Source organism: Pseudoxanthomonas sp. 22568 (assembly GCF_052044485.1).
GTDB lineage: Bacteria > Pseudomonadota > Gammaproteobacteria > Xanthomonadales > Xanthomonadaceae > Pseudoxanthomonas_A > Pseudoxanthomonas_A beigongshangi.
Map to the genome: position 1 here is coordinate 1 of NZ_JBQENC010000004.1, position 112173 is coordinate 112173.

At 65.3% G+C, this 112173-nt stretch carries 107 protein-coding genes, 3 tRNA genes and 2 pseudogenes (1 of these 112 only partly in view); 75 read left to right on the forward strand and 37 right to left on the reverse strand.

What is annotated here, in order from left to right:
• From ACTJI2_RS05910 to ACTJI2_RS05920, 3 genes are all read left to right on the forward strand, one after another.
• A partial coding sequence (locus ACTJI2_RS05910; RefSeq protein ID WP_440841441.1) for a fumarate hydratase C-terminal domain-containing protein occupies nt 1-352 on the forward strand: 352 nt, incomplete at its 5' end.
• Nucleotides 310-522, forward strand: coding sequence for a DUF4260 family protein (locus tag ACTJI2_RS05915; RefSeq protein WP_440841442.1), 213 nt, complete (start codon nt 310-312; stop codon nt 520-522). The genes ACTJI2_RS05910 and ACTJI2_RS05915, both read left to right, overlap by 43 nt.
• On the forward strand, nt 519-1154 hold the full coding sequence (locus tag ACTJI2_RS05920; RefSeq protein ID WP_203322540.1) for a glutathione S-transferase family protein: 636 nt from the start codon (nt 519-521) through the stop codon (nt 1152-1154). Before ACTJI2_RS05915 ends, ACTJI2_RS05920 begins: the two co-directional genes overlap by 4 nt.
• A 43-nt stretch (nt 1155-1197) precedes the next feature.
• On the opposite strand, the gene ACTJI2_RS05925 is transcribed toward ACTJI2_RS05920, so the two are convergent.
• From ACTJI2_RS05925 to ACTJI2_RS05940, 4 genes are all read right to left on the reverse strand, one after another.
• Entirely contained in the window at nt 1198-2307 is a 1110-nt protein-coding gene (locus tag ACTJI2_RS05925) for a sterol desaturase family protein (RefSeq protein WP_183642165.1), read from the reverse strand.
• Between the two features lie 48 nt (nt 2308-2355).
• Nucleotides 2356-2781 (reverse strand): arsenate reductase (glutaredoxin), encoded by a 426-nt coding sequence (gene arsC / locus ACTJI2_RS05930; RefSeq protein ID WP_183642162.1) that lies wholly within the window; start codon nt 2779-2781, stop codon nt 2356-2358.
• Nucleotides 2781-3950, reverse strand: coding sequence for a phospholipase A (locus tag ACTJI2_RS05935; RefSeq protein WP_183642159.1), 1170 nt, complete (start codon nt 3948-3950; stop codon nt 2781-2783). The genes arsC and ACTJI2_RS05935 overlap by 1 nt, the downstream gene beginning before the upstream one ends.
• A 73-nt stretch (nt 3951-4023) precedes the next feature.
• Nucleotides 4024-4509: a DUF456 domain-containing protein gene (locus tag ACTJI2_RS05940; protein WP_203322544.1), complete on the reverse strand. Its 486-nt coding sequence runs from the start codon at nt 4507-4509 to the stop codon at nt 4024-4026.
• 234 nt (nt 4510-4743) lie between these two features.
• Here ACTJI2_RS05940 and ACTJI2_RS05945 point away from each other — a divergent pair, with 234 nt between their 5' ends.
• The gene (locus ACTJI2_RS05945; protein WP_141453200.1) at nt 4744-4953 is read left to right on the forward strand and encodes a cold-shock protein; all 210 of its coding nucleotides are present in this window, start codon (nt 4744-4746) and stop codon (nt 4951-4953) included.
• 110 nt (nt 4954-5063) lie between these two features.
• Here the strand turns inward: ACTJI2_RS05945 and ACTJI2_RS05950 are convergent, their stop codons facing one another.
• Together ACTJI2_RS05950 and ACTJI2_RS05955 are read right to left on the reverse strand one after the other, a co-directional pair.
• Nucleotides 5064-5543, reverse strand: coding sequence for a glycine zipper 2TM domain-containing protein (locus ACTJI2_RS05950; protein ID WP_183642153.1), 480 nt, complete (start codon nt 5541-5543; stop codon nt 5064-5066).
• 161 nt (nt 5544-5704) lie between these two features.
• A complete protein-coding gene (locus ACTJI2_RS05955; RefSeq protein ID WP_141453198.1) occupies nt 5705-6142 on the reverse strand; it encodes a cytochrome c in 438 nt (145 codons plus the stop codon).
• 76 nt (nt 6143-6218) lie between these two features.
• Here ACTJI2_RS05955 and ACTJI2_RS05960 point away from each other — a divergent pair, with 76 nt between their 5' ends.
• Nucleotides 6219-7019, forward strand: a complete 801-nt coding sequence (locus ACTJI2_RS05960; RefSeq protein ID WP_183642151.1) for a tRNA threonylcarbamoyladenosine dehydratase — start codon at nt 6219-6221, stop codon at nt 7017-7019.
• A gap of 3 nt (nt 7020-7022) precedes the next feature.
• Here the strand turns inward: ACTJI2_RS05960 and ACTJI2_RS05965 are convergent, their stop codons facing one another.
• Together ACTJI2_RS05965 and ACTJI2_RS05970 are read right to left on the reverse strand one after the other, a co-directional pair.
• Nucleotides 7023-7790 (reverse strand): TatD family hydrolase, encoded by a 768-nt coding sequence (locus ACTJI2_RS05965; protein WP_440841443.1) that lies wholly within the window; start codon nt 7788-7790, stop codon nt 7023-7025.
• A 1-nt stretch (nt 7791) separates the two neighbouring features.
• Complete coding sequence (locus ACTJI2_RS05970) at nt 7792-8025, reverse strand: DUF6116 family protein (RefSeq protein WP_440841444.1); 234 nt, start codon at nt 8023-8025, stop codon at nt 7792-7794.
• A gap of 173 nt (nt 8026-8198) precedes the next feature.
• Here ACTJI2_RS05970 and ACTJI2_RS05975 point away from each other — a divergent pair, with 173 nt between their 5' ends.
• The 8 genes from ACTJI2_RS05975 (at nt 8199) to ACTJI2_RS06010 (ending at nt 15585) form a co-directional block, all read left to right on the forward strand.
• Nucleotides 8199-9020 (forward strand): glycine zipper 2TM domain-containing protein, encoded by an 822-nt coding sequence (locus tag ACTJI2_RS05975; RefSeq protein WP_192197654.1) that lies wholly within the window; start codon nt 8199-8201, stop codon nt 9018-9020.
• A gap of 139 nt (nt 9021-9159) precedes the next feature.
• Nucleotides 9160-10323, forward strand: a complete 1164-nt coding sequence (locus ACTJI2_RS05980; RefSeq protein WP_440841445.1) for an acyl-CoA dehydrogenase family protein — start codon at nt 9160-9162, stop codon at nt 10321-10323.
• Nucleotides 10324-10446: 123 nt separating this feature from the next.
• Nucleotides 10447-10998: a GNAT family N-acetyltransferase gene (locus tag ACTJI2_RS05985; RefSeq protein WP_203322548.1), complete on the forward strand. Its 552-nt coding sequence runs from the start codon at nt 10447-10449 to the stop codon at nt 10996-10998.
• Entirely contained in the window at nt 10995-11546 is a 552-nt protein-coding gene (locus ACTJI2_RS05990; RefSeq protein WP_183642134.1) for a GNAT family N-acetyltransferase, read from the forward strand. Before ACTJI2_RS05985 ends, ACTJI2_RS05990 begins: the two co-directional genes overlap by 4 nt.
• The gene (locus ACTJI2_RS05995) at nt 11543-12049 is read left to right on the forward strand and encodes a hypothetical protein (protein WP_203322549.1); all 507 of its coding nucleotides are present in this window, start codon (nt 11543-11545) and stop codon (nt 12047-12049) included. The genes ACTJI2_RS05990 and ACTJI2_RS05995 overlap by 4 nt, the downstream gene beginning before the upstream one ends.
• Nucleotides 12039-12689: a glutathione S-transferase family protein gene (locus tag ACTJI2_RS06000; RefSeq protein ID WP_440841446.1), complete on the forward strand. Its 651-nt coding sequence runs from the start codon at nt 12039-12041 to the stop codon at nt 12687-12689. The genes ACTJI2_RS05995 and ACTJI2_RS06000 overlap by 11 nt, the downstream gene beginning before the upstream one ends.
• Before the next feature lie 17 nt (nt 12690-12706).
• The gene (locus ACTJI2_RS06005; RefSeq protein ID WP_440841447.1) at nt 12707-14962 is read left to right on the forward strand and encodes a thiamine pyrophosphate-dependent enzyme; all 2256 of its coding nucleotides are present in this window, start codon (nt 12707-12709) and stop codon (nt 14960-14962) included.
• A gap of 80 nt (nt 14963-15042) precedes the next feature.
• Entirely contained in the window at nt 15043-15585 is a 543-nt protein-coding gene (locus ACTJI2_RS06010; protein ID WP_183642122.1) for an NADPH-dependent FMN reductase, read from the forward strand.
• A 4-nt stretch (nt 15586-15589) separates the two neighbouring features.
• On the opposite strand, the gene ubiM is transcribed toward ACTJI2_RS06010, so the two are convergent.
• Entirely contained in the window at nt 15590-16828 is a 1239-nt protein-coding gene (gene ubiM / locus ACTJI2_RS06015) for a 5-demethoxyubiquinol-8 5-hydroxylase UbiM (RefSeq protein WP_440841448.1), read from the reverse strand.
• A gap of 90 nt (nt 16829-16918) precedes the next feature.
• Nucleotides 16919-17767: a CAF17-like 4Fe-4S cluster assembly/insertion protein YgfZ gene (gene ygfZ / locus ACTJI2_RS06020; protein WP_440841449.1), complete on the reverse strand. Its 849-nt coding sequence runs from the start codon at nt 17765-17767 to the stop codon at nt 16919-16921.
• A gap of 39 nt (nt 17768-17806) precedes the next feature.
• Here ygfZ and ACTJI2_RS06025 point away from each other — a divergent pair, with 39 nt between their 5' ends.
• The 10 genes from ACTJI2_RS06025 to lolD are packed head-to-tail and all read left to right on the forward strand — an operon-like array spanning nt 17807 to nt 24467.
• Complete coding sequence (locus ACTJI2_RS06025; protein ID WP_141453185.1) at nt 17807-17995, forward strand: DUF1674 domain-containing protein; 189 nt, start codon at nt 17807-17809, stop codon at nt 17993-17995.
• A gap of 58 nt (nt 17996-18053) precedes the next feature.
• Nucleotides 18054-18446, forward strand: a complete 393-nt coding sequence (sdhC, locus tag ACTJI2_RS06030; RefSeq protein ID WP_183642112.1) for a succinate dehydrogenase, cytochrome b556 subunit — start codon at nt 18054-18056, stop codon at nt 18444-18446.
• The gene (gene sdhD / locus ACTJI2_RS06035; protein WP_183642109.1) at nt 18443-18826 is read left to right on the forward strand and encodes a succinate dehydrogenase, hydrophobic membrane anchor protein; all 384 of its coding nucleotides are present in this window, start codon (nt 18443-18445) and stop codon (nt 18824-18826) included. Before sdhC ends, sdhD begins: the two co-directional genes overlap by 4 nt.
• A 4-nt stretch (nt 18827-18830) precedes the next feature.
• On the forward strand, nt 18831-20621 hold the full coding sequence (sdhA, locus tag ACTJI2_RS06040) for a succinate dehydrogenase flavoprotein subunit (RefSeq protein ID WP_183642106.1): 1791 nt from the start codon (nt 18831-18833) through the stop codon (nt 20619-20621).
• 18 nt (nt 20622-20639) lie between these two features.
• Nucleotides 20640-21422, forward strand: a complete 783-nt coding sequence (locus tag ACTJI2_RS06045; protein ID WP_183642103.1) for a succinate dehydrogenase iron-sulfur subunit — start codon at nt 20640-20642, stop codon at nt 21420-21422.
• 4 nt (nt 21423-21426) lie between these two features.
• The gene (locus tag ACTJI2_RS06050; protein WP_183642100.1) at nt 21427-21858 is read left to right on the forward strand and encodes an MAPEG family protein; all 432 of its coding nucleotides are present in this window, start codon (nt 21427-21429) and stop codon (nt 21856-21858) included.
• Nucleotides 21855-22106, forward strand: a complete 252-nt coding sequence (locus tag ACTJI2_RS06055) for an FAD assembly factor SdhE (RefSeq protein ID WP_141453179.1) — start codon at nt 21855-21857, stop codon at nt 22104-22106. Before ACTJI2_RS06050 ends, ACTJI2_RS06055 begins: the two co-directional genes overlap by 4 nt.
• A complete protein-coding gene (locus ACTJI2_RS06060; RefSeq protein ID WP_440841450.1) occupies nt 22057-22506 on the forward strand; it encodes a hypothetical protein in 450 nt (149 codons plus the stop codon). The genes ACTJI2_RS06055 and ACTJI2_RS06060 overlap by 50 nt, the downstream gene beginning before the upstream one ends.
• A 4-nt stretch (nt 22507-22510) precedes the next feature.
• Entirely contained in the window at nt 22511-23758 is a 1248-nt protein-coding gene (locus ACTJI2_RS06065) for a lipoprotein-releasing ABC transporter permease subunit (RefSeq protein WP_141453177.1), read from the forward strand.
• Nucleotides 23751-24467: a lipoprotein-releasing ABC transporter ATP-binding protein LolD gene (gene lolD / locus ACTJI2_RS06070; RefSeq protein WP_183642094.1), complete on the forward strand. Its 717-nt coding sequence runs from the start codon at nt 23751-23753 to the stop codon at nt 24465-24467. The genes ACTJI2_RS06065 and lolD overlap by 8 nt, the downstream gene beginning before the upstream one ends.
• 40 nt (nt 24468-24507) lie before the next feature.
• Here the strand turns inward: lolD and ACTJI2_RS06075 are convergent, their stop codons facing one another.
• Together ACTJI2_RS06075 and ACTJI2_RS06080 are read right to left on the reverse strand one after the other, a co-directional pair.
• The gene (locus ACTJI2_RS06075; RefSeq protein ID WP_192197665.1) at nt 24508-25086 is read right to left on the reverse strand and encodes an HD domain-containing protein; all 579 of its coding nucleotides are present in this window, start codon (nt 25084-25086) and stop codon (nt 24508-24510) included.
• A gap of 41 nt (nt 25087-25127) precedes the next feature.
• Nucleotides 25128-27248, reverse strand: coding sequence for a phosphocholine-specific phospholipase C (locus ACTJI2_RS06080; protein ID WP_440841451.1), 2121 nt, complete (start codon nt 27246-27248; stop codon nt 25128-25130).
• Nucleotides 27249-27784: 536 nt separating this feature from the next.
• Here ACTJI2_RS06080 and ACTJI2_RS06085 point away from each other — a divergent pair.
• From ACTJI2_RS06085 to ACTJI2_RS06150, 14 genes are all read left to right on the forward strand, one after another.
• A complete protein-coding gene (locus ACTJI2_RS06085) occupies nt 27785-30076 on the forward strand; it encodes a DNA internalization-related competence protein ComEC/Rec2 (protein WP_440841608.1) in 2292 nt (763 codons plus the stop codon).
• Nucleotides 30077-30140: 64 nt separating this feature from the next.
• The gene (locus ACTJI2_RS06090; protein WP_183642085.1) at nt 30141-30800 is read left to right on the forward strand and encodes a MotA/TolQ/ExbB proton channel family protein; all 660 of its coding nucleotides are present in this window, start codon (nt 30141-30143) and stop codon (nt 30798-30800) included.
• Between the two features lie 7 nt (nt 30801-30807).
• On the forward strand, nt 30808-31230 hold the full coding sequence (locus ACTJI2_RS06095) for an ExbD/TolR family protein (protein WP_183642082.1): 423 nt from the start codon (nt 30808-30810) through the stop codon (nt 31228-31230).
• Complete coding sequence (gene msbA / locus ACTJI2_RS06100) at nt 31227-32984, forward strand: lipid A export permease/ATP-binding protein MsbA (RefSeq protein ID WP_440841452.1); 1758 nt, start codon at nt 31227-31229, stop codon at nt 32982-32984. The genes ACTJI2_RS06095 and msbA overlap by 4 nt, the downstream gene beginning before the upstream one ends.
• 5 nt (nt 32985-32989) lie before the next feature.
• The gene (lpxK, locus tag ACTJI2_RS06105) at nt 32990-33988 is read left to right on the forward strand and encodes a tetraacyldisaccharide 4'-kinase (RefSeq protein WP_318288883.1); all 999 of its coding nucleotides are present in this window, start codon (nt 32990-32992) and stop codon (nt 33986-33988) included.
• Nucleotides 33985-34752 carry a 3-deoxy-manno-octulosonate cytidylyltransferase gene (gene kdsB, locus ACTJI2_RS06110; protein ID WP_183642073.1) on the forward strand — a complete coding sequence of 256 codons (768 nt, stop codon included), beginning with the start codon at nt 33985-33987 and terminating at the stop codon, nt 34750-34752. Before lpxK ends, kdsB begins: the two co-directional genes overlap by 4 nt.
• Complete coding sequence (locus ACTJI2_RS06115) at nt 34749-35213, forward strand: low molecular weight protein-tyrosine-phosphatase (protein WP_183642070.1); 465 nt, start codon at nt 34749-34751, stop codon at nt 35211-35213. The genes kdsB and ACTJI2_RS06115 overlap by 4 nt, the downstream gene beginning before the upstream one ends.
• A 25-nt stretch (nt 35214-35238) precedes the next feature.
• Nucleotides 35239-36660 (forward strand): redoxin domain-containing protein, encoded by a 1422-nt coding sequence (locus tag ACTJI2_RS06120; RefSeq protein ID WP_440841453.1) that lies wholly within the window; start codon nt 35239-35241, stop codon nt 36658-36660.
• The gene (uvrC, locus tag ACTJI2_RS06125; RefSeq protein ID WP_183642065.1) at nt 36657-38504 is read left to right on the forward strand and encodes an excinuclease ABC subunit UvrC; all 1848 of its coding nucleotides are present in this window, start codon (nt 36657-36659) and stop codon (nt 38502-38504) included. Before ACTJI2_RS06120 ends, uvrC begins: the two co-directional genes overlap by 4 nt.
• A gap of 7 nt (nt 38505-38511) precedes the next feature.
• Nucleotides 38512-39159 (forward strand): CDP-diacylglycerol--glycerol-3-phosphate 3-phosphatidyltransferase, encoded by a 648-nt coding sequence (pgsA, locus tag ACTJI2_RS06130; RefSeq protein ID WP_141453166.1) that lies wholly within the window; start codon nt 38512-38514, stop codon nt 39157-39159.
• Nucleotides 39150-39225, forward strand: a tRNA-Gly gene (locus tag ACTJI2_RS06135). Before pgsA ends, ACTJI2_RS06135 begins: the two co-directional genes overlap by 10 nt.
• 90 nt (nt 39226-39315) lie before the next feature.
• A tRNA-Cys gene (locus ACTJI2_RS06140) sits at nt 39316-39389 on the forward strand.
• A 98-nt stretch (nt 39390-39487) separates the two neighbouring features.
• Nucleotides 39488-39574, forward strand: a tRNA-Leu gene (locus tag ACTJI2_RS06145).
• Between the two features lie 547 nt (nt 39575-40121).
• Nucleotides 40122-41600, forward strand: a complete 1479-nt coding sequence (locus tag ACTJI2_RS06150; RefSeq protein WP_440841454.1) for a serine hydrolase domain-containing protein — start codon at nt 40122-40124, stop codon at nt 41598-41600.
• A gap of 189 nt (nt 41601-41789) precedes the next feature.
• Here ACTJI2_RS06150 and ACTJI2_RS06155 read toward each other — a convergent pair whose 3' ends face one another.
• Both ACTJI2_RS06155 and ACTJI2_RS06160 read right to left on the reverse strand, forming a co-directional pair.
• Complete coding sequence (locus tag ACTJI2_RS06155; protein WP_440841455.1) at nt 41790-42980, reverse strand: MFS transporter; 1191 nt, start codon at nt 42978-42980, stop codon at nt 41790-41792.
• Nucleotides 42977-44131 (reverse strand): serine hydrolase domain-containing protein, encoded by a 1155-nt coding sequence (locus ACTJI2_RS06160; RefSeq protein ID WP_440841456.1) that lies wholly within the window; start codon nt 44129-44131, stop codon nt 42977-42979. The genes ACTJI2_RS06155 and ACTJI2_RS06160 overlap by 4 nt, the downstream gene beginning before the upstream one ends.
• A 176-nt stretch (nt 44132-44307) precedes the next feature.
• Here ACTJI2_RS06160 and ACTJI2_RS06165 point away from each other — a divergent pair, with 176 nt between their 5' ends.
• A complete protein-coding gene (locus ACTJI2_RS06165) occupies nt 44308-45219 on the forward strand; it encodes a LysR family transcriptional regulator (protein WP_192197667.1) in 912 nt (303 codons plus the stop codon).
• A gap of 64 nt (nt 45220-45283) precedes the next feature.
• Here the strand turns inward: ACTJI2_RS06165 and ACTJI2_RS06170 are convergent, their stop codons facing one another.
• Nucleotides 45284-47908 carry a TonB-dependent receptor gene (locus ACTJI2_RS06170; protein ID WP_440841457.1) on the reverse strand — a complete coding sequence of 875 codons (2625 nt, stop codon included), beginning with the start codon at nt 47906-47908 and terminating at the stop codon, nt 45284-45286.
• On the opposite strand from ACTJI2_RS06170, the gene ACTJI2_RS06175 reads away from it, so the two are divergent.
• Entirely contained in the window at nt 47895-48179 is a 285-nt protein-coding gene (locus ACTJI2_RS06175; RefSeq protein WP_183642050.1) for a hypothetical protein, read from the forward strand. The two genes, ACTJI2_RS06170 and ACTJI2_RS06175, sit on opposite strands and share 14 nt — an antisense overlap.
• Nucleotides 48179-49798, forward strand: a complete 1620-nt coding sequence (locus ACTJI2_RS06180) for an FMN-binding glutamate synthase family protein (RefSeq protein ID WP_440841458.1) — start codon at nt 48179-48181, stop codon at nt 49796-49798. The genes ACTJI2_RS06175 and ACTJI2_RS06180 overlap by 1 nt, the downstream gene beginning before the upstream one ends.
• A 490-nt stretch (nt 49799-50288) precedes the next feature.
• Here ACTJI2_RS06180 and ACTJI2_RS06185 read toward each other — a convergent pair whose 3' ends face one another.
• On the reverse strand, nt 50289-51560 hold the full coding sequence (locus ACTJI2_RS06185) for a TIGR03862 family flavoprotein (RefSeq protein ID WP_192197671.1): 1272 nt from the start codon (nt 51558-51560) through the stop codon (nt 50289-50291).
• 120 nt (nt 51561-51680) lie between these two features.
• Here ACTJI2_RS06185 and ACTJI2_RS06190 point away from each other — a divergent pair, with 120 nt between their 5' ends.
• Nucleotides 51681-53285, forward strand: coding sequence for a serine hydrolase (locus ACTJI2_RS06190; RefSeq protein WP_255443306.1), 1605 nt, complete (start codon nt 51681-51683; stop codon nt 53283-53285).
• A 143-nt stretch (nt 53286-53428) separates the two neighbouring features.
• On the opposite strand, the gene ACTJI2_RS06195 is transcribed toward ACTJI2_RS06190, so the two are convergent.
• On the reverse strand, nt 53429-53860 hold the full coding sequence (locus tag ACTJI2_RS06195) for an FKBP-type peptidyl-prolyl cis-trans isomerase (RefSeq protein ID WP_183642037.1): 432 nt from the start codon (nt 53858-53860) through the stop codon (nt 53429-53431).
• A 54-nt stretch (nt 53861-53914) separates the two neighbouring features.
• Entirely contained in the window at nt 53915-54712 is a 798-nt protein-coding gene (locus tag ACTJI2_RS06200) for an SDR family NAD(P)-dependent oxidoreductase (RefSeq protein WP_440841460.1), read from the reverse strand.
• A gap of 35 nt (nt 54713-54747) precedes the next feature.
• Between ACTJI2_RS06200 and ACTJI2_RS06205 the strand changes: the two genes are divergently transcribed.
• On the forward strand, nt 54748-55113 hold the full coding sequence (locus ACTJI2_RS06205) for a DUF6164 family protein (protein WP_183642031.1): 366 nt from the start codon (nt 54748-54750) through the stop codon (nt 55111-55113).
• Between the two features lie 19 nt (nt 55114-55132).
• On the opposite strand, the gene ACTJI2_RS06210 is transcribed toward ACTJI2_RS06205, so the two are convergent.
• The 3 genes from ACTJI2_RS06210 to ACTJI2_RS06220 form a co-directional block, all read right to left on the reverse strand.
• On the reverse strand, nt 55133-55684 hold the full coding sequence (locus tag ACTJI2_RS06210) for an SRPBCC family protein (protein WP_183642029.1): 552 nt from the start codon (nt 55682-55684) through the stop codon (nt 55133-55135).
• 61 nt (nt 55685-55745) lie between these two features.
• On the reverse strand, nt 55746-56183 hold the full coding sequence (locus ACTJI2_RS06215; RefSeq protein WP_440841461.1) for an SRPBCC family protein: 438 nt from the start codon (nt 56181-56183) through the stop codon (nt 55746-55748).
• Complete coding sequence (locus ACTJI2_RS06220; protein WP_440841462.1) at nt 56180-56560, reverse strand: ArsR/SmtB family transcription factor; 381 nt, start codon at nt 56558-56560, stop codon at nt 56180-56182. The genes ACTJI2_RS06215 and ACTJI2_RS06220 overlap by 4 nt, the downstream gene beginning before the upstream one ends.
• A 102-nt stretch (nt 56561-56662) precedes the next feature.
• On the opposite strand from ACTJI2_RS06220, the gene ACTJI2_RS06225 reads away from it, so the two are divergent.
• The 4 genes from ACTJI2_RS06225 to ACTJI2_RS06240 all read left to right on the forward strand — a co-directional run bounded on the left by ACTJI2_RS06225 (nt 56663) and on the right by ACTJI2_RS06240 (nt 60887).
• Nucleotides 56663-57409 (forward strand): sulfurtransferase, encoded by a 747-nt coding sequence (locus ACTJI2_RS06225; RefSeq protein ID WP_440841463.1) that lies wholly within the window; start codon nt 56663-56665, stop codon nt 57407-57409.
• A gap of 5 nt (nt 57410-57414) precedes the next feature.
• Entirely contained in the window at nt 57415-58974 is a 1560-nt protein-coding gene (locus tag ACTJI2_RS06230; RefSeq protein ID WP_440841609.1) for a protein adenylyltransferase SelO, read from the forward strand.
• 58 nt (nt 58975-59032) lie between these two features.
• On the forward strand, nt 59033-59704 hold the full coding sequence (locus ACTJI2_RS06235) for a glutathione S-transferase (protein ID WP_440841464.1): 672 nt from the start codon (nt 59033-59035) through the stop codon (nt 59702-59704).
• A 199-nt stretch (nt 59705-59903) separates the two neighbouring features.
• Entirely contained in the window at nt 59904-60887 is a 984-nt protein-coding gene (locus tag ACTJI2_RS06240; protein WP_440841465.1) for an LLM class flavin-dependent oxidoreductase, read from the forward strand.
• A gap of 211 nt (nt 60888-61098) precedes the next feature.
• On the opposite strand, the gene ACTJI2_RS06245 is transcribed toward ACTJI2_RS06240, so the two are convergent.
• Entirely contained in the window at nt 61099-62280 is a 1182-nt protein-coding gene (locus tag ACTJI2_RS06245) for an NAD(P)/FAD-dependent oxidoreductase (RefSeq protein ID WP_440841466.1), read from the reverse strand.
• Nucleotide 62281: 1 nt separating this feature from the next.
• Nucleotides 62282-62833, reverse strand: coding sequence for a YaeQ family protein (locus ACTJI2_RS06250; RefSeq protein ID WP_440841467.1), 552 nt, complete (start codon nt 62831-62833; stop codon nt 62282-62284).
• A gap of 315 nt (nt 62834-63148) precedes the next feature.
• Here ACTJI2_RS06250 and ACTJI2_RS06255 point away from each other — a divergent pair, with 315 nt between their 5' ends.
• On the forward strand, nt 63149-63358 hold the full coding sequence (locus tag ACTJI2_RS06255; RefSeq protein WP_079722614.1) for a cold-shock protein: 210 nt from the start codon (nt 63149-63151) through the stop codon (nt 63356-63358).
• A gap of 310 nt (nt 63359-63668) precedes the next feature.
• Here ACTJI2_RS06255 and dbpA read toward each other — a convergent pair.
• From dbpA to ACTJI2_RS06275, 4 genes and pseudogenes are all read right to left on the reverse strand, one after another.
• Nucleotides 63669-65020: pseudogene (gene dbpA / locus ACTJI2_RS06260) on the reverse strand (ATP-dependent RNA helicase DbpA).
• Between the two features lie 29 nt (nt 65021-65049).
• Nucleotides 65050-65496 (reverse strand): barstar family protein, encoded by a 447-nt coding sequence (locus tag ACTJI2_RS06265; protein ID WP_192197681.1) that lies wholly within the window; start codon nt 65494-65496, stop codon nt 65050-65052.
• Nucleotides 65493-66077, reverse strand: a complete 585-nt coding sequence (locus ACTJI2_RS06270) for a ribonuclease domain-containing protein (protein ID WP_440841468.1) — start codon at nt 66075-66077, stop codon at nt 65493-65495. Before ACTJI2_RS06270 ends, ACTJI2_RS06265 begins: the two co-directional genes overlap by 4 nt.
• 5 nt (nt 66078-66082) lie before the next feature.
• Nucleotides 66083-67102, reverse strand: a complete 1020-nt coding sequence (locus ACTJI2_RS06275; RefSeq protein ID WP_318288896.1) for a YbaY family lipoprotein — start codon at nt 67100-67102, stop codon at nt 66083-66085.
• A 123-nt stretch (nt 67103-67225) separates the two neighbouring features.
• On the opposite strand from ACTJI2_RS06275, the gene ACTJI2_RS06280 reads away from it, so the two are divergent.
• The 3 genes from ACTJI2_RS06280 to ACTJI2_RS06290 all read left to right on the forward strand — a co-directional run bounded on the left by ACTJI2_RS06280 (nt 67226) and on the right by ACTJI2_RS06290 (nt 69652).
• A complete protein-coding gene (locus tag ACTJI2_RS06280; protein WP_440841470.1) occupies nt 67226-67825 on the forward strand; it encodes a YdeI/OmpD-associated family protein in 600 nt (199 codons plus the stop codon).
• Between the two features lie 134 nt (nt 67826-67959).
• Complete coding sequence (locus ACTJI2_RS06285) at nt 67960-68841, forward strand: ZIP family metal transporter (protein WP_192197684.1); 882 nt, start codon at nt 67960-67962, stop codon at nt 68839-68841.
• 58 nt (nt 68842-68899) lie between these two features.
• The gene (locus ACTJI2_RS06290) at nt 68900-69652 is read left to right on the forward strand and encodes a glutathione S-transferase family protein (protein ID WP_183641995.1); all 753 of its coding nucleotides are present in this window, start codon (nt 68900-68902) and stop codon (nt 69650-69652) included.
• A 174-nt stretch (nt 69653-69826) separates the two neighbouring features.
• On the opposite strand, the gene ACTJI2_RS06295 is transcribed toward ACTJI2_RS06290, so the two are convergent.
• On the reverse strand, nt 69827-71602 hold the full coding sequence (locus ACTJI2_RS06295) for a M14 family metallopeptidase (RefSeq protein WP_440841473.1): 1776 nt from the start codon (nt 71600-71602) through the stop codon (nt 69827-69829).
• A 131-nt stretch (nt 71603-71733) separates the two neighbouring features.
• Here ACTJI2_RS06295 and ACTJI2_RS06300 point away from each other — a divergent pair, with 131 nt between their 5' ends.
• The 3 genes from ACTJI2_RS06300 to ACTJI2_RS06310 are packed head-to-tail and all read left to right on the forward strand — an operon-like array spanning nt 71734 to nt 74783.
• On the forward strand, nt 71734-73356 hold the full coding sequence (locus ACTJI2_RS06300) for a POT-type proton-dependent oligopeptide transporter (RefSeq protein ID WP_192197687.1): 1623 nt from the start codon (nt 71734-71736) through the stop codon (nt 73354-73356).
• 8 nt (nt 73357-73364) lie between these two features.
• Nucleotides 73365-73979: a rhomboid family intramembrane serine protease gene (locus tag ACTJI2_RS06305; protein ID WP_192197688.1), complete on the forward strand. Its 615-nt coding sequence runs from the start codon at nt 73365-73367 to the stop codon at nt 73977-73979.
• Nucleotides 73980-74030: 51 nt separating this feature from the next.
• Nucleotides 74031-74783 (forward strand): hypothetical protein, encoded by a 753-nt coding sequence (locus tag ACTJI2_RS06310; protein WP_440841474.1) that lies wholly within the window; start codon nt 74031-74033, stop codon nt 74781-74783.
• 102 nt (nt 74784-74885) lie between these two features.
• On the opposite strand, the gene ACTJI2_RS06315 is transcribed toward ACTJI2_RS06310, so the two are convergent.
• Nucleotides 74886-75095 (reverse strand): hypothetical protein, encoded by a 210-nt coding sequence (locus ACTJI2_RS06315; protein ID WP_183641980.1) that lies wholly within the window; start codon nt 75093-75095, stop codon nt 74886-74888.
• A 195-nt stretch (nt 75096-75290) separates the two neighbouring features.
• Between ACTJI2_RS06315 and ACTJI2_RS06320 the strand changes: the two genes are divergently transcribed.
• From ACTJI2_RS06320 to ACTJI2_RS06400, 17 genes are all read left to right on the forward strand, one after another.
• Nucleotides 75291-75566: a GNAT family N-acetyltransferase gene (locus ACTJI2_RS06320; RefSeq protein WP_183641977.1), complete on the forward strand. Its 276-nt coding sequence runs from the start codon at nt 75291-75293 to the stop codon at nt 75564-75566.
• A 112-nt stretch (nt 75567-75678) separates the two neighbouring features.
• On the forward strand, nt 75679-76515 hold the full coding sequence (locus ACTJI2_RS06325) for a PdaC/SigV domain-containing protein (protein WP_440841475.1): 837 nt from the start codon (nt 75679-75681) through the stop codon (nt 76513-76515).
• Between the two features lie 22 nt (nt 76516-76537).
• Nucleotides 76538-77656 carry a cyclopropane fatty acyl phospholipid synthase gene (gene cfa, locus ACTJI2_RS06330; RefSeq protein ID WP_440841476.1) on the forward strand — a complete coding sequence of 373 codons (1119 nt, stop codon included), beginning with the start codon at nt 76538-76540 and terminating at the stop codon, nt 77654-77656.
• Nucleotides 77657-78014: 358 nt separating this feature from the next.
• The gene (locus ACTJI2_RS06335; RefSeq protein ID WP_440841478.1) at nt 78015-79901 is read left to right on the forward strand and encodes a hypothetical protein; all 1887 of its coding nucleotides are present in this window, start codon (nt 78015-78017) and stop codon (nt 79899-79901) included.
• Between the two features lie 43 nt (nt 79902-79944).
• Nucleotides 79945-82509 carry an RHS repeat domain-containing protein gene (locus tag ACTJI2_RS06340; protein WP_318288904.1) on the forward strand — a complete coding sequence of 855 codons (2565 nt, stop codon included), beginning with the start codon at nt 79945-79947 and terminating at the stop codon, nt 82507-82509.
• 38 nt (nt 82510-82547) lie between these two features.
• Nucleotides 82548-82952, forward strand: coding sequence for a hypothetical protein (locus tag ACTJI2_RS06345; RefSeq protein ID WP_203322588.1), 405 nt, complete (start codon nt 82548-82550; stop codon nt 82950-82952).
• Between the two features lie 50 nt (nt 82953-83002).
• Nucleotides 83003-84007 (forward strand): RHS repeat domain-containing protein, encoded by a 1005-nt coding sequence (locus ACTJI2_RS06350; protein ID WP_440841479.1) that lies wholly within the window; start codon nt 83003-83005, stop codon nt 84005-84007.
• Entirely contained in the window at nt 84004-84414 is a 411-nt protein-coding gene (locus tag ACTJI2_RS06355) for a hypothetical protein (RefSeq protein WP_440841481.1), read from the forward strand. Before ACTJI2_RS06350 ends, ACTJI2_RS06355 begins: the two co-directional genes overlap by 4 nt.
• Before the next feature lie 145 nt (nt 84415-84559).
• Nucleotides 84560-85420, forward strand: a complete 861-nt coding sequence (locus ACTJI2_RS06360) for an RHS repeat-associated core domain-containing protein (RefSeq protein WP_440841482.1) — start codon at nt 84560-84562, stop codon at nt 85418-85420.
• Nucleotides 85404-85832, forward strand: a complete 429-nt coding sequence (locus ACTJI2_RS06365; protein WP_440841483.1) for a hypothetical protein — start codon at nt 85404-85406, stop codon at nt 85830-85832. Before ACTJI2_RS06360 ends, ACTJI2_RS06365 begins: the two co-directional genes overlap by 17 nt.
• A gap of 388 nt (nt 85833-86220) precedes the next feature.
• Nucleotides 86221-88011 (forward strand): wall associated protein, encoded by a 1791-nt coding sequence (locus ACTJI2_RS06370; RefSeq protein ID WP_440841484.1) that lies wholly within the window; start codon nt 86221-86223, stop codon nt 88009-88011.
• Between the two features lie 76 nt (nt 88012-88087).
• Entirely contained in the window at nt 88088-91243 is a 3156-nt protein-coding gene (locus tag ACTJI2_RS06375; protein WP_440841485.1) for an RHS repeat domain-containing protein, read from the forward strand.
• 277 nt (nt 91244-91520) lie between these two features.
• Nucleotides 91521-91859, forward strand: a complete 339-nt coding sequence (locus ACTJI2_RS06380; RefSeq protein WP_318288912.1) for a hypothetical protein — start codon at nt 91521-91523, stop codon at nt 91857-91859.
• 95 nt (nt 91860-91954) lie between these two features.
• Nucleotides 91955-95140, forward strand: a complete 3186-nt coding sequence (locus tag ACTJI2_RS06385) for an RHS repeat domain-containing protein (protein ID WP_440841486.1) — start codon at nt 91955-91957, stop codon at nt 95138-95140.
• Nucleotides 95141-95145: 5 nt separating this feature from the next.
• Complete coding sequence (locus tag ACTJI2_RS06390; RefSeq protein WP_318288914.1) at nt 95146-95457, forward strand: hypothetical protein; 312 nt, start codon at nt 95146-95148, stop codon at nt 95455-95457.
• A gap of 182 nt (nt 95458-95639) precedes the next feature.
• Nucleotides 95640-95882, forward strand: coding sequence for a hypothetical protein (locus tag ACTJI2_RS06395; RefSeq protein ID WP_318288915.1), 243 nt, complete (start codon nt 95640-95642; stop codon nt 95880-95882).
• Nucleotides 95883-97802: 1920 nt separating this feature from the next.
• Nucleotides 97803-98309, forward strand: coding sequence for a hypothetical protein (locus ACTJI2_RS06400; RefSeq protein ID WP_318288916.1), 507 nt, complete (start codon nt 97803-97805; stop codon nt 98307-98309).
• Nucleotides 98310-98535: 226 nt separating this feature from the next.
• Here ACTJI2_RS06400 and ACTJI2_RS06405 read toward each other — a convergent pair whose 3' ends face one another.
• From ACTJI2_RS06405 to ACTJI2_RS06415, 3 genes are all read right to left on the reverse strand, one after another.
• Entirely contained in the window at nt 98536-98790 is a 255-nt protein-coding gene (locus ACTJI2_RS06405) for an XAC0095 family protein (protein WP_440841487.1), read from the reverse strand.
• 581 nt (nt 98791-99371) lie between these two features.
• Nucleotides 99372-101534, reverse strand: a complete 2163-nt coding sequence (locus ACTJI2_RS06410; protein WP_440841488.1) for a M3 family metallopeptidase — start codon at nt 101532-101534, stop codon at nt 99372-99374.
• Nucleotides 101535-101640: 106 nt separating this feature from the next.
• Nucleotides 101641-102246, reverse strand: coding sequence for a hypothetical protein (locus ACTJI2_RS06415; RefSeq protein WP_440841489.1), 606 nt, complete (start codon nt 102244-102246; stop codon nt 101641-101643).
• Nucleotides 102247-102381: 135 nt separating this feature from the next.
• Between ACTJI2_RS06415 and ACTJI2_RS06420 the strand changes: the two genes are divergently transcribed.
• Nucleotides 102382-102867, forward strand: a complete 486-nt coding sequence (locus tag ACTJI2_RS06420) for a glutathione peroxidase (protein ID WP_192197692.1) — start codon at nt 102382-102384, stop codon at nt 102865-102867.
• The gene (locus ACTJI2_RS06425; protein WP_183641948.1) at nt 102868-103266 is read left to right on the forward strand and encodes a hypothetical protein; all 399 of its coding nucleotides are present in this window, start codon (nt 102868-102870) and stop codon (nt 103264-103266) included. It begins immediately after the preceding gene.
• Between the two features lie 24 nt (nt 103267-103290).
• Here ACTJI2_RS06425 and ACTJI2_RS06430 read toward each other — a convergent pair whose 3' ends face one another.
• The 5 genes and pseudogenes from ACTJI2_RS06430 to ACTJI2_RS06450 all read right to left on the reverse strand — a co-directional run bounded on the left by ACTJI2_RS06430 (nt 103291) and on the right by ACTJI2_RS06450 (nt 108915).
• The gene (locus tag ACTJI2_RS06430; RefSeq protein WP_192197694.1) at nt 103291-104070 is read right to left on the reverse strand and encodes a ferredoxin--NADP reductase; all 780 of its coding nucleotides are present in this window, start codon (nt 104068-104070) and stop codon (nt 103291-103293) included.
• 108 nt (nt 104071-104178) lie between these two features.
• Nucleotides 104179-105279 (reverse strand): FAD-dependent oxidoreductase, encoded by a 1101-nt coding sequence (locus ACTJI2_RS06435; protein ID WP_192197695.1) that lies wholly within the window; start codon nt 105277-105279, stop codon nt 104179-104181.
• 183 nt (nt 105280-105462) lie between these two features.
• A complete protein-coding gene (locus ACTJI2_RS06440; RefSeq protein WP_183641937.1) occupies nt 105463-107097 on the reverse strand; it encodes a pseudouridine synthase in 1635 nt (544 codons plus the stop codon).
• 32 nt (nt 107098-107129) lie between these two features.
• Nucleotides 107130-107963 (reverse strand): annotated as a pseudogene (gene scpB / locus ACTJI2_RS06445) (SMC-Scp complex subunit ScpB); the annotation flags it as partial.
• Nucleotides 107964-108009: 46 nt separating this feature from the next.
• On the reverse strand, nt 108010-108915 hold the full coding sequence (locus tag ACTJI2_RS06450) for a segregation and condensation protein A (RefSeq protein WP_141453123.1): 906 nt from the start codon (nt 108913-108915) through the stop codon (nt 108010-108012).
• Between the two features lie 385 nt (nt 108916-109300).
• On the opposite strand from ACTJI2_RS06450, the gene ACTJI2_RS06455 reads away from it, so the two are divergent.
• The 3 genes from ACTJI2_RS06455 to ACTJI2_RS06465 form a co-directional block, all read left to right on the forward strand.
• The gene (locus tag ACTJI2_RS06455) at nt 109301-109600 is read left to right on the forward strand and encodes a YciI family protein (protein WP_318288922.1); all 300 of its coding nucleotides are present in this window, start codon (nt 109301-109303) and stop codon (nt 109598-109600) included.
• Complete coding sequence (locus ACTJI2_RS06460) at nt 109597-109872, forward strand: BolA family protein (protein WP_183641928.1); 276 nt, start codon at nt 109597-109599, stop codon at nt 109870-109872. Before ACTJI2_RS06455 ends, ACTJI2_RS06460 begins: the two co-directional genes overlap by 4 nt.
• A 111-nt stretch (nt 109873-109983) precedes the next feature.
• Nucleotides 109984-112173 carry the 5' portion of a glycoside hydrolase family 3 N-terminal domain-containing protein gene (locus ACTJI2_RS06465; RefSeq protein WP_318288923.1) on the forward strand. It continues 96 nt past the right edge of the window, so only the first 2190 of its 2286 coding nucleotides appear in the window; the start codon lies at nt 109984-109986; its stop codon lies beyond the right edge, outside the window.

Below are 112173 nucleotides of genomic sequence, written 5' to 3' on the forward strand. Positions count from 1 at the left end.
TCCCACCACCGCCACCCGCATGGACAAGTTCACCGAACAGGTGCTGGCGCAGACCGGCCTGCTGGGCATGGTCGGCAAGGCCGAGCGCGGCCCGGCCGCCATCGAGGCGATCAAGAAGCACCAGTCGGCCTACCTGATGGCGGTCGGTGGCGCGGCCTACCTGGTATCCAAGGCGATCAAGGCCGCGCGCGTGGTCGGTTTCGCCGACCTGGGCATGGAAGCGATTTACGAGTTCGAGGTGCAGGACATGCCGGTCACCGTCGCGGTCGATTCGCAGGGCACCTCGGTGCACAACACCGGCCCGAAGGAATGGCAGGCGCGCATCGGCAAGATTCCGGTGGTGGTGGCCTGAACCCGGGCGAAGCCCCCGAAGGCATCGCATTGATCTGGCTGGCGCATGTCGGTTTCGATCGCGCCCTGGGATATGGCCTGAAATACGAATCGGGCTTCGCCCATACGCATCTGGGACTTATCGGCCGTGCCTGCGATCGCGGTGCGGCGGAACCAAGAGGAGCATCATGACCACCACCCTGTACTACTCCCCCAGCACCGCCAGCCTGGTCGTGCATTGGCTGCTGATCGAACTGGACATCCCGCACCGGCTGCATCTGCTGGACTTCGACAAGCGCGACCAGAAGGCGCCCGGATACCTGAAGGTCAATCCGGCCGGCGTGGTGCCGGCGCTGGATCTGGACGGGCAGGTGATCACCGAGTCGGCGGCCATCCTGCTGCATCTGGCGGATCGCCATCCGCAGGCGAATCTCGCGCCGCCGGCGGGAACGCCGGAACGCGCGCGCTACTACCAGTGGATGCTGTTCATGGCCAACACGCTGTTGCCGGCCTATCGCGCCTGGTTCTACTCCGACGAAATCGCCGGCGCGGAAAACGCCGAGGCGGTGCGCGCGCACGCGCGCCAGCGCATCGAGGCCGCATGGCAGCGCGTGGCCGATCACCTGCAAGCCGATGGTCCGTGGATGGTGGGCGATCAGCTCACCGTGGTCGATTTCATGACCACCATGCTGATGCGCTGGTCGCGCAACATGCCGAAGCCGTCCGACACCTGGCCGGTGCTGAAGGCCTACGCCGATCGCATGAAGTCGCGCCCCGCGTTCAAGGAAGTCTATGCCCGCGAAGGGCTGACCGACTGGACCTGATCGGTTCCGCGCGAGGCGGCCCGGCTGAACCGGGGCGCCTCGCTCAGTCGACGTATTCGTCGAACTTGCGCCCGCGCTGGAACGGCATCAGGTGCTGGCGCACGATGCCGCGCGGGACCGTTTCCAGCTTCATCACCCCGTACTCCTCCGGCCAGTCCTCCCGGCGCGGCGGCAGCTTGAAGGTGCCCATCAGCATGTCCACCAGCGGCAGGTGGATGGCGTAGTTCACGTCCAGGTAGTCCTTGTGCCGGGCGTGGTGCCAATGGTGGTAGCGCGGCAGCACCAGCAGGTATTCCAGCCAGCCGAAGCGGATGCCCAGGTTGGCGTGCGCCAGCACCGCCTGCAGGCCAACCAGGATCACGTAGGCGTTCACCGCCGGCGCCGAGAAGCCGAGCACCAGCAGCGGCAGCAGCACCGCGCTGCGGGTCATGACGATCTCGACGAAGTGGATGCGCGATCCGGCCAGCCAGTCCATTTCCCGGCTGGAATGGTGCACGGCGTGGAAACGCCAGAGCCATGGCACGTTGTGGTAGGCGCGATGCAGCAGCGCCTGGGCCAGATCGGCCACGAACACCGCCAGCAGGAACTGCACCCACACCGGCAGCGACTGGATCGCGTCCTTCAGTGCCGGGAACGCGGCCAGCCCCGCGATCGTCGAAGTGGAGGCGGTGACCAGGATCAGGATGAACTGCACCAGCACGTGGCTCATGAAGAAGTACGCCACGTCCGTGCGCCAGCCCGGCCGCAGCGGCGAGATCCGGCGCTTGCCCAGGTAGCGTTCCAACGGCACGAACACCAGCGCCGAAAAGAACAGCGAGATCACGAACCAGTCCAGGCCCAGCGAGTAGGGCGTCTTGCCGATGGCGTCGAATTGCACGTTGGTGCCGCCCAGCAGCACCGCCAGGGTCGCGCTGCCCACGCCGACCAAGGCGATGCGCTTGTTGCGATCGCGCAGGATCGCCAGCGTGCCGAGCACGAACGCCGCGCTCAGTCCGATCAGCAGCAGGTGGCGGGCGAACTGCTCGCTGTAGACCGCGCGGAATTCCTTGCTGGTCAGCATTTCCGGAAAGTGGAAACACAGCACCGCCATCAGGCTCAGCAGGCCGAGCAGGGCGGAGGCGTAGGCGAAGAACGAGCGGTGCTTGCGTGGCATGCGATTCCTTTCCGGACGAAGCGGGTATCCGTACCCGCCGAGTGTACGTCAGGCCAGCCGGTTTCCGGCCGCGTCCACCACCGGCTCGCCGTCTTCCTTGCTGAAGGCGCCGCGCTGCGGTTGCGGCAGGATGTCCAGCACCGTCTCCGAGGGGCGGCACAGCTTCACCGCGTCGGGCGTCACCACGATGGGGCGGTTGATCAGGACCGGGTGGGCGAGCATCGCCTCAATCAGCGTGCCGTCGTCCACGCCCGGCTGGTCCAGTCCCAGTTCGGCGTGGATGGGTTCCTTGGCGCGCACGACCTCGCGCACCGGCACGCCCATCCGCGCAATCAGCGCGGTCAGGGTCTCGCGATCCGGCGGCGTCTTCAGGTACTCGATCACCCGTGGTTCGATGCCGGCGTTGCGGATCAGGCCCAGCACGTTGCGCGAAGTGCCGCAGGCCGGATTGTGGTAAATCGTCACCTCGCTCATCAGTACCACTCCAGCAGGGAGATGCCCAGGCCGATGTAGGTGGCCTTGTGGTTGTAGTCGATCAGGCTTTCCCCGTAACCGTGGAAAGCCTGGATGTGGCCGCGGAAGCTGCGATGGATCGGAAAGCCCCAATCCAGTTGCACCGCGCCATGCGACTTGTCGCCGGTGCGCAGCGAGTGGCGCGCCAGCACGGTGAACTCGTGGCCGCCCTTGCTGTAGGTCAGCATGGCGTCGCCGCGACCGATGTAATCCTCGATGTCCGGATTGTCATCGTCGTTGCCATCCGGCACGCGCCACCACGGGCGCAGCACCAGCGCCCAGTTCTCGCGATCCAGGCCGACCGTGAAGATCACCCGGTTCCAGCTGCGCGACAGCGGATCGCCGCGTCCGTTGGACTGGTGGTTGATGCCCACCCCGGCCATGCGTCCCTTCCAGCCGCCCAGGCTGTAGTTGTTGCGGAACACCAGCATCACTTCCGGTTCGTAGTTGGTTTCGCGGAAGGGGCGCGATTCCTCGCCGTTGTAGACCTGCCAGCGCGAACTCTGGGTGTAGCCGCCCCACAGATCGCCGTTGTCGCCGAACAGGTTCTCGGCGAACTTGGTCTTGAAGCTCAGCTGGAACTTGGCCTCGGTGTTGTCCAGCGGCTGTGGCTCGGTCACCGTGTTGCGCGGGTTGGGCGAGTGCGGCATCTCGTTCTTGTCGCTGGTCCAGAACACCGGCATCAGGTACAGCGGTTTGTAGCCGCGCAACTGGAACACGCCCAGCTTGGAGTCCTTGGCCAGCTCCCAGCGGCTGTCCAGCAGCGAGCCCTTGCCGGCGTTGGCCAGGGCTTCCTGCAGCATCGGATCGTCGGTGCGGAACCAGGCGCCGAGGCGGCGGTGTTCGCGGTGTTCGGTGCCCGCTTCGCCCGCCTCCGATTCCTGCTGGATCTGCTGTTGATCCAGGCTGCTGCGGGCGGCGGTGGCCTCGGCGTCGGCGGCGCGGGTATCCGATGGCCGGCGTCCGAACACGGCGTCGTAGCAGGCCAGGCGGGAGGCGTCGGTTTCGATGGCCCGGCATGCCTCGGGGGTCACCACGGCGGGCTGTGGCTCCTGGGCGAAGGCCGGGGCGGTGGCCAGGGTCATGGCGATCAGGGACGGCAGCAGGTGCCGGGTGGGGTGGGGTGTCATGCGATCGGACCAGTCAGGGGAACGGAGAAGCCGGGCGATTGTGCCCGATGACGGAGTGATGAGGCCGACGGGGTCAGAACACCCAGGCGAACAGGAACAGGCCGAGCATCGCGAACGCCAGCCCCAGCTTCAGTACCACGCCCAGGACGATGCCCAGCCAGGTGCCCAGGCCGACCTTGGTGGCCTGGCCGATTTCACGGCTGTGCCAAAGCTCGCCCAGCAGGGCGCCCACGAATGGTCCGGCGAACAGACCAATGGGACCGAAGAACAAGCCGGCGAAGGTGCCGATCGCCGCGCCGAGCAGAGCCTTGCCACTGGCGCCCACGCGCTTGGCGCCCACCAGCGTGGCGAAGAAATCCACCGCCACCGACAGCGCGGTCAGCGCCCCCAGCAGGACCACGGTGACCCAGCCGATTTGCTGGAAATCGCCCGCCCAGGCGGCCAGCAGCATGCCCGCGAACACCAGCGGCAGGCCGGGCAGCGCGGGCAGGATGACCCCGGCCAGGCCGACCAGGATGAGCACGACGGCCAGGACGTAGTACAGGGTGGTCAGGTCCAAGCGAAATTCTCCTTGTCGAATCAACAGGTTGGGCGCCGTTTCGGGTGCCCGCGGACGGTTTGCATTTTCACAAATTGCGAGTTAGTGTGCGCTCGCTGTGTTTGCCAAGGTCACCGTGAATCGTGGCCTAGATGCGGTAGATCCATGATCCGCTACATCGTTGTACCTCGCTTCCTCCTTGCAACCAGCCGCCGAGAGGCGTTTCCACCACCCAGAGTTCCAAGGAGCAAGTAGATGTCCGACCGTGAAACCGGAACCGTGAAATGGTTCAACGATGCCAAGGGCTTCGGCTTTATCAGCCGTGAGAACGGTGAAGACGTGTTTGTGCATTTCCGCGCCATCCAGACCCAGGGCTTCAAGAGCCTGAAGGAAGGCCAGAAGGTCAGCTTCACCGTCGTGCAGGGCCAGAAGGGCCTGCAGGCCGACGCCGTGCAGCCGCTGTAAGGTCTCGCCAATATTCGCGCCGGTTGTCACGACCGGACACGAAGAAAAAGCCCGACTCAGGTCGGGCTTTTTCTTTGCGCGGCGGGAATGCGTCCCGTCGCAGGACAGCGTTATCGCAGGACCACCCGGCCGTTCTGGATCCGCACGTAGGTGTTCTCGCGGATGCCGCCCAGATCGTGCTGGCTGAAGGTCAGGCGACGGCCATCGTCCATGCGCACGGTGATGTTGTAGCTATCGCCGGTGGTGCGGTTCTGGATGGCGTTGCCGGCCATCGCGCCGGCCGCGGCGCCCGCGACGGTGGCAATGTTCTTGTTGCCCTTGCTGCCGCCGGTATGCTCGGAAATCTGGCGGCCCGCGACTGCGCCGACGATGCCACCCAGGACCGCGCCGGTCGCGCTGGGCGCGGAGCGTCCGGAGGACACGACATCGATGCGCTCGACGATGCCGCAGTCGGCACAGTAGTTGTTCGAAGGCGCCGGGCGATAACCGCCGCTGTTGTAACCGCCGCCGCCATAGCCGGGCGAACTGGTGGCGCAACCGGCCAGCGCCAGCGAGGCAACGGCACCGATGGCAAACATACGAAGATTCATGGCTCCTCCTGGTTCACGTGGTCCGATCTTGGACATTCGATCAGAACCGGGTGACGCGATGGCGCGGCCCGGTCGCACGCATCCTCGCGCCACCTGCGTGAACCCCGCGACAACTGCACCGCTCCGGGCCGTCATCGCAGGCGTGAAGCGTCAGCCGCAATTCAGCCGCGGAAGTCCTGGTGACAGCCCTTGCAGCTTTCCTTGACCTGATCGGCCAGCGCCTTGGCCGCGGTGCAATCGGTCGGTGGCGTGGCCAGGCTGGCGTCGAGCTTGGCGCGGAAATCGCTGGCGTGGGTCACGAAGCGCTGATCCTCGGCCAGGCCGGGCAGGGCGAGTTCCAGGTCGTTGGCCATCGTGCGCAGGGCCCGCACGTGCGGCACCGTGTCCGTGGCCGCGCAACGGCTCTGCGCCACCTTGTCGCCCAGCAGGCCCGCGTGCTTCTGCATCACGTGCATGACGCTGTCGGGGAAGGGATCCTGGCGCGCCTGGATCGCACGCATCGCCATCACCGTGGCGACCGCGCCGATCACCAGGCCGATCAGGAACAGGAACAGGTAGCGGGAAGCGTTGGACGACTTGGCGGTCGGCTGGCTGGCCATGCGGCGGGCTCCTTTGGAAAAGTCCGTGCCATGGTACGACGCACGTCACACCTCGCGCCATGTCTACAATTGCCGGATGAAGAAAGTCCTCAAGGATCGTTTCGCCGGCATCGACCGCCTGTACGGGCAGGGCGCGGTCAACCGCTACGCCGAACGGCGCGTGGCGGTGGTCGGCCTGGGCGGCGTCGGCTCCTGGGTGGTGGAGGCGCTGGCGCGTTCCGGCGTCGGCCACCTGACCCTGATCGATGCGGACGACATCTGCGTGTCCAACACCAATCGCCAGTTGCCCGCGCTGGAAGGGCAGTACGGGCGCAACAAGGCCGAAGCGATGGCCGAGCGCTGCCGCGCGATCAATCCGGATGTCGAGATCGAGGTGGTGCCGGCGTTCCTGACCGGGGCCAACCTGGAGGAACTGCTCGACCGCGGTTTCGATCTGGTCCTGGACGCCTGCGACAGTTTCCGCACCAAGGTCGAGATGATCGCCTGGTGCCGGCGGCGCAAGCTGCCGGTCATCGTGTCCGGTTCGGCGGGCGGGCGCACCGATCCCACCCAGATCCGCCTGCGCGATCTCTCCCGCACCGAACACGACGCGCTGCTGGCGCTGGTGCGCAAGAAGCTGCGTGGCGAGTTCAATTTTCCGAAGAACCGCGATCGCTACTTCGGCGTGACCGCGGTGTACTCGCTGGAGAACGTCAAGTATCCGCAGGCCGATGGCAGCGTGTGCGGCCTGCGCCCGCAACTGGGCGCCGACGCGGCGTTGAAGCTCGATTGCGGCGTCGGCCTGGGCGCGGCGACCCACATTACCGGCGCATTCGCCTTCGCCATGGTGGGCAAGGCACTGGAACTGCTGCTCAAGGAAAAGAAGCCGGCGGCCTGAGACTCAGGCGGCCAATCCGAACAGGCGCGCGGCATTGCCGCGCGTGACCGCGGCGATATCGTCCTCGGGTTCGCCACGCAATTGCGCGATGGTCCGGCAGATGATCGACACCCGCGCCGGCTCGTTGCGCTGGCCGCGGAGCGCCGCGTCGGGCTGGTCCGGCGCGTCGGTTTCCAGCAGCAGGTGCTCCAGCGGCATCGCGGCGACCAGCCCGCGCAGCCGCTGCGCGCGTTCATAGGTGACCGGGCCGCCGAGGCCGATCAGGAAGCCGGCATTCCACAACTGGCGTGCCTGTTCCGGGCTGCCGGAAAAGCTGTGCACCACCCCGCGCAGGCCGCCGACGCGGCGCACCGCCGCGATGACCTCGTCCACCGCACGCCGCGCGTGGATGATCAGCGGCAGCTCGAATTCGCGCGCCAGCCGTAGTTGCGCTTCGAAATAGTGCCGCTGGATTCCCGGGTCCAGATCCCCGACGAAATGGTCCAGGCCGCATTCACCGACCGCGACCGGCCGTTCGTTTGCGAGCCATTCGCGCAATTCGTCCAGATGCTCCTCCCGGTGCCGCGCCAGGTACATCGGGTGCAGGCCATAGGCCGGGTGCAGATCCGGTTGATCGCGGCAGAGCGTGCGCAGGGCGGACCAGCCGGCGGCCTCGACCGCCGGGATGATCTGATGGGCGACGCCGGCTTCGCGCGCGCGGGCGATCACCGCGTCCCGGTCGGCATCGAACTCGGCGGCGTCGAGGTGGCAATGGCTGTCGATCAGCCGCACGTCAGCGCGAGGGCCGGCCCGGCTCCAGCGGTGGCGCCGGATCCTTGCGGCGCTTCCAGTTCGCCAGCAGCAGCGTGCCCAGGCCGAACACCAGTTCGTCCAGGAATGGAATCGGATCGATGCCGGGCGGCAGCAGTACGCTCAGGACGAACAGCCCTGCGGTGATCTTGAACAGGGTGGGGTAACGCAGTCTCCGGGCCCATTCCAGCACGGGCAACAGAAGGGGATTGGCCACGGTGCGGGTCTCCGCAGGGTCGATGGGGCCACACGCTAGCACGTCGCGCGGGACTGCGCCGCCGTTCACGAAAAGTACGATTTCGTCTGCATGAAACGGGGCTTGGTTCAGGTTCGTAGTGGTGGAATGATGCCCGAAATGTGACTCGGGCGAGGCCCGCAATGGAGGCTGCGATGAAGAACAACACCACCATGATTCTGGTCGCTGCCGGCGCGCTGCTGGTGGGCGGCGTGGCGACTGCCGCTTTCATGAAGAGCGGAGACAAGGCCGCTGGCGCGCCGACGGCCGAGACCGCGCCGCTGGCCGATCCGGCACTCGCCACCGATGACGCGGCGGCGACCGACAACGTCATTCCGGCCGACACGCTGCAGTACGCCGACGTGCTCAACGTCAAGCCGGTGACCACCAGCGAGAAACTCTACGCGACCGTGATCGGCACCGAACCGGTGCGCGAGACCACCACCACCAGCACCCCGCACGAGGTGTGCCAGGACGTGGTGGTGCAGGAGCGCCTGCCCGAGCGCGACGGCAACACCGGCGGCACCGTGGCCGGTGCGGTCATCGGCGGCCTGCTCGGCAACCAGGTCGGCGGCGGCAGCGGGCGCAAGGCCGCAACCGTGGCCGGCGCGGTGGCCGGCGGCGTAATCGGCAACCAGGTCGACAAGCGCCACGTCGGTGGCCGCGTGGTCGAGCGCACCGAGCGCCAGTGCCATACCGAAACCGCCAGCTCCGAGTCGTCGCGGGTGACCGGTTACAACGTCACCTACCGCAACCCGGACGGCACCACCGGCACCATGCGGATGGACAAGAAGCCGGGCAGCCGCATCCCGATGGGCAATGGCGAGAAGGTGGTCGGCTATGACGTGACCTATCGCCTCGACGGCCAGGAGAACACCGTGCGCCTGGACCAGAAGCCGGACAGCGATCGGCTGCCGGTGATCGATGGCAAGGTGGTCACCCAGACCGCCGCCGTGGCGACTCCCGCCAAGGGCTGAGCCCGGTCCCCGACGTTTCCACGAAACACCCCCCGAAAGGCCGGCGAAATGCCGGCCTTTCCTTTACGACCTGAAGGCTTACCGCCCGCCCGGAGCAGCCCATACAATGCGGGATTGTCCGAACCGGCACGAATCCCGCATGGCCCTGAATCCGTACGACCTGTTTGATGTCCGTTCCCTGCTTTCCGAAGAAGAGCGCGCGGTGCAGGACACCGTGGCCCGCTTCACCGACGAGCGCGTGCGTCCCATCATCGGCGAGGCGTTCGACCAGGGCCGCTTCCCGAAGGAACTCGTCCCGGAAATCGCCGAACTGGGCCTGCTGGGTTCCTCGCTGCCGGAAAAGTACGGCTGCGCCGGCCTGAACGGGGTCAGCTACGGCCTGATCTGCCAGGAACTGGAACGCGGCGACAGCGGTATCCGCAGCTTCGTCAGCGTGCAGTCGTCGCTGTGCATGTATCCCATCTACGCCTACGGCAGCGAAGAGCAGCGCCAGCGCTGGCTGCCCGACATGGCCGCCGGCAAGGTGATCGGCTGCTTCGGCCTGACCGAGCCGCATGGCGGTTCGGATCCGGCCAACATGAAGACCAACGCGCGCCGTGACGGCGGCGACTGGGTGATCAACGGTTCCAAGATGTGGATCACCAACGGCAACCTGGCCGACATCGCGATCGTCTGGGCGCAGACCGACGAAGGCATCCAGGGCTTCGTGCTGGAGAAGGGCACGCCGGGCTTCACCGCCCAGGAAATCAAGCACAAGATGAGCCTGCGCGCGTCGGTGACCAGCGCGCTGTTCTTCGACAACGTGCGCGTGCCCGATTCCAGCCGCCTGCCCAACGTCAAGGGACTGAAGGGACCGCTGGGCTGCCTCACCCAGGCCCGCTACGGCATCACCTGGGGGCCGATCGGTGCGGCCATCGCCTGTCTGGACGAGGCGCTGAACTATTCCAAGGAACGCATCCTGTTCAACCGTCCGGTGGCGGCGACCCAGAGCGCGCAGATCAAGCTGGCCGAGATGGCCCGCCGGATCACCCTCGCGCAGCTGCTGTCGCTGCAGCTCGGCCGGCTCAAGGATGCGGGCACCCTGCAGCCGCAGCAGGTATCGCTGGCCAAGTGGAACAATTGCCGCATGGCGATCGACATCGCGCGCGAATGCCGCGACCTGCTCGGCGGCGCCGGCATCACCACCGAGCACGCCGCGATCCGCCACGCACTGAACCTGGAATCGGTCATCACCTACGAAGGCACCGAGACCGTGCACCAACTGGTCATCGGCCGCGAACTGACCGGAATCAGCGCGTTCTGAACCAACTCGCCCGCCGCGGATGCGGCGGGTGCTGCGAAGGGCGGCGGGTGAACGCGGTGCGGGCACCAGGCCCGTGCCGCTGGCCTGGCGTCCTCCGTCCCGCCGCGACATGAGGGGCAGACCTTGAGCATCTTCGATCTGCGACTGGAAACCGAGCGCCTGTGGCTGAGGCCGCAGCGTCGCGAGGACTATGAGGCGTGGGCCGCGTTCGTGGCCGACGAGGAGGCCACCCGCTATATCGGCGGCGTGCAACCGCCCCCGATGGCCTACCGCAGCCTGGCGGCGATGGTCGGCTGCTGGCAGATGGAAGGCTTCGCGATGTTCTCGGTGATCGAGAAGTCCAGCGGTCGTTGGGTCGGGCGGGTCGGGCCCTGGTGCCCGCTCGGCTGGCCCGGCACCGAGATCGGCTGGAGTATCGCCCGCGAGGCCTGGGGCCACGGTTATGCGCCGGAAGCGGCGCGCGCGGCGGCCGACTGGGCGTTCGAGCGGCTGGGCTGGCAGGAAATCATCCACACCATCGATCCGGACAACCAGAATTCCAAAGTGGTCGCGGCCAAGCTTGGCTCGCGCTTCCTGCGCATGGGCGAACTGCCGGCGCCGCATGAAGGCAAGCCGGTCGAAATCTGGGGACAGTCACGCGAACAATGGTTCGCACGGGGAGGAAAGACTGCATGAGCCGGGGCATCGACGAACTGAAACTCGAAACCGAACGCCTGATCCTGCGGCCGCCACGACGCGAGGACTTCGACGGTTTCGCCGAACTCCAGGCCGACGAGGAAGCGGCCCGCTTCATTGGCGGAGCGGTCACCCGTCCGGAAGCCTGGCGCCGGTTCCTGTGGCAGCCGGGCTCCTGGTGGCTCGACGGTTTCGGCATGTTCGCGATCATCGACCGCGCCACCGGCGAATGGCTGGGTCAGTTGGGACCGTGGAAGCCGGAGGGTTGGCCCGGCAATGAAGTCGGTTGGTCGCTCCGGCGGGCGGCCCAGGGCAAGGGCTATGCGCTGGAAGCGGCGCGGCCGGCCATCGACTGGGCATTCGACAACCTCGGCTGGACCGACATCATCCACTGCATCGACGCGGAGAACGTGCCGTCGCAGAAGCTGGCCGAGCGCCTGGGGTCGCGCAAGCTGCGCCAGACCCGGCTGCCGCCGCCGTTCGAGTCGATCGAACTGGATGTCTGGGGCCAGAGCCGCGACGCGTGGCGCGCGGGACGCGGCGAGTGATCGCACCCGCTTCCATCGATACGCGCCTGATGGCCACGCTGGCCGGCCTGGTGCCGATCGCACGCGCGTGCTTCCGCGATCCCTGGTGGGTCATCGGCAGCGCCGCGATGCGCCTGGCGGGCGTCGATGGTCCGGAGCCGAACGACGTCGATCTGCTATGTAGCGCGCGGGATGCCGATGCCCTGGCAGAAGCGTGGACGGCGCATCGCGACGCTCACTATCGTCCCGCCGATGACGGCCGTTTCCGATCCCGCTTCGCACGCTTCGCGCATCTGCCGATGCCACTGGAGGTGATGGGCGATCTGGAAGTCCGCGTGGCAGACGACTGGCAGCCCGTACAGGTGGCCTCGGAGTTGCAGGTGGAGGTGAACGGCCACGCCATCCCCGTGCCGACGCCATCCGAGCAGCGACGCATCCTGCTGCTGTTCGGCCGCGACAAGGATCTGGCCAAGGCGCGACGCATTTCCGCATTCCTCGCCACCCGGGAACATCATGTCCACTGAATCGATCACCGTGCACGGCTATTCAGTGTCCGGCAACTGCCACAAGGTGCGCCTGCTGCTGGAACAACTGGGACGCGACTACCGCTGGGTCGAAGTCGACAGCCCGAACGGCGCCACCCGCACGCCGGACTACCTGGCCAAGAATCCCAACGGCAAGGTGCCGATGCTGGAACGCGGCGATGGTCGCGTCCTGACCGAATCCAACGCCATCCTGTGCTGGCTGGCCGAGGGCAGCGCGTACCTGCCGGCCGATGCCTGGCAGCGGGCGCAGGCGTTGAGCTGGCTGTTCTTCGAGCAATACAGCCATGAGCCCTATGTCGCGGTGGCGCGCTTCATCCGTGGCTGGACGCCGCCGGATTCACCACGGCGCGCCGATCTGCCACGCCTGATCGAGCGCGGCGAGCAGGCGCTGGCGGTGATGGAACGCCATCTCCAACAGGCGGACTGGTTCACCGGTGACGACTACGGCGTCGCCGACATCGCCCTGTTCGCCTATACGCATTGCGCCGCCGATGGCGGCTTCGAGCTGTCGAAGTTTCCCCGTGTTTCCACCTGGTTGTCGCGCGTGAGCGCGACGCCGGGTTTCATCCCCATGCCCGCGGTCGCCGACGATGTCGCCGAGCGCCTGGCGAATTCCTGAATCCATCCACGAGTGCCATGACCGTCCAGACCATTCCCGCCCGCATGAAGGGCCTCAACCGCGCCGAAATCTGCGATCAGAACTTCATCGAGTTCGTGAAGGTCTGGAACGGCCAATCCGGCCGTGGAACCGCATCCGCCATCCTGCCGGGCAGCGCGCTGGATCGGCAGGGATTCGCCGACCTGCTGGAATCCCAGCTGATTTCGCGCCACCTGGATCTGATGGCGCGCGTGCTGCGCGTGCAGAACAAGGTCTTCTACACCATCGGCAGCTCCGGCCATGAAGGCAATGCGATGGTCGCGCGGTTGACCCGGCACACCGATCCGGCGTTCCTGCACTACCGCAGCGGCGGTTTCATGGCCGAACGTTTCCGCAAGCTTCCGGGCATGGATCCGGTGATGGATTCGGCGCTGTCGTTCGCCGCCAGCGCCGAGGATCCGGCCTCCGGCGGACGCCACAAGGTGTGGGGCAGCAAGCCGTTGTGGGTGCTGCCGCAGACCTCGACGATCGCCTCGCACCTGCCGAAGGCGCTGGGCACCGCGATCGCCATCGAGCAGGCCCGCCGCATCGGCCATGCCTCACCGATTCCGGAAGACAGCATCGCCATCTGCTCGTTCGGCGACGCCTCCAGCAACCACGCTACCGCGCAGACCGCGTTCAACGCGGCGGCCTGGACGGCCTACCAGAAGCTGCCCGCGCCGGTCCTGTTCGTGTGCGAGGACAACGGCATCGGCATTTCGGTGAAGACGCCGGATGGCTGGGTGGGACGCAATTTCCGCGATCGCGCCGACCTGGATTATTTCTACGCAGACGGTCTGGACCTGGCGAACGGTTACGGCCAGGTGCAGGCGGCGGTCGAACATTGCCGCACCACCCGGCGTCCGACCTTCCTGCACCTGCGCACCACCCGCATCATGGGCCATGCCGGTACCGACTTCGAAATCGAATGGCGGCCGATCGAGGAACTGGTGGCGGTGGAAGCCACCGACCCGCTGCTGCGTTCGGCGGCGATCGCGCTGGAATCCGGCCTGATGAGCCGCGAGGAGTTGCTGGCGTTCTACGAGAACATCCGCCAGCGCTGCTTCGCCGCCGCCGAGGAAGCCGATCGCCGGCCCAAGATCACCACGCTGGAGGAAGTGATCGCGCCGCTGGCGCCGTATACCCCGGACAAGGTGGCCGCCGAAGCCGCGCGCAACGTGCCGCACGACAAGCGAGTGGCCGCGTTCGGCAGCGAGGAAAAGCTGCCGGAGAAGCTGCCGCCGCGCCATCTCGCCATCCAGATCAACAACGCGCTGCACGATCTGTTCTGCAAGTATCCCGAGACGCTGTTGTTCGGCGAGGACGTGGCGCAGAAAGGCGGCGTGTACACGGTCACCAAGGGCCTGCACAAGGCGTTCAAGGGCAGCCGCGTGTTCAACACGCTGCTGGACGAGACGATGATCCTCGGCCTGGCCCAGGGTTACGCCAACCTGGGCATGCTGCCGCTGCCGGAAATCCAGTACCTGGCCTATTTCCACAACGCCTGCGACCAGATTCGCGGCGAGGCGGCCAGCCTGCAGTTCTTCAGCAACAACCAGTACCGCAACCCGATGGTGGTGCGCATCGCCGGCCTGGGCTACCAGCGCGGCTTCGGCGGGCATTTCCACAACGACAACTCGATCACCGCGCTGCGCGACATCCCCGGCCTGGTCGTCGGCTGCCCCTCGCGCGGCGATGATGCGGCGATGATGCTGCGCACGCTGGCGGCACTGGCCAAGGTCGATGGCCGCGTCACCGCGTTCCTCGAGCCGATCGCGCTGTACATGACCAAGGACCTGTACGAGCCCGGCGACGGCCAGTGGCTGTTCCCGTATCCCGCGCAGGATCAGGCGATGGTGCTGGGCGAAGGCCGCGTGTATGACGCCGACGCCGACGACCTGGTCATCTTCAGCTACGGCAACGGCGTACCGATGAGCCTGCGCGCCGCACGCAGCATCGAGGCGAAGCATGGCTGGAAGGTAAGGGTGGTGGACCTGCGCTGGCTGGTGCCGCTCAACGAGGCGTTCATCGTCGAACAGGCCGCGACCGCCAAGCGCATCCTGATCGTCGACGAGGGCCGCCATTCGGCCGGCGTGGGCGAGGGCGTCATCACCGCGATCGCGGAGGGCGGCTATCGCGCGCGCCCGTTCCAGCGCGTGGTCGGCACGGACACCTACACGCCGTTGGCCGGCGCCGCGTTCCTGGTGCTGCCGGGCGACGAGGACATCGTGGCGGCGGCGGATCGGCTGGCCTGAGCCACGCGTGATGCGACAGGGCATTGCCCTGTCGCGGGGCTGGTATGCTCGTGGCCCTTTCACCGCAACGGGAGTTCTCCATGCCAGCACCGGTCGTGGCCATCATCATCGGCAGCCTGCGCAAGGATTCCTTCAACCGCCAACTGGCCGGCGCGGTGCAGCGGCTGGCCGGGGACCGGTTTGCGTTCCGGGTCCTGGAAATCGGCGATCTGCCGCTCTACAACCAGGACGACGACGCGGATTTCCCGGCGGCGGGGCTGCGCTTCAAGCAAGGCATCGAGCAGGCCGACGCGCTGCTGTTCGTCACTCCCGAATACAACCGATCGATGCCGGGCGTGCTGAAGAACGCGATCGACGTGGCCAGTCGTCCGGCCGGCAGCACCACCTTCGCCGGCAAGCGCGCCGGCATCATCGGTACGTCGCCGGGCATGCACGGCACGGTGTCCTCGCAGCAGCACCTGCGCAACGTGTTGGCGGCCGTGGACGTGGCGGTGCTGCCGCAACCGGAAATCGCCATCCAGTTCAAGGAAGGATTGATCGACGCGGCTGGCGACGTCGTCGACGAGCGCGCCCGCAGGCGCCTGCAGATGTTCCTGGATCGCTTCGAGACCTGGCTGGGCTGAGCGCTCAGGCGCGGCGCGGCAGCAACTGCGCCAAGCCCCGGCGCACGCGCGCCGGCAGCGGGGCGTCGAGTGGCGCATCGTCCACCAGTTGCGCGGCCAGCAGGCGCCGGAACGGCCGCAACTGCTGGCCTGCGCGCAGGATGGTTTCCCGCAGCTTCCGCACCGGCGGGCGATCATCGGTGAACACCCGCACGACGGTGGCGGTGGCCAGATAGAGCGGCAGGCTGCCGGCGCGATGGCGGCGCTGGTAGCGCGCCAGCAGCGCATCGCCGCCCAGGTCGCGGCCCTGCGCCCGCGCGGTGCGGGCGAGTTCCGACAACCGCTCCACGCTGGCCAGGCCCAGGTTGAATCCGTGCGCGGTCACCGGGTGCATGCCCACGGCCGCGTCGCCGGCCACCGCGAAACGCTGGCCGACGAAACGGTGCGCATAGACGCCGACCAGCGGATACACGTGGCGGCTGCTTTCCAGCTGCATCGCGCCAAGGCGATTGCCGTAGCGCTCGCGCATGCTGGCGGCGAATGCCTCGGCGGGCAGATCCTGCAGTCGCCGGGCTTCCGCGTGGGGCACGGTCAGCACCGCGGAGGAGAGATGTTCGCGCAGCGGCAGCATGGCCAGGGTCTGGCCATGGCCGAACCATTCCCATGCGATGCCATAGTGCGGAAGCTCGTGCTGCATCCGGCATACCAGCATGCTCTTGCCGAAATCGTTCTGGTAGGCGCCGATGCCGAGCGCGCGACGGGTTTCCGAGAAACGGCTGTCGGCGGCGATCAGGAGCGACGCGTGCAGGCGTGTTCCGTCCTGCAGATTCACTTCGGCTTGCTCCGGCGTGGTCCGGACCGATTCGATCCGCGCGTCCGGATACCAGTCCAGCGTCGGCAGGCCCTGGACGGCCCGCCAGGCGGCGGCGCGGATGCGGTGGTTCGGCACCAGGCTGCCCAGTTGCGACCTGCCGACCAGCGCGCCTTCCACGGTCATCCAGTGCGGCGATTCGCCTTCCATGACCCGCGCCGCGCGCAGCGGGGCGACATCGTCCTGCGGAATGTGTTTCCACACACCGAGTTCGCGCAGCAGGCGGATCGAAGCTTGGGTGAGGGCGATCTCGCGTCCGTCGAACGCCGGTTCGGCGATGGCCGATTCCGGCTGCCGTTCGAGCAGCGCCACCCGCAGGGATTGCCCGGCCAGGGCGCGGGCCAGGCACAGTCCCGCCGGGCCGGCTCCGATGATGATCACGTCGTGGCGCATGCAGATACATCCTTGCGGAAAGCAACTTTCCGCAGTGTAGGCATCCGCCGGCGCGCGTAATTGACCTGGATCAAGCTGGCGCGGACGCAGTCAGTCCAGTAGTGGGATTTCCTTCAAGGCGACGCCACCCGCCGCCAGCGTGGCCGGTTCGCGTTCCAGCGGCATCACCCCGAGCGCGAGCGCGGGATTGCCCGCCTGCGCGCAGATGATTTCGCCGATGTCACGGTTGCCGTCGGTGACCGCGTTGCCCGGCTCCGGCGGCACATCGCTTTCAAACAGGACCAGCGCACGCTTGGCCTTGCCGAGGAAATGGGTACGGGCAACGATTTCCTGACCCGGATAGCAACCTTTCTTGACGCTGTAGGCGTTCAATCGATCGAGCGAAAGCTGTTGTGGCGTCCATTGTTCGCGCTGGCTTTCGGGCAGGCGGGGCAGGCCGTGGCGCAGATCGTGCCTTCGCCAATCGGCGACGTTGGCGGTACCGGCGACCGGTCCGCCGCCAATCCGCCAGTGGCGAGCGCCGCCGGCATCGGTCCGATCCAGTTCCAGCGCCTCACCGGACTTCCCGAGCAGGGTACCGCTGGCTTGCGCGGGAGACGCCATCACGCCCTGGACCACCAGATCCGGCCGCACGGCGATCTTCAACTTTCGTCTGAAGACATAGCGCTGCAAGGCCGCGGCCAGCACCTCGGCGGGATAATCCGGCAGCACCAGCAACAGTTCCTGCTCGCCGGGGCGGGCGAGGGCAAACAGCGCAATGACGCGCCCCTTGGGCGTCAGCCAGGCGCTCCATTGCCACTGTCCCACCGCCAGCGAGGCGACTTCGCTGCTGAACTGCGCATGGGCGAAAGCCACGGCATCCGGGCCTTCCAGGCTCAGGACCGCGTGGTCGGACAGCGCTGTCGCGGGTGTTTCCGGAGGGGGCAGGTTGTCAGCCAAGGGGGTGGGGATTAAAATTTTGTGCACTGCGAGACCCCTATGATAGGCGAAACAGCTCCCATCCCTGACGCCGACGCCGGAACACTGCCGTCCGAAAACGCGCCTGCCGCTCCATCCGGCACCCACGCGGAACCGGCGCCAGCGCAGAAGGAGATAGGGGGGCGCGACGGTCCCGAGCCGACGCGTTACGGGGATTGGGAAAAAAACGGGCGCTGCATCGATTTCTGATCCGCAGCATTGAGCCAACGCGGTCAAGGCGACCGCCCAGCCGAGAAAGAGTCAGCGAATGGCGACACACCAACGTCCGCTTTCCCCCCATCTGCAGGTCTACCGATGGCAGATCCAGATGGCGACCTCCATCCTGCATCGAGGTACCGGCATCTTCCTGGCCCTGGGCGCGCTGGTGATTGCCGGCGGGTTGATGGCGTTGATGCTGGGACCGGAGTCCTGGAATTGCTTCACCGCGATCGCCGGCGCCTGGTATGGCCAGGTGTTCCTGTTCGCGTGGACCTGGGCGTTCGCCTACCACCTGTGCAACGGCATCCGCCACGTGGTCCAGGATTTCGCGATTGGCTTCAGCATTCCCGCCTTCATCCGCAGCAGCTGGTTGTCGGTGATCGGCAGCCTGGTCATCACCGCCGCGGTCTGGGGCTTCGTCCTGTCGGGAGGTGCCGCATGAGCCGCTTCCGCACCCCGCTGAAGGGCGTGCGCGGCCTGGGTTCGGCCAAGACCGGCACCGCGCATTTCGTCAACCAGCGCCTGACCGCCACCGCGCTGGTCCTGCTGGGCATCTGGTTCCTGGTGTTCGTGGTCAACCTGATCGGCGCGGACTACGTGGCCGCCACCGAGGCGGTGTCGCGTCCGTGGAACGCGGTGCTGCTGGTGGGCTTCCTGATCACCATGTTCTGGCACGCGCAGCTCGGCCTGCAGGTCGTGCTGGAAGACTACGTCCACCACTCGCTGCTGGCCCTGGTGGTCCAGACCGCGGTGCGCTTCATCGCCGTGCTCGGCGCCATCATCAGTGTTTTCGCGGTGGCCCGCATCGCGCTGGGGAATTGACGAAATGTCCGCTTACAAGATTACCGAACACAAGTACGACATGGTCGTGGTGGGCGCCGGCGGCGCCGGCCTGCGCGCGACCTTCGGCCTGGCCGCCAAGGGCCTGCAGACGGTCTGCCTGACCAAGGTCTTTCCGACCCGTTCGCATACCGTGGCCGCGCAGGGCGGCATTTCCGCCGCGCTCGGCAACATGGGCGAAGACGACTGGCGCTACCACTTCTACGACACCATCAAGGGGTCGGACTGGCTGGGCGACCAGGACGCGATCGAATACATGTGCCGCGAGGCGATTCCGGCCATCATCGAGCTGGAACACTACGGCGTGCCGTTCAGCCGCACCGAGGAGGGCAAGATCTACCAGCGCCCGTTCGGCGGCATGACCACCCGCTACGGCGAAGGTCCGCCGGCGCAGCGCACCTGCGCCGCCGCCGACCGCACCGGCCACGCGATGCTGCACACGCTGTACCAGCAGTCGCTGAAGCACGACGCGCGCTTCATGATCGAGTACTTCGCGCTCGACCTGATCTTCGACGAGGAGGGCGTCTGCCGCGGCGTGCTCGCCCTGGACATGGCCGAAGGTTCGCTGCACCTGTTCCGCGCCCACGGCGTGGTGCTGGCCACCGGCGGCTACGGCCGTGCCTACTTCAGCGCCACCTCCGCCCATACCTGCACCGGCGACGGCGGCGGGTTGGTGATGCGCGCCGGCCTGCCGATGCAGGACATGGAATTCGTGCAGTTCCACCCGACCGGCATCTACGGCGCCGGCTGCCTGATCACCGAAGGCGTGCGTGGCGAGGGCGGCATCCTGCGCAACAGCAACGGCGAGCGGTTCATGGAGCGCTATGCGCCGCACTACAAGGATCTGGCCTCGCGCGACGTGGTGTCGCGTTCGATGACCATCGAGATCCGCGAGGGCCGCGGCGTCGGCGAGCACAAGGATCACATCCTGCTCGACCTGACCCACCTGGGGCCGGAAGTCATCAACGAGAAGCTGCCGGGCATCGCCGAGAGCGCGCACATCTTCGCCGGCGTGGACGTGACCAAACAGCCGATCCCGGTCATCCCGACGGTGCACTACAACATGGGCGGCATCCCGACCAACTACCACGGCGAAGTGGTGCGCAAGGTCGGCGACAACCCCGATGCGGTGGTGCCGGGCCTGTACGCCATCGGCGAGGCGGCCTGCGTGTCGGTGCACGGCGCCAACCGCCTGGGTTCGAACTCGCTGCTGGATCTGGTGGTGTTCGGTCGCGCGGTGGCGAACCGCTGCGCCGAGACGATCAAGCCGGGCGGAGCACACAAGCCGCTGGCCGGCGACGCCTGCGACAAGGCGCTCTCGCACCTGGACAAGCTGCGCAACGCCAGCGGCGACACCCCGACCGCGGTCATCCGCGACCGCATGCAGCGCACCATGCAGGCCGACGCGGCGGTGTTCCGCACCAGCAAGACGCTGAAGGAAGGCTGCGAGAAGATGGCCGACATCTTCAAGTCCTTCGAGGACGTGAAGGTCAGCGATCGCTCGCTGGTCTGGAACTCGGACCTGATCGAAACCTACGAACTACACAACCTGCTGCTCAACGCGGTGGCCACCATCAACTCCGCCGAGCAGCGCCACGAGAGCCGCGGCGCGCACGCGCACGAGGACTTCCCCGAGCGCGACGACGTCAACTGGCAGAAGCACACCCTGGTCAGCGTCGACGAGCAGGGCCAGTGCAATTTCGATTTCCGCCCGGTGCACATGTACACGTTGACCGACGACGTCGACGTGGTGCCGCCGAAGCCGCGCGTTTACTGATCGGGAGAGACTAGAGCAATGGCCGAATTCGCACTCCCGAAGAACTCGCGCGTCCAGAAGGGCAGGCATTTCCCCGCCCCCGGCGCGAAGAACCCGCGTACCTTCAAGGTCTATCGCTGGAATCCGGAAGACGGGCAGAACCCGCGCCTGGACACCTACGAGGTGGATCTGGCGGCCTGCGGTCCGATGGTCCTGGACGCGCTGATCAAGATCAAGAACGAGATCGATCCGACCCTGACCTTCCGCCGCTCCTGCCGCGAGGGCATCTGCGGTTCGTGCGCGATGAACATCGACGGCACCAACACCCTGGCCTGCACGCGCGCCATCGGCGACTGCAAGAAGGCCGAGGTGCCGATCTACCCGCTGCCGCACATGAACGTGGTCAAGGATCTGGTCCCGGACCTGACCCACTTCTACGCGCAGTACGCCTCGATCAAGCCGTGGATCCGCACCCAGACGCCCGCGCCGCCGGATCGCGAGCGCCTGCAGTCGCCGGAGGACCGCAAGAAGCTGGATGGCCTCTACGAATGCATCCTGTGTGCCTGCTGCTCGACCAGCTGCCCGAGCTACTGGTGGAACGGCGAGCGCTACCTCGGTCCGGCGATCCTGCTGCAGGCTTACCGCTGGATCATCGATTCGCGCGACGAGGACACCGGTGCGCGCCTGGACGACCTGGAAGATCCGTTCAAGCTGTACCGCTGCCACACCATCATGAACTGCGCGCGGACCTGCCCGAAGGGGCTGAATCCGGCGCTGGCCATCGCGGAAATCAAGAAGCTGATGATGGAGCGGCGCGCCTGACGCCATGGATACGCCGTCCGCCACTGCGATCCTCTGGCCCGCGGTGGCGATGGCGGGACTGACGTTCCTGGTCTGGATCCGTCTGTATCACCTGCGGCTGGGCGAAATGATGCGCAAGCGCATCGACGCGCAGGCGCTGGCCGGATCGGCCGACGCGGCGCGTCTGTTGTCCGACACCCGCGCGTCGGACAACTTCCGCAACCTGTTCGAGGTGCCGGTGTTGTTCTACGCGGGCGTGCTGCTCGCCGCCCAGGCCGGCATCGGCGACCTCGTCATGCTGGTGATGGCGTGGGCGTTCGTCGGCCTGCGTGCGGTGCACAGCGGCGTGCAATGCACGATCAATCACGTGATGACCCGCTTCGTCGCATACGCCCTGGCGACGCTGGTCCTGATGGCTTTCTGGGCGCGCATGGCCTGGCTGCTCTGGTTGGCATGAATCCCCAAGACGTGGAACTCAAGCGCATCCGCTGGCGCTGCCGGCGCGGCATGCGCGAACTGGATCAATTGTTCGAACGCCACCTCGATCGCGCCTGGGCGGGATCTTCCGAGGCCGAGCGCGGTGTTTTCCTACGGCTGCTCGATTGCGAGGACGATAAGCTCTGGCGCTGGTTCATGGGCTACGAGCAATGTCCCGATGGCGAACTCGCCGCACTCATCCAGCGTATCCGCGCCTTGCCGGCTTGAATGGCGCCCCTCGCGCCTGTTGTGCGCGATCCTGATCCTGCTGGGCATCGGCGCCGGCCTGGCGGTGCTGGCCAGCGAAATGCCGCGTGTCGCGGCCTGGCCGCTGGCGCTGGGCGCCGCGTTGCAGGGTGTCCGCCTGGCCCGTCGCGAAGCGCGCAGGCCGGTCCTGTCCTGGGTCTTCCCGGCCAGCGGTCCGGTGACCATGGAGGGAATACCGGTGCGGGAGGCCGAACTGGTCTGGCGCGGGCCACTGGCCATCCTGCACTGGCGGGACCGGCGGGGCCGCCGCCACCGCCTGGGCTGGTGGCCCGACACCCTGCCGGCCCCGGCCCGGCGTGAACTGCGGCTGGCCGCTGGCATCGATGGTGCTTCGCGCGCCCCCCGGCCGATGGCACCATAGGCCGATGTTCAAACCCGTCCCCGTCGCCATCGGCCTGCGCTATCTCCGCGCCAAGCGCCGCAACGGCTTCATCTCCTTCATCTCGCTGGCTTCCATCATCGGCATCGCGCTCGGCGTGGCGGTGCTCATCACCACGCTGTCGGTGATGAATGGCTTCCAGCGGGAAATCCGCGACCGCCTGCTGCAAATGACCGCCCATGCGACCGTGGCCGGCGCCGGCGAGGACATGCAGGACTGGCCGCACGCGGTGCGTGTGGCGATGCAGGATCCACGCGTGGCCGGCGCGGCGCCCTATGTGGACGTACAGGCGATGCTGTCCGGCAACGCGGATCCGCAGGGCGCGCTGGTCCAGGGCATCGTGCCCTCGGAAGAGCGCAAGGTGTCGGTGCTGGGCGACAAGATGAAGGCGGGACGGCTCGACTCGCTGCAGCCCGGCGAATTCAACATCCTGCTGGGGCAGGAACTGGCCGCCTGGTTGCGGGTGGGCGTGGGCGACAGCGTGGTCGTGACCGCCGGCAACTTCCAGGGCACGCCGATGGGGGCGATGCCCAAGATCAAGCGTTTCACCGTGTCGGGCATCTTCGCGGTGGGCCACAACGACATCGACCGCAACCTGGCGGTGGCGCACATCGCGGATCTGCAACGCGTGCTGCGGATGGGCGACGGCGTGACCGGCGTGCGCCTGAAGCTGCACGACATGGACCAGGCGATGACCGTAGCGCGCGATCTGGTCTACCGGCTGGGGCACGTCTACCGGGTCAGCGACTGGATGAGCCAGAACGCCAACCTGTACCACTCGCTGAAGATGGAAAAGACGGTGATGGGCATCCTGCTGTCGCTGATCATCCTGATGGGCGCGTTCTCGCTGGTGAACTCGCAGGTGATGCTGGTGACCGACAAGCAGGCCGACATCGCCATCCTGCGCACGCTGGGGCTGACCCCGCGCGGGGTGATGCAGGTGTTCATGGTGCAGGGGTCGCTGATCGGCATCATCGGCACCGTGGCCGGCGTCATCGGCGGCATCGCCCTGACCATGAACCTGGAAAGCATCCTCGACGTCATCGAGAAAGTGTTCAACGTGACCCTGTTGCCGCCGGACGTCTACTACATCACCGGCCTGCCGTACGACCTGAGGCCCGACGATGTGACGACCATTGCCTGCGTGGCGCTGGCAATGAGCTTCCTGGCCACGCTGTACCCGGCCTGGCGCGCGGCCCGGACCCAGCCGGCGGAGGCCCTGCGCTATGAGTGAGAAGACCGCGACGGCCGACGGCACCGTCATCCGCGCCGACCACCTCGGCAAGACCTATGCCGAGGGCAAGATGCGCACGCCGGTGTTCGATGGCCTGGAACTGGCCGTGCATCCCGGCGAGACGGTCGCGATCGTCGGCGCGTCCGGCGCCGGCAAGAGCACGTTGCTGCACCTGCTGGGGGGGCTGGACACGCCGACCGCGGGCGAGGTGTACGTCGCCGGACAGAAGATGTCGGCGCTGTCGGACGCGGCGCGCGGCCAGCTGCGCAACCGCGCGCTCGGTTTCGTCTACCAGTTCCATCACCTGCTGCCGGAATTCACCGCGCTGGAGAACGTGATGATGCCGGTGATGCTGGGCGGCACCGATGCGAATGCCGCGCGCCAGCGTGCGCGCGACCTGCTGGAAGCGGTCGGTTTGGGCCACCGCATCGAGCACAAGCCCGGTGAACTGTCCGGCGGCGAGCGCCAGCGCGCCGCGGTGGCGCGCGCGCTGGTCAACCAGCCGGCCTGCGTGCTGGGTGACGAACCCACCGGCAACCTGGACGAAAAGACCGCCGCGACCGTGTTCGATCTGATGCTCGGCCTCAACCGCGCGCAGAAGACCAGCCTGGTCCTGGTCACCCACGATCGTCGCCTGGCCCGTCGCCTCGACCGCGTGCTGGAACTGCACGAAGGCAAGCTGCGCCAGCTCGCCCACGCCGACGTCTGACCGTAGAGCGGAGCTTGCTCCGCTGTTCGCAGCTCCCGCTTCAGGCGCCGAAAAACTCCCGCTCCCGCGCTTCCGCCAGCCGGACTTCGAGATAGCGCCACAGCGCCGGGCATCCGGCCTCGATCGGCGGTCCGACCCGCCGCACCACGCGCTCGTGGCTGATGCCGTTCTCGCGCCAACTCTGGCCCTGGTTGGCCAGGTTCAGCAAAACCGGCATGGCGCGGTCGACGGCATTGGCGAAGATCGCCTCCGGCGTTTGCGCATCGTCGAATTCCTGCCACAAGGCGAGCAGTGGTCCGCCCTCGGACGCCGGCAGCAAGCCGAAGATACGCCGTACCGCCACCAGCTCGGCGGCCTTGCGTTCCTCCCAGCCTCCCTCCACGAAGGCCATCGTGTCGCCGGTGTCGATTTCGCCGATGTCATGCACCAGCAGCATGCGGATCACCCGGTCCATGTCGATGCCCGCCGGGGCATGCGGCGCCAGCGAACTGGCCAACAACGCCAGCTGCCAGCTGTGTTCGGCGGAATTCTCGTAGCGGTCGCTGTCGCGCAGGCGAATCTTGCGGGTGACCGCCTTGAGTCTGTCCACTTCGAGGATGAAATCGACGATGGCTTGCATGGCGCTTGTTGCGGAGTTTGGAAATGGAAGAGGGAGAGTGCTCAAGTTCCCATCGCCGGATCCGAGATCCCGTCGGTCCCGGTTTCCAGGCGTCCGGCGAAGCGGCGCAGGAAACCATCCGTGCCCGCCACGCTGAAATCGTACCAGCCGCCGTATGGGGAGAGCGCCCAGCGCCATGGCCTGCGCTCCCCGGGCGCCAGTTCGGCGGCTTGGGGAGCTTCGTTGCGGTAGGCGTTGGCGACGAGCGATATCGGACCGCGATGCCCGCCGTGGTTGGTAACCTCCAGCAGCAGGGAGGCGGTGGCTACCTCGTATGCCGCTTTCACCTCGAGAGCCGCGCGTGCGTGGGTGTCGCCGCGGAAATGGCGATGGAATCCGTTTGGTCCGAGCACCCACAGGTCGTAATGGCCCTCGTCCGTGGCCCGTGTGTCCCAGGTGCCGGCGAGCTGCCGACCGGCTTCGATCGCGTAGCGTCGCGGAACGCGCTCCAGGTGCAGGCGATCGTAGACGTGGAAGACCGCGCCGGCGCGTCCGCTGTTGATGAATTCCAGGGTCACCGTGCCATCGCTCTGCACGCCGCCGTGCACATGCAGTTCGTAGGGCAGGGCGCGGGATGGGCGGCTGCCGATGGCCTGCCGGGGAGGCTGCTGTTGGCCTTCCGCGGGTGGCAACAGCGCCGGCAAAGCTTCCTGGGCGGCGCGCAGCGCATCCGCCACCGACCGGCGCTGCCATGGCAGGCGCGGCGGTACTTCGGCGTTCGGGTTGGCGAAGTTGAAGGCGCTGGTGAGATCGCCGGCCACCGCGCGACGATAGGCGCTGATATTCGGCTCGGCCACGCCGAAACGCGCTTCCAGGAAGCGCAGCACGGAGGTGTGATCGAACACCTGCGAGTTGATCCAGCCGCCGCGGCTCCACGGCGACACCACGTACATCGGCACGCGTGGTCCCGGTCCGTAGGGGCGGCCATCGGTGTGGTACTCGCCCGCCGTGGACACCGTGGACGCGCCAGCGAGCCGACCGTCGGCCTCGAACGCCGGCACGGCGGGTGGTGGCACGTGATCGAAGAAGCCGTCGTTCTCGTCGAAGTTCACCAGCAGCACCGTCCGGCTCCAGGTGTCCGGATCCGCCGTCAACGCTTCCAGCACCTGCTGCGTGTACCAGCCGCCCTGCACGGGGCTGGAGGGATCCGGATGTTCGGAATAGATCGCGGGCGCGACGATCCACGACACCTGCGGCAGCGTGCCCGCGGCGATGTCGTCCTTCAGCGCCTGCAGGAAACCGCCATCGGGCAGGGTGTTGCCAACACCTTTCAGCAGCGGGCTGATCGCTTCGTCGTCGCTCCGGTAGGGCGGGAAGGCCGTCGCCTTGGGCGGATTGCCGCGCGCGCGGTTCGCCTCGCGATAGGCGCGGAAGCCGGCGAGCGGATTGTCGGTGAAGTTGTCCGGCAGGTTCTGGTACACCTTCCAGCTGACGCCCGCGGCCTGCAAGCGTTCGGGATAGGTGGTCCAGCGATAGTCGCCGCCTTCGGCGTCGAACGAATCGCCGCTGTTGTCGATCACCGGTCCGCCCGCCGCGCCAGCCGGGTCGTTGGTGCCGCTCCAATGGAACAGCCGGTTGGTGTTGGTGCCGCCATGGAATGCGCAGTGGTAGGCATCGCACAGGGTGAATGCGTTGGCGAGGGCGAACTGGAATGCAAGCTCGGCCTCGGTGTAGTAGCCCATCGATTGCGGCTGCTTGTGCGTGGGCCAGTCCCGCATGCGCCCCAGATCCCACGCGGCCTGGGCGTCGGGATAGCTGTGCGGGGTGCCGGCGACGCGCTGCGCGTTGCCGCTGCGCCCATCCAGGTGATAAGGCAGCACGATGCGCGAAGCGTCCTCATGGGTGTAGCGCTGCTGCCAGACCGTGCGGCCTCCGGCCAGCGGTATCGGGAAGCGATCGCCGAATCCGCGCGCGCCGCGCAAGGTGCCGAAGTAGTGATCGAACGAGCGGTTTTCCTGCATCAGGATCACCACATGCTTGACGTCGTTGATGGTGCCGCTGGCGTGGTATGCCGGAATCGCCAGCGCGCGGCGAATGGCGGGCGGGAAGGCCGCCAGCGCCATCGAAGCGGCGGCGCCTGCGCCCGCGCGGCGGAGGAAATCGCGTCGACTGTGGGAGGTCATGGCGTGGGCCTGGTGGGAAATCCTGGCGTGGCAACGCGAACGGGAATCGTGTGTTCGCATCGCCGGTGATGCCTCGACGCGTCGCGTCCGGCGGAAGCATGCAGTCTTGCGGCGGAGTGGAAACGGCGTCAATAGCATGGAGCGCGCCACGGTCCATGCGATGAAAATATAGAAAGGATTCGCTGTTTCATCCTTGCGATCGGTATCGCGGCATGCGAACGATGCGCTGGATCGCCGACCCGTGTCGGGCTTGCCTGACATGCATGCGCGGCTTCCGCCGATTCCGCCATGCAGGGACGGCGCGTAGCGTTGCGGGGTGCCTGGAATGGAAACCAGCCGTCGTGCATGTCGAAGGAAATGGAAGTCCGCCGGAGCGGCCGGAACCTGGTCGTCCGCCACGCGAGCCTGGCGGAAGCCGCACGCCGGATCGCGAGTGCCTGCCACGCCAAGGTGGGCGCCTCAACGCCGGGGTGCCTGCCTTGTTCGGTGTGGGAACCGCCGTGGCGTTGCTGGCCGGCGCCGGCCTGTGCCTGGCGATGCCCAGGCTCCCGGCGGCATTGCTGTTGTGGCTGCCGGGCATCGCCGGCGCCATGGCCTGGCTGTGGCGCTGGCGGGGACGCTGGCTGGGCGCATTGCTGCTCGGATTCGCGTGGGCCGGATTGCAGGCGGGCTGGGCGCTGGCGCAGCGGATTCCGCCGGATCTGGAGCGGCGCCCGTTGGTCGTGACCGGGACCGTCGCCGATCTGCCCCAGCATGAGGCAAGGCGGACCCGGTTCCTGTTCACCGTGGAAGAAGGCGAGGGACCCGCGGCGGCATTGCGGGGGCGGCGGATCATGCTGTCCTGGCACGACGACTACGGAACCCGGCTGGCCGGCCCTCGCTTGAAACTGCGCGCCGGCGAACGCTGGCGGCTCGCCGTCAAGCTGCGCGCGCCGCGCGGCCTGCGCAACCCGGGTGGATTCGACAGCGAAAAACACGCGCTGCTGCAACGGGTTGGCGCAACCGGTCACCTGCATCGACCCGAGCGCGCGCAGCGGCTTTCCGGCGCTGCCGGCGTCGACGCCTGGCGCGAGGTGATGGCCGCGCGCATCGGCCAGTCGGTGGCTTCGCCGTCTTCGCGTTTCGTGCGCGCGCTGGCACTTGGCGATACCCGCGGGTTGACCCGGGATGACTGGCATGTCCTGCGCGCGACCGGCCTGACCCATCTGATCGCGATCTCGGGCTTCCACGTGGGCATGGTGGCCAGCGCCATCGCACTGCTTATCGGCGGCCTGTGGCGCCTGTTTCCCGCGTGGGCGCGATCACTGCCGCGTCCGCAGGCGATGGGCGTGGCGGCGGTGCTGGCCGCGCTCGGCTATGCCGTCCTGGCGGGTTTCGCGTTACCGACCCTGCGTACCGTGCTGATGATGGCGGTATGGGCAGCGGCCCGGCTGGGGCGCCGGCCCGCCGGGGTGGCCGACGCATTGGCGCTCGCGCTGATTGCGGTGCTGCTGTTCGATCCGCTGTCGCCGTTGGCCGCCGGGTTCTGGTTGAGTTTCGGCGGGGTCGCCTGGCTGGCCTGGTGCCTGCCGGCGGCCGGCGCCCAACATTGGCTGCGCGGATTCCTGTCCGCGCAGGCGGTGGCGACGGTGGGATTGCTGCCGTTGACGGTGGTGCTGTTCGACCAGGCCTCGCTGGCCGGCCCCTTCGCGAACCTGATCGCCATCCCCTGGTGGAGCCTGGTGGTGGTGCCGTTGTCGCTGCTGGGCACCGCGGCCGAGGCACTGCTTCCCGGTGCCGGCGCATGGCCATGGCGATGGGCGGCGACCTGTTTCGATCTGACCTGGCCGGGTTTCCACTGGCTGTCGGGCAGTCGTTTTTCCCTCTGGTGGCTGCCGGAGGCGGCACCCTGGGCGGTGGCTGCGGCGCTGGCCGGTGCGTTCTGGATGCTGCTGCCGCGCGGCGTACCGGGCAAGCCGCTGGCCGCCTTGCTGTGGTTGCCGCTGCTGTGGCCGGATCGAGGGTTGCCGCGGTCCGGCGAGGTCCAATTGGCGATGATCGATGTCGGCCAGGGACTGTCGGTGCTGGTCCGGACCTCGGAGCATGCATTGCTGTACGACATGGGACCGGCGATGCGCGATGGATTCGACGCCGGCGAGCGCGCGGTGGTACCGGCGTTGCGCGCCTGGGGCGTGTCGCGGCTGGACCGGGTGGTGGTCAGCCACGACGACAACGACCACATCGGCGGCCTGGCCAGCGTGCTGCGCGCCTTGCCGGCCGGCGTTGCCCAGGCGCCGCCGGGCCAGACCGCCGCGGTGGAAGCGGCGCTGCCCGTGCGGTCGGAGTCCGCCCCGGGGCCGCCCATCCGCACCTGCGTGGCCGGCGAGGCCTGGGAGTGGGATGGCGTGCGCTTCCTCTTCCTGCACCCGCATCGTCATTTTCCCAATCTGGGCAACGAATCCAGTTGCGTGTTGCGTGTCGAGACCGCGCATGGCGCGGCGCTGCTGACCGGCGACATCGGCGAGGTGATCGAACGTGAACTGGTGCGGCGATTCCCGGCGCAGGTACGCGCCGAGGTGGTGTTCGCGCCACACCATGGCAGCGCGGGCTCGTCGGATCCCGCTTTCGTCGCCGCGACCGGCGCGCGCTTGCTGCTGGTCTCCAGCGGCCACCGCAACCGGTTCGGCCATCCCAAACCGCGGGTGGTGGCGCGCTGGCAGGAGGGCGGGGCGGAAGTGGTCGGCACCGCCGAGGGCGGGGCCGTACAGGTCTGGCTGTCGCCAGAGGGGCTGGCGGTGCGTGAACGTCGTCACGCCCGGCCCAGGCTGTGGGATGCGGCGCGGCGCTGAGGGGCGGCTGGGCTATCCTATCGCCCATCGATGCAACGGCTCCCCGGAGCCCCGAGGACTTAACGTGCTTGAACTGGTCAAGGCCGGCGGTTGGCCGATGATCCCCCTGCTGCTGCTGGCGGTGCTGGCGCTGGCGATCGTGGTGGAGCGTTTCTGGACCCTGCGGCGCAAGGAAATCATGCCTCCCGGCCTGGGCGAGGAAGTCCGCAACTGGGCGGTGCGCGGGCAACTGGAGCCGGCCCACATCGAATCGCTGCGCCGGACTTCGCCGCTGGGCGAACTGCTGGCCGCCGCGCTGGAGGTCCGCAATCGCCCGCGCGATCAGATCCGCGAGCGCATCGAGGACACCGGCCGCCATGTGGTGCACCGGATGGAGAAATTCCTCAACGCGCTGGGCAGCATCGCCTCGGCCGGGCCGCTGCTGGGCCTGCTCGGCACGGTGGTCGGCATGATCCAGATGTTCCTGGGCATCCAGGACAGCGGCGTCGGTGACGTCAACCAGTTGGCCGGCGGCATCGGCAAGGCGCTGGTGTGCGCGGCCACCGGCATGATCGTGGCGATTCCGGCGCTGATGGCGCACCGCTATTTCCGTGGCCGCATCAACGGCTACGTGGTGGAAATGGAGAAGGAAGCGATGAAGCTGCTCGACGCGCTCGACGCGCGACAGCCCCGGCCGGCCGCACGGCCGGTTCCAGCGTCCGCCACCGCGGCGGTCGGCGCCTGAGCCGCGCATGAGGATTCGTGACGACCGCGCCCACGAGGAGCCGGAGATCAACCTGGTCCCGTTGATCGACGTCATCCTGGTGCTGATCATCTTCTTCGTCATCACCACGACCTTCGATTCGCGCTCGATGCTGCAATTGCAGTTGCCCAGCGCGAAGGGCGAGCCGGTGGCGGCCCAGGCCAAGACCCTGAGCGTGCTGGTCAACGCCGACGGCCACTATTTCGTGGACGAGCACGAGGTCCTGCGCACCGACGTGGATGCCCTCAAGCAGACCATCGCCCAGGTCGCCGGCGAAGATCGTCAGCGGCCGGTGTTGTTGCGCGCCGATGCACGCACTCCGCACCAGGCCGTGGTGACGGCCTACGATGCATTGGCGCAATCCGGCTTCCGCACGATCCAGATCGCCACCGCGCCGGAGGTGAAGCGGTGAGTGCGCAACCTGCTTCCGCCTGGCAAACCTATCGTCGGCTGGTTCTTCTGGCCAAGCCCTACCGGGCACTGCTGCTGCTGGCGCTGCTGGGCATGCTGATCGAGGCGGCCGCCAGCGGCGCCTTCAGTTATCTGATGAAGCCGGTGGTGGACGGTACATTCGTCGCCCGCAATACCCGGATGGATCTGACGTTGCCGTTCGCCATCGTCGGTCTGTTCCTGCTCCGTGGCCTGGCGGGCTTCCTGACCGACATGAGCATGGGCAAGTCCGCGCGCAGCATCGCCCGCGACATGCGCGTGGCGGTGCTGGGCAAGTATCTGCGCCTGCCGGGCATGCGTTTCGATAGCGAACCGGTGCCCTCGATGCTGGTCCGGCTCGGCTCGGACTGCGACCAGATTGCGCAGGCCGCCGTGGATGCCACCAAGGTGGTGCTGCAGCAGTCCTTCCAGATCCTGGCGATGCTGGCGGTGATGTTCCACAACAGCTGGCAGGTGACGCTGGCAATCCTGCTGCTGGGACCCCCGCTGGCCTGGGTCATGGACAAGGTCGCGCGGCGTTACCGGAAGATCAGCCATCGCATCCAGGAAAGCGGCGCGCAGCTGCTGCAGGCCGCGGATCAGACCCTGAGCAGCCAGCAGGAAGTGAAGGTCTATGGCGCCCAGGCTAGCGAGATGGCGCGCTATCGCACGCTGGCCGACAACAACCTGCGCCTGGCGATGAAAGTCGAGGCCACGCGTGGCGTTTCCTCGGCGCTGGTCCAGATGATGGGGGCGGTAGGCCTGTCGCTGCTGCTGGTCGTGGCCGGCTACCAGGCCATGCAGGGGCGCCTGACCGCCGGCGGCTTCGTGTCGCTGATGGTGTCGATGATCGCCATCATTCCCGCGCTCAAGCAGCTCACCAACGTGCAGAACATGACCCAGCGCGGCGTGGCTTCGGCCGAGCGCCTGTTCTCGGTGCTGGATGCGCCCGATGAGGTCGATGCCGGCACCCGCCCACTGGATCGCGCGCAGGGCCTCATCGAGTTCCGGGAGGTGACCGCGCGCTACCCGGGCCAGGTCAGACCCGCGCTGAGCGATATCAGTTTCGTCGCCCGCCCCGGCACCGTCACCGCGATCGTCGGCCGATCCGGCAGCGGCAAGTCCAGCCTGATCAAGCTGATTCCGCGCTTCTACGAACCCGAGGCCGGTCAGATCCTGGTCGACGGGCATCCGGTTCAGGACTACCCGTTGGCCGATCTGCGTCGCCAGATCGCGCTGGTGGGCCAACAGGTGATGCTGTTCGATGGCACGGTCGCCGCCAACGTCGCCTTTGGCGAAATGCAGGATGTGCCGGAACCGGCGCTGGTGCAGGCCGTCGAAGGCGCCAACGCGATGGAGTTCGTCCGCGAATTGCCGGAGGGCCTGCAGGCCCAGGTGGGCGCCAAGGGCGGACGCCTGTCCGGCGGCCAGCGCCAGCGCCTGGCGATTGCGCGGGCGATGTTGAAGGATGCGCCGATCCTCATTCTGGACGAAGCGACGGCCGCGCTGGACAACGAATCCGAGCGGCTGGTGCAGAACGCCCTGCAGAAGCTGATGCCGGATCGCACGACGCTGGTGATCGCGCACCGCCTGTCCACCATCGAACACGCCGACCAGGTGCTGGTGCTGGACCAGGGCCGGCTGGTCGAGCAGGGCACGCATGCCGAACTCCTGGCCCGCGACGGGCTCTACGCGCACCTGCATCGCATGCAATTCCGGGAAGGCGACGGCGAGTGAGTGAAGTGAACAAGTCCCGGCACGTTCCGCCCGCGTACTGGTACAACGACAAGCCCGTCCCGCTCCACGCCCGCGGGCTGGCGTCGATCTATGCGGCGCTGATCGGATTGCGCGCGCGGTTCTTCCGCTGGGGCCTGCTGCGCCGGCACCGATTGTCCGTGCCGGTGATCGTGGTCGGCAACGTCACCGTCGGCGGTACCGGCAAGACCCCGCTCACCATCGCCCTCGTGCAGCGCCTGCGCGAGGCCGGATTCAAGCCCGGCGTGGCCAGCCGGGGTTATGGCCGTGCCGATGATCGCCAGCCGCTCTGGGTGGAGGCAGCAACGGCGCCGGAGCAGGGCGGCGACGAGCCGGTCCTCATTGCGCGCCGCACCGGCGTGCCGGTGCGGGTGGATCGGGATCGCGTCGCCGCGGGGCGCGCGCTGATCGCCGCCGGTTGCGACATCGTGGTGTGCGATGACGGCCTGCAGCACTATCGCCTGCGACGCGACGTCGAGATCGAAGTCATCGACGGACAGCGCCGCTACGGCAATGGCCGGCTGCTTCCCGCCGGTCCGTTGCGCGAACCGGCCGAACGCGCGACGCAATGCGACTTCCATGTCCTCAACGGCGGCGAGCCGGCGTTCGGCGAATGGCCGATGCGGCTGCATACCGAGGCGGCGCAGCCGCTGCGTGGCGGCCGGCCGCGGCCGCTGGCCTCGTTCGCCGGCCAGCGCGTCCATGCCGTGGCCGGCATCGGGCATCCGCAGCGCTTCTTCGACAACCTGCGCGGCCTGGGTATCGGCGTGGTCCCGCATGCATTCGACGATCATCACGCCTATCGCGCCGAGGATTTCGCTTTCGGAAGCGAACTGCCGGTGCTGATGACCGAAAAGGACGCGGTGAAATGCGCGGCCTTCGCCAAGGACTGGTATTTCAGTGTGCCGGTGTCGGCGCGCCTGCCGGAAGCATTCTGGGTGGCGCTGCTGGATCGCCTGGCCAGGACGGAAACCCCGACATCATGACGACCGGATTCATCGTGGCCATTCCGGCCCGCTACGCCGCCTCCCGCCTGCCGGGCAAGCCGCTGCGCCTGATCGGCGGCGACCCGCTGGTGCTGCACGTTGCCCGCCGCGCGCTGGCCGCCGGTGCGGGCGAGGTCTGGGTCGCCACCGACGACGAGCGTATCCGCGCGGCCTTGCAGGGCACCGGCGTGCGGGTGGCGATGACCCGCGACACGCATGCCTCGGGCAGCGATCGCCTGGCCGAGTGCGCCGACATCGCCGGCTGGCCCGACGACGCGGTGGTGGTCAACCTGCAGGGCGACGAGCCATTCGCCCCCGCCGCCGGTATCCGCGCGGTGGCGCAGGCGCTGGTCGACAGCGGGGCGGAGATGGCCACGCTGGCAACGGCTGTCGAGACGGCCGAAACGCTGTTCGATCCCAATACCGTCAAGCTGGTGCGCGCTACCGGCGGCGACGCGCTGTATTTCAGCCGTGCGCCGATTCCCTGGCCCCGCGACGCCTTCGCCCGCGATCGCGAAACCCTGCCGGCGGGCGATCACTGGCTGCGCCATATCGGCATCTACGCCTACCGCGCCGGCTTCCTGCGCCGCTACACGCGGCTGCCGCCGGGACGGCTGGAACAGATCGAGTCGCTGGAACAGTTGCGGGTGCTGGAAGCCGGCCATCGCATCGCGGTCGCGCTGACCCCTGAACCGTTTCCGCCCGGCGTGGACACGCCCGAGGATCTGGCCCGCGCCGAGCAGCAGTGGGCGCGCGGCGCATGAGGCTGCTGGTCGTCTGCCTGGGCAACATCTGCCGTTCGCCGATGGCCGAGGGCGCGCTCCGCCATCATCTGGCCGCCTCGCCGCTGGCCGGAAGCGTGGAAGTGGATTCGGCCGGCACCGGCGACTGGCACGCGGGCGAACCGCCGGATCGCCGCGCCATCGCCTGTGCCCGCCAGCATGGCGTGGACATCGCCGGCCTGCGCGCGCGCCAGTTGCGGCGGGAGGACTTCGAGCGCTTCGACTGGCTGCTGTGCGCCGACGGGCAGAACCTGCGCGACGTGCGCGGGCTGGCGCCGCCGGGGCTGGCCGGCAAGGCGTCGCTGCTGCTGGAATGGACCGGGGTCGAGGCCGGCGGCAGCATCCCGGACCCGTACACGGGCGGTCCGGCCGACTTCGATCATGTCTGGCGACTGGTCGATTCGGCGGCACGGGCGGCGGTCCGGCGCCTGTCCTGCGGATAGGACTACGGCATAATCGGTGCGGATCATGAATGCCGCGCCCGCTCCCGAACTTCCCCAGGGATTGCCCTGGCTCAACGCGCCCTCCGGCTCGCTGCTCGAACAGCGCGGCCGGATTGTGGCGCTGGCCTTCGTCAACGCCGCCTCGGCCTGGTGCGGGCAGCGCCTGAACGAACTGGCCGCGCTGCAGGCGCGCCATGCCGGGCGCCTGCAGACCCTGGTGGTCAACGTGCCGCGCTTCGACAGCGAACGGGACCCGCAGACGGCGCTCAAGCGGCTGCGTCGCCATGGCATCGGGTTCCCCATCGCGCATGACGCCAACTGGGCGGCATGGCAGGCGTTCGGCATCGAGGCCTGGCCGACCGTGCTGCTGATTGATGGCGAGGGCATGATCCGCCACCGCCTGGTCGGCACCGACAACGGTGCCGAGCTGGATCGTTCCGTGTCCGCGCTGTGCGAAGTGCTGGGACGGCCGGCGGACGACGATCTGCGGGCAGCGCGCGAGAGCCATCCCGAGCCGCGCCTGCCGCTGCGGTTCCCGATCGGCCTGGCCGCCACCCCGGATCGCCTGTTCGTGGCCGACAGCGGGCATCACCGCATTCTCGAATGCACCCACGGCGGACGCGTGCTGCGCCAGTTCGGGCTGGCGGCGGCGGACCTGATCGACGGCGACCATACCCATACCGCGTTCCGCAATCCGCACGGCCTGCTGGCGCTGCGCGAATGCCTGTACGTGGCCGATACCGGCAACCACGCCCTGCGACGCATCCATCTGGCAACCGGCGCGGTCGATACCCTGTGCGGCAACGGACGCGCGGGAGAGCCGGTGGAAGGCGTCGTTGGCCAGGCGCGCGCGGTCTCGCTCAACCAGCCGCTCGCGCTGGCGGCCAGCAACAACCAGATCCATATCGCGATGGGCGGCGACAACCGCATCTGGAGCTATGACCTGGCCACCCGCGAACTGGTCGCGCGCGCCGGTTCCGGGCAACTGGAAGTACGCGACGGCAGCGGGCCGATGGCGGCGTTCGCGCAGCCCGCCGCGCTCGCCGCCATCCACCAGACCCTGTATGTCTGCGACGCGCTGGGATCCGCCATCCGTTCCGTGCAACTGCGCACCGGCGTCGTGCAGACCCTGGTGGGGCAGGGACCGTGGACGTTCGGCGGCGAGGACGGGCCGCGCGAAACCGCGCGCCTGCAGCACCCGCAGGGCATCGCCGTCAGCACCGACGCACCGCAGATGTGGATTGCCGACACCGGCAACGGCAGCCTGCGCAGCCTGCGGCTGGGAGGCGGCGAACTGAGCAGCGTGCCGCTGCCGCGAACGCTGCACGGCCCCACCGGACTGGCCTTGTCCCCGGGCACCGTCTGGATCGCCGAGACGGACGCCCACGCGGTGCTGCGCTACGACATCGCCAGCGGCGAACTGAGCCACGTGCCGATCGACGAATGAGCGGTCGCAAGTCCTCCGATTTCGATGGCAAGGCGTTCGCCGCCGGCCTGAGCCTGGCACCGGGCGTCTACCGCATGTACGCGGCCGACGACAGCCTGCTCTACGTCGGCAAGGCCGGCGCGTTGCGCAGGCGGGTGTCGAGTTATTTCAGCAACACGCCCAAGACCCCGCGCATCCTGTCGATGCTGTCGCAGGTGGCGCGGATGGATGTCACCGTCACCCGCACCGAGGCCGAGGCGCTGCTGCTGGAAAACCAGCTGATCAAGTCGCTGGCGCCGCGTTACAACGTGCTGCTGCGCGACGACAAGAGTTATCCCTATGTCCTGCTGACCCAGGAGACCTGGCCGCGGATTGCATTCCATCGCGGGCCTCGCGCGGTGCCGGGCCGCTACTTCGGCCCCTATCCCAGCGCCGGTGCGGTGCGCGAAACACTGAACCTGATGCAGAAGCTGTTCAAGATCCGCAACTGCGAGGACAGCGTGTTCCGCAATCGCTCGCGGCCCTGCCTGCAGTACCAGATCGGCCGGTGCAGCGCGCCCTGCGTGGGGCTGGTGGAATCCGCCGGCTATGCCGAATCCGTGCGCCAGGCCGGGCTGTTCCTGGATGGCCGCAGCGACGAACTGAGCGGTGAATTGAGCGCGGCCATGGAAGCGGCCAGCGAGCGGCTGGAATTCGAGGAGGCCGCGCGCCTGCGCGATCTCATCGGCTCCATCCGCAGCCTGCAGGCGCGCCAGTACGTGGACGGGCATGCCGCCGATCTGGACGTGCTGGCCTGCGCGATGCGCGGCAGCTCCGCGTGCGTGCTGCTGCTGGCGTTCCGCGACGGCCGCAACCTCGGCACCCGCACGTTCTTCCCGCGCACCAATGGCGAGGAGAGCGCGGACGAAGTGCTCGCCGCCTTCGTTTCCCAGTACTACGGGGAACAGACCCCGCCGCAGGAAATCATCCTCGATCGCGAGATACCGGATGCCGAACTGATCGAGACCGCGCTCAGCACCTCGGCCGCCCGACGGGTGCAGTTGAAGTGGAACGTGCGCAGCGAGCGCGCCGGCTATCTCGACCTGGCGCGGCGCAACGCCGAGATCGCGCTGGTGACCGAATTGACCAGCCGTGGCGCGCAGACCGCGCGCAGCGAGGCGTTGCAGGAACTGCTGGGGTTGGCCGAACCCGCCCAGCGCATCGAGTGCTTCGATATCAGCCATACCATGGGCGAGGCCACCGTCGCCTCCTGCGTGGTGTTCGACGCCAACGGCCCGGTCCGCGCGCAGTATCGGCGCTTCAATATCACCGGCATCGAACCCGGCGACGATTACGCGGCCATGCACCAGGCGATCGAACGCCGGTTCCGCCGCGCGGTCGAAGAGGGCGGGGTGCTGCCGGACGTGCTGCTGATCGACGGCGGCGCCGGCCAGTTGGCCCAGGCTCGCGGGGTATTGGCCGACCTGGGCGTGGACAGCGTGGTGCTGGTGGGCGTGGCCAAGGGCGAGGAACGTCGGGCCGGCCACGAAACCCTGGTCCTGGCCGACGGCCGCGAGGTACGCCCGGGTGCCGCCTCGCCGGCCCTGCAATTGATCCAGCAGGTCCGCGACGAGGCGCACCGGTTCGCCATCACCGGCCATCGCGGCAAGCGCCAGAAGGCGCGCATGACCAGCAAGCTCGAGGACATTCCGGGCATCGGCCCGCGCCGTCGCGCCAGCCTGCTGAAGCATTTCGGCGGCCTGGCCGGACTCAAGGCCGCAGGCGCGGACGAGATCGCCCGGGTCGAGGGCATCAACGCCGCGCTCGCCGAGCGGATCTACGCTAACCTGCACGGGTTGCCGGCGCCGATTGCGGGAAACGAGTAGGAATGCAATGAAGTTGACCATCCCCACCTGGCTCACCCTGTTGCGGATCGTGCTGATCCCGGTGCTGGTGCTGGTGTTCTACCTGCCGCACAAATGGACCAACTTCGCGGCTGCCTTCATCTTCATCCTGGCCGCCGTCACCGACTGGCTGGATGGCTGGATCGCCCGCCGCTACCACCTGTATTCGGCCTTCGGCGCGTTCCTGGACCCGGTGGCGGACAAGCTGATGGTGGCAGTGTCGCTGTTCCTGATCGTGCAGGACAACCCGACCATGTGGATGGCGATCTGGGCGGCGGTGATCGTCGGCCGCGAAATCGCGGTATCCGCGCTGCGTGAATGGATGGCCGAACTGGGCCAGCGTGCGCGGGTCAAGGTGGCCACCATCGGCAAGATCAAGACCATCGTGCAGATGGTGGCGCTGGGCTGCCTGCTCTATGCGGCGACCCCGGGACCGGTGGACCGGGCGGATATCTGGCTGGGTGAATGGATTTTCAGGATCGGCGACTGGCTGCTCGCGATTGCCGCTATACTTACGCTCTGGTCCGGTTTCCAGTACCTGCACGCGGCATGGCCGATTCTGCGGGCTGACGAGAAAAAAGCAGTTGACAGTTCTCGGGATACCGGTAAAATTTCCAACTTCACCACGCGGGAATAGCTCAGTTGGTAGAGCACGACCTTGCCAAGGTCGGGGTCGCGAGTTCGAGTCTCGTTTCCCGCTCCATATTCAGGACAAAACCCCGTTCGCGGGGTTTTGTTTTGTAAGGCGCTTGAAATGGCGCCGTGATTGCGCCAGTCTCGCGCAATCGCCATCGGCCTGGTGGCAGAGTGGTTATGCAGCGGACTGCAAATCCGCGTACGCCGGTTCAATTCCGACCCAGGCCTCCATATCAGGAAAACCGACCATGCGGTCGGTTTTTTTGTGCCTGACGGACGGCATGCGAACGACTTTCCATCGCGCGCCCGCTCAGGCAGGCTATCCACCTGCCCGGATGGCGAAATTGGTAGACGCATCGGACTTAAAATCCGCCGGCCGCGAGGCCATGCCGGTTCGATTCCGGCTCCGGGCACCAAAGCGCAATCCGTCGATGTCGACCATGTCCGAAAACTCCCTGAAATGACCTGCATTTGGCGGGATTGTTGTCCAAGGACGTCCGGTGACATCCGCTCGCATCCAGATAAAAAGTGAGTCAGCCAGTGTGTCAGGGGCGCTGCTTGCCTCCTCCGACTCACAGAGGGACCGCTGGGTGCGCATGGCCCGCCGACCAGGACACTAACCATGCTAGATGGCTGCAGCCCCTGTGAGGCGCCGTTGACGTTCGCCATCTATTACGGCCAACCCAAGACGTTTCCACAGTTTGCGGTGGGTCGAATAGTTCGCAAGATCGCCTGTTTCGCCTACCAATGATGCAAGGCCAAAAGCTTCGAAACCACGAGTGGCCATGCCCGATCGAATGGTATCGACGCCTCACGGGTGGGTGTCATCCGAGACCGGCAATCGCTCGCGGTGAAGATCCGAACGTCCGAGATCGGCATCGGAGCCAAAACGTGCTTCCAACCCGTTGCGGACATTCGCCGTCGTGCCCTAGCATGCCGATGGGGCGTCGCATCAGGTACAACATGATCGCTCGTGGAATCCTCCTGGCAGCAGGCGCGGCCCTTCTCGGTGCGAGTCTGTATGCTTCTTCGGCTACGGCGCAGGTGGACGCCCGCCAGTTGGAGGCGGCCGCGCGTATCATCGACGCCGAGGCGGCCGGACATCAGAATGGCAGCATGACGGTCGCCCTTGTGGTTCGGGGCGAGGTGGTCTGGGTTCGGTCGTATGGCTATGCGGACGAGGGACGGACTATCCCCGCCACCTCCGACACCGTCTACCGGATCGGTTCGATAACCAAGCAGTTCACCGGCTTCGCCTTGTTGAAGGCGGTCGCCGAAGGCCACGTCCGTCTGGAAGACCGCGTCATCGACTATCTGCCCGAACTCGGCCCGGTCCTTGGCGCTGACGCGCCGCCGGTCGACCTGCTGGCGCTCGCCACCCATCGCGCGGGGTTGGCCCGCGAGCCCGACGATCCTGACTACGCCTACTCGACCGGCGCTACGGACCAGTGGCGGCAACTGGCGAACGAGGCGCTGGCCCACACCCGGGCGCCCTACGCACCGAACGAGCGTAGCCGATACTCGAATATCGGCTATGCGGCGCTCGGACTGGCGATCGAGCGTGCCTCGGGCATCGACTATGTGACCTTTGTCGAGGACAGGCTCATCCGGCCGCTCGGCATGTACTCCACATCTTTTCGCCCGGATGAGGCCCTGCTTGCACGACTGGCGGTGGGTTATCGCAGCAGTTCCGGGAGCGACACGGCCGAGTCCAAAAGCGAGATCGCCGGCCGGGGCTACCGGATACCCAACGGGGGACTCTTCTCCACCGCTTCGGACATGGCGCGATTTCTGGCGTTCGAGATGGGCGCAGCGCGCCATCCGCCGCTTGACAACGCAACGCTGGAGGCCAACTTCGGACGCAGCTTTCCCAGCGTGACTGGTGACCGCTTTGGCGTCGGCTTTACCGAGGAAGCTCATGGCGAGCGCCGGCTGGTCGGACACAACGGACTGACCACCGGCTATGCGTCCTCGGCCTTCTTCGATCCCGAAGAACGGATTGGCGTCATCTGTCTCGCCAGCGCCGAGGATATGTGCCAATCGCGATTCATCGACGTGTATGCCGAACTGTCACCCGCCTGGGTGCCGGTCGCGAAGGCGTTGCGGGCCGCCAAGGCGGCAAGTGCCGCCCGTGTGGCCGCCCAGCAGCCTTATCCGCAGGGCGAAGTCGTCCTTCGACGATTCATTGGAGAGCTCGCCGCCGGCGCGCCGGACTACGACGCACTGGGCGAGGTTCTCGGCGGAGCGGTTCGCGATAACCTCACCGCGCTGCGGAACCAGTTTTCCGGGTTGGGCCCGCTTCAATCGGTCGCCTTCCTGCGCGTCGACCCTGGTGGGGCGGATGTCTACGAAACCCGCTTTGCGGGCGGCGCACTCCATTGGACCCTGACGGTGGGCGAGGGAGACATTCTCGAAACCGCTACGATGCGAACCGTGCCCTGATGAGAAGGACCGCCGCCTTCGCTGGCGGCCCGGAAAAGAGGGCAGGCGTGAGGCCAGGACTCAGAACCGGGTACCCGTTGTTACCGCTCGTGATGCCGGATGTATTCATCGCCGCCGCCGAGTGCGAGGCCTGATCATGGAGATCAGGCGTTCGTGTGATGCCTGCGTCGGCTCACCGGCGGTACGCGTTCATCGCCAACCGCGCGGGGGCAGGGCCAGGCCTGCCGCCGGTACCAGCAGCAGCAACACCATCCAGGACAGGCTGGCCGGGCCGATGCCCTGCAACAGCAGGCCACCAAAGATGCCGCCGCCGGCAATGGCGAGATTCCAGCCGGTGACCAGCATCGACGTGGCGATGTCCGCAGACTCGCCGGCATTGCGTGCGAGCGCGGTCTGGAACAATGTCGCGACGCCACCGAAACCCAGGCCCCACAGGGCAACGGCTGCGGCGAGGGCCACCGGATTCTTCGGCCACAATGCGATCATCGCTGCCGCGACGCCGAACAATGCCAGGCTCACGAGCGTCAGGCCGTGCAGCCAGCGCTCAATCAGCACGCCGACCAGACCGATGCTGATCAGCGCGGTGGCTCCGAACAACAGCAGATAGCGTTCCACCTGTGTGTCGGCACCGGCGACCGCCAGCATGGGGGAAATGTAGGTATAGAGCACGTTGTGCGCGAACACGAACAACAGCATGACGCCAAGCACCTGGAGTACTCCGGGCAGGGCGAGCACGCGACGCAATCGCAGCGGGGAACCTCGCGCCTGACCGGCGAAGTCGGGCAAGCGGGCGCGTGCCCAGGCCAGCAGGCCCAGGCTGAGCAACGACATCAGGCCGAAGGTCCAGCGCCATCCGATGGTCTGGCCCAGCAGGGTGCCGGCCGGAATGCCGAGTGACAGCGCCAGCGGCGTGCCCACCATCGCCACCGCGATCGCGCGGCCCTGCTGGGCAGGCGTGACCATGCGACTGGCGTGGACGGCCACCAGAGCCCACAACAGGCCTGCGCTGATGCCGGCGATGAAGCGTGCGAGCAGGGTGATTTCGTAGAGCGGTGAAATGGCGGTCACCGAATTGGCCACGGTAAACCCGGCGATGGCCATCAAAAGCAGGGGGCGCCGGCGCCAATGACGGGTCGCGGCGATCAGCGGAATCGCGGCCAGCAGCGAGCCCAGGGCGTAGACGGTGACCAGTTGTCCCACCCAGGATTCACTGACACGAAGGTCTGCGCTTATCGCCGGCAGCAGCCCGGCAGGCAGTGCTTCGGTCAATATCGTGATGAACCCAGCGCATGCCAACGCCAGCAGGCCCACCCAGGGCAGCCGTGAACCCACATCCGGCGGCGAGACGATCAGCTCGCTTCCGCCGTCACCGGCGCTCATGCTGTCGCTCCACCCAGGCCCGCATAGATCGCATCGCGGAGTTCGGTAACGAACGCACCTGACATGCCCTCGTACAGCGTGTTGGTCAATGCCACCACGCTCAGCCGCCGCGACGGATCGACGAACCAGCTGTGCCCGTAGGCGCCGCCCCAACGCCAGGTACCGACGGATTCGGGGCTGGCGGCGGCAGCGGGATCGTGCAGGACCGAGAAACCCAGACCGAAGCCCACGCCAGGACTGTCGGGCGGGCCATGCGGGCCACTCTGCACGCGCCCCATTTCCGCGATCCCGTCGGCGGTCAGCGAGGGAACGCGGACCTGACGCAGCGCTTCCAGCAGGCGCATCACGTCATCGGCGCTGCCGACCATGCCGCCGCCACCGGAAGGGAAGGCATGCGGATCCAATGCGCGTGACGGATTGAAGCGAATGCCCGCCAGTCCCGGGAAAGGAGAGACGATTTCGCCTTCCTGTAATCGGTGGGGGCGCGTCGTGTGATCGGCGGCGGCATAGGGGGTGGTGAGCCGTGCCGGATCGAGGGCATGGAACGCGGTGTCGTGCATCCGCAGTGGTCCGGTCACCACGGTGTCCACCACCGCCGGTAGCGGCTGGCCATCGACGGCTTCCAGCACCGCGCCCAGCACGTCGGTCGCCAGTGAATAGCCCCAAGCCGTGCCGGGGGCATATTGAAGTGGAACCCGTGCGATGCGGCGGAGGTTTTCCGCCAGCGATACGGGGCTGTCGTCCATGCCGTCGGATACGCCGGCGCGTCCATGCGGTCCGTCGCCGTCCGGTGCGGGATCCAGGAAGCGGTAACCCAGTCCGGCCGTATGGGTGAGCAGTTGCCGCACGCTGATGTCGGGCTGGTTGCCGTCAGCGAGCGCGGGTCGAAAGTCCGGCAGCCAACGCTGGATCGGCGCGTCCAGATCCAGCCGTCCCTGGGCGACGCGCACCATCGCGGCGGTGGAGACGATGGGTTTGCTGACCGAGGCCAGCCGGAACAACGCGTCGCGGTCCATTGCGCGCCGCTCCTCGCGATCCGCCCAGCCTGCGGCACGCGCGTAGCGGATTCGGCCATCGACCGCGATCAGTACGACCGCGCCGACCAGACGCTGTTCGGCAAGCGCGGCATCCAGTGCGGCATCGACTGCCACGGTGAGGAGAGGGATAGGCGATGAAACAGCCGACTGGGGAGTCACGGGGGAATGCGACGGCATGGAAGGTTCCAGGCATGGAATGAGCCGTCATGGTGGTAATGCTTCGGCGGATGAAAAAGGCGGGTAGAGTTCGCATCAGCACGGACATGAATGTCCGCAATGGGAAGACGTGAATGGAGAGCCTGGGCAGTCTGCAAACGTTCGTGCAGGTCGCTGAGACGCGCGGCTTTGCCGAAGCCGGCCGCCTGTTGGGGGTTTCCGCCGCCGCGGTGGGCAAGAGCGTGTCGCGGCTGGAACAAAGCCTGGGAGTGCGCCTGTTCCATCGCAGTACGCGCAGCGTGGCATTGACCGCGGAAGGCGAGTTGTTCCTGGTGCGTTGCCGGCGAATCCTTGAAGAAGTGGCGGCGGCGGAGGCCGAGCTGTCACATCATGCGGGCCACGCGCAGGGTCGACTGCGGATCAGCCTGCCGCTGATCAGCGATCTTGCGCTTCCTGTGCTGGCGGATTTCATGCGCGCCTATCCGGACGTGCTGCTGGACCTCGATTTCACCGACCGCCTGGTCGATGTGATCGAGGAAGGCTTTGATGCGGTCCTGCGTGTCGGCGAGCCCTCCGATTCACGCCTGACCGCGCGGCATATCGGCCATTTCCATCGACGACTGGTGGCATCACCGGCCTATCTGGCGGAACGCGGCACGCCGGGTGAGCCGGCGGATCTGGAGCGACATTTGTGCCTGCAATACCGTAATCCCAGCAGTGGGCGCATCGAGGCATGGCCGCTGCGCGGCGCGTCGACGGAGTTGAAAGTGCCGGAATCGATGGTATGCAACAACATCGAAACCCGGGTGTGTTTCGCCAAGCGCGGACGCGGTGTCGCCTATGTGCCGGATCATTCGGTACGCGAGGCGCTGCGCACCGGTGAGCTGGTGACGGTGTTGGATGACTACGTGGACGCGCCGGGAAATCTCTACCTCCTGTGGCCGTCCGGGCGCCACGTTTCCCCCAAGCTGCGGGTGTTCGTCGATTTCGTCAGCGAACACCTGTTGCCAACCTGCTGCCAATCCGCCGCGCCCGCAAACCGGTGAAGTCCTCACGGGCGAGGGAGTGCGGGCGGCGGCTTGTCCCCCAGCCGCCGCGTTGTCGTCCTTTTCAGAACCGGTATTTCACCCCCAGCGAGACGAACTGGCCGCGCAGGTTGTACTGGGTGATGTCGAAGCCGTTGGATCCTCCGGCCGGATCGAAGGGCGGATCCTTGTCGGTGAGGTTCTGCACGGACAACGACAGCGTGGTCTTGGGAATGCCCTGGTAGGCCACGTACAGGTCCAACTGGTGATACGGCTTGACCTTGTCGCGCAGGCCCGGATTGCTGGCCTGGGTGGAGACCCGCTGATCGTAACCGGCGATGTATTGCAGGCTGAGCGTGCTCTCCCAGTCGCCGGCTTCCCAGCCCAGCGAGGTGGTGCCACGGTTTTTCGGCAGCGCGCCCAGGCGGTTGTTGCCTGCACCGTCGTAGGGCGCCTGTCCGGCCACCAGCGGTTGCTTGAACTCCAGCAGGTGGGTCCAGCTTCCGGCCAGCGTGAAGCTGCCGGCGGCGGCGGTACGGAAGGTGCGGCTGAAATCCAGATCGATGCCCGAGGTCTCCAGTTCCCCCTGGTTGGAATACTGGTTGGTGATGATCTGGATGCGACCCTGCACATCGCGGATCACCCGGCCCGGGAACAGTGCGGGGTTGTTGACGATGAACTGCGCGTTGTCCGGCTTGATCAGGTTGTCCTGTTCGATGCGGTAGTAGTCGACTCCGATGCTCGTGTCCGCGTCCGGCGACCACACCGCGCCCAGATTGAAGTTCTTCGAGCGCTCCGCATCCAGATCCGGGTTGCCGGTACGAACGTTGGTGACGCCACGGCTGCCGCCCGGCGACAGCGGATCGTACGGGTCCACCACGGTGCCGTAGCTGATGGTCTGGCCGGGAGCGATTTCAGGCAGTGAAGGCGCACGGAAGCCGCGCGAGAACGAGCCTCGCAACAGCAGCGAATCCAGCGGCTGCCAGCGCAGCGCCACCTTGGGCGAGAAGGCGTTGCCGAAGTCGTCGTAGTGATCGGCGCGGCCGGCCAGTTGCAGTTCCAGCGTCTGGTGCAGCGGCACGCTGAACTCGGCGTACGCGGCGCTGACCTTGCGCTCGCCCTTGACGATGTTGATGGCCGGGCGAAGCTCGGTGCCGGACAGCACCTGCCGGCTGGTGCGCGCATCCAGCGATTCGCGACGGAACTCCGCGCCCCAGGCGAAGCCGATGGCGCCGGCGGGCAGTTCCAGGAACGAGGTCGAGGCTTTGGCGCTGACCGCGTCCAGCCGGTAGTAGCCCGGACGCTTGGTCTGCAGGCGCAGGTCATTCAATGGCGCCGGGGTACTGGTTGGATCCAGGAAGTCGTAGCTGCCGTCGGCGAGGATTCGCTCGAATGCGTAGCGGTTGATGAAGTTGTCGACATACTCGCGTTGCAGGCTCTGCGAGGTTCCGGCGGCCACTTCCCAGTCCCAGCGCTCGGTCTGGCCGCGCAGGCCGGCCAGGGCGCGATAGAACACCTGGGTGTTGTCCTTCAGGCGCGGGCCGAGATCGAAGAAGGTGTATTCGAACGGCAGCGGCACGCCGTTGGGATTGTCGGGATGGCCGACCGGCAGCGCCACCGGGATGTCCACCAGGGTGCCGGTGGCCGGGTTGTAGGCGCGCAGGCCCGGGCCGACCGTGAGCGGCGCGCTGAAGATCTGGTCCGCCTGGTTGTGGCTGTAGAGCAGATCGGCGAACAGTTCGGTGCGTTCGCCCAGGCGGAAGGTCGCGCTCAGCGAGGCCTGGACGCGTTCCGCGCCCGGTTGCAGGGTCTTGTACGGCTGCGCGTTGAAGGCGCAGGCATTGCCGGGCAGGGTGCTGCCGAAGTCGCTGTAGGGGCGCGGCACGCTGCCGTCCGGGCACGGCGAGAACGGGGTGGGCTGGCGCGGATCGAGCAACCAGTTGCCGCCCGCGGTCGACCAGCCGGCCAGGCGCCCGCCGGGCTTGTCGCGGAAGTCGCCGCTGCGGGTGAAGGCGCGTTCGTCGGCGTCCAGGCGTTCGCGCTTGAGCAGGTCCAGCCCGAACAGCACGTTCCAGCCCTGCTGTTCGAGATCGCCAAAGCCCAGCAGCAGGTTGGCCTTCTGTTCCTCCAGGCCGCCCCGGGTGGCGCCGCCGACCGCGCCGCCCACTTCGATGCCCTGGAAGTTGCGGCGCAGGATGATGTTGACCACACCGGCGATGGCATCGGAGCCGTAGACCGCCGAGGCGCCGTCCTTCAGTACCTCGATGCGCTCGACCGCGCTTATTGGCAGCGCGTTGAGATCGACGAAAGTATCCTGGGTGTTGAGGGCGAAGCCGAAGTTGGCCACGCGATAGCCGTTGACCAGCACGAGGGTGTTCTTCGGGCTCAGTCCGCGCAGGCCGATCGAGGCCGAGCCGGCCGAGAAGCTGCCGGTGTACTGCTCGTCATAGCTGTTGCCGGCGTTGGCCGAGAGCGAGCGCAGTACGTCGGTCAGGGTCGATTTTCCGGTGCGTTCGATTTCCTCGCGAGTGACGACCTGTACCGGGTTCGGTCCGGCGGTGTCGCTGCGCTTGATGTTGGAGCCGGTGACCACGACCGCGTCCAGGGTCTTGTCCGGTCCGGTGGGCGGCGTGGTGGCGTCCTGGGCGTGGACGACGGGAGAGGTGATGGCCAGGGTGATGGCCAGGGCGAGCGGGGTGGTTCTCGACATCGAAGGCATTGAACGTTGGGCGCATCATTACCGCATGCGGATGCTGCACTGCCGAATGGCCGTGATTCATCGCCACATGACGAATCGCCATGTGATCCGGCTTGACGCGCGGTTCGTCCGCACCGAAAGCCCGCGGCCGGCCGTACAGGCGGCGGTCGCACGGCGATCAACGGCGCGCATTAAGATGCTCCTGCCGCACGGCGCCGGAGGTGCCGGTCGTCTGGATCATGCGGACAGGGTGGGCGGCCGCCCGGTCCGGCAAGGAGCGTGATGAATCGTTACCTGGCCTACGGGCTCTGCATCCTGCTGGCGTTGCTGTCGCTGGCGCTGTCCTTCCACTGGCCCGCATGGGGCTGGCCGGCCGGCCTGTTCGGCGCGCTGGCGCTGCTGGGCACCTGGGACCTGCTGCAGACCCGCAGCACCCTGCGCCGCAACTATCCGGTGCTCGCGCATTTCCGCTACGGACTGGAATCGGTGGGGCCGGAGATCCGGCAGTACTTCATCGAGGGGGATACCGCCGAGGTACCGTTCTCGCGACAGCAGCGCTCGCTGGTGTACCAGCGCGCCAAGGGCGTGATGGACGTGGTGCCGTTCGGAAGCCAGCAGGACGTGTACGGGGTGGACTACGAATGGATCAACCATTCGCTGGCGCCGACGCAGGTGGATTCGCACGACTTCCGCGTCACCATCGGCGCCAGTTCGGCGCAACCGTACTCGGCCAGCGTGTTCAACATCTCGGCGATGAGTTTCGGCGCACTGTCGGCCAACGCGATACGCGCGCTCAACGAAGGCGCGCGGCGCGGAAGTTTCTATCACGACACCGGCGAGGGTTCCATCTCCCCCTACCATGTCGAGCATGGCGGCGATCTGGTCTGGGAAATCGGCTCCGGCTATTTCGGTTGCCGGGACGAACAGGGCCGCTTCAGCGAGGAGCGCTTCGTGCAGAACGCGCGCCTGCCGTCGGTGAAGATGATCGAGATCAAGCTGTCGCAGGGCGCCAAGCCCGGCCATGGCGGGGTGCTGCCGGCGGCCAAGGTGAGCCCCGAGATCGCGGCCACGCGTGGCGTGCCGATGGGACACGATTGCGTGTCGCCGGCGCGCCATTCGGCGTTCTCCACCCCGGTGGAACTGCTGCAGTTCGTGGCGCGCCTGCGCGATCTGTCCGGCGGAAAGCCGACCGGTTTCAAGCTGGCCATCGGCCATCCCTGGGAATGGTTCGGCATCGCCAAGGCGATGCAGGAAACCGGCCTGCTGCCGGACTTCATCGTGGTCGATGGCGCCGAGGGTGGTACCGGCGCGGCGCCGGCCGAGTTCATCGACCACGTCGGCGTGCCGATGCACGAGGCTCTGCTGCTGGTGCACAACACGCTGGTCGGGCTGAAACTGCGCGAACGCATCCGCATCGGCGCCGCCGGCAAGATCATCAGCGCCTTCGACATCGCCCGGACCCTGGCGATGGGCGCGGACTGGTGCAATTCGGCACGCGGTTTCATGTTCTCGCTGGGCTGCATCCAGTCGCAGAGCTGCCACAACGATCGCTGCCCGACCGGCGTGGCGACCCAGAATCCCGGCCGCTGGAAGCACCTGGACGTGGGCGACAAATCCGTGCGGGTGCAGCAATTCCACGACAACACCCTGAAGGCGCTGCGCGACATGTTGTGCGCGGCTGGCCTGGAACATCCACAGCAGCTTGGGCCCGAACACATCTTGCGCCGGGTATCACCGGTCGAAGTGCGGTCGCTGGCAACCCTGTATCGTTTCCTGGAGCCGGGTGAATTGCTGGATCGGATTCCCGCGCATGCGGTGTTCCAGCAGTTCTGGGCCGAGGCGCGCAGCGACGCGTTCAATCCGCCGGCGCGGGTGCGCGCGCTGCAGGACAGCAAATCCTGATGATGAGCAAAGGGCATCAGTTCATGCCGAAGCGATCACACGGACTGTGAACGGAAGCTGCGCTGTCATCGCAATGACGCGAAACGCTAACCGAAATTCAACGTCCCGGTTTGTATCTTACGCGCACGCCCCGCTATCGCTGCGCGCAGGTTCTCTCCAGCCTGTCGCAGCCATCGCGGGCGACCAGACAAGGCGAGGATGCGTTTCCATGCGGGCAGGGAAAGCCTGCCGGGGAAACGAAATCCGGAACCTGAAAGCGTGTGGTGTGGAAGACCCGCCATCCATGTCCTGCCGCAATGGCAGGCATGGATGGCGGTGATCTGATCCGGGATGCCCTGATTCGGAGTGGGCTGATCCGAAGTGGGCTGATCCGGATTGAACCGCGCCGGCCGAACCGGAGCGAAGCCATCGTCGCCGTGTCGCGATCGAAAATTCCCGCTCGACTCCTCTTTCGTTTTTCGACATGCATTGCCGGAGCCAGCAATGTGCTTCAACGCGATCCGGACTCGTGTTCCTTCAACCAGGACAGGACACCCTCGGCGGCACGCAGGCCGCTGGCGAAACAGGCGGTGAGCAGATAGCCGCCGGTGGGTGCTTCCCAGTCGAGCATTTCGCCCGCGGCGAACACGCCGGGCAGGGCGGTGATCATCAGGTCGCGATCCAGCGCTTCCAGGCGGATGCCACCGGCGCTGCTGATCGCCTCGTCGATGGGGCGCGCACGCAGCAGGCGCAGCGGCAGCCGCTTGAGCGTGTGCGCCAGGCGCTCCGGATCCTGCATGGCCTGCCGGTCCATCACCTCGTACAGCAGCGCCGCGCGGACCCCGGACACCCCGGCCTCGCGCCGCAGGTGTTCGCTCAGGCTGCGGGAGCCGCGTGGCTTGGCCAGCGCGCGGCGCAAGGCGGGTTCGTCGCGGCCGGGAACCAGGTCCAGATACAGGGTCGTTTCACCGTCGCGGGCGATGGCGTCGCGCAGCGTGCCCGACAACGCATAGATCAGGCTGCCTTCGATGCCGGTGGCCGTCACCACGCACTCGCCCTGCTGCGCGTGCCACTGGCCGTCGGCGTCCTGCCAGTGCGCGATGACCGGTTTGAGCGGGGAGCCGGCGAAGCGGCCGGACAGGTGCTCGCTCCAGCCGATGTCGAAGCCGCAGTTGGCCGGTTGCAGCGGCGCGACGTCGACGCCGCGTGCGACCAGCAGCGGCACCCAGCCACCATCGGACCCCAGTTCCGGCCAACTGCCGCCGCCAAGCGCGAGCAGGACGGCGTCGACGCGGAGGATGACCTCGCCGGCCGGATGGAGGAAGCGCAGGGCGCCTTCTTCGTTCCAGCCTGCCCAGCGGTGCTGCATGTGGAAGCGCACGCCCTGGTCGCGCAGCCGCCGTACCCAACCACGCAGCAGCGGTGCGGCCTTGAGGTCATTCGGAAACACCCGCCCGGAACTGCCGACGAAGGTTTCCACGCCCAGTCCGGCGGCCCAGGCGCGCAGGGCGTCGGCGTCGAAACCGCGCAGCCAGTCGGCCACCGCTTCCTGGCGGGCGCCGTAGCGGGACGCGAACACCGGAAAGGGATCGGAGTGGGTCAGGTTCAGCCCGCCCTTGCCGGCGATCAGGAACTTGCGCCCGACCGAGCCCTTGGCGTCATAAAGATCGACCTCCAGGCCGGCCGCGCGCAGCCGCTCGGCGGCGAACAGGCCGGCCGGGCCGCCGCCGATGATGGCGACACGGGGCGGGGGGGAGGCTGGGGAAGGAAAAGCCGCGGACATCGCGCCATTATGCCAAGCCCGCCGTGCCGACCGGCGCCCACGATGACCATCGGCAGGGGGACGCCGGTGCCCGCCTGACGTATCGTTGGCGGTCGTCTTCGTTCTCCAAGGGGCTCAATGATGCGGATTCCGCTGATCGCCGGGCAGGCCGGCGCGCTGGTGCTGTCGTTCGGACTGTGGAGCGGCGCGCATGCTCAGGAGATCGCCGCGCCGGCGCAGTTGCAGGATTTCGACGCCTATGTCGAATCGGTGCGCAAGCAGTTCGACGTGCCCGGCATCGCCGTGGCCATCATCCAGGACGGCAAGGTGGTGCTGGAGCGCGGCTACGGCGTGCGCGAAATCGGCAAGCCGGAGAAGGTGGACGAACACACCCTGTTCGCGATCGCCTCCAACACGAAGGCCTTCACCGCCGCCTCGCTGGAGATGCTGGCCGAGGAGGGCAAGCTGGACATGGACGACCGGGTGATCGATCACCTGCCGTGGTTCCGCATGTCCGACGCCTACGTCACCCGCGAGATGCGCATCCGCGATCTGCTGGCCCATCGCAGCGGCCTGGGCCTGGGCGCCGGCGATCTGCTGTTCTGGCCGACCACCAGCTACACCAACCGCGAAGTGGCCGAGCGCCTCAAGGATGTCCCGCTGACCGGTGGTTTCCGCGCCCAGTACGCCTACGACAACATCCTGTTCGGCGTGGCCCAGCTGGTGATCGAACAGGTCAGCGGCATGAGCTACGAACAGTTCCTGCGCACCCGCGTGTTCCAGCCGCTGGGCATGGAGCAGACCCGTTTCAACAGCGATGCGCTCAAGCCCGGCGACAACGTCGCCACCGGCCACGCGAAGGCCGACTTCAAGGATCTCAAGCCGGCCCCGCGGATGACCTGGTCGAACGTGGCCGGCGCCGGCGGCATCTATTCCAGCGTCCACGACATGGGCAAGTGGATGCGCATGCAACTGGCGGGCGGCACCTATACCGACAAGGATGGGCGCCAGCAGCAGTTGTTCACGCCCAAGCGGCAGCGCGACATGTGGTCGATGATCACGCCGATTCCGGTATCCGAGCCGAAGATCGAGACCCTCAAGCTGGCCAAGCCCAACTACCTGGGCTACGGCGAGGGCTGGATGCTGTCGGACTACCGGGGCCAGAAACTGGTGTGGCACACCGGCGGCTGGCCGGGCATGGTCTCGCGGGTGACGCTGGTGCCGGATCGCAAGATCGGCGTGGTCGTGCTGACCAGCCAGGAAGTCGGCGCCGCCTTCAATGCGGTGACCATGCGCGCGCTCGACGCGATGCTGGACGCGCCGAAGACCGACTGGCTGGCGGGCTATGCCGAGGCGGTGGCCAAGTCGCAGGAAAATGCCGACGAGAGCTGGCAGAAACACGTGGCCGCGAGGGATGCCAAGTCCGGTCCGTCGCTGCCGCTGGCGAAGTACGCCGGCACCCTGCGCGATCCCTGGTACGGCGACGTCGTGGTTTCGCAGGAAGGCGGCAAGCTGGTGCTGCGCTTCAGCAAGACCGCCGAGCTGGTGGGCGACCTGAGCCACTGGCAGCACGACACGTTCATCGTGCGCTGGCGCGAACGCTGGCTCAACGCCGATGCCTTCCTCAATTTCGCCCTGACCCCCGACGGCGAAATCCGCGAGGCGCGGATGGAAGCCATCTCGCCGCTGACCGACTTCAGCTTCGACTTCCACGACCTGCGCCTGGCGCCGGTGAAGAAGAAGTAGGGCGGGTTTCTCTATATGCACCCTGCAGGAGCGACGTCAGTCGCGACCATGTAGTCAAGCCGGCAGAGCCCCTTGAGTGAGACTGCCGGGTGCGAGAGTCCGGTCGCGACTTACGTCGCTCTTACAGCGGTGTGGGTGCCGGATCAGTGCGGCTTGACGTCCAGCAGTTCCACTTCGAACACCAGCGAGGCGTTGGGCGGAATCACGCCGCCGGCGCCATCGCGGCCATAGGCCAGATCGGAAGGGATCAGCAGCACACGCTTGCCGCCGACCTTCATGCCGGCCACGCCGTCGTCCCAGCCGCGGATGACCCGTCCCGCGCCGAGCAGGAAGGTGAACGGCTCGGCGCGATCCACCGAGCTGTCGAACTTCTCGCCGCGCTGGTTGGGCACCCGCTTGTCATAGATCCAGCCGGTGTAGTGCACCGTCACGTCCGCTCCCTTCGTCGCGACCGCGCCGGTGCCGACGCGCTCGTCGATGCGCTGCAGCTCGGCCACGCTGCCGCCCGGCGGTGGACCCGGATCGGCGCAGCCGGACAACAGCAGGAGGGCGAGCGGCAGCAGGAAACGGCGCATGGAAGGATCCGGTGAAAAGAGTTGCGCGGAGGTTAACCGATTGGCCGGGGTCGGTCAGTCCACCAGCGAGCCGCAGGTCAGGTTGGCGACGGTGCCGGTCATCGCGCCGGCGCGATCCGAGGCGAGGAAAGCCGCGCAGTCGGCGACCTGCGCCAGCGTGGGCAGGCGTCCAAGCAGCGTCGCGCCGGCGGCGCGCTCGGCCAGCATCGCTTCGATGGAAACGCCGGACTCGGCGGCGGCGCTGGCGAATACCTTGGCGGAATGGGATAGCGCCAATGCTTCCGGAATCGCGTCCGGGCGCAGGCAGATCACCCGGATGCCATGTCCGCCCAGTTCGCCGGCCAGGATCCGCGAGAACGCCTCGACCGCCGCGCTGGCGACGCCGTTGCCGAGAAAGCCGCCGCCGCTCAGGCGCGCGCCCGGGGTGGACAGGCTGAGCAGCACGCCCGCGCGTTGGCGCGCCATGTGGCGGGCGGCGGCCTGCGCGGTGTTGAAGTTCGCGCGGGTGTAATGATCGATGGGATGCAGGTAATCATCCGCTGCCAGGTCCAGGAACGCGATGCCCTGCACGTGGAAGAAGCCCACCGCGTTGAGGCAGACGTCGATGCGTCCGGCCTGCGCCGCCACGTCGTCCGCGTGCGCCCGCACCGCAGACGGATCCAGGACGTCCAGCGTGGCGCACGAGGCCTGGCCGCCGGCCGCGACGATGTCGGCGGCCACTCGCTGCAGCGGTTCGGGCGTGCGGCCGGTGAGGAACACCCGCGCACCCTCGCGGCCGAAGGCGCGCGCGCAGGCGCCACCGATGGCGCCGCCGCCGCCATGGACGATCACCACCTTGTCTTGCAGTAGCATGTCTGCTTCTCCTGTTGGAATCCGGGCGTCGCCCGATGTCGAAACGTCTGTTCTATCTTCGCGGCGTGCCGGACGATGAGGCCGGCGAGATCCGCGAACTGCTGGATCGCGAGGGCCTGGCCTGGTACGAAACGCCGCCCAGTCCGTGGGGTATCTCGCATGGTGCGCTGTGGCTGTCCGATGCGGCCGACTACGGGCGCGCCAAGGCGCTGCTGGACGACTACCAGCGGCAACGCGGCGAGCAGGCGCGTCGCGAGCATGCGCGGGCGATGCGCGAGGGCAACGCGCAGACGTTCGCGCAACTGCTGCGCGAACGTCCGGCCTTCGTGCTGATCACGCTGGGCGCGATCCTCTTCATCGTCGTGCTGACCCTGGCCTTGCCCTGGCTGCTGCTGCGCTGACGCGCGTCGCGTCCGTTGCTCAGCCGCGCGCGGCGGCCGGCAGGCGACGGTCGTATTCGGCTTCCAGGCCGTCGTGCGCACGCCAGAAATTGGGCGGTTCGCGACCTTCCAGGCGGTCGATCAGGATACCCAGGTGGGCGTGCCAGCCGCCGGCGACGCTGACCATCTCGTCGCGATCGCGCAGCCTGCTGTGGGTGACGGTGAGCAGCACGCGTCCGTCCTGCGGCAGCAGTTCGAACAGCACCTCAGAGGTGCTGCCTTCGCTTTCGCCCCAGGTGTAGCCAAGTCGGCGCGGTGGCTCGCACACGGTGACGCGGCCATCCATGCCGACGCCGTCCGCCATGTCCTGGTATTTGGCCGGCGGCGATCCCGGTTCCCGCGACAGGCTGGCGTGGTGGAAGAACAGATGGACCTTGCCACCCACCCGCAGCTCCATGTCGCCGCGCGCCATCCATTCCCCGCGCTTGTCCGATTCGGTCAGGTAGGCCCAGACCCGTTCGATCGGGCCGGGCAGGGAGCGTTGGATCCGCAGGGCGTCCGTCGCGACGGGTTGGCCGTAGTCTTCGTTCATCGTGGCATCTCCTTGGGGAATCCGGGGGACCGCCGCGGGCGATCCGGACGGGCGGGGAAAATCAGAACAGGCGTTGCAGCGCGTCGAGCATGGTGCTCCAGCCCTGCCGGGTGCGCGGCGCGTAGTCGGCCCAGCGCGCGGGCAGGGTGTGGGTGAGGGTCAGGGTGCAGCCTTCGGGTGTGTCGGCGATGTCGATGGCGACCGTGCTGGCATCGTCGTCGGATTCGCCGCGGATTGCCCAGGTGAATACCAGCCGGTGCGGGCGCTCGATGTGCAGATAGGTGCCGATGTGATCGATGGCTTGGCCCTGGCGCTCGACCAGGAACGAGAAACCGCCGCCGACGCGCGGTTCGGTCCGCAGGTGCAGCACCTTTTCCGCGCGTACGTCGGGGCCGAACATCCAGCGGCCGAGCGAGGCCGGATCCAGCCAGGCATCGAAGACCTGTTCGGCGCGGGCGCGGAACGGGCGCGTCACCTGTACCTCGATGGTGTCGTTCATGGTGTCTTCCTGCGGCGTGGCGTCCTGGAGGCAGGCGGCGAGGGCGTGGCGGGCGGTTCGCCCAGCGCTTCGGCCAATGCATCCAGGCACTGGTTCCAGAACTGTTCGTAGTAGCGGATCCATTCCTGGCCGGCGGCGAGCGCTTCTGGCTGGAGCCGGCACAGGTGGGTGCGTCCCTGCACGGTGCGGGTGACCAGGCCGGCGCGTTCCAGCACCTTGATGTGCTTGGAGGCGGCGGCCAGCGAAATCTGGAACGGGGCGGCGAGTTCGCCCACGCTGCGGGCCTGGCCCCCCAGGCTGCGCAGCATGCGCCGCCGGGTGTGGTCGGACAGGGCGTGGAACAGGCTGTCGAGCTGGGCGGGAGAATATTCAACCATAAGGTTGATGATTATCCGCATCGGGTGTCATTGTCAACCTTTTGGTTGAATATTGCCGGGGACGGTCGGGGCCGCGGGCGCCCACCCGGGTAAAATGCGCGGATGATCGTCAATATCGCCGCCTACCACTTCGCCCCCATCGACGTCCCCGATGCTCTGGCCGATACGCTGAGCGCGCGCGGCGAGGCGCTGGCACTGCGAGGCACCGTGCTGGTGGCCGCAGAGGGCATCAACCTGTTCCTGGCCGGCGGCGGCGATGCCATCGAGGCGTTCCTGGCGCCGCTGCGCGCCGATCCGCGCTTCGCCGACCTGCGGGTCAAGTACAGCCACAGCGAGGCGCCGCCGTTCGCCCGCCTGAAGGTGAAGGTGAAGCCGGAAATCATCAGCTTCCGCCGCGACGACGCCTCGCCGCTGGACGGTGGCCGCGCCCCCGCGGTGGCGCCGGCGACGCTGCGGCGCTGGCTGCAACAGGGCGGCCGGGACGACGAAGGGCGGCGGGTGGTCCTGCTGGATACCCGCAACGCGCAGGAATTCGCCCACGGCACCTTCGCCGGCGCGCTGACCCTGCCGATCACCCGTTTCACAGAACTGCCCGAGGCGTTGGCGCCGCATCGCGAAGCGTTGAAGGACGCCACCGTGGTCAGTTTCTGCACCGGTGGCATCCGCTGCGAAAAGGCCGCGTTGTGGATGCGCGCCGATGGCATGGACAACGTGCTGCAACTGGATGGCGGCATCCTGGGCTACTTCGAGGAAGTCGGCGGACACGGTTACGACGGCGGCTGTTTCGTGTTCGACGAGCGGGTGGCGCTGGATCCGGAACTGAAGCCGCTGGCCGCCGGAATGGCGTGAACGCCATGCGGGCGCTGCACTACGACAACGCTTTCGTGCGCGATCTGCCCGGCGATCCGGAGCAGGGACCGCGCCGGCGCGAAGTGCTGGGCGCGGCGTGGTCGTCGGTCACGCCGACGCCGGTGGTCGCGCCTCGGTTGATCGCCTGGTCGCGCGAAATGGCGCAGGCGCTGGGATTCAGCGATGCGGACCTGGCCGATCCGCTGTTCGCGGAAGTATTCAGCGGCAACGCCATCCTGCCGGGCATGCAGCCGTTCGCGGCCAACTACGGTGGCCACCAGTTCGGCGCATGGGCCGGCCAATTGGGCGATGGCCGCGCCATCACCCTGGGCGAGACCGTGGATGCGCAGGGGCGGCGCTGGGAACTGCAACTCAAGGGCGCCGGCCCGACCCCGTATTCGCGCACCGCCGACGGCCGCGCGGTGCTGCGTTCGTCGATCCGCGAGTTCCTGTGCAGCGAGGCGATGCATCACCTGGGCGTTCCCACCACCCGCGCGCTCAGCCTGGTGGCGACCGGCGAGGCGGTGGTACGCGACATGTTCTACGACGGACATCCGAAGGCCGAACCCGGCGCGATCGTCTGTCGGGTGGCGCCTTCGTTCCTGCGCTTCGGCCATTTCGAGCTGCCGGCCTCGCGCGATGACGTGCCGCTGCTGCGGCAACTGGCCGATTTCTGCATCCGCCGCGATTTTCCGGAACTGGCGGGCGAGGGCGAGGCGCTGTACGGAGCCTGGTTCGCCGCCATCTGCGAGCGCACCGCGCGGTTGATGGGCGAATGGATGCGGGTGGGGTTCGTGCACGGGGTGATGAACACCGACAACCTGTCGGTGCTGGGCCTGACCATCGACTACGGCCCGTACGGCTGGATCGACAACTACGATCCGGACTGGACCCCGAACACCACCGACGCGGCCGGCGGCCGCTACCGGTTCGGCTGGCAGCCCAAGGTGGCCTACTGGAACCTGACCCGGCTGGCGCACGCGCTGTCGCCGTTGTTCGGTTCGGTCGAGCCCTTGCAGGAGGGCCTGCAGCGCTACGCCGATGCCTATGCGGCCGCCGATCGCGGCAACACCGCGCGCAAGCTGGGACTGGACGCGCACCGCGACGGGGACACCGAGCGCATGCGTCGCCTGCACGAGCTGCTGTGGGCGGGCGAGGTCGACATGACCCTGTTCTTCCGCGCGCTGATCGATGCCGATCCCGTCGCGCCCGATCTCGCCCATTTCGACGCCGCGTTCTACGACGCAAACCGGCGCGAGGCGATCGGCGCGGATCTGCTGGACTGGTTGCGCGGCCTGGGCGAACGGGTGGTGGCCGACGGCCTGGATCCGGCGCTGCGGCGGGAACGGATGCGCCTGGCCAATCCGCGCTACGTGCTGCGCAACTACCTGGCCCAGCAGGCCATCGACCGCGCCGAGGCCGGCGATGAAGCCGGCATCGCCGAGTTGCTGGAAGTGATGCGGCGTCCCTACGACGATCAGCCCGGCCGCGAAAGCTTCGCCCTGCGCAGACCGGACTGGGCGCGCGAACGCGCCGGCTGTTCGATGCTGTCCTGCAGCTCCTGACTGTCACCCAAGGTGCGCCTGGCCGTACTAGGATGCGGCTTCACGCCGGAGGCCGCCGATGATCACCGTCCACCATCTCAACAATTCCCGTTCCCAGCGCGTGTTGTGGCTGCTGGAGGAACTGGGCCTGGACTACACCGTGGTCCGCTACCAGCGCGATCCGCAGACCCTGCTGGCGCCGCCGTCGCTGCGCGCGGTGCATCCGCTGGGGAAGTCGCCGGTGCTGGTGGACGGCGGCAATACCCTGGCCGAATCGGGCGCGGTGCTGGAATACCTGGTCGAACGCTATGACGCCGCGCGCGCGTTCGCGCCGTCGCCGGGCACCGCCGAACACCTGCGCTACCGCTACTGGCTGCATTACGCCGAAGGTTCCGCGATGCCGCCGATGTTGCTGAGCCTGGTGTTCTCGCGGCTGAAGAAGGCGCCGATGCCGTTCTTCGCGCGGCCGATCGCGCGCTCGATCGCGGACAGGGCATTGCAGGGCTTCGTGGCCCCGCAGGTCCGCCTGCACCTGGATTACATGGAAGCCGAACTGGGCAAGGCGCGCTGGTTCGCCGGTGAGAACTTCAGCGCCGCCGACATCCAGATGAGCTTCCCGGTGGAAGCCGCCGCCGCGCGGACGGGGCTGGAGCGCCACCCGAAACTCGCCGATTTCCTGGCGCGCATCCATGCGCGGCCGGCCTACCAGCGCGCGCTCGAGCAGGGCGGGCCGTTCGATCTGCTGAGCTGATCCGATTCCTGTAGGAGCGACGTCAGTCGCGACCGGAATATCGGAATCGCAGGGGATNTTGCGGCCTTGGCCCACGGTCGCGACTGACGTCGCTCCTACAATGAAATGATGGATGTCCGGGATTCAGTATCCCGAATGCCGGGCTGGAAAGCCGGGCGCGCTGTCCCCACGACGGAGGCATCGCCTGCCAGGAGTTGCCATGATTCCCTATTCGTTGCTCGATCTCGCTCCCGTCTGCGAAGGCAGCGACATTTCCCGCGCCTTCGCCAACATGCGCGATCTGGCGCAACATGCCGAAGCCTGGGGCTACCAGCGCTACTGGCTGGCCGAACACCACAACATGCCCGGCATCGCCAGCGCCGCCACCGCGGTGCTGATCGGAAACGTGGCTGGCGCGACCTCGCGCATCCGGGTGGGAGCGGGCGGGGTGATGCTGCCCAATCATTCGCCGCTGCAGGTGGCCGAGCAATTCGGCACCCTGGCGTCGCTGTATCCGGATCGCATCGATCTCGGCCTGGGCCGCGCGCCGGGCACCGATCAACCGACGGCGCGCGCGCTGCGACGCTATTTCGACAACGCCGAGCAGTTCCCGCAGGACGTCAACGAACTGCTGCATTACTTCGAACCCGCGCAGCCGGATCAGGCGGTGCGCGCGGTGCCGGGCGCGGGCATCGAGGTGCCGGTGTGGCTGCTCGGCTCCAGCCTGTTCAGCGCGCAGCTGTCGGCGGCGCTGGGCCTGCCGTTCGCGTTCGCCTCGCACTTCGCGCCGGATGCGATGGACCAGGCACTGATGATCTACCACCGCAACTTCCGCCCATCCGCACGTCTGGCCCAGCCCCATGCGATGCTGGCGCTGAACGTGGTGGTGGCGGACACCGACGAGGAAGCGAAGTACCTGTTCACCACCCAGCAGCAGGCCTTCGTCAACCTGCGCCGCGGCAAGCCGGGGCTGGTGCCGCCGCCCATCGAGGACATCGAGGCGTTCTGGCAGCCGCACGAGAAACTCGGTGTGGCGCAGGCGCTGGCCTGTTCGGTGATCGGCAGCGTGGACACCGTGCGCGAGGGCATCCGCGCTTTCGTCGACCGCCACCGACCGGACGAGATCATGCTCACCGCCAACATCTTCGACCACGGCAAGCGGCTGCGCTCGTTCGAACTCGCCGCCCAGGCCATGCACCCGTAGAGCGGAGCTTGCTCCGCTGCTTCGGGGCCTTTGTGTTTCATCCGGACTCCCCGCAGCCGAGCAAGCTCGGCTCTACAGGGCGTAGAGCGGAGCTTGCTCCGCTGCCGTTGGGGCCTTCGCGTTTCATCCGGACATCCCGCAGCCGAGCAAGCTCGGCTCTACGCCTCCCCCTTCGAAGAAGGGGGACCGAGGGGGATTTGTTTTTTAGGCCCTAAACCGCCATCCCCGCCGCGTGCCCCGATGCCCAGGCCCACTGGAAGTTGTAGCCACCCAGCCAGCCGGTGACGTCGACCACTTCGCCGATGAAGAACAGGCCCGGCACAAGCCGCGACATCATCGTGCTGGACGACAGTCCGTCGGTGTCCACGCCGCCCAGGGTGACCTCGGCGGTGCGATAGCCTTCGGTGCCGCTGGCCACCAGCGGCCAGGCACCGAGCACGCCGGCCAGCTCGCGCAACTGCGGCTCGTTGAACTGGCGCATCGGCCGGTTCGGCAGCCACACCTCGCACAGGCGCTGGGCGAAGCGGCGCGGCAGGGCGTCGGACAGCACCGTCTTGAGTTCGGCGGCGGGCCGTTGCGCCTGCTGCTCCTTCAGCCACGCCAGCGCGTCCTGGCCGGGCAGCAGATCCAGCCGCAGGTCGTCGCCGGGCTGCCAGTAGGAGGAAATCTGCAGGATCGCCGGGCCGCTCACGCCGCGATGGGTGACCAGCATGAAGTTGCGGAACGCCTGTTTGCCGCAGCGCGCTTCCACCGGCACCGCGACGCCGCTGAGGTCGTGCAGGCGCTCCTGGTGCTTGCCGCTGAGGGTCAGCGGCACCAGCCCGGCACGGGTCGGCAGCACAGCGTGGCCGAACTGGCGTGCCAGTTCGTACCCGAAGCCGGTGGCGCCCATGCTCGGGATCGACAGCCCGCCGGTGGCGACCACCAGCGACGGCGCGGCGAATGCGCCATGCGAGGTGGCGATGCGGAAACCGCCGTCCACCGCCTGCACCCGCTCGACGCTGCACTGGGTTTCGATGCGCACGTGCGCGGCCAGGCATTCGTCCAGCAGCATCTTCACGATGAGCTTGGACGAGACGTCGCAGAACAGCTGGCCCAGTTCCTTCTCGTGGTAGGCGATGCGGTGGCGCTCGACCAGCTCGATGAAGTCGGCCGGCGTGTAGCGGGCCAGCGCCGATTTGCAGAAATGCGGATTGGCGGAAAGGTAGTTGGCCGGACCGGCGCCGGTGTTAGTGAAATTGCAGCGGCCGCCGCCGGACATCAGGATTTTCTTGCCGACCTTGTTGGCGTGTTCGATCACCAGCACCCGCAGGCCGCGCTGGCCGGCGGTCATCGCGCACATCAGGCCGGCGGCGCCGGCGCCGATGATGATCACGTCATGGGTTGGCGCCATGTCAGGCCGGGGCGGTTTCCGCGCGCTGGCGATGGGCCGGGATCACCGTGACGGTGCGGGCGTCGTCGATCAGCTGCACTTCGCCATCCTGGATCATCACGCTCAGGCGCATGCCGCGGGCGAACAGCGAGGTCAGCGCGTCCACGTCGGCGGCGGACAGGTCCAGCACGGTCAGGTTGCGCAGGCGCGCCAGCCCGGAGGCGTTCTTTTCCCACCACAGATCCGCCGCGCGGCCGCCGTAGTTGACCACCACCACGTCGCGGGCNCAGGCCCGGCGGATGCGCGATTCGTCCGGCTGGCCCAGGTCGACCCACAGCTCGATGTCGCCGGTGTAGTCGCGGCGCCACAAGTCCGGGTCCTCCTCGGTGCTCAGGCCGCGGCCGAACTCCAGCCGCTCGTCGGCGAACAGGGCGAACGCCAGCACCCGTACCATCAGCCGGGTATCGGTCTCGGAGGGGTGCTGGGCCAGGGTCAGCGGGTAGGAGGCGTAGTGGTGCCGGTCCATGTCGCTGATCTGGAGGTCGGCTTTGACGACGGTGGCCTTGAGCGCCATTTGGGGGGCTGAACGGGTCGGAAGGGGGCGCCATGATACGGGTCCGGCGGCCGGATCCGGCCCCGGAAGCCGTTGAAACCCCCGAAACTGAAGAAAAAAGACCTCCAGGCGTCGGAAACCTGTCGCTTTTGGTCCGCAGGCCCGGTAGAGTGCGCGAACTGTGCTTGCCAGGGTCACCGTGAATCGTGAGCCTGATGCGGTAGATACATCTGCTACATCTTCCCGCTTTACCAACGCCTGCAAACTCAGTCTCGGTCCGGAACGTTCCGGCGCCGCGATTTTTCAACCCAAACCATGTTTCAGGAGTTAGTAAAGATGTCTGAGCGTCAGACCGGAACCGTCAAGTGGTTCAACGATGCCAAGGGCTTCGGCTTCATCACCCCGCAGAGCGGCCCGGACCTGTTCGTGCATTTCCGCGCGATCCAGGGCACCGGCTTCAAGTCGCTGAAGGAAGGCCAGGCGGTCACCTTCGTGGCGGTGCAGGGCCAGAAGGGCATGCAGGCCGACCAGGTGCAGCCGCTGTAATCCAGCGCTGACCTTCGCGTCAAAGCAGAAACGCCGGGGTGCGAACCCCGGCGTTTTTTTGTGCCCGCTGTTTGGGGGGCGCCGTGGGGGTTCGGGCGAAGCTGGTTCGCGGAGATCCCGTTAGGTGGCCGGTTCACGGAGAGCCCGCAAGGAGAGCGGTTTGCAAAGACCCCGCTAGGAGCTCGCGGCGGGACGCCGCTCCTACCCANCGCCAAGCCCCCGGGTAGGAGCGGCGTCCCGCCGCGAGCCTTTCCCCGAATGTCCCGCCGCGAGCCCTTCCCGAATCCCCGACCAGCGTCCCGCCCGCGCCTCAGATCCGGCGCACCCGGAAGCTGCGGCCCTTGATCCGGCCGGCGTTGAGCCGGGCCAGCGCCTGCGCGGCCTTGCCGCGTTCGACCGCCACGTAGGAGCGGGTGGCGAAGATGGCGATCTTGCCGATGGACGCGGCCGGCAGACCGGCGTCGCCGGTCAGCGCGCCGAGGATGTCGCCCGGGCGCAGCTTGTCGGTCTTGCCGGCATCAATCCGCAGCGTGCTCATCGCGGCGGGGGGCGNGCGCGGTCCCAGCGCAGCGGTTGGCCTAACCGCTCCTCGATGGCCGCCGTGCGCGGCCGCTCGCGCGGGGTGGTCAGGCTGATCGCCAGGCCGTCGCGGCCGGCGCGGCCGGTCCGGCCGATGCGGTGGATGTAGGTGTCCACGTCGCTGGGCAGGTCGTAGTTGATCACCGCCGCCAGGTCGTCGATGTCCAGCCCGCGGGCGGCGACGTCGCTGGCGACCAGCACGTTGCAGCTGCGGTTGGCGAAGCGCACCAGCACTTCCTCGCGGTCACGCTGCTCCATCTCGCCGTGCAGGGCCAGCGCGGAGAAACCGAAATGCTGAAGCGAAACCGCAACCTCATCGGTGTCCTTGCGGGTGTTGCAGAACACCACCGCCGATTCCGGCCGCTCCGCCGCCAGCAGGCCGGCCAGGGCGATCTGCTTGCGCGCCGGCTCGACCTCGATGAAGCGCTGCTCGATGCCGGTGCGGGCATCCTCCGGCGCGGCCACGGTGACTTCCAGCGGGTCGCGCAGGCTGGTGCGCGCCATCGTCCGGATGGCCTCGGGGAAGGTCGCCGAGAACAGCAGGCTCTGCCGGTCCGGCGGGGTCCTGCCGATGATTTCGCGGATCGGCTCCTCGAAGCCCATGTCCAGCATCCGATCCGCCTCGTCCAGCACCAGCGTGCGGATGCCGCCCAGGTGCAGGATCTTCTTGCGCATCAGTTCCTGCACCCGCCCGGGCGTGCCGACCACCACGTGCGGGTCATGCGCCTCCAGCGAGGCGATCTGCGGACCCAGCGGCATGCCGCCGCACAGCAGGGTGACCTTGAGGTTCGGAATGCCGATGGCCAGCTTGCGGACCTGCTGGGCGACCTGGTCGGCCAGTTCGCGGGTCGGGCACAGCACCAGCGCCTGCGCGCGGACCAGGGCGGGATCGAGCCGTTGCAGCAGGCCCAGGCCGAACGCGGCGGTCTTGCCGCTGCCGGTCGGGGCCTGGGCGATCACGTCGCGGCCGGCCAGGATGGCGGGCAGGCTCTCGGCCTGCACGGGGGTCAGATGGGTGTAGCCCAGGGCCTCGACGCCGGGGCGCAGGCCATCGAGGAGGGGCAGGGTGCTGAATTCGCTCATGCGCCATGATCGCACGGCGCGCGGCCGGATCAGGACAACTGCGCGTCCATGTCCTCGAAATCGTCCTCGTCCAGCGCCAGGAAGGCCCAGAACGGCACTTCCTGCGCGGTCCAGAACTGCGCGGCCTCGTCCAGCACGTCCAGCAGCGTGTCGAACACGCCCTCGTCGCGCTCGCGCAGCTCCGCGCCCTGGTCCAGCAGCAGCACGTAGCCCGGCGCCGGCAGCCAGGACAGATCGCGCAGGTTGTCGGACAGCGCGTCCCAGTTGCGGCCGGTGCTGTCCGGGAAATCCAGTTGGGTCGCCAGCCGCAGCATCAGCGAGGCCTTGTTCTCGCAGCCGGACAGGTCCACCCGGCGCACGCCCAGCCCGGCGTCCCGGCCGGCGGCGCCCAGGGAATCCAGATCCTCGCTGGTGACGAAGAACACGCCGGCCTGGCGCGCGTCGCCCAGGCCGAGATCGAAACCGGAGTCGGTCATCGGTTCACCTGTGCGGGCACGTCGAAACGGCGGAAAGTCTCATAGTGATCATCCGTGTAGTAGTACTCCACCGGCGGCTGGCCGCCGGTGACGATGCGCCGCGCGCCGCGGTGATCCAGCCCCGGGGTGTCCACGGTGTATTCGCGATAGTAGCCGCGTTGGCGCGCGGGCAGCCGACCCTCGCGATTTCCGAACACGCTGCCGTCCTGTCGGTTCGGGAACGGCCCGCCCCGCGCGATCAGCGCCAGGGTCCGGTGCGCCTCCGGCGGCAGGAACGCCGGCAGTCCGGCCTGGGCGTCGCCGGAGGCCGGCGCCGGGGACGCCGAAGGCGCCGGTGGTGGCGGCACCGCCGGCGCGGTGGCGGCCGCGTCCACCCGGGTCGATTCGATTGGTGGCAGCGGCAGTTCGGCGCGCGCGCCCGGCCCGCCGGTATCGGCGGCGATCGATGGCGGCGCCTCGCCGACCGCATCGTGGCGCGCGCGCTGCTGCTGCCAGAACCAGCCGGCGACCAGGACTAGCAGGACGGTGATGATGATGGCGGGCTTGCGGAACCCGGAACGATGGCGGGAACGGCGCGGCATGACGATCACTCCGCCAGGAAGCGGCCGCAGCCGCGATAGGTCTTGTCGCCCACCGTCAGTTCGGCGGTGGCGGGGAAGTCCTGTCCGCTCATGTCGTCCTGGCAGGCCTTGCGCGTGGCGACCAGGGCGACGTCGACGCCATCGGCGGTGCGGCCACGGAATCCGTTCGCGGTGGCCTCGGCGGAGGCGACATCGAGCTTGCGTTCGCCGTAGTCCAGTTCCGCATGCAGCGACGGCGCCTTGCCGGCGCCGATTTCGACCAGCCAGCCCGGCTCGTTGCCGACCGCGCGGAAGGCGACGCCGCGCTCGCGTGCCGCATCCCACGGCGATGCCGTCTCGGTCTGGCTGCAATCCAGCTTGTCCTTGCCGGCCAGGGTCAGCATGCCTTCGCGGCCCTTGGTCCAGAACTCGTTGCCTGCGTTGTCGGCATAGCGCGCGCCGGAGGCGGACACCGCATGCGGCAGCACCAGCGGCTTGCCGTCCACGTCCAGGGTGACGTTGTCGGCCGCACCGTTGTCGAAGGTCGCGGCGATGCGCTGGTCGCCGCACTGCCACTGGATCTTCAGCGGCGCGGCGGACGCCGGTTCCTCGGCCACCCGGATCATCGACAGGTTGGCCGGCTGGCCACTGCCCGGCACCACGCTCGTGCGGGTGTCGGTGACGAACCAGAGCTTGCCGTCGGCGTCGCGCAGGCTGGCATGCAGGCCGTAGCTGCCGTTGGGCCGCAGCTTGCTAGCGTCGTAGGGCAGTTCGAAAGCGAACGGCGGGCCCTTGGCATCCTTGATATCGGCGCTGGCGATGATCGCCGTCGGCGTGTCGGCCAACTGGTTGTCGATCAACTGCACGGTCAGCACCGCGCCCGGCGGTGGCGCGATCCGTTCGCGATAGCTGGCCGCGCCGGTGATGGTGGCCGCCGCCGCAGGGGCCGTCGCGGCGGGCGTGGCGGGAGCATCGCCGGCCGGCTTCGGCTGGCAGGCGGCCAGGGCGAGCAGCAGGGCCGCGGGGAGCGCGAGACGGGAGACCATGTCCTGTTCCTTCCTTTGATGAAACCGGCAGGATAGTCGCGCGAAGCTTCACCCTCCGTGACGGACGCGCGCGAGGTGGCACCCGGCGCGCTAGAGTGGCGCCACGTCCCACGGAGCGATCCCATGGCCCGGCACGATCCCCGCATCGACGCCTACATCGCCAGGTCGGCCGAATTCGCGCAGCCGATCCTGGAGAAGCTGCGCGGAATCGTCCACGAGGCGTGCCCGCAGGTGGAGGAAACGATCAAGTGGGGCATGCCCACTTTCGTGTATGCCGGCGGCATCCTGTGCGGGATGGCGGCGTTCAAGCAGCACGCCTCGTTCGGTTTCTGGAAGCATGCGCTGGTGGTCGGAGAAGGCGTGCCGCGCGATGGCATGGGCAGCTTCGGCAAGATGACCCGGCTGGCCGACATCCCGCCGAAGAAGCAACTGCTGCCATTGATCCGCAAGGCGATGAAGTTGAACGAGGAAGGCGTCAAGGCGGCGGGGCCGCGCAAGCAGGCGACGCCGCGTCCGGCGCCGCAACCACCGGCGGATTTCCTCGCCGCGCTGAAGAAGCAACGCAAGGCGCTGTCCGCGTTCGAAGGCTTCAGTCCCAGCCAGCAGCGCGAATACGTGGAATGGGTGACCGAGGCCAAGCGCGAGGACACCCGCCAGCGCCGCATCGCCCAGTCGGTGGAGTGGCTGGCCGAGGGCAAGCCGCGCAACTGGAAGTACATGTGAACACGCCATCGCCGGGGCGATAGGGCGCATCGAACACCGCCATCGGCGCTTCCGAATGGCCGCGTGACCGCAGCGGCGCTAGTATCGGACGCATGCGGGGCGCGCGTGCGCGCCCGTTCCGGAGCCCGCCGACCATGAATCGCGTGCTGCAACCGCTGGCTTTCCGCCAGGCCAACGCCTGGCCGTACCTGGTCGCCACCGCGGCGATCGTGGTGGCGAGCCTGTGGACGCTGGCGGCGGCGCCCGCCGATGCGACGGGCGCGGCGGCCGGCTGGCGAGGCGGCGCCTTGTGCGCACTGGCCACCGCGCTGGGCGCGGTGCCGGTGCTGGTGGTGCGCGGCCTGCCGCAGCGGCTGGCCGACGGCCTGCTCGGTTTCGGTGCCGGGGTGATGCTGGCGGCAACGGCCTTTTCGCTGGTGCTGCCCGGACTGGAAGCGGCCGAACGCATCGGCTACGGACGCTGGGGCGCGGCGGCACTCATCAGCGGCGGCCTGCTGCTGGGCGCGCTGGCACTGCTGGGACTGGACCGGGTGCTGGTGGACGAACCGGTCGAAGCGCATCCCGACACGCCGCTGGTGCCGGCGCGCGTGCTGGTGTTCGTGTTCGCGATCCTGCTGCACAACGTGCCCGAGGGCATGGCGGTGGGCGTCGCGGCGGGTGGCCACCTGCCGGGCGCGGCGGGGCTGGCGATGGGCATCGCCCTGCAGGACGTTCCGGAAGGACTGGTGGTGGCGCTGATCCTGGCCGGTGCCGGAATGGCGCGGGCCAAGGCGGTGTTCATCGGCGCGTTCTCGGGCGTGGTCGAACCGGCGGCGGCGGTGCTGAGCGCGTGGGCGGTGGGCATTTCCGCCGCATTGCTGCCGTGGGGTCTGGCCTTCGCCGCTGGCGCGATGCTGACCGCGGTCGCGCACAGCGTCATTCCCGAATCCAACCGCCACGGACACGGCGGCTTCGCCACCCTGGGCCTGGCCATCGGCTTCTGCCTGATGATGGCGCTGGATACCGCGCTGGGCTGAGGCTTGACCCGGCCCGCCGCAGCCCGCAGGCTCGCGGCACTTCCAATGGAGCCGGCGCATGCGCGAACCCGTGACGATCCTGGGCAACTACCTGTCGCCCTACGTGCGCAAGGTGCTGGTCTGCCTGCAACTGAAGGGCATCGACTACCGGATCGACCCGTTCGCCCCCTTCATCGGCGACGAGACCTTCTCGCGATTGAGTCCGCTGCGGCGCATCCCCGTGTTGATCGACGGCGATTTCGTCCTCAACGACTCGACGGTCATTTGCGAATACCTGGAAGATCTGCAACCGACCCCGTCGCTGTATCCCGCCGCGCCGCGCGACCGCGCCCGCGCGCGCTGGCTGGAGGAATTCGCCGACTCGCGGCTGGGCGAGGTGATCATCTGGCGGATGTTCTACCAGTTGGGCGTCAAGCGTTACCTGTTCAACGAGACCCCGGACGAGGAGGTCGTGCGCAAGGCGCGCGAGGAGGAACTGCCGGAGGCGCTGGATTACCTGGAAGCGCAGTTGCCGGCCCAAGGCTTCCTGTTCGGCGAGGTCGGCGCGGCCGACATCGCCATCGCCGCGTTCTTCCGCAATGCCGCGTTCGTGCGCTACCAGATCGACGCCGCGCGCTGGCCGCGCACGGCCGCCTTCGTCGAACGCGCGCTGGCATTGCCGGCCTTCCGCGCGCTGGCCGCATTCGAGGAAAAGACGCTGCGCACGCCGGTCGCGCAGCAGCGCGAAGTCCTGATCGAGCTGGGCGCGCCGGTCACCGCGAACACGTTGGGCAACATCGCCCCGCGACGCGGCATCATGAAGGTCGAGTAGGGCGGCCGCGGGTTCCTGGCAAGGGCAGCCGAGCAAGCTCGGCTCTACGCATCGGTAGAGCGGAGCTTGCTCCGCTGCTTTGTTGTTCCTCGAACACGGACCCCGGCTTTGGCCGGGATGACGCGATGTGCATGGATTCCTGCGGGGCCATGAAGGCCGAAGCCCCTCAGACCATCATGGAACCCGACTGGTCCGATAGATCGGATACAGATTGAAGCGCTCGTCCCATGCCGGATGGCGGCGGTAGAAGAACTCCAGGCGCGCGCCCGGATTTCTGGCGAACTCCGGATCGTCCTTCAGTTTCTGCTCGAACGCCGCCTTCACCGCCGGGTCCTGCAGCATCTTGCGGGCCACGTCCTCGGCGACGTAGTCCTCCATGTATTCCTTGCGTTCGAACGCGCTGTTGAATTCGCCCCACGCGGCCAGCGAGTCGGGCCCCTGCGGTTCCAGCAGCGCCATCAGCAGGCGCGACTTGGGCTGGGCAATCGGCACGAACAGCGAACCGGCCGGCACGTCGCGCGCTTCCGGCGCCCATGCGCCTTCCACGGTCAGGCGCTGGTGGGTTTCGACCGGCTGCGCGCCGAAACGGGTGCGGGTGGCGCGGAACGCCTCCACATTTTCCTTCGCCAGCGCCGGTACGCGACGGAACTCGATACCGTGCTGCTTCAGCTTTTCGCCGACCCAGCCGGCGTAGGCCGCCGGCACCAGATAACCGGCACCCGGCGCGGGGATGCTGAGCGAGGGATGCAGATCGTCGCGCATCGGCACTTTCCAGATCTGCGGCCTGGTTTCGTCGTAGCGGGTCATCAGCGCGCCGGACACGTCCGACGGCGTGCGGGTGTATTCGTAGCCGCGGAACTCGACGGTGTGGCTTTGCTTGCTGGCCGCCCATTCCAGCGGCACCGGCTGGCCGGCCAGCTTCGCCGCCGCCGCGTCGGCCTGCTGCGCGGCCTTCAGCCAGTCGGCGCCGTGTGCGGCGATCTGGTCCAGGGTCGCGACGATGGTGTTGCGGGTGATCTTCACGCGCACCGGATATTCCTTCCAGGAATGCGTTTCCACCAGCACGCCGATGCGATTGCGCAGCAGGAAATAGCCGTGCGAGAAACGCGGCGGAGCCACGCTGTCCTCGAAGCCGGAACTCGGATCGTCGCCGACCACGAAGGACGGGTAGTAGGGCAGCGGCAGCGAGCCCTGCTTGGCCAGATCCGCCAGCACGCCGTCGCGCAGCGCGCGACCGGCCACGCGCAGTCCCTCGTCGCCGGCGTGCACCGGCTCCACCTGCACCGAGATGTCGTGTTCGAACTGGGCGCCGTCGGTGGCGTGCAGATCCACGTAGGCCAGCGGATCCCACTGCTGCACCAGCCGCAGCATCGCCTGCATTTCCGGCGCGTCGGCCTTCACGTAGTCGCGGTTGAGGTTGTAGTTCTGCGCGGTCACGCGCCAGCCCATTTCCACCGGGCCGCGCTGGTTGGGGCGGTTCCAGGCGCCGAAGCGCTCATGGCCGTCGACGTTGAACACCGGCACGAACACCCACACCAGCTTGTCCAGCGATCCGGCGGCGGCCTTGCCTTCCAGCACCTCGCGCAGTGCCAGGAAACCGGCGTCCTTGCCGTCGATTTCGCCGGCGTGGATGCCGCCCTGGATCAACACCACCGGCAGGTTCTGCCGGCGCGCCTGATCCGGGGTGAACGCGCCGCGGGTGGAGGCGACCAGCGCCTTCATCGGCCGGCCTTCCGGGGTGGTGCCGAACTCGATGCAGCGCACCGCCTTCGGATACGCCTTGGCGAAGCGATCGCACAGCGCGATGACTTCCTCGTAGCGGCCCGTGCGGACGAATCCGGACTGCTCGGACACGGTGGCCAGATCCGCCGTGGCGGCGGATGCGGAGGCCGTCGGCAGGGAGGGCAGGGCGAGGGCGAGCAGGATGGCGGCGTGGAGCGGACGGATCATGGGCGGTATCCGGAGGGGCGAAAGCCCCGCATGATGCCGGGCTGAAACGGCCGCGCCCAGCATGACCAACGAGGTTCGACCCCCCGGACCGGATACGGTAACCTTCCCGCAATTTGCCAACGGAACACCGGATGACCACTTCCAGCGAAGCCACCGCCGGCCGACTGCCTCGGCAGATTCCCTACATCATCGGCAACGAGGCCTGCGAGCGGTTCAGCTTCTACGGGATGCGCAACATCCTGGTGCAGTTCCTGGCCAGCAGCATCCTGCTGGCCTACCTGCCCGAGGCCGAGCGCCAGGGCGTGGCCAAGGACGTCTTCCACAGCTTCGTCATCGGCGTGTACTTCTTCCCGCTGCTGGGCGGCTGGCTGTCGGATCGCTACTTCGGCAAGTACAACACGGTGTTGTGGTTCTCGCTGATCTACTGTGCCGGCCATGCGTGCCTGGCCTTGTTCGAGAGTCATCGCACCGGCTTCTACACCGGCCTGTTCCTGATCGCGCTGGGCTCGGGCGGCATCAAGCCGCTGGTGGTCTCCTTCGTCGGCGACCAGTTCGATCAGAGCAACAAGAACAAGGCCAAGATCGTCTTTGATGCGTTTTACTGGACCATCAACTTCGGTTCGTTCTTCGCCTCTCTGCTGATGCCGCTGTTCCTGCGCAGTTACGGACCGGCGGTGGCGTTCGGCATCCCCGGCATCCTGATGTTCATCGCCACCTTCATCTTCTGGCTGGGGCGCAAGCAGTACGTCAACGTGCCGCCCTCGGGCGAGGATCCGGATTCGTTCCTGCGGGTGGTGCGCACCGCGCTGGCCGCGCGCCGCGAAGGCGAGGGGCGCTGGGGATATCTGGTGGCGATGGCGGGCGTGGTCATCGCGGTGGCGCTGCTGGTGCTGTGGGCGCTGTCAATGCTCGGCCTGGCGCCGGGCTGGTGGCCGGACGACTTCGGATTCGTCATTTCCGCGTGCCTGGCGCTGGGCGTGCTGATCGCCTTCGGCGGCTGGGGCGCTTCGATGCAACTGGAACGCGCGCGCGGCCGGCATCCCGATGCGGCGGTGGACAGCGTGCGCGCGGTGCTGCGCATCCTGATCGTGTTCGCGCTGGTCACTCCGTTCTGGTCGCTGTTCGACCAGAAGGCCTCCACCTGGGTCCTGCAGGGCAAGGAAATGGTGATGCCCGAGGGTGTCTGGTGGTGGCCGGGCTGGCTGATCAAGGACGCCGGCCAGTTGCAGGCGCTGAACCCGGCGATGGTCATGCTGCTCATTCCGTTCAACAACCTGGTGCTGTACCCGGCCCTGCGCAAGCTCGGCTTCGAGCCCACGCCGCTGCGCCGGATGGGCTGGGGCATCGCGTTCTCCGGTCTGGCCTGGGTGGTCGCCGGCACCCTGCAGCTGTGGATGGACGGCGGCGACCCCGTCTCGCTGGCCTGGCAGATCCTGCCGTACGCGCTGCTGACCTTCGGCGAGATCCTGGTCTCGGCGACCGCGCTGGAATTCGCCTACAGCCAGGCGACCCAGGCCATGAAGGGCGTGATCATGGCGTTCTGGTACCTGACCAGCACCTTCGGCAGCCTGTGGGTCCTGCTGACCAACGCCGGCGTCCGCAACGACACCGTCACCGCCCACATCGCCAGCACCGGATTGAGCGAGAATGCGTTCCTGATGTTCTTCTTCGCCGGCTTCGCCTTCCTGGCGGCGCTCGTGTTCGCCCTTTACGCGCGGAGCTATCCGATGCAGGACAACTACCGCGCGGTCTGAGAATCCCCATGCAAGCCCCCATTACCCTGATTCTGATCCTGATCACCTCGGTGGTTTCGCTGCTGGCGTTCCGCACGCCCGCGCTGGCCGGCCGCCTGATCCTTTGGCCGCCGGCCATCGACCGCAACAAGCAGTACGACCGGCTGGTGACCTACGGCTTCATCCACGCCGACATCTGGCACCTGCTGTTCAACATGGTCACGCTGTTCTTCTTCGGCCGGATCATGGAAGGCGTGGTCACCGAGCTGACCGGCAGCGTGCTCGTCTACATCGGCTTCTACCTGTCGGCGCTGGTGGTCTCGATCCTGCCGACCTACCTCAAGCACCAGAAGGATCCCAACTACCGCAGCCTGGGCGCGTCGGGCGCGGTGTCGGCGGTGCTGTTCGCGTTCATCCTGATCAATCCGTGGGCGATGATCGGCGTGTTCTTCATCCCGATGCCGGCCATCGTGTTCGCCGTCCTCTATGTGGCCTACAGCATCTGGATGGACAAGCGCGGCGGCGACAACGTCAACCACGGCGCGCACCTGGCCGGCGCCGCCTATGGCGTGCTCTTCATGATTGCCATGGAGCCCAAGGTGCTGAACCATTTCCTTGCCCAGCTGAGCCGTTTCGGCAGCTGAACGCGGCGGCGCCAATCACCTGATCTGAAGATCCGCTGTGTTATCCCACGGGTGAACCACACCCGTGGAGGCAATATGGCAACACGTACACGCAGCACGCCCCGCAAGGCCGCGAAGAAAGCGGCAAAGAAGACCGCGAAGAAGGCCACCCGGAAGACCGCGGCAAAGACCGCCAGCAAGGCCACGGCGAAAAAGGCGGGCGCCCGCGTCCGCAAGACCGGCACCGGAACGGCCGGCAAGACCGCGCGGAAGACCACGAAAGCCGCGAAGAAGACCGCCACGCGCAAAGCAACCGCCAGCCAGCGGGCCAAGGCGCCCGCGAAGAAGACAGTGGCCAGCAAGGTCACGCGGAAGAAGGTCGCGGCCAAGAAGGCCGTCGCGAAGAAAGCTGCCGCGAAGAAAGCCGCGGTCGGGAAGGTCGCGGTGAAGAAGACAGTGACCCGGAAAACCGCTGCGAAGAAGGCGCCGGCCAGCAAGGTGACGCGCAAGCGCACCGCGACTTCCGCGCCCCGCAAGCGAGCGCCCGCCCGCAAGCGCCGGATCAGTCCCGAGCAGGCATTGGCGCGCACCCGCGAACTGTTGGCCGAGAAACAGCAGCAGGATCGCGAACCCGCGCCCTGGCAGCAGCTGGATCAGGCCCACGGCGGCATCCCGCCGCAGGCCGATGGTTTCCAGTCATCCGGCGCCGCTGCCAAGCAGGTGGATCTGCACGCCGCCGAAAGCCGGATGAAGGCCATCCAGGGCAGCATGAGTGCCCGTGATCGCCGCAACCAGGGCAAGCGCGATCATCGTGGAGAAGAGTAGGTAAGCCGGAGGCCGGGCCCGGAACGGGCTTTCCGGCGGGGCTTCCCGGTTGCGCAGGCGAACCGGGAAGCCGCGCGATGCGGAGATGGGCGAGGCGGCGCCTCAGCCCGCCATCATCGTCTTGGACAGCTTGATGGTGCCGACTTCTTCCTGCGCGTAGTTGGACAGCAGGCGCTCGTACACGGCATTGTTGAGGCGCTCGAATTCCCAGTCCTCGGTATGCCCGGTGACGGTCAACTGGAACAGGCCTTCCAGCAGGGTGAAATCGCTGGCGACGGATGCGGTCTCGGACGGATGATCGTTGGCGCTCATGGGTGTTCCCTACCGGATTGCTTGCCGGGGATTACGCACAGACCGTGCCAACCCGGTGCCCGGAGTGAAAACACTGTGAAATAGCGCTGTCCGTCAGCTTTTTGACGTGACCAAGAGTGACGCGCCGCGTCGGCTTCTGTCGCATTCCTGGCCGCGCGGGCAGAATGGAACCCCCGAATATTCAATGAGATAGTGATGGACATCACGATTCAGCACGACCCCGATGGCCAGCGCTTTTCCACCTCGGTGGACGGGCACGAGGCCGAACTGATCTACCGCCTGCGCGACGGCCGCATGGTCATCGAGCACACCGGCGTGCCGGAGGCCATCGGCGGACGCGGCATCGCCGCGCAACTGGTCAAGGCCGCGCTCGACCACGCGCGGGCCGCCGGCTGGAAGGTGGTGCCGGCCTGCTCGTACTCGGCGGTCTACGTCCAGCGCCACCCCGAGTACGCCGACCTGCTGGCGTGATTTTCCGGGCGTGGCCCTACTGGCGTGAACACTGTATTCCCGCGGCCGGGGCTGGAGCGCTGCTGCGACGCGGCATAAACTGTCGCCTCGTTGAGTGGAAGGAGCCCCTGACGTGAAACAGGTCCATCGCATTTCCCTGCTGGCCGCGACCCTGGTGCTGGCATTGGCCGCGTGCAAGCGCGAACCCGACGCTGCCCAGCCGCCGACCGCCGCCACGCCCGAAGCCGGCGCACCCGCCACCAGTCCCGTCGCGCCGGAAGCGCCGGTCGAACTCAAGGACGTCATCGAGACCAACGAGCGCTACGTCGTCGGCATCACCTATCCGCCGGGCATCGATCGTTACCCCGGTCTTGCCAAAGCGCTGTCGGATTACGCGCACGCCGCCCGCGGCGAACTGATGGAAGCGGTGGACGGCTTCGGCAACGACAAGCCGACCGCGCCCTACGAACTCTCGCTCAGCTTCGAAAAGCTGCTGGAAACCCCGCAGGTCGTCGCGGTCGCCGCCGACGGCAGCCGCTATACCGGCGGCGCCCACGGCCAGCCGCTGATCGCGCGCTTCGTCTGGTTGCCGCAGCAGAACCACCTGCTGTCGGCCAATGATTTGATCGCCAAACCCGCCGGCTGGCAGGCAATCAGCGATTACGTGCGCGAACAACTGCTCACCGGCGTCACCCTGCGCGCGGATGCGGACGAACTGGAGCCGGCCGAACGCAGTGAAGTACTGAAAAACGCCTCGCGCATGATCGACGACGGCACCGAGCCCAAGGCGGAGAACTTCGCCCAGTTCGTGCCGGTCCTCGACACCACCGGCCACATCAGCGCGCTGCGCTTCGTGTTCCCGCCGTACCAGGTGGGGCCCTACGCCGACGGCACCCAGACCGTGGACGTCCCGGCCTCGGTGCTGCGTCCGCACCTGTCGCCCGGCTACAGCGGGCTGTTCGTCCAATAGACTTCGCACAACAGGGCCTGCCATGAGCACGTCACGCTTCGCGCAACGGGTCGAACGACTGCTGGCGGAAGCGGATGTGCGGATTGGCGGCGACCGGCCCTGGGACATCCAGGTGCACGATCCGCGCACCTACGCGCGGATGCTGGGGCAGGGCTCGCTGGGCCTGGGCGAAGGCTACATGGATGGCGACTGGGATGCCGAATCGCTGGATGGTTTCCTGTTCCATGTATTGAACGCACGTCTGGACGAGCGCGTGCACGGCACCGGCGAAATCCGCGACGCCTTGTTCGCGCGCCTGTTCAACCCCCAGACCCGCCGCCGCAGCCGCGAAGTCGGCGAGCGCCATTACGACCTCGGCAACGATCTCTACCACGCCATGCTCGGCGCGCGCCTGGTCTACAGCTGCGGCTACTGGCGCCAGGCCGACAACCTCGACGACGCGCAGGCCGCCAAGCTGGACCTGGTCTGCCGCAAGCTGCAACTGAAACCCGGCATGCGCGTGCTGGATATCGGCTGCGGCTGGGGCGAGGCACTGAAATTCGCCGCCGAACGCTACGGCATTTCCGGGGTCGGCGTGACCATCTCGAAGGAGCAGGCCGAATACGCCCGCGAGTTGTGCAAGGGCCTGCCCATCGAGATCCGCCTGCAGGATTATCGCGACCTGCACGAACCCTTCGACGCCGCCTTCTCGCTGGGCATGTTCGAACACGTCGGCGTCAAGAATTACCGCACCTATTTCGAAACCGCCCGCCGCGTCCTCCCGGAGCACGGCCTGTTCCTGCTGCACACCATTGGCACCAATCGCTCGGTCAACCACACCGATCCGTGGATTGGAAAATACATATTCCCCAATTCCATGCTGCCGTCCGCCGCGCAGATCGCGCAGGCCAGCGAAGGCCTGTTCGTGCTGGAGGACTGGCACAGCTTCGGCACCGACTACGATCGCACCCTCCAGGCGTGGCGCACCAACGTCGAACGCGCCTGGCCAAATCTGGATGCCCGCTACGACGAACGTTTTCGCCGCATGTGGCGTTTCTATCTGGCCGCTTCGATGGCGACTTTTCGCAGTCGGCGCTCGCAATTGTGGCAGGTGGTGCTGTCGCCGAAGGGTGTGCCGGGCGGGTATGTATCAGTGCGTTAGCCACGCAACACAGGGGGAGGCACGATAGCATTGGCGCGTCTTCGTGAGTAAGAACGGTACACGGGTTCACCGCAGCGCTGGACGATAGTCCTTCGTTGGCCAGGCGCCTCCTCGTGGGATGCTTGCCAGTATCGTGCCGTCGAATCGGGGATGAACACGCATGGATGCCTGCATCCAACAATGAGGTCTTGCAAAAGAAAAATAAAAGTGAGTTGGCTGGCTCTTGCTCTGGATGGTTGACAAGGCAGGAAGATCGATTGTCAACTGCCAATCAGGTTCCCTGATCAAGGAAAATGCGGGAGCGACATGGGGAGAGTCATGGAGATCATCCGCAAGGGGCCGATGAATCCGGGGCTGCATGCCGTACGCCTCCAGGCAGGCGCGGCGGATCAACAATGATTCTGGGTCGGGGAAGAATCTTAAAGGGAATGACATGCAAAGAAAGCTTGGGACGGTGATATGCGCCGGGATTCTCATGTGCTCCAACGCGTATGGGGCATCCGTCATAGACAACTACAATAGCCGGACAAAAGCGGCTCAAGTGATTGAGCCGATGACCGTTGAGGATTTTGGTCAGTCCGTGAATCTCCAGGACGGTGGGGTCTCTTTCCGCACGACGGATGTGGTCGTCCAGACAAATTCTGGCCCAATAACCTTCGGGCGGAAACTGAGTCCGACGGAATTCAGCACGGACGAGTTGGGTAGCGGCACTGATTTTTCGAGTATGCCCGCAACGCCATGGGAACTTGATATTCCTTACATGACGGGAATATTCGCCGCTGGTTACGGTGATGGTTGGCCAGGTTCAAATTGGTCAAATGATGTCAAACGCTGTACCTATCTTGGCGAGCTACCCACCATTTATGGGGTCGGAACCTTTTCCCAGGTCGCCTACAGGCCTGAATATTATTTTTCCGGGATAAGCATCAATGTTCCTGGTCATGGAATGGAATCCGTCAAGGAGTCCATAAGTGGAACAGCCAGTCCACAGGACGGGCGAAGCTATGTGGGCACCACGCCGAGCCATTGGAAGATTTCGTGCCTTGATACGCTGAAGAATGGGCGCGGAGAGGGTTTTCGGGTGACTTTGCCCAACGGCACGATTTATCACTTCAACTGGTTTGCAAAAAGGTTTGCGGGAAATATCAACGACAGCACCTGCTCGGGCGCGAGTCAGAACATTTATCGGTCGCCTGAATCCGCTCTCGCAACGCATCAAGGATGCTGGGTGGCGCTTGCTGTTCCAAGGATGCAATCGTTCCTGTATGCGACTGAAGTCATTGACAGGTTCGGGAACAAGACTGAATACAAATTTGACGCTGACAACCCGTTTCATCTGAGTTCAATTGTCCACAATGGCGAGACAGTGATGTCTTTCGGGTACTCCGGTGGGAGATTGGTGCAAGTTTCCTCATTCGGACGGACCTGGACCTATGCATATGAGGGGAATCTTGGCTCATTGAGCACTGTGACCAATCCAGACGGGAGTTCTTGGGGGTACGAGATCTCCAATAACTTGCGCAGCATCAATTGGTATCGGCCGCTGGAAGTATGGGCGAACTGCAGAGTAAACATAGGTACAAAGTCAACGTCTGTCGCGCCCGGATATGATGATGCCTCCTATGTGTCGATAAGGAGTCCTTCAGGAGCTACCGCGAAATTCGACTTGCGCAAGATATTGCATGGAACAAATCATGGCGAAGCGCGCTGTTATTATCAGCATATCGCTGGCGGAGGTGGAGCCGATGTCGGGCCAATTGTGCCGTACCCTTCCGTCTACCAGATGGCATCTCTTTACAAGATGACGGTGTCTGGCCCTGGACTTTCAACCTATGTCCGCAACTACAGTTACGAGCCGGGATGGACTTCACCATATGAGGCGCGCACGGTGGTGTCGGACTCGACCGGGAAGTTCACGAGGTACAAGTTTGGTTTTGCAAAGATGTTTGGAAAGGTAATCGAAGAGGAGTCGGGGGCTGGTTCCACTGTTTTACGGCGCATCAGTTACAAGTATCTTGAGAATGCCGCGAATCAGAATTTTCCGGAGTACGTGGGGATACAGCTCTCTGCGGGCGCTGGCATGTTTGATGGTCATGACAACTTGAATGTTCCCTTGATCGAGAAAATTGAGTGGGTGGATGGGGTCAACCACACTTGGAGGGTCAGGGCCGACTGTGGAGGAAGGTATTGCTTTGATGGATTCATCCGGCCCTTGAAGATTGACAAGGCCAGCGCTCCGCAATAGGGCAGTGTCGTTCTGTGATGTGCGATTGGCATGGAGGCGGGGCATGAAGCGGGCAGTACTGGGGATGTTGCTGGCGTTGCCGTTGGCGGGCGAGGCACAGACCTACAGCAAAACTGAAACCATCGAGTACTACGACGATCCGGCGTTGTGGGTAATGGGGCAAGTCAAACGGACGACGACCAACGGGGTGGAGACCAGCAGTACCGTATATGGTTGGAAGGCGTTGCCGACGCAGACCAGTGAGTTCGGTCGTGTGCCGCAGGTATTTACTTACGATGTGGCCTCGCCTGTGGACACGGGGCAGCTGGGCACGCTCAGGACCGTCAGGGACGGCAACAACAACGTCACCACATTCAACAATTGGAAGCGCGGTATCCCGCAAACCATCACCTATGCCGACAGTACAACGCAGTCGGCGGTGGTGAATGGCAATGGCTGGATCGACTCGGTCACGGACGAGGGCGGCTATACCACTTGCTACACCTACGATGCGATGGGCCGGCTGGCGAGCATCACCCATCCGTCGGAGACGACCGCCGGGGTTTGCAACACCAGTGCCTGGGCCCGTACGACGCAGAGCTTTGCCCCGAGCGCCGTGGGACGCTATGGCCTGCCGGCTGGCTATTGGATTCAGATCGTGGATACCGGCGCGGCGCGGCGGGTCAAGCATTTCGATGCTTTGTGGCGGCCGGTGCTGGAAGAGCAATTCGACAACACCAACGGGACCACCATCGCGGCCACGCATAGCCTGGTGGTCAAGCGCTACGACACGGAGGGCCAGCTGGAGTTCCAGTCCTATCCGGTCAGTAGCCTCACCAGCATCAACGACAGCGCCTTGAAGGGCATCTGGAGCTTTTATGACGCGCTGGGACGGGTGACCTCCGTCAGCCAGGACAGCGAATCGGGACCCTTGACCACGCTCACGGCCTATGAGGCTGGATTCAAGACAAAAGTCACCAGCCCGAAGGGGCAAGTGAGCATCACGTCCTACCAGGCTTATGACCAGCCCAGCTATGACTGGCCGATGCGCATCGAACAGCAGCCACTGGGGGCGATTACCGACATCACCCGCGACGCCTGGGGCAAGCCCACCCGCATCACCCGGCGCGGTGGCGTGGGCGAGCCGGTACTGGAACGAAGCTATGTCTATGACGAGCGCCAGCGATTGTGCAAGATGGTCGAGCCGGAGACCGGTACGACGGTGATGGGCTATGACGCGGCTGGCCTGCTCATCGGTTCGGCCTCGGGTTTGACCTTGTCGAGCCTGGCCGAATGCAGCACGGCGCTGGCCGCGGCGTCGGGGCGTTGGGTCTTGCGCAGCTACGACACACGCCAACGTCTGAACTCGCTGACGTTCCCGGATGGGCAGGGCAACCAGCGCTGGCAGTACTGGCCGGGGGGACAAGTCAAGCAGGTCAGTACGTTGAATGACGGGGTGTATACCTACAACAGCTACGCCTACTTCCGGCGTGGACTGCCCAGGGCCGAAGCGCTGGCGCGCGCGGATGGCGCCACCTGGACGCTGGGCTACGACTATGACACCAGTGGCAACCTGAGCAGCGTGCGTTATCCGAGTGGGCAAACAGTCGCCTATCTTCCAAATGCGTTGGGCCAGCCGACCCAGACGGGTACCTATGCCAAGTCGGTGAGCTATTACCCCAACGGCGCCATCAAGCAATTCAGCTATGGCAACGGCATCGTCCATACGCTGACCCAGAACGCGCGGCAGTTGCCGGAAGTCAGCCAGGATGCCTATGGCGGCACCGCGTTGTTGCGGGATGGGTACAGCTACGACAAGAACGGCAACGTGACTGCCATTGCAGACGGTGCTGCGGGCCGCAACCAGCGCGGCAACCGGACGATGGAATACGACGGTCTGGACCGTCTTGTGCGCGTCGAGTCTCCCATGTTCGGTGTCGCCCAATACGGCTATGACGTGCTGGACAACCTGACCCGCGTGGTGGCGCCAGGGCGTGACCACCATTATTGCTATGACCCTTCCTGGCGTCTGACCAATGTCAAGACCGGTGGCTGTGCGGGGGCCACGGTCATCGGCCTGGGTTATGACGTGCAAGGCAACCTGAGCAATCGCAACGGCACCGCCCATATCTTCGACTACGGCAATCGACTGCGCGAAGTCAGGAACGCCGAATCCTATCAGTACGATGCCCACGGTCGGCGCACCCGCTCGCAGCAGGCCGGAGGAGCATTGTTCTCCTTCTACGACCAGGCGGGTGTGCTGCGCTACCAACAGAACCAGCGCACGGGCAAAGCCACGGACTACATCCAACTGGGGGGTAGCCTGGTCGCCGAGGTGGACTGGCCGGCCTCGCTGCCGGTACGCGCCACCACCTATGTGAACTGGTCGGCGGTGTCGGGTGCAGTGCGCTACGTCGTCGAAGAGAGTATTGACGGCATGACCTGGACTGCCGTGTACGACGGCGCCACGCCGGGCTGGACTTCGCTGGACCGGCCTTCGGGCAGCTACAGCTATCGCGTGCTGTCATGCAATGCCACTGGCGTCTGTGCGGCAGTGGCCAACCCTGGCGTCAAACACCAGGCCAACAATCCCATGCCGTTGCTGTACCAACTGCTGCTCAGCCCTTGATTGAACGACACCTGGAAGAAGACCTCATGTTGAATGGAATGAAATCCACCCTCCTGGCACTGCTGGCCACCCTCGCGGCCCCGTCACTGGCGCAGGTGCAAGACACCCCTCCGCGCATGGATGCCACGCCACTGGCGGCACCCGCGCCAGTCAATACAGAACTGATGGCGGCGGCCGCCGAGCCGCCGGTCTATCCGCTGGAAGTACTCAGCGACGTTCTGGTGACGCAAATCGGAACCTACCAGAACACCGCCGCCCACTATGTGTGGTTCTCAAAGCGCGGCACCGAGTGCGGCAACCTTCCGCAGCCGGTTCACAAGTTCTACGACAACCAGGCCAGCGGCAACGCCTTGCTGGCCACGCTGACTTCAGCGCTCATCAGCCAGCGCCGACTGGATGTCAGGGTTTACGGCTGCGAAATTTACGAGATTTACATACGCTGAGTTGTCACGTATGAAGCCCACGCGGAATTGCCATCACGGGAAGTGAGAGGATGAAGATGAATGCGCGATGGAAAGCAAGCCTGGGGACATTGCTCTGCCTGATGCTATGGAGCCTTTGGGCTGGCGCACAGGCACAGACGGTACGCTATGTGCATACCGATGCCCTGGGCTCGGTGGTGCTGATGACCGATGCCAGTCGCAATGTGGTCGAACGCAACGAGTACGAGCCCTATGGGCGGGTACTGACCCAGCCAGTGAACGACGGTCCCGGCTACACCGGGCATGTGCAGGATGCGGCCACCGGGCTGACCTACATGCAGCAGCGGTATTACGACCCGCTCATCGGGCGGTTCCTGTCGGTGGACCCGGTGACGCCTTACTCAGGAGGCATCGCCTCGTTCAATCGCTATTGGTACGCAGGCGGAAATCCTTATCGATTCGTGGATCCGGACGGGCGGGGAGTTTGGGACAGAATTCGAGCTGCTATGTTTCCAGTGGGAACTGAACTTGCTCAAAGAGGGGAAGCAGGGACAGCGGGATCGAACAGCATTGGCGCGGCCAAGCAAATTGCGAACAGCATGATTGATGCTGGGGCGACCATGGCTAACCCAACTGCAAAGCTGTTGGGTGTTGCGCCTCCAAGATTTCAAATAAACAACAATGAACTGGAAGGAGCGGCAGGGGCTGAGTTTGGAATCGTTGCGGCTGGCGCTGTAGTCGGAGGAGGAGTCGGTAGCGCGGGAAAAGGTACTGTAATTATTGGAGAGACTATGGTGCGCGTGGAGCTGGCTGCTGCTCGAACCCCTGGGGCAAAAATTTTGAATGACATGCCTGACTTCGGTGCGATGGGTATGAAGCCGCATCAAGTCACAAGTGCAATGATGCAGTACAACCGAAAATGGATACTTGAGCAAATGAGAAGCGGAAGGCAGATCATGGATATTGGTCCAGATCCAAATCGAGCGACTCCCAGTATTTTCTATCAGATGGAAAGGAGGATGCTCGAGAACTATCAGAAGATCCATCCAGAGTACCCCGGAGCTACTCAGCCATGAACGGAAATGAATTTATGGAGATAGTTGAGCGGGTATATTCGCCATTTTTAGCAAAGATGGGATTTTCCGCCTGTCGTTCGTCTATTAGTGGAAGGAGCTATCGGGCTAGCTTCGATAGGAAGGATAGAACGCTGTGGATATCATATGAACCCGGCGAAGATTTTCTGCTTATTGTGGTGCTTGGAAGGGGGGATGGATTAACTGATATTGATGACAGGAGAAAGGCGCCGCGCCTTTCGGATCTTAGGCAAAAATACATGCGCGAACTAACGCATGATGATTTTATCGATAACGAACGCTATTTTAGCGGCCTTAGTGCCAATGATGGGAGGGGGGAACTTCTGATGAAGGCTGCTCGGGAACTTAGGTTGGTGCTCCCGCCCTATTTAAGAGATGTTGAATCGTAGTGACTCATGTAAATGGAGATGAATTCGCAACGGAAAGCAAGCTTGGGGACATTGCTCTGCCTGATGCTATGGAGCCTTTGGGCTGGCGCACAGGCACAGACGGTGCGCTATGTGCATACCGATGCCCTTGGGCTCGGTGGTGCTGATGACCGATGCCAGTCGCAATGTGGTCGAATGCAACGAGTACGAGCCCTATGGGCGGGTACTGACCCAGCCAATGAACGATGGTCCCGGCTACACCGGGCATGTGCAGGATGCGGCCACCGGGCTGACCTACATGCAGCAGCGGTACTACGACCCAGTCATTGGGCGGTTCCTGTCGGTGGATCCGGTGACTGTCGTTGGAAATGGAGACCTGCGGCATTTTAATCGTTATGCGTATGCCTACAACAGTCCATATACATTTACTGACCCGGATGGGCGCTGCGGAGCATGCGATAGGTTCGGGAATACCTTTGCGAAGACACATCAAGAAGGGCAGGGGCATATCTGGGAGCCTTTTGAAAAACCAGCCATTGTCGTGACAGCAGTTATGCTCGGTCCAGTGTTCTGGTATGGCGGAAAGGAATTGCTCTATTGGGGGCTGGCTAACCCAGTTGCAGCGAACAGTCTAGGAGTAGGGATATCGGAGGCTGCCGCCGGTACATCCTTGGCAGTTGGGGGTGGATATCAGGTATTTAGAAATCTCGCTCCTGCTGATGAAATTGCACCCGCGATAAGGTTTGCGGCGGGAAAAATACAGGCTGCTAGCTATAGCGGAAGGCTTAATTATGTGGTGTCCGAATCCGGAGAATTGGTTATCGGACGGACGGGACATACAAGCCTTTCAGGAGGCAGTGGAGTGATTGCCGCTGGCGAGGTGAAGTTTGTCAATGGACAGGTGAAGACACTAAATAATGCCTCTGGTCATTACAGGCCGTCAGGCGAATCAGCAAAAAATGCTGCAGAAAGTGCCTTCGAGCGAGCAGGGTTTAACGCGAGAGATAAGTATGAAGAAATCAAATAAAATTGATATGGAAATCGGTGAGAGAAAGCGGCTTCTATCTATTCTTGTTGAGAATTCGGCGAGAATATTGAGGGCGGGATTTGGCGTGGAAAGTGCCAAATCGACGCTGTATGAAATAGTAGATCTTGTTAGAAACAACAAAGAGTTAGAGTTAGAGTTTATCAATATGGCAAGTGATTTCTTGCTCGCTCCTGAGCCGGAAATGAAAGGTTCTAATGTGATGCCACTTGAACTCCTAGAACTGGCGGCGCATGAATTAAGGTTGGGTGAGTTGGTTGATCTGGCAATGGAGCGAGTGAGCTATCGGTTCAAAGGCGACATGCGGGCGGCCGCTGGTGACGTCTCTGTGCGAATACTGCGCGCGGCAAGTGATGATTGGGAGGATAGGGATATTTTCGAAAGATCGCATTAATTTTAAATCCCTCTTCGCGGTAGCAAGGATTGGCTAGGAACCGGAATCGGCGTGTCTTTGGCAGCGGTTTCGGCTCCGACTCTAGGCTTTGTTGCTTGGGAACTGGGTGTGGTTGCGTTGGCCAATCCAGCAGCGACAACCACTATTGCGATGGGATTGGGTGAGGCAGCCGATGTGGCGGGTGCTATTAGATATGGGTCAATAAACCCTGAGCCTCTTTCACGCGATGTCGCGAATACTTTTAGGAGTGCTAGCTATACCGCACGAACTCTCGAATCGAATACGAATAATAGTCCTCTCCGCTGCTGGGGACTGGCGAAAGGAGATAGCGGATTTTTAGGGGCGTAGGAAAGATGTTGGGTAGTACTTGGATCGGCGATTTTTAGCTATGAATTTTATTGGAAATGGGGGCGCTGTGAAAATAATAGTGTTTGCGTCTTTGATTGCATTGAGCATAACGGCTCAGGCTCAGCAGATTGTCAGTACTTCGGATACGTATGACGAGCGCCTTCGCGGAGGGGCGATATCTTCGCTTGGTGCCGACCTGTTTGGTGATCTCGTAAGCAATAAAGATGGAGTCGCTCACTTCTCGCAGACGGATGTTTCGATCCAGACAAATAGTGGCCTGCCTCTGGAGTTCACTCGGCATACGCCTAGGAAGACACAAGGCCTGGATAAGGCATCCATGCCAATCGGACCTGGCTGGGAGATCGATGTTCCATACATGATGGGGACATATGACACCCGCAGTGGGTGGAATGCAAACGGCAGTGTCGCTAGATGCAGTACTACGCCCTGGCGCCCCTACGAGATGTTTGGGCCGCTACCGGATTTCAACATGCAGCGGATGACGGCTGACATGTATTGGAGTGGTATCCATATCAATATTCCGCACGTAGGCTACGAGAGCCTTCTAACCTTGCCTTCAGGACAGGTGCGCCCACAAGATGGTACCAATTATGTGGGAGGGGCGCGTGGATTTTGGCGCGTAGGTTGTCTTCCTGGCATCAAGAACGGAACAGGAGAGGGCTTCTTTGTAAAGGTGCCAAACGGAAATAAATACTACTTTGACTGGATGGCAACAAGAAATGCATTTGATGTTGTTGTGAGCGAGCTCTGGAGAGGTAGTAACGGTGAAGGATATGATTCGACAAAACTCCTCGTTCCCACATCGGATGTGTTCCTCTATGCTACACGTGTGGAGGATAGGTATGGAAATTACATAAACTATAACTATGATTCAGTCAACAAGCATCGACTGATGTCCATTGAATCAAGTGATGGATCAAGAATTGATCTTTCATATGATGAGGCAGGTCAGGTCTCCGAGGTTCGCGCGGGAGAGCGGATATGGAAATATTTCTATGCAGATTCTATCTACGGACGAAAGCTTTCTGAAATTATCTTGCCCGATCAAAGTAGGTGGGCGTTCTCCGGTGATGTAATGTGGTGGTTCGTGGAGCCGCCAAGATTGCCAGATGGATTCTACAAAAACGGTTGCGCGGAGGTCTCCACGGGATATCTTATTCAGGATCCCCCGCCGCAATTTGCGTTCTCCCATGTCGTTATGACGCATCCTAGCGGTGCGCAGGGTAGCTTTACCTTCCGCTCGCTAATTCACGGTTCCGACGACACGCCCGGAACTTGCAGCATGCAGGGTACGTTCTATGGGAATCACATGAACTATTGGTACGGTACTTGGGGGGTGCCGAACGCCTGCCTTGCTAAATCGTTGGTTAGCAAGAAGATATCGGGCCCGGGTCTCTCGGAGTTGGCGTGGAGCTACACATATTTTCCCTCGTGGTCTTTTGCGAAAGATTGCTCCCAGGGGTGCTATTCGCGAACGCAAATATTAAATCCGGACGCCACTCTCGTAGAGTACGTGTTTGGAAATTCATATTCAGAAGATTATGGATTCCAGTATTCTGAAAAGATTATCAAGGCGGGCTCGGTCTATAGATTTGTCAGCCAGTACCAGTCGGCTTCCGGCCCTTATCCCGAGTCGTATGGGGATATTCCTGGTCCGTCCATGGAGAACCCGCTAAACACGAAAATAAAGCCCGTCTCTCTTGTTGAGACCCGTCAGCAAGGTCGGATATTTCGAATGCAGGTGAATAGCTTCGACTCATTTGGGCGGGCAGTCACGATTACACGCAGTTCGAGCGTTGAAAGTCCCTAGGGGATTTATATGTGAGTTTTCTAGGACCGGCGGAGTCGATCGATGTGGCGATGTTGAAATGGAAGGGGTGCATGGGATGAAACGTTCGATTCTGGCGGCGCTGCTGGCTTGGCCGCTGCTGGTGCAGGCACAGACCTACACCAAGACTGAGACCATCGAGTACCACGACGACTCCACGTTATGGGTGCTGGGGCAGGTCAAGCGGACCACGACAAACGGGGTGGAAACCAGCAGCACGACGTACGGCTGGAAGGCACTTCCATGGAAGTCCTACGTTTTCGGAAAACTGCAGCAGACCTTGTCCTACGACAGTGCCTCGGCGGTGACCACAGGCCAGTTGGGCACGCTGAAGACGGCGATGGACGGCAACAACAATGTCACTACCTTCGGCAGCTGGAAGCGGGGCATCCCGCAAATCATTACCTATGCCGATAGCACCACCCAGTCAGCGGTGGTGAACAACAATGGGTGGATTGACTCGGTCACCGACGAGAACGGCTACACCACCTGCTATGCGTACGATGCGATGGGGCGGCTGGCGAGCATCGCCTATCCGTCGGAGGCCGCCAATGCCTGCGATGTTGCCGAAGCTAGCTGGAAGAAGACCCTGCTGACGTTCCAGCAAGTGGCGGTGGCCGAGTACGGTATTCCCGCCGGGCACTGGCGGCAGACGGTGAGTACGGGGGCGGGGCAGAAGATTAGCTACTACGACGCGCTATGGCGGCCGCTGGTCACCAAGGAACTGGACGCCACCAACGGCACGACCGAGACGCTGACCAAACGATTCCAGCGGTTCGCCTATGACGCCGAGGGACGGGTGACGTTTGCTTCCTATCCGGGTACCACCGATGCGCTGACCAAGGGCATCTGGACCGAATACGATGCCTTGGGTCGGGTCACGTCCGTGAGCCAGGACAGCGAGTTGGCGGCGCCGGAGAACGTACTGACAACCACTACCCAGTACCTCACCGACTTCAAGACCAAGGTGACCAGTCCCAAGGGGCAGATCACCACAACGAGCTACCAGGCCTACGACCAGCCCAGCTACGATTGGCCGGTAGCCATCGCTCACCCGGAAGGCACCTACACCGATATAAGCCGCGACGCCTACGGCAAGGTGCTGATGCTGACCCGACGCAACGGTAACAACACGGCCTGGCAACGTCGTTACTACGTCTACAACGCTGCCCAGGAGCTGTGCAAGAGCACCGAAACCGAGACGGGCACGACGGCCTATGGTTACGACGGTGTGGGCAACCTGAGCTGGAGCGCGGCGGGACTGAGCTGGTCACCACCGGGGCCGTGCGAGCACACCAAGGAGGGCGTGGTGGCGCGCCGGGTGGATCGCACTTATGACGCGCGCGGCCGGCTGAGGACGCTGAGCTTCCCGGACGGGCAGGGCAACACCACCAACACCTACGCGCCAGATGGCCTGCTGGCAAGCACATCGGCCAGTAATGCCGATGGCGCGGCTACCACGACCTACACCTATAACCATCGCCGGTTGCTGACCCGCGAGGTGTTGGTTACGCCGAACGTGAACTGGCCATATCACTACAGCTACAACGCCAGTGGCCACTTGGCAAGCAACAACTGGCATGGCCTGACGATCACCTATGCACCCAATGCACTGGGTCAAGCGACCCAGGCCGGGCCTTACGCCAGCAACGTGACCTACCATCCCAATGGGGTGGTGAAGAACTTCACCTACGGCAATGGCATGGTCTACACCATGGCCCAGAATGCCCGTGGTTTGCCGATATGGAGCGTGGACTGCCTGATAGCCGGGAACTGCACTTTGTCGTACCGACGCAAGTACCTGGCCTATACCTACGACGGCCACGGCAACGTGGCAACCATCACCGACCACGTCAACGGCCGCCAGACCCGGGCAATGACCTACGACGGCCTGGACCGGCTGACCCAGTCCATCGGTCCAGGCTTTGGCACGGCAACCTATACGTACGACCCATTGGACAATCTGAAGACCGCCAACGTTACCGGTGGCAACCATCCGCGCAACTACGTCTACCAGTATGACAGCGGCCAGCGGCTGAGCAGCATCACCGACGGTGTTGGCGGTCCGACCGTGGTGGGGCTGGGTTACGACCCGCAAGGCAACTTGCGGAACCGGAACGGCAATCTCTACGGGTTCGATTATGGCAACCGGCTGCGCTCTGCGCCCGGGGCGTCGATCTATCACTACGACGGTCATGGCCGCCGAGTGGAGGATATTGTGGGTGGGCTGGCCAAGCGCAGCCAGTACACCCAGGGTGGACAACTAGTGATGGTAGGGGACGCGCGCGCAAACACGGTCACCGAGTACGTTCACCTCGCCGGCAGTCTGCTGGCCACGCGCGAACGTGACGTTGCCACCAACGTCTACACGACCCGGTACCACCATACCGATGCGCTGGGCACACCGGTGGTGGTGACTGGAGCGGACAAGGGCATTCTGGAGACCAGTGAGTACGAACCCTATGGACAACTGGTCAACCGTCCCCTGACCGATGGGCCGGGCTTTACCGGACATGTGCAGGACGCAGCCACCGGGCTGACCTACATGCAGCAGCGCTATTACGACCCGGTTCTCGGGAGATTCCTGAGTGCTGATCCGGTGGCTGTTAGGCCCAGGGGGGATAACTTCAATAGGTACTGGTACGCCAACAACAATCCCTACACGAACAAGGATCCAGACGGACGCGAATGCAACGGCAAAGGGTGCTGGGTCACCAATGCGGAAAGAGAAGCCGCCGCATCGGGGAATTGGCAAGAATACTATCGGCTCGCGGGTTCCTCTGGAGACAGGTATGCCCAACGGGCCGGCGAGGTGGCATCCAACAGTGGTTCAAATGCGATCAACAAGACCCTGTCCAACGCCACCAACAAAATACTGGCGGACTCCATCGCCATCAATATGGGGGCCGATCCAGAAAACCTGTCGACAGGACAGATGATGGCGGTCGAGTTCAAGATGGAAGGCGTCAGGATTGGCCTGGCGAAAGCGCACGTGCAAGCCCTGGACGATTCCGGGGCTAGTCCGAGTAATCCAGTCAGTCTCGATAGGGCGGTGATTGGTGAATTCCACAAGCAGGTTTTCAAGGAAAATGGGGCAAATCCAACTGCTTTCGGGGGATTCAAGGTTGATGCCATGGAGAAAGCTGTGAACCTCTTTGGCGGGACGACACGGGATATCTATGATTACTGCCCCAGCCCGAGCTGCAAGAACTAGCGCTCTGACCCTGGTTGCCGTGGTGGCGTTATCAGGATGTACTGTGCCTGCACATTCGATCTATAGCATCGAAGGTGCCAGGACCAATTTCTGCGTTCCGCATTCGGTTGATGCCACGCCCGCCCGGCCAGTGCGAGAAAGACCCATAAGAGGCGGGGCAACGGCAAATGGGTGCTGGAGAAGCGATCCGGGGACGTGCATCGGGCCACAAAACCTGATTTCCCTTTCAATCAGCGACAAAGGCTCATTCATTGGAAGGAAGTTCAGGGATTTTCCGATGGATTCGCATGTGCGGGCGACGGCGGATGGGGGGCGAAAGACCGCCAGCCCCGTCAACGAAAAGCTTATTGCCATTCCGGATGCTTGGGATAGCCGAAAATGGTTCGTCTGGGGGATTTCCGACAGAACGATGAAAAAAATGAATGGGGACGATGAGCTCGAGGCTACTTGTGTCGTGAGTGAAAACTCGGGCGAATATGTTTGTGAGCGGAAGATTGCAGGAAATGACTACCTGCTGGGTTACTCGTTCGAGTCAAAAGAGCGGTTTCCTGACGAATTCGAAGCGCTCGACAGGCAGGTGTTTGCCGAGGTGGAAAAACTCAGATGCGAAAAGTGATGCGGTTTCGATGCGAGCGTTCGAATGGAGGCATGGCTGTTGCAGGTTTGCGTGATTTTTCGCGGCGAAAAGTTCAAGCGAGGATCGGACAGCGTATGAGACGGATATTTTTTGCTGCATGGCTGATCTTGCCGCTGGCGGCGCAGGCGCAAAGTTGGAGTCGGACGGAGACCATCACCTACCACGACAACCCCACGCTGTGGGTACTGGGACAGACGGCCAAGGTGACCTGCGTGGCGCCGGCCGAATGCACTCCGAGCTGGGCGCCGACCGGCATCGTCGTATCGGAGACGGGCTACGACACCTTGGCCCGTCCGGTGATGGCAAAGGCCTACGGCAAGCTGCAGCAGACCTTGACGTACAACGCCGATGGCACCCTGAATACAGCCAAGGACGGCAACAACAACGTCACCACCTTCGGCAGCTGGAAGCGGGGCATTCCCCAGTCCATCATCTATGCCGACAGCAGCACCCAGTCGGCTGTGGTCAACAATAACGGCTGGATTGATTCGGTCACCGACGAGAACGGCTACACCACCTGCTACACGTACGATGCGATGGGGCGGCTAGCGAGCATCATCCCACCGTCGGAGACTGCCGCAGGCTGTGACGTAGCCGAAGTCAGTTGGAAGAAGACCCTGCTGACGTTCCAGCCGGTGGCGGCGGCCGAGTACGGCATTCCGGCCGGACATTGGCGACAGACGGTGAGCGTGGGGAACGGACAGAAGATTAGCTACTTCGACGCCCTGTGGCGCCCGTTGGTGGTGCGCGAGTACGACGCTGCAAACGTGGCGGGTACGCAGCGGTTCAGCCGCTTTGCCTACGATGCCGAGGGGCGGGTGACGTTTGCTTCTTACCCAGGCACGACGGACGCCCTGATCACCGGCACCTGGACCGAGTACGACGCGCTGGGCCGGGTGACCGCGGTGAGCCAGGACAGCGAGCTGGGGCTGCTGACCACCACGACAGAGTACCTCAATGGATTCCTGACCCGTGTGACCAGCCCCAAAGGCATCAAGACCGAGACACGCTACCAGGCCTTCGACCAGCCTGGTTATGATTTTCCCACGGTCATTGGCCAAGCTTCGGGCCTACCCGAGACGACAGGCCTGGACATCACCCGGGACGTGTTCGGGAAGGTGCTGTCTATTCGCAAGCGTGACCGATTGGCGACGGTGGCGGTGACCCGCAGCTACACCTACAACGTGAACCAGGAACTGTGCCGAACGGTGGAGCCGGAGACCGGGGCCACGCTGATGGGCTATGACGGGGCGGGCAACCTCGCCTGGAGCGCGGCGGGCTTGCCGGCAACCACAGCCTGCGAGGATAACGGCACCAGCGCGGTGGTGATGGCGCGCAAAGCCGCGCGCACCTACGACGCGCGCAACCGGGTCAAGACACTCGTCTTCCCGGACGGACGCGGCAATACGACCAACACGTATGCGCCGGACGGCCAGCTGACATCCATCGTGGCCGACAACGGGTCGTCAAACGTCGTTACCACCACTTATACCTACAATCGTCGGCGATTGTTAACACTGGAACGAATGATATTGGGGAGCGTCAACTGGCCCTTGGGCTATGGCTACAACGGGCTGGGACACCTGAGCTGGCAGAGTTATCCCGATTCAGTGTCGTTGGTGAACTACGCGCCTAATGCACTGGGCCAACCGACTTCGGTCATTGATCATGCCGGCAACGTGTATGCCAGTGGCATTCAGTACTACCCCAATGGCGGGATGAAGCAGTTCAGCTACGGCAACGGCGTGGTCCACACCATGATCCAGAACGCCCGCCAGTTGCCGGCGCGTAGCACCGACTGCACCTTGCTGGCCTGTGCGACGGCCAACTTGCGGACGGACCTGAGCTACACCTACGACGCCCACGGCAACGTGGCGTCCATCACCGACGGGACGACCGGGGGCCAGCAGTCGCGCGCCCTGGCCTACGACGGCCTCGATCGGTTGATTCAAGCCACCGGCCCCAGCTTCGGCATGGCCAGCTACGGCTACAACGTGCTGGACAACCTGACCACCCTGAAGGTGACCGCTGGCAGTAACGTCCGCGACCATACCTACCATTACGACACTGGGAATCGCCTGACCAGCGTGACCAATACGGTAGGCGGAGCCACGGTGGCGGGCCTGCAGTACGACCCGCAAGGCAACCTGAGCAAGAAGAACGGTCAAGGCTACACTTTTGACTTTGGCAACCGACTGCGCACGGCTGACAGCCTGGTTAGCTACGTCTATGACGGCCATGGCCGGCGGGTACGGGACGTGACGGCGGCGGGTACCAAGTACAGCCTGTACAACCAGGCGGGGCAACTGATGTACGCCAGCGATGTACGACAGGGCAAGCAGACCTACTACATCTCCTTGGCAGGCAGCCTGTTGGCAACCCGTGAGAAGAACACCACCACAGGGGCGGTGGTGAGCCTGTTCCAGCATACCGACGCGCTGGGCACGCCTATCGCGGTAACGGACGCGGCCAAGGGCGTGCTGCAGCGGAGTGAATACGAACCCTATGGGCAACTGGTCAACCGGCCGCTGACAGATGGGCCGGGTTTCACCGGACACGTGCAGGATGCGGCCACCGGGCTGACCTATATGCAGCAGCGGTATTACGACCCCGTTATCGGGCGGTTTCTATCAGTGGATCCGGTGACCGCGTACGATAAAGGTGACGCGCGGTTTTTTACGCGCTATGCGTACGCCTTCAACAACCCTTATCGATTTACGGATCCCGATGGGCGACAGGCCTTTGGTCATGAAACCGACGTCCCGTGGTGGAATATTCCTAGGCAAATAGGTAACTGGTTCAGTAAAACTCGGGATTTGAGTGCTCAATATGCGTTTACTCAGAGCCCAGAATCGCAGGCCGCTCTCTTAAAACAGTATGAGGATGCAGGAAATGCAATCCTGACTGTTCAAACACTAGCACTGCCTGAGATTGGGTTGGGGTTCAAGGCCGAGGCTGGCGCCGCAAGATTTTTCGCCGCCAGCGGAGATAAAATGGCCGCCAGGTTCTTCGATGGCGCCAAGTACTCGGAGCGAATTCTAGCGCAGACAGATAAGTTTCACGCATTCCCCGCGGCGGCAGATGGCTTCGCTTCAAAATTTGGGGAGGTGAAGTTTGTTACGGACTCTCGTGGAGCGTCTGTTGAAATGTTGACCATGCGAGGCGAGATGCAAGGTTCAAAAGGATGGGTTCGAGGGACATTTGAATACATCAAGAACAAAAATAATGAAATCTACCATCGTCTTTTTAAGCCGGACTGAGAGTAATGGAAGAGCGCCCTGAATACTCAAAAATACTCGGATTCATAGAGGAGAATGGGAAATTTGTTAATGAAAATTTTCCTGAAACTGCATTGTCGAGGCAGGATGCCTTGGTTTTCTTGAATCTACTGCATGTAAATCGAGTTAGGCCTTTGGGGATTGAGTTGTGGCGTCATTCTAGCTCCGGTTATGCGGTTGATGGTGCAAAAGGTTGGTACGCGGAAAAAATGGAGGTCGATGCTGATTACGAAGATGCTGTTTCTTATATGAATTCAGCCTGGATAAAGCCTGATGATCTGTTCGTCATGCAGTACTGACAGCTAAATTAAAAAAGTCGGAATAAATATTTTCGGAAAGACATGTCAAAATGACCCATGCAAGCAGCAGCTATGCTTCTTGGATGGATTGGAAAATACTATTATTTTAACTATTTTGTGATCTTTGTTTGCGAGAGTATGCGCGGGGGGGTGTGATGAGCAGTCTACTTCGCGGAGCGGTTATGCTTTTGATCGTGATTGCCGTGACTTACCTGCTCGTGTGGGTGCTTGTCTATTCCCTGGTGATGGCGTTGGATTACTCGTATATTGCAAGCTATTTCGTGCTTGCATGGCGTGGGGGTGGGGAGTTGCCTGCGGTCATACAAATGCTGACATTTCTGATGATGGCTATTTTGTTGCTGGTTGTGTTTGGAATCCGGTGGCGTCACGCCAGAACGGGCAAGGACTCGGGGAAGAGTTTCTAGAGTTTCGGCGCGGCCGGCTGCAGCCACAGCGCCCGATTACTGAATTACTTGCTTGCTAAATTTCCGTCAGGTAGCTTCATTACACGCAATTTCTTGGGTTGTTGGTGCGCGTGAAGGCGATAACCCGTACCTATATACAGATCCGGGTGGCAGAGCAGTACGGGCAGGTGGGGCACTTGTTGTTGATGGCCTGATATGCATGAGAGTATCAAGCTGTCGGGCTACGGCGATACGTTGGGCAGGAACCATTGCTGCCGCTGCCGCTGCCGCTGCCGCTGCTGCGGGTGCATGGGCGGGCGCAAATAGAAATACTCTGCCAATCGCGCAGCAGTCTGAGTCGAATGAGCCGACGCCCGGGAATGATTCGCCGGAGTCTAATGGAGAGTCCGGTCCAGGTGAAAAGAGCAGTTCTGGAACAAGAACGCCAGCCCCATTTCTGCCTGATGACCCATATTCGCCAGAAGAAACTAGCCGCAGGCAGAGTGGAAACCGGGAGGCTGAAGGCGCACCAAGCCGAGATCCTGATTCGCCCATTCCGGATCGGAATCCTGGAAGCGATCAGGGTGGCCATACAGCGCGGGCGTACACCACATTCGACCGGCGAACGTAACGTAAACAGTAACGAAGAACATTCGAGAAGACCGAAGGGGAATCCAAGTGGCAGGGAACGATGAAATTAAACCACGGATTATGACTTCTGTTAGCGGGAGGGAGCGATTCTTGTGCGCACGAGTTTCCTCTATAGAAAATGCTCGCAGCGGCATCTATGAAATAGTAATAAGCGGTGATTTCTGGAGTAGAACCGAACCCCTAGAAACTGCAAGTCTGTCGTCGGATTTCCAAGTTAGGTTGCCTCAAGTGCTCCTCTCTGAAGATGGAATGGAAACGCTTCGAAATCATCTAATCACTTGGCTAGATGATCGGCTCAGTTTTGAGTGCATGATTAGCCCAGAACTAAATTTCGATCAGATTCTTACCGTGGCATTGGGATCTGACCCTGGGCTTATCTCTTCTAGGGAGAAGCCCGTATTCATTGTTAGTTATTCTCGCGGCGCCACGATGGTTGGTAGATGGGCATTTGTAGTAGATCAATCATGTGTCCGAAATTTTCTTGGAAATTCATAGGACTAAACGTGCGCATTGAAAAAGGCGCCGCTGCGCTGGAATTTTTGAGGGGAGGGATTCTCTTTTAGATTCTAAGCTTCTGTCAGTAGTTATAAACGATGACGATTCTGATCTCGTTGTGGAGATAAGATTTTAAGGGTGGAAGAGTGTGAATTATGGAAGTGTAAAAATAGTATTCAATGACGTTTGTGGCTTTCACTTCAGTCATTGCAGCGAGTATGTATTTGGAAATATAGAAAGAGTAAAGTTTTTTTGGTTGCAATGGATGGAATTTTTATCTTCTATTGATCCAGATCCTGTAAATTTAGATTCTCCAAGTGTTATGGATAATGATTGTATAAGTGCGAAAAATATAAGAATAGAGACTGAGTGGTGAAAGTTGGGTGGTGTAAAAAAAACGGCAGGGAAATAGATTGGGTCGAATTATTATCTAAAAGTAATTTTTTGGTAGATTTCTAACGTTCGATAGTCAAGCTTTTTTGCTTGTAATTCTAACCTGATCCCTAAATACCTAGAGTTATTCGCCAGATTCCATGTCAAAAAATCAGACAGGTGCCTGCAAGCGATGCGCTAATTCTTGCTATGCCAGGAAATCGCCTTTGCAGGCCGCATATTCCATCCAGATGGAGAAAACGCGAGCGATGCCTAGAATCGCTGCACGAAATGCCTGGGGTTGTTGGTGTGAGTGGAAGCGACGCGTTTGATTCCTGATTTTAGGGGGCAATGGGGAAATAGGTGCCGAAAAATTATTCGGATGCAGCTGATGCTGATGCGCCGGAAATCCGGAGCTTTCCCATGGTTGATGATTCAGTGCGAAATCGTGTTGCGTACGCCTCGTTGATTGCATGGTTAGCGCTTGTCTCTCTTCCATCCGAAGCGGCTGCAAACGGCGCACGTGAATGCGTCACGCCAAGAACTATGGCGGCAGTGAGGCCATCGGAAGAAAGCTACGAGCTTGTATTTACGGTGGAAAACCCTACTGGAGAACCTCTGGAGCTTGTCGAGTACTATTTTGGCGAGAACATGTTGAACCTTCGCGCCGTTCCATCGGGAGAAGTGGACGGTTTGGCGCTCGTCGTGCCTCTTCTTAGTCCAGGACCAAGACCGCTGATTGTTGCGCCATTCGCAAAGGTCGAGAAAACTTATCAGCTTTCAACTAGCTTTCCAGCGCTGGAGAAAACGCTTAAGAGCAAAGATGTATTGGTGTCTTGGCAATTGACGTTGGAGGGCGAAAAAATGTGCTTTTCTCAAAAGCTCGCAAGTTCAGCTTGGCTGCGGAAGCAAAAAAGCGGGTCAGAATAAGCTTCCCTGGGCGAAGATAGGGTCATAGTACTTTTCTTACACATGCTGAATCGAGACCTACAACCATTGCCTAGGATTGTGGATATGCCCGGGTTATGCAGAGCGTAAGGCTGCCCCTTACGCGATGGAGAGGAGGTGGGCATGTCGATGAGTCCCTGGCGGGATTTGCAGGGCACTGAACACTGTGCAATTCATAGAACGCGGGCGCTAGCAGCCCGCGTTTTTGTTACGCGTCGTTGGCCGATTCGACGTTGGGTTTGCCGGCGTGCCAGCGGAGCTGGTCGAGGATGTGGCTGGCKTCGYGGGYGAGGCCGGCGAAGCAGTCGCTCAGGGGTTGCMGCGGGATGGGCAGGCTGTGGTGCTCGTCCTGGCGGAAGCGGGGACTGATGAGCAGGGACAGCAGTTTGAGGTGATCACGCAGCTGGATGAGATTCAGCTGGGTTTGTTCTTCCAACAGATAGACCATTCGAACATTGGTCATGGGGACCTCCATTTCTTCGTTGAAGAATCCCGGCGCGCGAAAGTGCGGCCGGGTGCCGGGAGGTCAGAAACCGCATACAGTCGGCGGGCTTATTTCCCTTTCGGGTGTTGTATTCGCCGCCCTCCCGGCAAAGGTTTTTGCCGGTTGTCCTCCGATGATGGGACAAAATAAAACCACCGGAATGACTGAGGTGGTGTTGCTGTATGGGAGGTTCTGAACTCCTGATGCCGGAGTCTGCCGATGTGGTTGCGTGGTGTCGACTAACTTTGAGCGTTTTGGCTTCAGTGTTTCTGGGGTCACTTTCTTGGTTTGGTGGAAGCGTGGTGCGTTGGTGTGTGGGGTAGTGAGTAGCGATGGTTGTTGGTGCTGGGAACAGACGCTTCCCAACAGTCAAACGGCAAGAGCAAATCCCCCTCGGTCCCCCTTTTGACCAGCCATTCGGCTGTTGAGAAGCATTTCAAAGGGGGAGGCAAAGGCAGTCATCAGGAGGGAGGCAGGACCGGAATGCGTCGTATCGGACCCACAAACCATCACGCCACCCGAAGGTGGCGTGATGGCTGTTGCGACGAGGACGGTTGCGCTTACTTGGAAGGGGCGGTGAGGCCGCGCTTTTCCAGCAGGGGTTCGATCTTGGGATCGTGGCCGGCGAAGTCGTGGAACAGCTTCATCGCATCCACGCTGCCGCCGCGCGAGAGCAGGGTCTTGCGGAAGTGGTCGCCGTTCTCGCGGGTCAGGCCGCCGTGCTGCTTGAACCATTCCACGCTGTTGGCGTCCAGCACTTCGGACCAGATGTAGGCGTAGTAGCCGGCCGAGTAGCCGCCCATGATGTGGCTGAAGTAGGGCGTGCGGTAACGCGGCGGGACCGGCTTGTAGTCGATCTTGTCGGCGGCCAGTGCGTCGGCCTCGAACTTCACCACGCCGTCGGCGGCGGGCACCTTGTCGGCGCCGATCTGGTGCCAGCGCTGGTCCAGCATGGCCGCGCCGAGGTACTCGGTGGTGGCGAAGCCCTGGTTGAACTTGGACGCGGCGATGACCTTGTCCAGCAGCGCCTGCGGCATCGCTTCGCCGGTCTGGTAATGCTTGGCGTAGTTCTTCAGCACCGACGGCCAGTCCGCCCACATCTCGTTGACCTGCGAGGGGTACTCGACGAAGTCGCGCGGCACGCTGGTGCCGCTGAAGTAGGGGTACTGCACGTTGGAGAACATGCCGTGCAGCGCATGGCCGAACTCGTGGAACGCGGTGGTCACTTCATCCCAGGTCAGCAGGGTCGGCTGGCCGGCCGGCGGCTTGGGGATGTTGAGATGGTTGGCGACCACCGGCTTGAAGCCGGTCATGCCGGACTGCGAGACGTAGGAGTTCATCCACGCGCCGCCGCGCTTGGAATCGCGCGCGTACATGTCGGCGATGAAGATCGCCAGCTGGGTGCCGTCGGCGTTGTACACGTCGTACACGGTGGTGTCCGGGTGGTACAGCGGCAGGTCGGTGCGCTTCTTGAAGGTCAGGCCGTAGAGCTGGTTGGCGGCGTAGAACACGCCGTTTTCCAGCACGTTGGTCAGTTCGAAATACGGCTTGAGCTGCGACTCGTCGAAGTTGTACTTGGCGGTGCGGACCTTCTCGGTATAGAACGACCAGTCCCACGGCGCCAGTTGGAACGTCGGCTGGCCCTTGGCCTTCTGCTCCTGATCGATCATCGCCTGCAGATCGGCGGCTTCGCGCTGGGCGTTGGCGACCGCGGCCGGCGCCAGCTTGCCGAGCATGGCGTTGACCGCCTGCGGGGTCTTGGCGGTCTCGTCTTCCAGCACGTAGGTGGCGTGGTCCGGATAGCCCAGCAGCTTGGCGCGATCGGCGCGCAGCTTCATGATGGTGGCGATGAGTTCGCGGTTGTCGTACTTGCCGCCGCGACTGCCGCGCGAAACGGATGCCTCGTGCAGGCGCTGGCGCAGGGCGCGATCGGTCAGCTGCGACTCGGCGGGTTGGCCGGTGGTGTTGAGCAGGGTCAGCACGTACTTGCCGGCCAGGCCGCGCGCCTTGGCGACATCGGCGGCGGTGGCGATCTGCTGTTCGGTCAGGCCGTCCAGCTGTTTGACGTCATCGACCACCACGGCCGAATCGTTGACCTCGGCCAGCACGTTCTGGCTGAACTGGGTGCCCAGCTTGGCCAACTGGCCGTTCATGCCCTTCAGGGTGGCCTTGTCGGCGTCGGACAGCTTGGCGCCGGCGCGGACGAAATCGGTGTGGTACTTCTCGACCAGGCGCACGCCCTCGGCGTCCAGGCCCAGGCCGGCGCGCTGGTCGTACAGCTTCTGGATGCGCGCGAACAGCTTGCCGTTGAGGTAGATGGCGTCGCGGTGGGCGGCGAACTTGCCGGAATAGTCGGCCTGCAGCTTCTCGCGGGCGTCGTTGGTGTCGGCGCCGACCAGGTTGTAGAACACGGTCTGGGCGCGGTCGAGCACGCGGCCGCTCTTTTCCATCGCCAGGATGGTGTTGTCGAAGCTCGGCGCGGCGCCGTTGTTGGCGATGGCGTCGATTTCCTTCAGTTGCTCGGTCATGCCGGCGTCGAAGGCGGGGGCGAAGTCGGCGTCCTTGATCTTGTCGAACTGCGGGTAGTGCAGCGGCAGCGGACTGTCGGCGAAGAAGGGATTGGCGGCCTTGGCGGCTTCGGCGGTGGGGGCCGCGGTCTGGCTGTAGGCGGGCATGGCGAGTCCAAGGGTCGCGGCAAGCGCGAGGGCGAGGCGGGTGGTCATTGGGGTGCAGCTTCCTGACAGATAGGGCTTTTGGCAGGGTAACCCAAGCCCCGGGGCGGGGGCTCGTGACGAAAGGCATGTGCCGGGCGGGGCGGTTCTGTGCTGGCTACAGCGTCTCGAACTCGCGTGCGATCCAGCTCACGTGGTAGAGCAGGCCCAGCACCGCGAAGGCGGCGTGATAGCGCGGATTGCGGGTCCACATGGCGATCAGGCTGCCGGTGATGTAGGCGAGGTTGCGGAACACGTATTCGGGCCCGAAGCTGCGGAAGTAGGCCTCGCCCTTGATCCAGGTGTCGAGGAAGTCGACCGCGAACACCAGCGCCAGCAGGCCGAAGAACCATTTCCGCCGGTCGTAGAAGTAATTGCGGTAGCTGGCGTAGCCGTCCAGGTTCTCCGGGAAGATCAGCGCGCACAGCAGGTATTGCATCAGCGCGTACAGGGCCACGAAGAAATAGAGGTTGAAGCTCCAGTGCACCAGATGGCTGAGGCGGAACTCCCACCACCAGAACAGCAGCAGGTACGAGAACACGAACGTGGCCCAGCACAGGTGCACCCAGTAGATCTGGCAATGGCGCGGGCGCTCGATGATGCGGGCGAAGTGGCGCAGCAGGTGGGTCAGGCCCAGGCCGACCACCATGCCCAGCAGTACGCGTACGTGCAGGTAGACGGTGGCCATCGAGGCGGCGTCGGGTGCATGGGGCGAAAGCTGCATTCCGTGTTCCCCGGCGGAAGCGACGGCCAAGGCTAGCGCATCTGCGCCGGCCCCGCACAAGGCGTCGCCACCGGCGAAAACGCTTGCCCCCGGCTGGCCCCGGGTGTCTCATATCCGTGTTTCCGGAGACCCGCCATGACCACCGCCTACGATTTTTCCGCCACCGACATCGATGGCCAGTCCCGCTCGCTGGCCGAGTACCGTGGCAAGCCGTTGCTGATCGTCAATGTGGCGTCGAAATGCGGCTTCACCCCGCAGTACACCGGGCTGGAAAAGCTGTGGCGCGACTACCGGGATCAGGGATTGGTGGTGCTGGGCTTCCCGTGTGATCAGTTCGGTCATCAGGAGCCGGGCGACGAAGCCGAGATCCGCAATTTCTGCTCGCTCAACTACGACGTGAGCTTCCCGATGTTCGCCAAGATCGACGTCAACGGGGACGGTGCGCATCCGTTGTGGAAGTGGCTGAAGCAGGAGAAGAGTGGGCTGCTCGGCATTTCGGCAATCAAATGGAACTTCAGCAAGTTCCTGGTCGGCCGCGATGGCAAGGTGATCAAGCGCTATGCGCCGACCGACACGCCGGAATCGCTGGCTGGCGACATCGAGGCCGCGCTGGCCGGATAGATGGACGCGCACGAGGCTTCACCGCCGTTCCGCATCGAGTTCAGTCCCGCCGACTACGGACTGAAGGCGCACGTGAAGGGCGTCAACGGCACGCTGGAAACCACGCTGGCGTACTGGCGCCGGATTGCGGTGGAGGTGCGGCGCGTGCGGCCGGCGGGCCTGCTGGTGGTCGACGACATGGAAGGCGAGCCGCCGCCGCCGGAACAGCTGGTGCAGTTCGTGCAGGCGATGCTGGGCGAGGGCCTGGAAGCGGTGCGGGTGGCCTACGTGGAAAAGCACCTGGAGCAGATTCCGCAGGTGGAACTGGCCAGCATCCTGGCCAACGAGCACGGCTTCCAGGGCCACGTGTTCGACAACGAACGCAGCGCGGTCATCTGGCTGCGCTACGGGGAACGCTAGGGCGGGCCATCGGCCCACCCGGCATCACTTCTCGACGAAGGCGCGCTCGAACACGTATTGGCCGGGCGTGCCGATGCGCGGGGCGGCGGTGAAGCCGCGACCGTCGAGCAGGGCGCGAAAGTCGGCCAGCATCTGCGGGCTGCCGCAGATCATCGCGCGATCCTTTTCCGGATCCAGTGGTTCCAGTCCCAGCGCTGCCATCATTTCGCCACTGGCCATCAGGTCGGTCAGGCGGCCATGGTTGGGGAATGCCTCGCGGCTGACCGCCGGGTAGTACAGCAGCTTCTCGCGGATGATCTCGCCGAGGAATTCGTGCTGCGGCAGTTCCTTCTCGAAGTAATCGCGGTAGGCCAGATCCTGCACGTGGCGGACACCATGGGTGAGGATGACGCGGTCGAAGCGCTCGTAGGTTTCCGGATCCTTGATGATCGACAGCCACGGCGCCAGGCCGGTGCCGGTGCCCAGCAGGTACAGGTTGCGGCCCGGGTGCAGGTCGCTGATCAGCAGGGTGCCGGTGGGCTTGCGGCCGATTACCACGGTGTCGCCAGGCTGGATGTCCTTCAGCCGCGAGGTCAACGGACCGTTGGGCACCTTGATGCTGAAGAATTCGAGCTGTTCTTCCCAGTTGGCGCTGGCGATGGAGTAGGCGCGCAGCAGCGGCTTGCCTTCGGTCTGCAGGCCAATCATCACGAACTGGCCGTTGTCGAAGCGGAAACCGTCGTCGCGGGTGGTGGTGAAGCTGAAGTAGTCGTCGGTCCAGTGACGGACGTCCAGCACCGTCTCGGTGCCAAAAGCGGAGGACATGGGGTGTGGGGCGCTTGATTCGAACCGGCCCATTGTAGCCGACCGCCCCGGCGCGACCTTGATCCAGCGCAACCGGGAAGCGGGGCGGAGGCGGTGACGGCGGGCCCGTCAGTCGGCCTTCGCGCGTCGGCCGCGCCGGTGGAAGTAGAGCTGCTCGGCGACGCGGCGCAGCGGCGGTGACTTCAGCAGCAGGTCGAACGGCCAGTCCCACTGTGCGTGGTCGAAGGCCCAGCGCAGGGCGCGCTTGCGCCGCCAGGCCGGAATCGCGCGGATGGCCGAGGCCTGCGGAGGCACTCCGGAGCGAAGGGACCGCACCAGCGCGCGGCCGACCTCGGCGCCGTGGCGCAGCCCGGCATGAATGCCGCCGGCGGTGACCGGCGAGACCACGCCGGCGGCATCGCCGGCAAGCAGCAGGTTGCCGCGCAGGCGGTCGCGGACCGGGCCGCCGCAGGGAATCAGTCCCGCGCGGATGCTGTCCGGCCGGCGGTCGGCGGCCAGCCCGCTGAGCGATGCGACCTGGGCCAGGAAGCCGCGCAGATCCGGTGGCGCGATCCTGCCACGGCGCTGGCGATGCGCCAGGCCGGCCTGCACGCCAGTCGGGGTCTGCGCGATCCAGCCGATGTAGCCCGGCGCCCAGCGTCGGCTGATGAAACAGTGCAGCGCATCGGGCGTGCGCAGGGCGCCGCCGTCGAACTCGTATTCGATGCCGTACAGGAAATCGCGAACCCGGCCCAGGCCGAGGTGCTCGGCCACGCGTGAGCGCGCGCCATCGGCGCCGACCAGATAGCGGCAGTCGCCGATGCCGGGCAGATGCCAGCCGTCCGGCGTGGGGGTGGCATCGCGGAAGCTGCAGGCCAGCCGCAGTTCCACGCCGGCAGCCACGCTGCGCTGTCCCAGCCAGCGCATCAACGCGGGCGTATCGGTGGTGAAGAAGCGATAGCCCGGGGCGGACAGATCTACGCTCTCCAGGGATGGCGCATACAGGCGGACTTTCGGTACCGCGTGCAGCAGGCCGGCGGGAATGCCGGCGAACAGTTCGCACTCCAGCGCTTCCGGCACCAGGATGCCGGTGGTGTGCAGGCGTTCGCCCAGATCGCGCTTGCGATCGATCACGCAGACACGGAATCCGGCCGCCGCGATTTCGCGGGCGCAGGCCAGGCCGGCAAAGCCGGCGCCGACCACGATGACGTCATGGTTTCCGTTGTGCACGTATGGCCGTCCGCATGAGGGGGACGGCGAGCATCCGCGAGGCGCGCGGGAGGACGATGAAGTGGCGGTGAAGCGAGCCGTCGTCGCTTGCGACGGCCCGCGCCATCATCGAGTGTGGCGTGCGAAACCGGTTATGCGAACAGGAAAAAGAAAAGGCGCCCTTGGGCGCCTTCTCGATTCGCATCAGCCGTGATGACCGCCGCCGCCGCCGCCGCGCGGGCGATTGCCACCGCCGCCGGGACGACCGCCCGGACCGCGGCCACCGGCCGGACGACCACCGCCGGGACGGCCACCCGGACGCGGGCCGGCGTTCTGCGGACGGTTGCCGCCGCCGCCGGGACGACCACCCTGCGGGCGCGGACCACGCGGCTGCCCGTACGGGCTGAAGCCACCGGGCGTGGCGTGATCGGAGGGGAAGCTCGGTGCGTTGCCGGGGTGGCCGTACGGACGTGCCGCACGCTGCGGCTTGCCGGCACCACCGCCCGCACCGCCGCCGCCAGGACCACGCGGACCGCGCGGGCCACGCGATTCACCGCCGAAGCCGCCGTATTCGTTGCCGAAGCCGGCACCGCCCTGCGGACGGTTGCCGCCACGCTTGCCGGCACCGCCGCCGCCCGGACCCTTGCGGCCGGGACCGGCGTTGCGGTGCCCGGTCGGACCGGTATCGACGCCTTCCGGCACGTACCAGCTGCGGAACGCGGCCGGATTGCCATCCGGCAACGGCTTGGGACCCTTCATCTTGCGCTGCTTGAACGGCTTCTGCGCCTGCTTGGCGGCGGCTTCGCCGCTGACCGTCAGGCCGCCGTGCGGCTTCTTGCCGCGACCACGGCCGCGATCCTCGCGCACGTGATCGAAGCGACGCAGTTCGCGGCCTTCGTCGGCGGTGTTGTGGCCGTTGACGTAACCCTGGCTGCGGCCTTCGCGCGAGACGTGCACGGTGGACTTGGCGGCGCGGCGCTGGCCGATCACCGGTTGCAGCGTCAGCGCGGCGGGCGCGCCGTCTTCCAGGCCCAGTTCCTTGCGCAGTGCTTCGACCTGGGCGTCGGACAGTTCCTGCGACTGGCCGCGCAGCAGCGGCTGCGGCAGCGAGATACGGCCGTAGCGGGTGCGCTTGAGCCGGCTGACCTGGCAGCCCTGCGATTCCCACAGGCGGCGCACTTCGCGATTGCGGCCTTCCTTGACCACCACGCGGAACCAGTCGTGCGAATCGGTGCCGCCGATGCGTTCGATTTCATCGAACTTGGCCGGACCGTCTTCCAGCGCGACGCCGCGATGCAGGCGATCGACGATGTTGTCCGGTACGGTTTCCTGGCCTTCCGGGGCGCGCACGCGCACCACGTATTCGCGCTCGACCTCGTAGGACGGATGCATCATCGCGTTGGCGAGTTCGCCGTCGGTGGTCAGCAGCAGCAGGCCGGTGGTGTTGATGTCCAGGCGGCCGATGGCGATCCAGCGCGCGCCCTTGAGGACCGGCAGCGCCTCGAACACGGTCGGACGGCCTTCGGGATCCTCGCGGGTGGTCACTTCGCCTTCGGGCTTGTTGTACATCAGCACGCGCGCCGGTTCGGTCAGCGCGCTGGCGACGAACTGGCGACCATCGAGTTCGATTTTGTCGCCGCTCTTGACGCTCATGCCGACCTGGGCGGTCTCGCCGTTGACCTTGACCAGGCCGTCGGCGATGCGTTGCTCCAGCGCGCGGCGCGAGCCCAGTCCGGCCTGCGCCAGCACCTTGTGCAGGCGCTCCTCCAGCTTGTTGGCGGGGGCTTCGGCGGCGGCGTCGCGCTTGAGCGACAGTTTGTTGCGGGGGGTATTGCTCATGATTTCTGCTCCGACGAGGCTTCCGCGTCGTCATCCTGGGTTTCCGGGGAAATATCGGCGTCGCCTTCGCTTTCGTTTGCGGCGGCCGGTTCGTGTGTCTCCGCGTCGTCGTCCTGCGCGGTTTCGATGTCTGTGCGTGCGCCTTCCGTGGCGTCTTCCTGCGGCTGCGCCGGGGCGTCTTCGCCCGGGGCATCCGCTGTTGTCGGGTTGTCTTCGTTCTCGTCACCGGCCCCGGTGTCGAGCGGGGCGGCATCCGCGTCGTCGGCGCCGTCTTCCGCATCGAGGGCGACGCCGGCCGGAACCGGCGCGCCATCCAGCGGCAGCTGCGGTTCCAGTTCGCCGATGTCCTTCAGCTCCGACAGCGGCGGCAGCTCATCCAGGCGCTTGAGGCCGAAGTAATCCAGGAAGCCCTTGGTGGTGCCGAACAGCGCCGGCCGGCCGGGCACGTCGCGGTGGCCGACCACGCGGATCCACTCGCGCTCTTCCAGCGCCTGGATGATGTTGCTGCTGACCGCCACGCCGCGGACCTGTTCGATCTCGCCGCGGGTGATCGGCTGGCGGTAGGCGATCAGCGCCAGGGTTTCCAGGGTGGCGCGGGTGTACTTGGTCTTGCGCTCGGTCCACAGGCGGGCGACCCAGGCATGCACGTCGGCCTTGACCTGGAAACGGAAGCCGGAGGCCACCTCGACCAGTTCCACGCCGCGGTCGGCGCAGCCGTCGCGCAGTTCCTCCAGCGCGCGTTCGACGCTGCCGGCCGGCGCCGGTTCCTCTTCCGGGAACAGGCCGTGCAACTGGGCCAGCGCCAGCGGCTGGTTGGCCGCCAGCAGGGCGGCTTCGACGATGCGGTTGATGAGCGATTGATCCATTCGAGCGCTTGCGTGGGTTCGGGCGGATGGAAAGGGGACGCGCCGGTCAGGCGTCGTTGGCGGCGGCGTCGCTGTCGTCGAACTCGCTGGAGAACTGCAGCGGTTCGTTGGTGTTGTTCAGCGCCAGCGACTTGACGTAAATCGGCGCCAGTGGGGCTTCCTGCACGATGTCCAGCAACTGCTCCTTGGCCAGCTCCAGCATGGCCAGGAAGGTCACCAGCACGCCCAGCTTGCCTTCCTCGGCGGTGAACATGGACTCGAAGCGGTGGAACCTGCCATCGTCCAGTCGCGCCAGCACGTCGCCCATGCGCTGGCGCACGCTCAGGGCTTCGCGTTTGATGGCGTGGCCGGTGAACAGCTCGGCGCGCTTGAGCACGTCGTGCAGCGCCAGCAGCATTTCCTTCAGCTCCACCGGCGGCGGCAGCTTGACCGCGGCGCGGTCCGGCACGTGCGCCTGCACCGGGGTGGTGTCGCGATCCTGGCGGGGCAGGGTGTCCAGATCCTCGGCGGCCTGCTTGAAGCGTTCGTATTCCTGCAGCCGGCGCACCAGCTCGGCGCGCGGGTCGGTTTCGTCGCCGTCCTCGTTGACCGGCCGCGGCAGCAGCATGCGCGACTTGATCTCGGCCAGGATGGCGGCCATCACCAGGTATTCCGCCGCCAGCTCGAAGCGCAGCTCCTGCATGACATTGATGTAGTCCACGTACTGGCGGGTGATCTCCGCCACCGGGATGTCCAGGATGTCCAGGTTCTGCCGGCGGATCAGGTACAGCAGCAGATCCAGCGGACCTTCGAAGGCATCCAGGATGACTTCCAGCGCGTCCGGCGGGATGTACAGATCCTGGGGAATCTGCAGCACCGGCTGCCCATGCACGACGGCCAGCGGCATTTCCTGCTGCTGCGGGTGCGTGGACTGGCTTGTCGGGGTCGCGTCTTGCGCGAGTTCGGAGCTCATCAAGAAACAGCCGTAGTGCGGGTCACAATGCCTTCGATTGCACGCGCCGCCGCAGGGACGCCATGGTCTTCATTGCCGACCAGGGGCTTGCGGGCGAACGCTTCCGTACAGCAAACATGTCATCACGCCGTAGAGGAGCTCGCCGCGAAAGAGGCGGCGGCCGACAGCGAGGAGGTCGTCGGCGCGGGCGGGTGGTGGCAGCGAATCGATCGTCGTTGGGCGGCTGGCCGGCCGGTCCGGCGCAGTGCCTGGGAAATCCCCTGACGGGCCGCTGCTTCCGGCCGTGCAGTGGAGGCAAGAGTAAGCGCTGCGCCCGGCGCTGTCCAGCACCACCGGGCGGGTGGCCCGTACAATCCGTTCATTCCCGACCCGAGCGAGTGAACCCATGTGGTATGCCATCGAAGGCCATGACACCGAAGGCGCGCTGCCCCGGCGCATGGCCGCCCGTCCCGCCCACCTGGCCCGGCTGACCGCGCTGCGCGACGAGGGCCGCCTGCTGCTGGCCGGTCCGTGCCCGGCCATCGACGCCGACGATCCGGGCGAGGCCGGCTTCAGCGGCAGCATCGTCATCGCCGAGTTCGAGTCGCTGGCCGCGGCCCAGGCCTGGGCGCAGGCCGATCCTTATGTGGAGGCTGGGGTGTACGCGCGGGTCGACGTTCGGCCGTTCCGCAAGGTGCTGCCGTGACCGCCGAGCGGGTCGAGCGCATCCGCCAGGCGCTGGAGCAGGCGTTCCAGCCCGAGCGGCTGGAGGTGGCGGACGACAGCCATCGCCACGTCGGCCATGCCGGCGCCCGCGACGGGCGGGGGCACTTCGACGTCACCATCGTCAGCGCCGCCTTCGCCGGCCGCGCGCCGCTGGCCCGCCACCGGGCGATCTACGCCGCGCTGGGGGAGATGATGACCACCGACATCCACGCCCTGTCCATCCACGCCTCGGCCCCCGGCGAAGCCCGCTGAGCCTCGCGAAGCGTCCACCGCCGGCTCCCCGATCCGGGCCCGGCGGGTAGTTTTGCAGGGTGAACTGAAAACGTTTACATTCCGCCCCTTGTCCATGGGAGGTGGAAACACATGAACAGTCGTACCCGCGCCGGCCAGTCCGCTGGCGCTCGACCGCGCGCGCGCCGCCATGGGTGGCTGGCGGCGGCGATCGCGACGGTGCTGATCGCGCCGGCCGTCGGTGCCCGCACCCCGCAGGCTCCCGCCGGCGAGGCGGCCTTCGTCGAGGCCCTGCTGGCGAAGATGACCGTGGAGGAGAAGCTGGGCCAGCTCAACCAGCCGCCCGGACTGGGCAACGACACCGGTCCGCAGGCGATGGCCGGTGGCGAGGACCAGATCCGCAACGGCGAGATCGGCACCTTCCTGGGCACCCAGGGCGCCGAGCTGACCTGCCGCCTGCAGCGCATCGCGGTCGAGGAATCTCGCCTAGGCATCCCGCTGATGTTCGGCTACGACGTCATCCATGGTTACCGCACCATCTTCCCGGTGCCGCTGGGCGAATCGGCCAGCTTCGATCCGGTCGAAGTCGAGAACGCCGCGCGCGTGGCCGCCTGGGAGGCCGCCGGTTACGGCATCCACTGGACCTACGCGCCGATGGTGGACGTGGCGCGGGATCCGCGCTGGGGCCGCATCGTCGAGGGCGCGGGCGAGGATCCCTACCTGGGCTCGGTGCTGGCGGCGGCGCGCGTGCGCGGCTTCCAGGGCAAGCAACTGGGCAACGGCGACACCCTGCTGGCGACCGCCAAGCATTTCGTCGCCTACGGCGCGGCCGAGGGTGGCCGCGACTACAACATCGCCGACATCTCCGAACGCACCCTGCGCGAGGTGTACCTGCCGCCGTTCAAGGCCGCGGTGGACGCGGGCGCGGAGTCGGTGATGGCTTCGTTCAACGAAGTCGGCGGCGTGCCGATGCATGCCAACGGCGATCTGATCAACGACGTCCTGCGCAAGGAATGGGGCTGGGACGGCCTGCTGGTCAGCGATTACACCGGCGTCGAGGAACTGATCAAGCACGGCGTGGCCGGCAATCGCACCGACGCGGGCGTGCTGGGCCTTCGCGCGGGCGTGGACATCGACATGGTCAGCCGCATCTACGTGAAGGAGCTGCCGGCGGCGGTGAAGGCCGGCAAGCTGCCGATCGCCACCGTGGACGAGTCGGTGCGCCGGGTGCTGCGCGCCAAGTACCGGATGGGCCTGTTCGAGGATCCGTACCGCTACTGCGATGTCGAGCGCGAGAAGGCGCGCACCTTGACCGCCGACAGCCGCAAGGCCGCGCGCGAGATGGCGCGCAAGTCGATGGTGCTGCTGGACAACACCGGCGGCGTGTTGCCGCTGGACAAGCAGAAGGTGAAGACGCTGGCGGTCATCGGCCCGCTGGCGGACCTGCGCCGGGCGATGCTGGGCAACTGGGCCGGCGCCGGCCGCGACGAGGACGCGATCACGCCGCTGGCGGGCATCCGCGCGGCGGTGGGGTCGGGCATCCAAGTCGTGTACGTCGAAGGCACCACGCTGGAAGGCGGCGAGACCACCGGCATTGCCGAGGCGGTGAAGGCGGCCCAGCAGGCCGACGCGGTGCTGCTGTTCCTGGGCGAGCATCCGGACATGAGCGCCGAAGCGCGCAACCGCACCTCGCTGGATCTGCCGGGTGCCCAGCAGGCGCTGGCCGATGCGGTGGCCAAGGTCGGCAAGCCGACCGCGGCGGTGCTGCTCAACGGTCGTCCGCTGTCGATCGGTCCGCTGCGCGAACGCGTGCCGGCGATCCTGGAAGCGTGGTTCCCGGGCGTGGAGGGCGGCAACGCCATCGCCGACGTGGTGTTCGGCGACTTCAACCCGGCCGGCAAGCTGCCGGTGACCTTCCCGCGCACCGTCGGCCAGGTACCGATCTACTACGCGCACAAGAACACCGGCCGTCCGCCGAGCGAGACCGAGCGCTACACCTCCAAGTACATCGACGTGCCGTGGACGCCGCTGTACGCCTTCGGTCATGGCCTGAGCTATACGACGTTCCAGTACGGCGGCCTGGCGGTGAAGCATCCGCGCATCGCCACCGACGGCAGTCAGGAAGTCAGCGTGACCGTGACCAACACCGGCAAGCGTGCCGGCGCCGAAGTGGTGCAGCTGTACGTGCGCGACGACGTCGCCTCGGTGACCCGTCCGGTCAAGCTGCTGCGCGGTTTCGAGCGCGTCGAGCTGGCGCCGGGACAGTCGAAGACGCTGACCTTCAAGCTGGGCTTCGAGGATCTGGCGATGTACGACGCGGCC

What these genes read in the sequence shown, in the direction of transcription:
- ACTJI2_RS06005 (WP_440841447.1), top strand. Translation starts at nt 12,707, where the DNA reads ATGACCGTCCAGACCATTCCCGCCCGCATGAAGGGCCTCAACCGCGCC.
- ACTJI2_RS05920 (WP_203322540.1), top strand. Translation starts at nt 519, where the DNA reads ATGACCACCACCCTGTACTACTCCCCCAGCACCGCCAGCCTGGTCGTG.
- ACTJI2_RS05975 (WP_192197654.1), top strand. Translation starts at nt 8,199, where the DNA reads ATGAAGAACAACACCACCATGATTCTGGTCGCTGCCGGCGCGCTGCTG.
- uvrC (WP_183642065.1), top strand. Translation starts at nt 36,657, where the DNA reads ATGAGCGGTCGCAAGTCCTCCGATTTCGATGGCAAGGCGTTCGCCGCC.
- ACTJI2_RS06205 (WP_183642031.1), top strand. Translation starts at nt 54,748, where the DNA reads ATGTCGAAACGTCTGTTCTATCTTCGCGGCGTGCCGGACGATGAGGCC.
- ACTJI2_RS06200 (WP_440841460.1), bottom strand. Translation starts at nt 54,712, where the DNA reads ATGCTACTGCAAGACAAGGTGGTGATCGTCCATGGCGGCGGCGGCGCC.
- ACTJI2_RS06210 (WP_183642029.1), bottom strand. Translation starts at nt 55,684, where the DNA reads ATGAACGAAGACTACGGCCAACCCGTCGCGACGGACGCCCTGCGGATC.
- ubiM (WP_440841448.1), bottom strand. Translation starts at nt 16,828, where the DNA reads ATGCGCCACGACGTGATCATCATCGGAGCCGGCCCGGCGGGACTGTGC.
- sdhA (WP_183642106.1), top strand. Translation starts at nt 18,831, where the DNA reads ATGTCCGCTTACAAGATTACCGAACACAAGTACGACATGGTCGTGGTG.
- ACTJI2_RS06315 (WP_183641980.1), bottom strand. Translation starts at nt 75,095, where the DNA reads ATGAGCGCCAACGATCATCCGTCCGAGACCGCATCCGTCGCCAGCGAT.
- ACTJI2_RS06410 (WP_440841488.1), bottom strand. Translation starts at nt 101,534, where the DNA reads ATGACCACCCGCCTCGCCCTCGCGCTTGCCGCGACCCTTGGACTCGCC.
- cfa (WP_440841476.1), top strand. Translation starts at nt 76,538, where the DNA reads ATGAGCACGTCACGCTTCGCGCAACGGGTCGAACGACTGCTGGCGGAA.
- ACTJI2_RS05935 (WP_183642159.1), bottom strand. Translation starts at nt 3,950, where the DNA reads ATGACACCCCACCCCACCCGGCACCTGCTGCCGTCCCTGATCGCCATG.
- lolD (WP_183642094.1), top strand. Translation starts at nt 23,751, where the DNA reads ATGAGTGAGAAGACCGCGACGGCCGACGGCACCGTCATCCGCGCCGAC.
- ACTJI2_RS05955 (WP_141453198.1), bottom strand. Translation starts at nt 6,142, where the DNA reads ATGGCCAGCCAGCCGACCGCCAAGTCGTCCAACGCTTCCCGCTACCTG.
- ACTJI2_RS06085 (WP_440841608.1), top strand. Translation starts at nt 27,785, where the DNA reads ATGCCCAGGCTCCCGGCGGCATTGCTGTTGTGGCTGCCGGGCATCGCC.
- ACTJI2_RS06355 (WP_440841481.1), top strand. Translation starts at nt 84,004, where the DNA reads ATGAACGGAAATGAATTTATGGAGATAGTTGAGCGGGTATATTCGCCA.
- ACTJI2_RS06055 (WP_141453179.1), top strand. Translation starts at nt 21,855, where the DNA reads ATGAATCCCCAAGACGTGGAACTCAAGCGCATCCGCTGGCGCTGCCGG.
- ACTJI2_RS06385 (WP_440841486.1), top strand. Translation starts at nt 91,955, where the DNA reads ATGAGACGGATATTTTTTGCTGCATGGCTGATCTTGCCGCTGGCGGCG.
- ACTJI2_RS06080 (WP_440841451.1), bottom strand. Translation starts at nt 27,248, where the DNA reads ATGACCTCCCACAGTCGACGCGATTTCCTCCGCCGCGCGGGCGCAGGC.
- ACTJI2_RS06390 (WP_318288914.1), top strand. Translation starts at nt 95,146, where the DNA reads ATGGAAGAGCGCCCTGAATACTCAAAAATACTCGGATTCATAGAGGAG.
- sdhC (WP_183642112.1), top strand. Translation starts at nt 18,054, where the DNA reads ATGGCGACACACCAACGTCCGCTTTCCCCCCATCTGCAGGTCTACCGA.
- ACTJI2_RS06195 (WP_183642037.1), bottom strand. Translation starts at nt 53,860, where the DNA reads ATGCGCCGTTTCCTGCTGCCGCTCGCCCTCCTGCTGTTGTCCGGCTGC.
- ACTJI2_RS06065 (WP_141453177.1), top strand. Translation starts at nt 22,511, where the DNA reads ATGTTCAAACCCGTCCCCGTCGCCATCGGCCTGCGCTATCTCCGCGCC.
- ACTJI2_RS06430 (WP_192197694.1), bottom strand. Translation starts at nt 104,070, where the DNA reads ATGTCCTCCGCTTTTGGCACCGAGACGGTGCTGGACGTCCGTCACTGG.
- ACTJI2_RS05945 (WP_141453200.1), top strand. Translation starts at nt 4,744, where the DNA reads ATGTCCGACCGTGAAACCGGAACCGTGAAATGGTTCAACGATGCCAAG.
- ACTJI2_RS06285 (WP_192197684.1), top strand. Translation starts at nt 67,960, where the DNA reads ATGAATCGCGTGCTGCAACCGCTGGCTTTCCGCCAGGCCAACGCCTGG.
- ACTJI2_RS06045 (WP_183642103.1), top strand. Translation starts at nt 20,640, where the DNA reads ATGGCCGAATTCGCACTCCCGAAGAACTCGCGCGTCCAGAAGGGCAGG.
- ACTJI2_RS05925 (WP_183642165.1), bottom strand. Translation starts at nt 2,307, where the DNA reads ATGCCACGCAAGCACCGCTCGTTCTTCGCCTACGCCTCCGCCCTGCTC.
- ACTJI2_RS06415 (WP_440841489.1), bottom strand. Translation starts at nt 102,246, where the DNA reads ATGCAGCTTTCGCCCCATGCACCCGACGCCGCCTCGATGGCCACCGTC.
- ACTJI2_RS06360 (WP_440841482.1), top strand. Translation starts at nt 84,560, where the DNA reads ATGACCGATGCCAGTCGCAATGTGGTCGAATGCAACGAGTACGAGCCC.
- ACTJI2_RS06075 (WP_192197665.1), bottom strand. Translation starts at nt 25,086, where the DNA reads ATGCAAGCCATCGTCGATTTCATCCTCGAAGTGGACAGACTCAAGGCG.
- pgsA (WP_141453166.1), top strand. Translation starts at nt 38,512, where the DNA reads ATGAAGTTGACCATCCCCACCTGGCTCACCCTGTTGCGGATCGTGCTG.
- ACTJI2_RS06190 (WP_255443306.1), top strand. Translation starts at nt 51,681, where the DNA reads ATGCGGATTCCGCTGATCGCCGGGCAGGCCGGCGCGCTGGTGCTGTCG.
- kdsB (WP_183642073.1), top strand. Translation starts at nt 33,985, where the DNA reads ATGACGACCGGATTCATCGTGGCCATTCCGGCCCGCTACGCCGCCTCC.
- ACTJI2_RS06295 (WP_440841473.1), bottom strand. Translation starts at nt 71,602, where the DNA reads ATGATCCGTCCGCTCCACGCCGCCATCCTGCTCGCCCTCGCCCTGCCC.
- ACTJI2_RS06275 (WP_318288896.1), bottom strand. Translation starts at nt 67,102, where the DNA reads ATGGTCTCCCGTCTCGCGCTCCCCGCGGCCCTGCTGCTCGCCCTGGCC.
- ACTJI2_RS06170 (WP_440841457.1), bottom strand. Translation starts at nt 47,908, where the DNA reads ATGTCGAGAACCACCCCGCTCGCCCTGGCCATCACCCTGGCCATCACC.
- ACTJI2_RS06220 (WP_440841462.1), bottom strand. Translation starts at nt 56,560, where the DNA reads ATGGTTGAATATTCTCCCGCCCAGCTCGACAGCCTGTTCCACGCCCTG.
- ACTJI2_RS06265 (WP_192197681.1), bottom strand. Translation starts at nt 65,496, where the DNA reads ATGACCGACTCCGGTTTCGATCTCGGCCTGGGCGACGCGCGCCAGGCC.
- ACTJI2_RS06120 (WP_440841453.1), top strand. Translation starts at nt 35,239, where the DNA reads ATGAATGCCGCGCCCGCTCCCGAACTTCCCCAGGGATTGCCCTGGCTC.
- ACTJI2_RS06425 (WP_183641948.1), top strand. Translation starts at nt 102,868, where the DNA reads ATGGACGCGCACGAGGCTTCACCGCCGTTCCGCATCGAGTTCAGTCCC.
- ACTJI2_RS06060 (WP_440841450.1), top strand. Translation starts at nt 22,057, where the DNA reads ATGGCGAACTCGCCGCACTCATCCAGCGTATCCGCGCCTTGCCGGCTT.
- ACTJI2_RS06180 (WP_440841458.1), top strand. Translation starts at nt 48,179, where the DNA reads ATGAATCGTTACCTGGCCTACGGGCTCTGCATCCTGCTGGCGTTGCTG.
- ACTJI2_RS06115 (WP_183642070.1), top strand. Translation starts at nt 34,749, where the DNA reads ATGAGGCTGCTGGTCGTCTGCCTGGGCAACATCTGCCGTTCGCCGATG.
- ACTJI2_RS05960 (WP_183642151.1), top strand. Translation starts at nt 6,219, where the DNA reads ATGAAGAAAGTCCTCAAGGATCGTTTCGCCGGCATCGACCGCCTGTAC.
- ACTJI2_RS06380 (WP_318288912.1), top strand. Translation starts at nt 91,521, where the DNA reads ATGGATTCGCATGTGCGGGCGACGGCGGATGGGGGGCGAAAGACCGCC.
- ACTJI2_RS06290 (WP_183641995.1), top strand. Translation starts at nt 68,900, where the DNA reads ATGCGCGAACCCGTGACGATCCTGGGCAACTACCTGTCGCCCTACGTG.
- ACTJI2_RS05980 (WP_440841445.1), top strand. Translation starts at nt 9,160, where the DNA reads ATGGCCCTGAATCCGTACGACCTGTTTGATGTCCGTTCCCTGCTTTCC.
- sdhD (WP_183642109.1), top strand. Translation starts at nt 18,443, where the DNA reads ATGAGCCGCTTCCGCACCCCGCTGAAGGGCGTGCGCGGCCTGGGTTCG.
- ACTJI2_RS06400 (WP_318288916.1), top strand. Translation starts at nt 97,803, where the DNA reads ATGGTTGATGATTCAGTGCGAAATCGTGTTGCGTACGCCTCGTTGATT.
- ACTJI2_RS06335 (WP_440841478.1), top strand. Translation starts at nt 78,015, where the DNA reads ATGCCGTACGCCTCCAGGCAGGCGCGGCGGATCAACAATGATTCTGGG.
- ACTJI2_RS06185 (WP_192197671.1), bottom strand. Translation starts at nt 51,560, where the DNA reads ATGTCCGCGGCTTTTCCTTCCCCAGCCTCCCCCCCGCCCCGTGTCGCC.
- ACTJI2_RS06450 (WP_141453123.1), bottom strand. Translation starts at nt 108,915, where the DNA reads ATGAGCTCCGAACTCGCGCAAGACGCGACCCCGACAAGCCAGTCCACG.
- ACTJI2_RS06455 (WP_318288922.1), top strand. Translation starts at nt 109,301, where the DNA reads ATGTGGTATGCCATCGAAGGCCATGACACCGAAGGCGCGCTGCCCCGG.
- arsC (WP_183642162.1), bottom strand. Translation starts at nt 2,781, where the DNA reads ATGAGCGAGGTGACGATTTACCACAATCCGGCCTGCGGCACTTCGCGC.
- ACTJI2_RS06300 (WP_192197687.1), top strand. Translation starts at nt 71,734, where the DNA reads ATGACCACTTCCAGCGAAGCCACCGCCGGCCGACTGCCTCGGCAGATT.
- ACTJI2_RS05950 (WP_183642153.1), bottom strand. Translation starts at nt 5,543, where the DNA reads ATGAATCTTCGTATGTTTGCCATCGGTGCCGTTGCCTCGCTGGCGCTG.
- ACTJI2_RS06365 (WP_440841483.1), top strand. Translation starts at nt 85,404, where the DNA reads ATGAAGAAATCAAATAAAATTGATATGGAAATCGGTGAGAGAAAGCGG.
- ACTJI2_RS06255 (WP_079722614.1), top strand. Translation starts at nt 63,149, where the DNA reads ATGTCTGAGCGTCAGACCGGAACCGTCAAGTGGTTCAACGATGCCAAG.
- ACTJI2_RS06095 (WP_183642082.1), top strand. Translation starts at nt 30,808, where the DNA reads ATGAGGATTCGTGACGACCGCGCCCACGAGGAGCCGGAGATCAACCTG.
- ACTJI2_RS06320 (WP_183641977.1), top strand. Translation starts at nt 75,291, where the DNA reads ATGGACATCACGATTCAGCACGACCCCGATGGCCAGCGCTTTTCCACC.
- ACTJI2_RS05915 (WP_440841442.1), top strand. Translation starts at nt 310, where the DNA reads ATGGCAGGCGCGCATCGGCAAGATTCCGGTGGTGGTGGCCTGAACCCG.
- ACTJI2_RS06225 (WP_440841463.1), top strand. Translation starts at nt 56,663, where the DNA reads ATGATCGTCAATATCGCCGCCTACCACTTCGCCCCCATCGACGTCCCC.
- ACTJI2_RS06420 (WP_192197692.1), top strand. Translation starts at nt 102,382, where the DNA reads ATGACCACCGCCTACGATTTTTCCGCCACCGACATCGATGGCCAGTCC.
- ACTJI2_RS06270 (WP_440841468.1), bottom strand. Translation starts at nt 66,077, where the DNA reads ATGCCGCGCCGTTCCCGCCATCGTTCCGGGTTCCGCAAGCCCGCCATC.
- ACTJI2_RS06165 (WP_192197667.1), top strand. Translation starts at nt 44,308, where the DNA reads ATGGAGAGCCTGGGCAGTCTGCAAACGTTCGTGCAGGTCGCTGAGACG.
- ACTJI2_RS06375 (WP_440841485.1), top strand. Translation starts at nt 88,088, where the DNA reads ATGAAACGTTCGATTCTGGCGGCGCTGCTGGCTTGGCCGCTGCTGGTG.
- ACTJI2_RS06010 (WP_183642122.1), top strand. Translation starts at nt 15,043, where the DNA reads ATGCCAGCACCGGTCGTGGCCATCATCATCGGCAGCCTGCGCAAGGAT.
- ACTJI2_RS06230 (WP_440841609.1), top strand. Translation starts at nt 57,415, where the DNA reads ATGCGGGCGCTGCACTACGACAACGCTTTCGTGCGCGATCTGCCCGGC.
- ACTJI2_RS06350 (WP_440841479.1), top strand. Translation starts at nt 83,003, where the DNA reads ATGAAGATGAATGCGCGATGGAAAGCAAGCCTGGGGACATTGCTCTGC.
- ACTJI2_RS06025 (WP_141453185.1), top strand. Translation starts at nt 17,807, where the DNA reads ATGATAGGCGAAACAGCTCCCATCCCTGACGCCGACGCCGGAACACTG.
- ACTJI2_RS06370 (WP_440841484.1), top strand. Translation starts at nt 86,221, where the DNA reads ATGAATTTTATTGGAAATGGGGGCGCTGTGAAAATAATAGTGTTTGCG.
- ACTJI2_RS06215 (WP_440841461.1), bottom strand. Translation starts at nt 56,183, where the DNA reads ATGAACGACACCATCGAGGTACAGGTGACGCGCCCGTTCCGCGCCCGC.
- ACTJI2_RS06440 (WP_183641937.1), bottom strand. Translation starts at nt 107,097, where the DNA reads ATGAGCAATACCCCCCGCAACAAACTGTCGCTCAAGCGCGACGCCGCC.
- ACTJI2_RS06395 (WP_318288915.1), top strand. Translation starts at nt 95,640, where the DNA reads ATGCTTTTGATCGTGATTGCCGTGACTTACCTGCTCGTGTGGGTGCTT.
- ACTJI2_RS05990 (WP_183642134.1), top strand. Translation starts at nt 10,995, where the DNA reads ATGAGCCGGGGCATCGACGAACTGAAACTCGAAACCGAACGCCTGATC.
- ACTJI2_RS06000 (WP_440841446.1), top strand. Translation starts at nt 12,039, where the DNA reads ATGTCCACTGAATCGATCACCGTGCACGGCTATTCAGTGTCCGGCAAC.
- ACTJI2_RS06235 (WP_440841464.1), top strand. Translation starts at nt 59,033, where the DNA reads ATGATCACCGTCCACCATCTCAACAATTCCCGTTCCCAGCGCGTGTTG.
- ACTJI2_RS06050 (WP_183642100.1), top strand. Translation starts at nt 21,427, where the DNA reads ATGGATACGCCGTCCGCCACTGCGATCCTCTGGCCCGCGGTGGCGATG.
- ACTJI2_RS06280 (WP_440841470.1), top strand. Translation starts at nt 67,226, where the DNA reads ATGGCCCGGCACGATCCCCGCATCGACGCCTACATCGCCAGGTCGGCC.
- ACTJI2_RS06245 (WP_440841466.1), bottom strand. Translation starts at nt 62,280, where the DNA reads ATGGCGCCAACCCATGACGTGATCATCATCGGCGCCGGCGCCGCCGGC.
- ACTJI2_RS06345 (WP_203322588.1), top strand. Translation starts at nt 82,548, where the DNA reads ATGAAATCCACCCTCCTGGCACTGCTGGCCACCCTCGCGGCCCCGTCA.
- ACTJI2_RS06340 (WP_318288904.1), top strand. Translation starts at nt 79,945, where the DNA reads ATGAAGCGGGCAGTACTGGGGATGTTGCTGGCGTTGCCGTTGGCGGGC.
- ACTJI2_RS06150 (WP_440841454.1), top strand. Translation starts at nt 40,122, where the DNA reads ATGATCGCTCGTGGAATCCTCCTGGCAGCAGGCGCGGCCCTTCTCGGT.
- ACTJI2_RS06305 (WP_192197688.1), top strand. Translation starts at nt 73,365, where the DNA reads ATGCAAGCCCCCATTACCCTGATTCTGATCCTGATCACCTCGGTGGTT.
- ACTJI2_RS06155 (WP_440841455.1), bottom strand. Translation starts at nt 42,980, where the DNA reads ATGAGCGCCGGTGACGGCGGAAGCGAGCTGATCGTCTCGCCGCCGGAT.
- ACTJI2_RS06240 (WP_440841465.1), top strand. Translation starts at nt 59,904, where the DNA reads ATGATTCCCTATTCGTTGCTCGATCTCGCTCCCGTCTGCGAAGGCAGC.